Consider the following 95,682-nt stretch of genomic DNA (forward strand, 5'->3'; position numbering starts at 1 on the left):
ACCAGCTCGCGGGCGACGCCGCGCCCGACCTGCTGGCCGAAGGTGGCCCAGGCGCCGAGCGAGAGGCTGGAAAGGCGAAGGCCGGCGCGGCCAAGGCGGCGATAGTCCATGAAGGGTCCGGGTGCGGGCAGGCGGCCATTCTAGGCGCGGCCGGGCGGCGCTCGTTTACAATGCGCCTCCCCTCCTCCGGGGAGTAGTCCGTCGCGGCGCGAGTCGCGACCCGCGCGTCAACACACTTGGTCGGCAGGCCATGGCGCGCGATGCAGGCCCCGCGGCCGGCAGGACAAGACCGAAGGCAGGCGCCGCGCACCCGGCCGGGCGACGTGGCGACTGCGTTCGCGTCCATCCCACTCGCCCGGCCCGGAGTTCCGCATGTTCGACGCCCTGCTCGTTTCCACCGGCACCGTGGCCCTCGCCGAGATCGGCGACAAAACCCAGTTGCTGGCCCTGCTGCTGGCCGCGCGCTTCCGCCGCCCGTGGCCGATCGTCGCCGGCATCCTCGTCGCCACCCTGCTCAACCACGCGCTCGCCGGGTGGATCGGCGCGCTCGCCGCGCAGTGGCTGACGCCGGACCTGCTGCGCTGGATCGTCGCCGGCTCGTTCATCGCGATCGCGTTGTGGACGCTGAAGCCCGACACCATGGACGAGGACACCCGCCTGCCCGCGCGCGGCGCCTTCATCGCCACCACCATCGCGTTCTTCATCGCCGAGATCGGCGACAAGACGCAGGTCGCGACGGTCCTGCTGGCGGCGAAGTACCACCCGCTGTGGCAAGTGGTCGCGGGCACCACGGTCGGCATGCTGCTGGCCAACGTCCCGGTGGTCCTGCTCGGCAGCAAGTTCGCCGCACGCCTGCCGCTCAAGGCCGCGCGCATCGCCGCCGCCTGCGTGTTCCTCGTCCTCGGCCTGTGGGCCGCGTTCGCCGGACTGCCGCACTGACGACACCGGGGCGCTGGCGTATCCTCCCGGCGTCCATCGGGGAAAGACCGCGTGTTCGACCTGCCTTCCGGCCTCCACGACGTCCGGCAGCGCCTGCTGGCGCGTCCCGATGCGTTGATGCTGGAACTCGGCACCGGCGGCGAGCTGCTCGTCGCGCAACTCAGGGCCTGGCTGTCGCTGTCGATGCTGGCGTTGCCTCTGGCCAACGTGCTGACCGGCGGCAAGCTCGGGGAGACCCTGGTCGGCCTGCTCGGCGTGGTCCTCGCGATCGTGATGTCGCAGGTGTGGCTGGCGTTGGCACGCTCGCGCGGTCGTTATCGCTGGCTGACCTGGGCGACGTCGACCTACGACATCAGCCTGACCACCCTGGTGTTGGCGCTGCTGGCGATCGAATCTCCGGCCACCGGCTTGAACAGCATGGTCGTGTGGGTGTTCTACCTGGTGGCGATCTGCCTGACCACCTTGCGCAACGATGGCCGCCTCACCCTCTTCACCGGCCTGCTCGCGCTGGCCCAATACGCCGGACTGGCGCTGGTGGTCGCGCTCGCCAGCCCACCGGATCGCCTGGTCTCGGTCGACTACGGCACGGTGACCGCCGCGAACCAGCTGCAACGGCTGATGCTCATCATGCTGATGACGGCGGTGGCGGCGGCGGTGGTCTACCGCATGCAGCGGCTGGTCGACATGTCCGGCACCGATGGCTTGACCGGGTTGCCGAACCGCACCTGGCTCGTCCATCGCTTCCCGGCGATGCTCGGCGACATCCGCGCCAGCGGAACGTCCCTGTCCGCCTGCCTGATCGACCTCGACTACTTCAAGCGGATCAACGACGAGGTCGGCCACCTCGCCGGCGACCGCGCGCTCCGCCACGTGGTCGACGTCCTCCGCGAGCACGTCCAGGACGACGAATGCCTGGCACGGCTCGGCGGGGAGGAGTTCGCGTTCCTGATGCGCCAGCCCATCGGTCGCGCCTGGGAACGGCTGGAGGCGATGCGTCGCGCGGTGGCGTCGCGCCCATTCCTGCCGGAGCCCGGCCATGATCCGATGCGGCTGACCTTCAGCGCGGGGATCGCCAGCTGGCCGCAGGATGGAGCGGACCTCTCGGCGCTGCTGCGGTGCGCCGACGCGCGCCTGCACCAGGCCAAGCGCGAGGGTCGCAATCGGGTGATGGCCCGCGACGCCTAGCGGCCCCGGCTTGCCGCCCCGCCCGGCGGTGACTACCCTGCGTGATCGCACGCGGGGCCGCAGGGCCAGGGGAAGACCAGGATGGATGGTGTGTCGCGGATCGGGTTCGGCCTGTTCGGGCTGGCGGTGCTGGTCGGGATCGCGTGGCTGTTCTCCAACAACCGCAAGGCCGTCGACTGGCGCCTCGTGGCCACCGGCATCGTGCTGCAGGTCGGCTTCGCCGCCCTCGTCCTGTTGGTGCCCGGCGGCCGCAACGTCTTCGATTGGCTGAGCAAGGCCTTCGTGCGGGTGCTGGGCTTCGTCGGGGAAGGCTCGAACTTCATCTTCGGCAGCCTGATGGACATCCCGAAGAACGGCTTCATCTTCGCCTTCCAGGTGCTGCCCACGATCATCTTCTTCTCCGCGCTGATGGGCGTGCTGTACCACCTCGGGGTGATGCAGGCGATCGTGCGCGCGATGGCTTGGGCGATCACCAAGGTGATGCGGGTGTCCGGGGCGGAGACCACCAGCGTCTGCGCCAGCGTGTTCATCGGCCAGACCGAGGCGCCGCTGACCGTGCGCCCCTACATCCCGCGGATGACCGAGTCCGAGCTGATCACGATGATGATCGGCGGCATGGCCCACATCGCCGGCGGCGTGCTCGCGGCCTACGTGGGCATGCTTGGCGGCGCCGACCCGGCGCAGCAGGCGTTCTACGCCAAGCACCTGCTGGCGGCCTCGATCATGGCCGCGCCGGCGACGCTGGTGGTGGCCAAGATCCTGATCCCCGAGACCGGCACCCCGCTGACCCGCGGCACGGTGAAGATGGAGGTCGAGAAGACCACCAGCAACGTGATCGACGCGGCCGCGGCCGGCGCCGGCGACGGCCTGCGGCTGGCGTTGAACATCGGCGCGATGCTGCTCGCCTTCATCGCCCTGATCGCGCTGGTCAACGCGCCGCTGACCTGGCTCGGCGACGTGACCGGCATCGCGCAGGCGATCGGCAAGCCGACCAACCTGTCCACCATCCTGGGTTACCTGCTGGCGCCCATCGCATGGGTGATCGGCACGCCGTGGGGCGATGCCACCACCGTCGGTTCGCTGATCGGGCAGAAGGTCGTGATCAACGAATTCGTGGCCTACACCGAGCTGTCGCAGATCGTGAACGGCCAGGTGCCCGGCGCGATGCTGAGCAAGGAAGGCGCGCTGATCGCGACCTACGCGCTGTGCGGCTTCGCCAACTTCAGCTCGATCGCGATCCAGATCGGCGGGATCGGCGGGCTGGCACCCGAGCGTCGCCACGACCTCGCCCGCTTCGGCCTGCGGGCGGTGCTCGGCGGTTCGATCGCCACCTTCATGACCGCGACCATCGCCGGCGTGCTGAGCCATTTCGGTTGAGGCCATGAGCGAGGTCGTCGTCGTCGGTTCGTTCAACGTCGATCACGTGTGGCGGGTCGCCAGCCTGCCGCAGGCGGGCGCGACCCTCGGCGGCGACTACGCCAGCGGGCCCGGGGGCAAGGGCTTCAACCAGGCGATGGCGGCGCGGCGCGCGGGCGCCGACACCCGCTTCGTGTGCGCGCTGGGCGATGATGCCGGCGCACAGCTCGCCCGCACCTTGTGCGCGGCCGACGGGATCGCCCTGGCGGCGCAGCCGAGCGAATTGCCGACCGGTACCGCCGGGATCTACGTGGACGCGGCCGGCCGCAACTGCATCGTGGTCGGTGCCGGCGCGAATGCCGCGCTGGACGCCGGCTTCGCCGCCGCGCGTGTCGCCGACGGCGGACATCCGGCGGTGGTGCTGGCGCAACTGGAGTCGCCGGTGGAGGCCATCGCGATGGCCATGCAGGCCGGGCGCGACGCCGGCGCGACGGTGATCCTCAATCCCGCGCCCGCCAATGCCGCGGTGCCCGGCGCCACCCTGGAGCTGGCGCACATCCTCACCCCGAATGAAACCGAATTCGCCGCCTTGCTGGGGCGCCACGTGGGCGAACGCATCGAGCCCGAGGCCCTGTCGCAGCTCGACCAGCAGCGGCTGCACGCGCACTGCCGCGCGCTCGGCCACGACAGCACGGTGATCGTGACCCTCGGCGGCAGCGGCTGCTTCGTGTCGCATCCCGAGGGCCAACTGCGCGGCGACACCGTCGCCTGCTACCGGGTCCCGATCGAGCCGACCCAGGTGGTGGACACCACCGGTGCCGGCGACGCCTTCAACGGCGCCCTGGCCGCCTCGCTGGCGCTGCTGCCCGCGCGCGCCTTCGCCGAACACGTGCGGTTCGCGGTGCGCTACGCCAGCCGCTCGACCGAACTGGCCGGCGCCGCCCTGTCGATGCCGCGGATGGCCGCAGGCTGAGTTCCCGGGCCCGAGGACTGCGGCTCCCCTACAATCCGCGGATGCAGATCGGCCCGCACCGCATCGACCCGAAGGTGATCCTCGCGCCCATGGCGGGCGTGACCGACAAGCCGTTCCGGCTGCTGTGCAAGCGCCTCGGCGCCGGGTTGGCGGTCTCCGAGATGACCACGTCCGACCCGCGCTTCTGGCATACCGCGAAGTCGCTGCACCGCATGGACCATGTCGGCGAGCCCGACCCGGTCAGCGTGCAGATCGCCGGCACCGTGCCCGGGGTCATGGCCGACGCCGCGCGCTTCAACGTCGACCATGGCGCGCAACTCATCGACATCAACATGGGCTGCCCGGCGAAGAAGGTCTGCAATGCCTGGGCCGGCAGCGCGCTGATGCGCGAGCCCGACCTGGTGGCGCGGATCGTCGAGGCCGTGGTCCGGGCGGTCGACGTGCCGGTGACCCTGAAGATCCGCACCGGCTGGGATGCCGCGCACCGCAATGCGCCGGAGATCGCCCGCATCGCCGAGGACGCCGGCATCGCGGCGCTGGCGGTGCACGGCCGCACCCGCGACCAGCAATACGCCGGCACCGCCGAGTACGACACCATCGCCACGATCAAGGCGATGCTGCGGATCCCGGTGGTGGCCAACGGCGACATCGATTCCCCGGCCAAGGCCAAGCAGGTGCTCGAGGCGACCGGCTGCGATGCGGTGATGGTCGGCCGCGCCGCCCAAGGGCGGCCCTGGCTGCTGGGCCAGATCGCGCACTACCTCGCGACCGGCACGCCGTTGCCGGAGCCCGGCCCGGCCGAAGTCCGCGAGATCCTGCTCGGCCACCTGCAGGCCTTGCACGCGTTCTACGGCGAATCGGCGGGGGTGCGCATCGCACGCAAGCACCTGGGCTGGTACGCCAGGGACCGTCCGGAAAACGCGGCGTTCCGCGCCGTCGTGAACCGCGCGCAATCGGCGGACGAGCAGCTGCGGCTGACCCGCGACTACTTCGACGCGCTCGCCGCGGGCGTGGCACCGGGCTTGCCGGCCGCCGCCTGAGCCCCCCAGAAGCCAGGGCCGGGCCTCCCGGAACGCCATCGGGCAACCCCGGCTTAACGGGCCCGCCGGCAGGATGCATCGTCGGCCGCGTCCCTGTATCATGCGCGGCCATCTTTTCATCCGCATACAAGGATGAATCACTCCATGAGGAACCCGCCGATGTCCAGCTACCTGTTCACCTCCGAATCGGTCTCCGAGGGCCACCCGGACAAGATCGCCGACCAGATCTCCGATGCGGTGCTGGACGCGATCCTGGCCCAGGACAAGCGCGCGCGCGTGGCCTGCGAGACCCTGGTGAAGACGGGCGCGGCCATCGTGGCAGGCGAAGTCACCACCAGCGCGTGGGTCGACATCGAGGCGCTGGCGCGCAAGGTCATCAACGACATCGGCTACGACAATTCCGAGGTCGGCTTCGACGGGCACACCTGCGCGATCATCAACATGCTCGGCAAGCAGTCGCCGGACATCAACCAGGGCGTGGACCGCAAGAAGCCCGAGGAACAGGGCGCCGGCGACCAGGGCCTGATGTTCGGCTACGCCTGCAACGAGGCCCCGGAATTCATGCCCGCGCCGCTGTACTACAGCCACCGCCTGGTCGAGCAGCAGGCCAAGGTGCGCAAGAAGGGCAAGCTGAAGTGGCTGCGCCCGGACGCGAAGTCGCAGGTCACCCTGCGCTACGACGGCAACACCGTGCTCGGCCTGGATGCCGTGGTGCTGTCGACCCAGCACGACCCGGACATCAAGCAGAAGGACCTGGTCGAGGCGGTGCGCGCCGAGATCCTGGTGCCGGTGCTGCCGAAGAAGTGGCTGGACGCGCTGCCGAAGAACAAGGTGCACATCAACCCGACCGGCAAGTTCGTGATCGGCGGGCCGGTGGGCGACTGCGGCCTGACCGGCCGCAAGATCATCGTCGACAGCTACGGCGGCATGGCCCGCCACGGCGGCGGCGCGTTCTCCGGCAAGGATCCGTCCAAGGTCGACCGCTCGGCCGCCTACGCCGCGCGCTACGTCGCCAAGAACATCGTGGCCGCCGGCCTGGCCGACAAGTGCGAAGTGCAGGTGAGCTACGCCATCGGCGTCGCCGAGCCGACCTCGATCTCGGTCACCACCTTCGGCACCGGCAAGGTCGGCGACGACGTGATCGAGAAGCTGATCCGCGCCCACTTCGACCTGCGCCCGTACGGCATCACCAGGATGCTGGACCTGGAGCACCCGATCTACCAGGCCACCGCGAGCTACGGCCACTTCGGCCGCAAGCCCAAGGAAATCAGCTACGTCGACGGCGCCGGCAAGAAGCAGGCCGCGACCGCCTTCTCCTGGGAGAAGACCGACAAGGCCGAGCAACTGCGCAAGGCCGCGAAGCTCAAGTAAGCTGCACCCCGGCGCGCGGCCATCCGCGCGCCGGTTCGCCGAGGGGCGCTGCGATCGTGCACGGCACGACCAGGCTCGGCATGTCGACAACGGCGCCCGTGATGAAGTCCACCTCACTCACGGAGCACCGCATGAACGCACAACTCAAGACCCCGCCGGCGGCCGGCGACTACAAGATCGCCGACATCGCCCTGGCCGACTGGGGCCGCAAGGAAATCGACATCGCCGAGCACGAGATGCCGGGCCTGATGTCGATCCGCCGCAAGTACGCGCCGCAGGCCCCGCTGGAGGGCGTGCGCGTGACCGGCAGCCTGCACATGACCATCCAGACCGCGGTGCTGATCGAAACGCTGAAGGACATCGGCGCCGACGTGCGCTGGGCCTCGTGCAACATCTTCAGCACCCAGGACCACGCCGCCGCCGCGATCGCCGCGACCGGCACCCCGGTGTTCGCGTGGAAGGGCGAAACCCTGGAGGAATACTGGGACTGCACGCTGGACGCGCTGACCTTCACCCTGGCCGACGGCACCCTGACCGGCCCGCAGCTGGTGGTCGACGACGGCGGCGACGTCACCCTGCTCATCCACAAGGGCTACGAGCTGGAACAGGGCGACGACAGCTGGGTCAATTCGGCCTCCGGCAGCCATGAGGAGCAGGTCATCAAGAACCTGCTCAAGCGCGTGCACGCCGAGCGCCCGGGCTACTGGACCCGCGTGGTCGCCGACTGGAAGGGCGTCTCCGAGGAGACCACCACCGGCGTGCACCGCCTGTACCAGCTGGCCGAGCGCGGCAAGCTGCTGGTGCCGGCGATCAACGTCAACGACTCGGTCACCAAGTCGAAGTTCGACAACCTGTACGGCTGCCGCGAGTCGCTGGCCGACGGCCTGAAGCGCGCGATGGACGTGATGCTCGCCGGCAAGGTCGCGGTGGTCTGCGGCTACGGCGACGTCGGCAAGGGCAGCGCGCACTCGCTGCGCGCGTACGGCTGCCGCGTGGTGGTCACCGAGATCGACCCGATCTGCGCGCTGCAGGCGGCGATGGAGGGCTTCGAGGTCACCACGCTCGAGGACACCTTGGGCCGCGGCGACATCTACGTCACCACCACCGGCAACAAGGACATCATCACCCTGGCGCACATGCAGGCGATGAAGGACCAGGCCATCGTCTGCAACATCGGCCACTTCGACAACGAGATCCAGGTCGATGCACTGGCCGCCTCCGGCGCGGTGCGCACCAACATCAAGCCGCAGGTGGACAAGTACACCTTCGCCGGCGGCAACAGCATCTTCCTGCTGGCCGAGGGCCGCCTGGTGAACCTGGGCTGCGCGACCGGCCACCCCAGCTTCGTCATGAGCAACAGCTTCTCCAACCAGACGCTGGCGCAGATCGACCTCTGGCACAACAAGGACTTCTACGACCCGAAGGTCTACATCCTGCCGAAGAAGCTGGACGAGGAAGTGGCGCGCCTGCACCTGGAGAAGATCGGGGTGAAGCTGACCAGGCTGACCACCGCGCAGGCCGACTACCTCGGCGTGCCGGTCGACGGCCCGTTCAAGCCCGAGCACTACCGCTACTGACCGCGCCGCGGGCGGCGTCCGCGCCGCCCGCCTCCCCACGGCATCGAACGGAAGCCCCGCATGTCCGGCCGCGTCCCGTTGTCCTTCGAGTTCTACCCGCCCAAGACCGACGACCAGCGCAGCCAGCTGGATCGCACGGTGGAACGGCTGAAGGGGCTCGACCCCCAGTTCATGTCGGTGACCTTCGGTGCCGGCGGCTCCACCCTGAGCCACACGCCGGAGACCGTGCAGCGGCTGCGCGCCATGCATGGCGTGGCGGGCGTGCCGCACATCAGCTGCGTCGGCGGCAGCCGCGAGGAATTGCGCGCGTTGCTCAAGCTGTACCGCGCGCTGGGCTGCGACCGCGTCGTGGCCCTGCGCGGCGACATGCCGTCCGGCATGGCGCGCAGCGGCGACCTGCGCCATGCCAACGAACTGGTGGAACTGATCCGCGGCGAACACGGCGACCATTTCCACGTCGAGGTCGCAGCCTACCCGGAGACCCATCCGCAGGCGGAGGACGCGCTGGCGGACCTGCGCCACTTCAAGCGCAAGGTCGACGCCGGCGCGCATGGTGCGATCACCCAGTATTTCTACAACGCCGACGCCTATTTCCGCTTCGTCGACGACGCGCGCCGCCTCGGCATCGACATCCCGATCGTGCCCGGGATCATGCCGATCTCCAACTTCACCCAGCTGCGGCGCTTCTCGGAGGCCTGCGGTGCGGAGATCCCGCGCTGGGTCGGCCAACGCATGCGCGCGTTCGGCGACGATGCGGGCGCGGTCCGCGAGTTCGCCACCGACTTGGTGGCCGCGATGTGCAACCGGCTGGTCGCCGGGGGCGCACCGGCCCTGCACTTCTACACGCTCAACCTCGCCAAACCGACCCTGAACGTGATTGCCAAGATGGCGTGAAATTTCGTTTCAATTCAGTGACTTGCGACGCCTCGTCGACACGTCGCCCGGGACCATGCACGCATGCCGCCACGGCATGCCGACTGATTCCGCCATGCAAGCCCGCAAGCCCCTCTTCGCCAGCCTGATCGCCGCCAGCGTCCTCGCCGCCGCCACCTCCGCCCCGCGCCCCGCGGAAGCCACCGCCACCGGCGTGCTGCGGTGCCAGATGCCCGACGGCACCACGCTCTACACCAACCAGGGCTGCGGCGCTTTCGGCGCCCGCTCCGCGCCGATCACCGCCGACCTGGCCAACCGGATCGTGTCCGAGCGCAGGCTGGAGGCGCGCCTTGGCGCATTGCGCAACGGCGAGGATCCGGACGTGGCGCTGGACGAACTGCAAGCCGCATCGGTCACAAGCGCGCCTTCCACGCGTCGTGACGTGTCGGCGGGTTGCGCGCGCACGCCGGCCCAGCTGGCACGCGACCTGCAGGCCTCGATGGCGATGCGCGACGTGAACCGGGTGGCCGAGAGCTTCGACTGGCAAGGCATGCCGAACCGCGATGCGCAACGGGTGATGGATGGGCTGGTGCGACTCGCCGAGCACGACCTCGTTGGCGCGGAGTATTTCGATGCGGCGCTGGGACCGGCCGCGCAGGCGGGTGTCTTGCAGGTGACGCTGCGCGACGACGGTGCGCCACGCATCGACGACTTCGAGGTCACCCGCGCGAGCGGCTGCTATTTCCTGCGCTACGCCTGAACGCAGGGCCTGCCGCACTACCCCGCCGGCCATCGCCACGGGTAGTCTGTCGCGGCGATGCGACCCACTGTTCCCCCTGTCGTTGCCTTCCTGGCCTTCTGCACACTGTGCGCGGCCCCCGCGCAGGCCATGGCCCAGGTCCGCCAGTGCATCGCGGCCGACGGCACCATGGTCTACACCGACAAGCAATGCGTCGATATCGGGGGACGCGAACGCCCCGCTGATCCGGTCCCGGGCGTGGGTGGCGCCGCCGCCCGCTACCAGCGCGACAGCTGCGCCCGTAGCGTGCAGGACCTCGCCTACTCGCTCGGCAGCGCGATCCAATCCGGCGACGTCAACCGCATCGCCGGCTTCTACGACTGGAGCGGCATGTCCACCGCCAATGGGTACCGGCTGATGGATCGGCTGCAGGCGATCGCCAACCGGCCGCTGGTCGACGTCCAGCCGATGTACGCGGGCGGCACCAATGCGTACGGCGAGGACATCGTGCGTTTCGATGAAGCCACCGGCGAGCCCATCGCCACCCCAAGGCGCCAAGCCAGGCTGATCGGGTTGCGTGTCGAGCAGACCCTGGCCAACGGCAGCACGCCCTCGCGCACGGTGTTCTCCGTTCGCCGGAACCAGGGCTGCTGGTGGGTGCGGCTGTAGCCGCCCGCGGCTGCGCGGGCACCCTGATCCATCAGCGCAGGCGCACCAGCCAGCCGTGGCGATCGGGGATGCGGCCATACTGGATGTCGGTCAGTTCCTTGCGGATCGCCATGGTGACCTCGCCGGCGGGCGCGTCGATGTCGCCGACCGCGAACCCGCGACCCTTCAGCGCGCCGATCGGGGTGACCACCGCCGCGGTCCCGCAGGCGAAGACCTCGCTGATCTCGCCCGAGGCCACGCCCTCCTTCCACTCGTCGATCGACACCTTGCGCTCCTCGACCACCAGGCCGCGGTCGCGGGCCAGCTGCAGGATGCTGGCGCGGGTGATGCCCTCGAGGATGCTGCCGGAGAGCTCGGGGGTGACGATGCGGCCGTCGCGACGGACCAGGAACACGTTCATGCCGCCGAGCTCCTCCAGGTACCGGCCCTCGACCGGATCCAGGAACAACACCTGCGAGCAGCCCTGCGCGTAGGCCTCCTGCTGCGGCAGCAGCGACGCCGCGTAGTTGCCGCCGCACTTGGCCGCGCCGGTGCCGCCCTTGGCCGCGCGCGCGTAGTCCTCGGACAACCAGATCGAGACCGGGGCCACGCCCTTGGCGAAATAGGCGCCGGCCGGGCTGGCGATGACGTAGTACCCCGCCGCCTGCGCCGGGCGCACGCCGAGGAAGGCTTCGGTGGCGATCATGAAGGGCCTGAAGTACAGGCTGCTCTCCGGCGCCGACGGCACCCACGCATGGTCGACGGCGACCAGCTGGCGCAGCGATTCGGTGAACGCGGCCACCGGGAGTTGCGGCAGGGCCAGGCGCGCCGCCGAGCGTTGCAGGCGCTCGCCGTTGGCATCGGGACGGAACGTCCAGATCGAGCCATCCGGATGCCGGTAGGCCTTGATCCCCTCGAAGATCTCCTGGCCGTAGTGCAGCACGGCGGCGGCCGGGTCCAGCGACAGCGGGCCGTATGCACGCACCTGCGCGTCATGCCAGCCGCGCGCCTGGTCCCACTGGATGGCGACCATGTGGTCGGTGAAATAGCGGCCGAAGCCGAGGTCGCCGGCGAGGATGGCATCGCGCTCGGCGGCGGTGCGGGCGTGGTCGGACAGCCTGACCTGGTACTCCAGTGGCGAGGCGGCGGCAGTCATGCGGGGATTCCGGCGAAACCGTGGGGACGCCCATTATGCCGCGAAGCCCGCGGCGGCCCACGGATCAGGCGAAGCTGAGGGTCGCCACCACGCCCTGGGTGTCGCCGGGACGGACCCGCACGTCCCAGCCGTACAGCGCGCACAGCCGGCGCACGATGGACAGGCCGATCCCGCCGCCTTGCGAATGCCCGGCGTGGGTGCCGCGGTAACCGCGCTCGAACAGGCGCGCGGCGTCCTCCGCGCTGAGCCCGGGCCCGGAATCGACCACCTCCACCGCGCCTTCGCCCACGCGGACGACCACGTCACCGGACTGGGTGTACTTCACCGCGTTGCCGATCAGGTTCCCCAGGGCCACCGCGACCGCCGACTCCGGCGCGTCGACCAGCAAACTCGGCGCGCCTTCCATGCGCAATACCAGCGGCTTGCCGGCGAGCTGCGCGCGATGGTTGTCGAGTAACTGCTGCGCCACCCGGGCGACATCGCAGGACCCCACCGCGCGTTCGTTGCGCGACAGCAGCAGCAACGCGCTGATCAGGTCGGTGCACTGCTGCTCGGCGCGCTGGATGCGCAACAGGCGGGTCCGCGTGCGTTCGTCGACGTCCGGCTTGGCCAGCATCAGTTCCACCGCCCCGCGGATCACCGCCAGCGGCGTGCGCAATTCGTGGCTGACGTCGGCGTTGAACTCGCGGTCGCGCTGCACCACCTCGGTGAGGCGGCCGGCGTAGTCGTCCAGCGCGCGCGCGAGTTCGCCCACTTCGTCCTCGGCGAACGAGGGGGCCAGCAACTCGGGGTCGGAGCTGGTGCCGGAGCGGCGCAGGCGCTGCGCGAGGTCGGACACGGGCGCCATCACCCGCGACGCCGACCACCACCCGAGGACCAGCGCCAATGCAGTGAACAACACCACCGCAGCGACCAGCAGGCGGTTCTGCTGCCCCTGGCCCTGCAGGGTCTGGGTCAGGTCGTAGGCGAGGAAGAAGGCGTGGGTGGGCGTGCGCCGCACCGCGAGCTTGTAGGCGAAGGCCTGGCCGTTCTCCTCCACGCCATGCAGTTCGTGGATGCCGTCGCGCAACCCGCGCCAATCGGCCGGCGCGTTGGCGAGGCGTTCGTTGGCGTACACCCAGCCCTGCACGCCCTCGAAGGCGAAGGTCGCGTTGGTCGGATCGCGCTCGAACGCGCTGGCATAGGCATCGATGTTGCGGTTCAGCGCATCCGAGAGCAGCTGGTTCTCCACGCGCGTCCGCAGCAGCGTGGTGGAATAGGCGAACAAGGCCGTCAGGCAGAACCCGAGCAGGGTGATGGTGACGATGATGCGGGTGCGCAGCCGGCGGCGGCCGCGCGGCGGGCGCCGTTGCCCCGCGGCCTCAGCCGTCGGCATCGGGCGGGGCGATCCGGTAGCCGATGCCGTGGCGGGTCTGGATCATCGGCACCGCGAACGGCTTGTCGAGCACGGCGCGCAAGCCGTGGATGTGCACCCGCAGCGAGTCGGAATCGGGAAGTTCCTCGCCCCACACGCGGGTTTCCAGGTCCTGCCGGGTGACCACCGCCGGCGAGGCTTCCATCAGCGATTGCAGGATCTTCAGCGCGGTCGGGTTGAGCTGCAGCAGCTTGCCCTCGCGCCTGACCTCCAGCGTGTCGAGGTTGTACTCCAGTTCGCCGACGTTGAGGATCCGCGCCTGCGGCCCGCGCCCGCGACGGGCCAGCGCGTTGAGGCGCACGTCGACTTCCTGCAACGCGAATGGCTTGATCAGGTAATCGTCGGCGCCGGAATCGAAGCCCGCCAGCTTGTTCTCCAGCGAATCGCGCGCGGTGAGCATCAGCACCGGGGTCTGCTTGCGCGCCTCGTTGCGCAGCTTGCGGCAGACCTCGAGGCCGTCCATGCCGGGCAGGTTCAGGTCCAGCACGATCGCGTCGAAGTCGTTGACCACCGCGAGGTGCAGCCCGGTCACGCCATCCGCGGCGAAGTCCACCACATGGCCACGGTCCTCGAGGTAGTCGCCGAGGTTGGCGGCGATGTCGGCGTTGTCTTCGATCACCAGGATGCGCATGCGTGTTCCTCAAGGGCGACGACGGGTAGGACCATCGCCGGGATGCCGGGTTCCGGGATTCTGGCACAGCCACCGCGCCTTGCCCGCGCCGTCGGCGGGACCGCCCGCACCCCGCGCGCGATCGCCGGCCAAACAAAGGCCCAGGTGGCACGCCACCTGGGCCGAATACCATGCGGGATGGTCACTGGTTGCCCTGCCAAGCCGATGTCCGGGGGAAGGTGGACATCGCTATGCATGATCATGGTCAGGCCGCGATTAAAAAACCGTCAAATCGGCGTTCGATCTTCGTTGCCGCGGGACTGCGCCAACCCGACCACGTGCGATACGATGCAACCGGCGACATCCACGCCGGTCGCGGCCTCGATGCCCTCGAGCCCGGGCGAGGAATTGACCTCCAGCACCAGCGGGCCGCGCTTGCTGCGCAGCATGTCGACGCCGGCGACGCCCAGCCCCAGCACGCGCGCCGCGCGCACGGCCGTCGCCGCCTCGGCGCGGGTGATGCGCACCGGCTTGGCGGTCCCCCCGCGATGCAGGTTGGAGCGGAACTCGCCCTTCGGGGCCTGCCGGCGCATCGCGGCCACCACGCGGTCGCCGACCACGAAGCAGCGCAGGTCGGCGCCCCTGGCCTCGGCGATGAATTCCTGCACGAGGAAGTTGGCGTACAGGCCACGCAGGGTCTCCACCGCACCGCGCGAGGCCGACGGCTTCTCGGTGAGCATCACCCCGGCGCCCTGGGTGCCTTCGTTGAGCTTGATCACGTGCGGCGGCGGGCCGAGCAGCGCGAGCAGGTCGGCGGTGTCGTCCGGGTTGTCGCCGAACACGGTGTCCGGCAGGCCGATACCCTCCGCGGCGAGCAACTGGTGGCAGCGCAGCTTGTCGCGCGCGCGCGCGATCGCCTCGGCATCGCTGGGCGTCGCCGTGCCCATCAGCTGGAACTGGCGCAGCACGGCGCATCCGTAGCGGGTCACCGATGCGCCGATGCGCGGGATCACGGCGTCGTAGCCGGAGATCCGGCCGCCCTTGTAGCGCATCCCGAAGCCGTCGTTGGCGATCCGCATGTAGCAGCGCAGCGGGTCCAGCACGCGCACGCTGTGGCCCTGCCCGCGCGCGGCCTCGACCAGGCGGCGGGTGGAATAGAGCTTGCTGTTGCGGGACAGGATGGCGAATTTCATCGGCGGCGCTTCCGGGATCGACGGCGATGATCCCGCGTGCGGGTTGCGATCGGATGAACGCCGCCTGCAACGCCATCGTCGCAAAGACGAAGGGCGGCACCCTGCCGGATGCCGCCCTGCGCGATTGGAGCGGGTGATGGGAATCGAACCCACGCTAGCAGCTTGGGAAGCTGCAGTTCTACCATTGAACTACACCCGCGAGGGTGCCAAGTCTATGCCGCGCGCCGCGCCGACACAACGCGCGCCCGGGTGGCTGGCGCGCGAGCTGCGGTCAGAAGCGGCCGCCCACGGTGATGAAGGTGCTGTAATCGTTGCCGCCCGCCTGCCCGACCGAAACATTGGAGCCGGTGACCACATCCAGGCCCATCAGCTTGCTGCGGATGCCGAAGGTCAGGGTGCCGTAGCTTTCGTCGAAGGCCAGGCCCGGTACCGCGTAGGGCAGCGAATTGGGGATCGACTGCACCTGCGCGTAGACCTGCTCGCGCGCGTCCTCGAACTCGCGGTCCCACGTCAACTTGGCGTACGGGACCAGGTGCTCGTTGATTTCGTAGCTGGCCTGCCAACCCGCGCTGCCGATCAGCGAATCGACCTTCTGCTCGGGGAACGCCAGCGAGGTGGACAGCGTCGGCTCGCTCTCGGCGTAACCATCGACGGTGATCTGCTGCGACAGCAAGGTCAGCACCGGGCCATGGGTGAACGCGCCATGGCTGAAGTTCCAGCCGACGCTGCCGCCCACCGACAGGTTGTCGCCGCCCGGCGAGCCAGTGTGGACGCGGGTTGCAGTACCCAGGTTGACCTGGCGGTCGACGTCGAAGTCGAGGTTGGTCCAGCTCAGCTGCGCATTCGCCCACAGGGCACCGCTCTCCCAGCCGACGAAGCCGCCGATGCTGGTATCGGTCTGCTTGAAGTTGCCGCGACGCTCACCGAAGTCGATGTCCTGGCGGCCGTACCCGGCGAAACCCCCGTAGTACAGGTTGCCGCTGCGCCAGCCGATGCCGAACGAGGCGGTCGGGCCGGTGCCGTCGAAGTGGAACGGCGCGCCGTAGCGGACCTGGTCGCCGCGCACGTCGCCCCACCAGCGCATGCCGTCCTGGTCGTCCTGCGCGAAGGCGTCGATCGAGCCTTCGACCATCATCGCGCGGGCACGACCGATGGTGCTGGCCGAGTACGGCAGGATCGCCAGCTGGCGCGGGCCTTCGATGATCGAGACGGCGAAATCCGCCAGCGCCTTGTGCGCGGCGGTAGTCGGGTGCACCCCGTCGGCGAACAGGTAGCTGTTCGCGCCGCCCGGCACGGTCGATAGCGGGCTGCAGAACAACGAGGAGCTACCGGCCGGCGGCGGCTGGGTGACGCAGGCCTTGCCGGTGACATTGGTGATGCCGAACTGCGACGGGTTGGCCACCACTTCCTGCAGGAAGTGGAAGGTGTCCATCGGGATCACGCGCAGGTTGTTGGCGGCCAGCGCGTTGAAGAGGCTGGTGTTGTAGGTCGTGGCCAGGGCGGTACCCTGGGCCATGCCCACTGCCCCGCCGGCGCGCGCGTCCGGCGTCAGGCCGAGGTCGGGCAAGGTCGGCACGAGGATGTACTGCGCACCGGCCTGGGTCAGCGCGCCCACCAGCCCGACCTGCGCGGTCACTGCGCCGGAGATGATCTGCGCAGCCTGGGACGGATTGGCCTGCACCGCGAACATGTCGTTGGCACCACCCCACACCGTGTACAGCGCGTGCGCATCCACCGCATGGCCGGAGGCCAGGTAGGCCTGGTACTGCGCCGTGAGCGAAGGCGTGTAGCCCAGTCCACCGACGGAGTTGGTGCCCACGCGCGCGCCGCCGACGGCCCAGTTGTTGCCGCTGGCGGGCGTCGGGGTGGCGGTGGCATTGCCGGTCCACGCGGCCTGCGCATTGCTGCCGTAATAGTCGGCGAGGTACTGCGACCAGACGTAGCTCGGGTTGGTGGTGAACTGGCCGATGGTCGCGCCGTTCGGACCCACCATCTGGATCAGGAGCGGGCGGAAGTAGCCGCCATCCGTCAGGCTGTCGCCGAAGAAGATCGTCTGCGAGAACGGGGACTTGGAGGAGGACTGCGCCGCTGCCGGAAGCGCGGCAATCGCCAACGCAGCAGCCAGCACGGAGCGGATCAGCTTGGTCTTCATGGGGGTTCCTCGGGATGGGCGCCGACAGTACGACAGCGAATGGCGCGGATGGTTTCACGAAACCGTAACGGTCACAAGTTGCGGCGCGACACGCCACGGACCGCCGCAAACCGGCCAAAATGGCGGCATGCACGTCCTGCTCAATGGCACCGACCGCCCCCTGCCCGCCGAGACGACCCTGGCCGCGCTGCTCGACGCCGAGGGCCTGTCCGGCCGCCGCGTGGCCGTGGAGGTCAACGGCGAGATCATCCCGCGCGGCCAACATGCGATCCACCGCCTGCAGGCGGGCGACCGGGTCGAGATCGTGCATGCCCTCGGCGGTGGGTGAGGCTTGGCGTTCGCGCGGCATCGCCGCGCGCCATCGGCGATAATCCCGCGATGACTGCGACCACCCCACGCGATCCCCTGATCATCGCCGGCAAGGCCTATGCCTCCCGCCTGCTGACCGGCACCGGCAAGTTCAAGGACCTCGACGAGACCCGCCGCGCCACCGACGCCGCCGGCGCGGAAATCGTGACCGTCGCGATCCGCCGGACCAACATCGGCCAGGCGCCCGGCGAGCCCAACCTGCTCGACGTGCTCCCGCCCGACCGCTACACCATCCTGCCCAACACCGCCGGCTGCTACACCGCGGATGACGCGGTGCGCACCTGCCGCCTGGCGCGCGAGCTGCTGGACGGCCACGCGCTGGTGAAGCTGGAGGTGCTGGGCGACCAGCGCACCCTGTACCCGGACGTGGTGCAGACCCTGGCCGCGGCGGAAACGCTGGTGGCCGACGGCTTCCAGGTCATGGTCTACACCAGCGACGACCCGATCCTGTGCAAGCGCCTCGAGGAAATCGGCTGCGTGGCGGTGATGCCGCTAGCCGCGCCGATCGGCTCCGGGCTGGGCATCCAGAACCGCTACAACCTCATCGAGATCGTCGAGAACGCCAAGGTCCCGATCATCGTCGACGCGGGCGTCGGCACGGCCTCGGATGCGAGCATTGCGATGGAACTTGGCTGCGATGGCGTGCTGATGAACACCGCGATCGCCGGCGCGCGCGACCCGGTGCTGATGGCGCACGCGATGAAGCTGGCCGTCGAGGCCGGGCGGGCCGCCTTCCAGGCCGGGCGGATCCCGCGCAAGCGCTTCGCGTCCGCGTCCTCGCCAATCGACGGATTGATCGGCTGAGATGACCGACCCGTTTTCCAGCGACGGGCGCAAGGCGCCGCCCAAGCCGTTCACCGCGACCGAGGGCGCGCGCAATATCCGCAGCTTCGTGCTACGCCAGGGCCGCTTCACCGACGCCCAGCAGCGCGCCTTCGACGAGCTCTGGCCGCGCTTCGGGCTGGCATACGCCGGCACCCCGCGCGATTTCGACGCCGCGTTCGGGCGCCGCGCCCCGCGCATCCTCGAGATCGGTTTCGGCAATGGCGAGGCGCTGCGGTATTCGGCGCAGCGCGATCCCGCGCGCGACCACGTCGGCATCGAAGTGCATGCGCCCGGCGTCGGCCGCCTGCTCAATGCGCTGGACGCCGACGGCGCGACCAACGTGAAGCTCTACCACCACGATGCGGTGGAAGTGCTGCAGCACGAGATCGCCGATGGCAGCCTGGACGAGGCCCGCATCTACTTCCCCGACCCCTGGCACAAGAAGCGGCACCACAAGCGACGGCTGGTGAACCCGGCGTTTGCGGCGCTGCTGGTGCGCAAACTCGCGCCCGGCGGTCGCTTGCACCTCGCCACCGATTGGCAGGACTATGCCGAGCAGATGTGGGACGTGCTGGACACCACCCCGGGCATCGCCAACCGCGCCGGCCCGCGCGGCAGCGTGCCCCGCCCGGACTGGCGGCCGCAGACGCATTTCGAGGCGCGCGGCCTGCGGCTGGGCCACGGCGTCTGGGACCTGCTGTACGACCGCTGCTGACCCACGCCGAACAGGACACGGAGTCGAACCCGCCGGATGGACACCGCGCTGACGCTCACCACCGACATGGAGCTGGTGCTCGGGCTGGTGGGCTTCACGATGGCCATGTTCCTGTTCGAGCGCGTGCGTGCCGACGTGGTCGCGCTGGTCGTGCTGGTGGTGCTGGGGCTGACCGGGCTGGTGCCGCGCGAGGACCTGTTCGGCGGCTTCGCCGGCAACGCGGTGATGAGCATCATCGCGACCATGATCCTGGGCGCCGGCCTGGATCGCACCGGGGCGTTGAACCGCCTAGCCGGCTGGCTGTTGCGGCGGGCCAACGGGGTGGAATCGCGCCTGTTGCTGTTCACCAGCGCGGCGGCGGGCGTGACCAGTTCGGTGATGCAGAACCCGGCGGTGATGTCGCTGTTCCTGCCGGTGGCGTCGCGCCTGTCCTCGCGCACCGGCCTGACCCTGTCGCGCATGCTGCTGCCGCTGGCGGCGGCGATCGTGATGGGCGGCGGGCTGACCATGGTCGGCAACTCGCCGCTGATCCTGCTCAACGACCTGCTGGTCGCGGCCAACGCCAACCTGCCCTCGGGCGCGGCGGCGCTGGAGCCGCTCAACATGTTCGCGCCGATGCCGATCGGGCTGGCGTTGCTGGCGTTGTCGCTGGCGTACTTCCATTTCTTCGCCGGCAACCGCTTGCGCGAAGACGGCGGCGACGCGGTGACCCCGGCGCGCACGCAGAGCTACTTCTCCCGCGCCTACGGCATCGAGGGCGACGTCTACGAACTCACGGTGACCGCGGACAGCCCGCTGGTCGGCATGAGCGTGGGCGACGCCGAAGCCCTGCATGGCGCGCCCCTGCTGCTGGCGCTGCGCACCGGCGAGGAATCGCGGCTGTCGCCGCCGGCCGACACGCGCATCTGGGTGGGAAGCGTGCTCGGCATGATGGGCCCGCGCGAGCAGGTCGCGGACTTCGCGCAGAACCAGTTCCTGCGCCTGTCGGCGCGCCTGCGCACCTTCGCCGACCTGTTCAACCCCAGCCGCGCCGGCATCTCCGAGGCGGTGGTGCCGCCGACCTCGCGCTTCATCGGCAAGACCTCGGCGCAGCTGCGGTTGCGCAAGCAGGACGGGATCAGCCTGCTGGCGATCAACCGCGACAAGCAGGTGTTGCGCGACGACGTCCGCAGCACCCCGCTCCGCGCGGGCGACATGCTGGTGCTGCACAGCATCTGGACCGACCTCGCGCAGGCGGCCAAGGGCAAGGATTTCGTGGTGGTCACCGACTACCCGAAGGACGAGCAGCGCCCGCACAAGTTCAAGATCGCGATGGCGATCTTCGCCGGCTCGATGCTGCTGGCCCTGAGCACGCGCATCCCGGTGCCGATCGCGCTGATGACCGGGGTCGCGGCGATGCTGGTGGCCGGCGTGCTGCACGTCGACGAGGCCTACGCCGCGATCAGCTGGAAGACCGTGTTCCTGATGGCCTGCCTGATCCCGCTGGGCTGGGCGATGGATTCCAGTGGCGCCGCCGCCTGGCTGGCCGGGCACACCCTGGAACAGCTGCCGGACGGCTTCCCGCTGTGGCTGCTGCAGGTCCTGATCGGCCTGCTGACCACCGCGTTCTCGCTGGCGATCAGCCATGTCGGCGCGACCATCATCATGGTGCCGATCGCGATCAACGTGGCGCTGGCGGCGGGCGGCAACCCGACCGCGTTCGCGCTGATCGTCGCGTTGTCGGCCTCGAACAACCTGATGACCGCGTCCAACCCGGTGATGTCGATGATCACCGGCCCCGCCAACTACAGCGCGCGCGACATGTGGCGCGTGGGCGGTCCGCTGTCGCTGCTCTACCTGCTGGTGATCGTGGCGGTGATCAACCTGCTGTACTGACCGCGGTCATCCGGCGTCGGGCGTACCCAGCCGCACCTCGCCGTCCACGCACTGCACCGCCACCGCGCGCAGGCGATCGCCGCGACAGGGGCCGGCGATGCAGCGGCCTGCCTCCAATTCGAAGCTCGCGCCATGCACCGCGCACACCAGGCTCCCGTCCTTCGCCCGCAGGAACTGCCCGGGTGCCCAGTCGAGCCGGCGGCCCGCATGCGGACAGATGTTGCGCCATGCGCGCACGGCGTCCGAACCGTCGCGATGCAGGATCAGCGATTCCGGCTCGCCTTCAACCTCGGCTTCGACTTCGACCAGGCCGCCGGGCGGGATCGCGTCGATGCGGGCGATCGCGACTGCGGAAGCGTGCGCGCCGTCGCCCTCCACGGGGGCCGGGTTTAACGAACTGCTCACAACTGCCCCGCGGGTTCTGTCGATACTCCACATCATAGTGTCATGGCCGTACTGGCCCACAGGACCGCACGCACGATGTCGATCTTCCGCAATGCCCGTTTCCACAACGCCCGCACCCGTTTCGCCGGCTTCACCGCACCCCGCCGCCCGCGCCACCGCATCCTGCGAGTGGTACTCGGCGTGGTCGGCGTCGGCCTGCTGCTGACCTTGCTGTTCGTCAGCGTGTTCGTCGGCATCGCGATGCTCGGGGCCGGCATGCTCTGGCGCCTGTGGAAGCAGCGCAACCAGCCGCTGTTCGTGCGCGGCGCCGCGATCGACGGCGATTTCCGCGTGGTGGGCAAGGCGCACCTGCCGCTGGCGCGCTGAGTGGACGCGGCCGCCGCCGGCGACCTGGTCGCCGCTCCCGCGATCCCGCGCCTTCCCGTCCGCGACCTGGCCGGGCGCCTGCTCGGCACCTTCCCGGTCCGGCGCATCTACTGCGTCGGCCGCAACTTCGCCGACCACGCGCGCGAGATGGGCGCGGCCGCGCCCGCATCGAAGGCGGAACGCGGAACGCCGGTGTTCTTCATGAAGCCCGCCGACGCGATCGTGGTCGACGGCGAGGTGGCCTACCCGCCCGGCACCCGCGACCTGCACCATGAAGTCGAACTGGTGGTCGCGCTCGGCCATGACGCACCGCCGGGCGCGTTGCCCGTCGCCGATGCTGCACGGCTGGTGGTCGCCTGCGGCGTGGGACTGGACCTCACCCGCCGCGACCTGCAGGCCGCGGCGAAAGCCAAGGGCCTACCCTGGGACACCGGCAAGGGCTTCGACCAGTCGGCGCCGGTCGGCGCGCTGGTGCCGATCGACGCAGCCGGCGAGCTGGCCCGCCTGCCGCTGTCGCTGGACGTCAACGGCGAGCGCCGCCAGCAGTCCAGCCTGGACCAGCTGATCTGGGACGTGCCGGAGATCCTGCACGAACTGTCGAAGCTGTATGCCCTGCGCGCCGGCGACCTGGTGTTCATGGGGACGCCTGCGGGGGTCGCCGCGCTGCAGCCCGGCGACCGCTTCCATGCCCGCCTCGGCGACATCGCCGAATGCCGCGGACGCATCCTGCCCGCCGCGGTGTAGGCTGTCGGCCATCCCACCCGACGCCTCAGGAGCCACCATGGGCATGATGACCGAGTTCAAGGAATTCGCGATGCGCGGCAACGTGATCGACCTCGCCGTGGGCGTGGTGATCGGCGCCGCGTTCGGCAAGATCGTGACCGCGCTGGTCGACAAGGTGATCATGCCGCCGCTGGGCCTGCTGATCGGCGGCGTGGACTTCGCCAAGCTCGGCATCGTGCTCAAGGAAGCGACGGTGGATGCCGCCGGCAAGGAGGTGCCCGCGGTGGTGCTGGCCTACGGCGAGTTCATCAATGCCATCGTGCAGTTCGTGATCGTGGCGTTCGCGATCTTCCTGGTGGTCAAGGCGATCAACCGCCTGCACAAGAAGCCTGCCGAGGCGCCGGCGGCGACGCCGGAGGACACCCTCCTCCTGCGCGAGATCCGCGACGCCCTGCGCAAGTAACGCGCCGACTTCCAGCACATCCGACACGAAGCCGCGGGTCGTACACTCGCGGCTTCGTCGTTTCCGGGACCCACCGATGCGCCACGCCCTGCTTGCCCTCGCCCTCGCGGCCACCCTCGCCCTGCCGGCCGGTGCGCGCGAGCCCACGCGCATCCACGACAGCGCGATGGCGCAGGCCGCCAACTTGCGCACCCAGGCACTGGCCGACGACACCGGCTGGCGCGTGCTGGAATCGCTGACCACCGAAGTCGGCCCGCGCTTGGCCGGCAGCGAGGCCGATGCCCGCGCGGTGGCATGGGCGAAGGCGAAGTTTCAGGCGCTCGGCTACGACAAGGTGTGGACCGAACCGGTCACCTTCCCGAAGTGGGAGCGCCGCGCCGAATCCGCGCGCGTGCTCGGCGCGCATGCGCAAGCGCTGCACCTCACCGCGCTCGGCGGCAGCCCGGGCGGCAAGGTCGAGGCCGAGGTCGTGCGCTTCCCGACCCTGGAGGCGCTGCAGCAGGCGGCCCCGGGTTCGCTCGCCGGCAAGATCGCCTTCATCGACTACCGGATGGAGCGCAAGCGCGATGGCAGCGGCTACGGGCCGGGTTCGCGGGTGCGCAGCGGCGGACCCTCGGCGGCGATCCGCGCCGGCGCGATCGCTTACCTGATGCGTTCGGCCGGCACCGATTCGCACCGCAATCCGCATACCGGGATCACCCGCTTCGACGAGGGGCTGGCGCCGATCCCGTCGGCGGCGCTATCCGCGCCGGATGCCGACCAGCTCGCACGGCTGGTGGCGCTCGGCCCGACCCGCGTCGCGCTGGTGCTCGACTGCGGCTGGAACGGCACGTACACCTCGCAGAACGTGATCGGCGAGATCACCGGGCGCAGCCGGCCCGGCGAAGTGGTGGTGATCGGCGGGCACCTGGATTCGTGGGACCTCGGCACCGGGGCGATCGACGATGGCGCCGGCGTCGCGATCACCATGGCCGCAGGCCACCTCGTCGGGCGCCTGCCGAAGGCGCAACGACCGGCGCGCACGCTGCGCGTCGTCGCCTTCGCCAACGAAGAGCAGGGGCTGTGGGGCGGGCGCGCGTATGCCGAGGCGCATGCCGCCGACCTGCGCAAGCACCAGATCGGCGCCGAGAGCGACTTCGGCGCCGGACGCATCTATGCCTTCGCCGCCAAGGTGCCCGCGCATGCGGAAGCCGCGGTCGCGCGCATCGCCGAGGCGCTGGCGCCGTTGGGGATCGCGCATGTTGCGGACGGCGAGGGCTGCGGTCCCGACCTGTCGCCGTTCAATGCGGTGGGCATGGCCTGCGCGGGGCTGGCCCAGGATGGCACCGACTACTTCGACCTGCACCACACCCCGGACGACACCCTCGACAAGGTGGACCCGCAGGCGCTCGCGCAGAACGTCGCCGCCTACGCCGTGTTCGCCTACCTCGCGGCGGATGCGGAAGGCGATTTCGGCAGCGCGCCGAAGGCGGCGGACAAGTGAGCCGCTAACCGCAGGCGTGGCGCACGCCGCGAACGGATCTGCGCGACAAGGCGATCGCGCACCGCGGCGCTCCTACAGGGAGCCCCTGCTGCGCCACGCGGCCAGCAGCACCGCGGTCGCGGCGGCCACGTTGAGGCTTTCCACCGCGCCGGTGCCGGGGATCGACAACCGCAGGTCGCAGGCGGCGGCCAGCGACGGCGACATGCCCTCGCCCTCCGCGCCCATGACGTAGACCAGGCGCGCGGGCAGCCGCGCGGCGAACAGGTCCTCGCCGCCGCGCACCACCGTCGCCGCCAGGGTGAAGCCGGCGCCGCGCAGTTGCGCGAGGCTGTTGTCCTCGCGGCCAAGGCGCACGAACGGCACCGCCTCCGCACCGCCTTCCGCGACCCGCGCGGCCGCGCCGGACAGCGCCAACGTCGACGCCTTGGGCAACAGCACCGCGGACACCCCGAAATGCGCCGCGCTGCGCAGGATCGCGCCCAGGTTGTGCGGGTTGCCCACGCCATCCAGCCATAGCGCGCAGCATGGACCGTCGGGCAGGTCGCGCAGCCAGCTCGACAGCGCGAGCGGCGCCTCGCGCACGACGTCGGCGACCACGCCTTCGTGGTGCGCGCTGCCGGCGAGCTTGTGCAGGTCGGCCTCGGCGACCACGCGATAGCCGATGCGCTGCGCCACGCACCACTTCAGCACGGGCTGCAACTGGGGGATGCGCGATTCGGCGAGGTAGAGCTTGCGCAGCGCCGACGGCCGGCGGGCGAACATCGCGCGCACCGCGTTCAGCCCGTGCAGGCGCAGTTCCTCGTCGCGCCGCGGATGCGCCGGCGCGGCATCGTCCATGGCCGGCGCTGAATCGGCGCGGGGCGGGCGCGGTCGGGCGCCGGGGGCCGGCGCGCGCGGCTTCCAGGGCGATTCGCGGTCACGCATGGCCGCCCACCTGCGGGGTCTCCGCCTCGAGCGCGTCGAGCCGGTGCACGAGTTCCTCCGGCGAGCGCGTGTAGCGCGCCAGCGCGGCGTAGAAGGCCGGCACCACGAACAGCGACAACAGCGTCGAGAACGCCACGCCGAAGATCACCACGATGCCGATGGTCGCGCGACTGGCCGAGCCCGGGCCGCCAAACACCACCAGCGGCACCGCGCCCATCACCGTCGCGATCGAGGTCATCAGGATCGGGCGCAGGCGCACGCCAGCCGCTTCGACGATCGCCTCGTGGATGGCCCGGCCTTCGTCGCGCAACTGGTTGGCGAACTCCACGATCAGGATGCCGTTCTTGGCCGCCAGGCCCACCAGCATCACGATGCCGATCTGCGAGAACAGGTTGACCGTGCCGCCCGTCGCCCACAGGCCCAGCAGCGCGCCGAGTACCCCCAGCGGCACCGTGAGCATGATCACCAGCGGGTGCAGGAAGCTCTCGAACTGCGCGGCTAGCGCGAGATAGACGATCAGCAGCGCCAGCGCGAAAGTCACCAGCACTTCGCCGCCGGACTGCTGCAACTCGCGCGACTCGCCCTTCCACGAGACCTGCGCGTAGTCCGGCAGGTTGTCGCGCGCGGCCTGCTGCGCCCAGGCCACCGCCTCGCCCAGCGGGTAACCTTCGGCGAGGCGTGCGGTCAGGGTGATCGAACGCAATCGGTTGAAGCGGTTGAAGGTGCCGGGCTCGGCGACCTCCCTCAGGCTGACCAGGTTCGACAGCGGCACCAGGCTGCCGTTGCGCGCACGCACCTGCAGCGCGGCGAGGTCGGCCACCGACGCGCGCCCGCCGCGGTCGGCCTGCAGCATCACGTCGTACTCCTCGCCGTTGTCGACGAAGGTGGTGACGCGGCGCCCGCCCATCATCGTCTCCAGCGCGGTGCCCACCGCCGTCGCCGAGACGCCGAGGTCCGCCGCGCGCTCGCGGTCGACCACCACGCGCATCTGCGGGCGGGTTTCCTTGTAGTCGGAATCGGCGCCGATGAAGCCCGGGTTCTCCGCCATCTTCGCCAGCAGGATGTCGCGCCATTGCGCGAGCTCGCGGTAGTCCGGCCCGCCCAGCACCATCTGGAACGGCTGCCCGCGGGTGCGCACCAGCCCGCCGCCCACCTGGGTGCGCACGCGCACGCCGCTCAGGCCGGAGAACTTCTTCTCGAGTTCCGACGCCACCTCGGCGGTGGTCTGCTCGCGCTGGTCCCAGGGCTGCAGGAAGATCATCGCGCGCCCGGTGTGCATTTCCTCGCTGGCGCCGAAGCTGCCGGGGACGCGCGGGTTGGCGCGCAGGATCGGCTTGTCGGGCCCGATCTCGCCGGCCAGGATTTTCTCGACCTGCTGCATCTGCCGCACGGTGTAGTCGAAGCCCGCGCCCTCGGGGCCCTCCATCACCATCTGGAAGGTGCCGCGGTCCTCCGCCGGCGCCAGCTCGGTGGGCAGCGCGCGGAACAGCAGGACCAGCGCGACCAGCGCGGCCACCATCAGCCCGGCGAACAGCCACAGCCGGTGCACGTGGCGGTCCAGCACCCCGCGGTAGCCCAGCGACAGTCGCTGGAAGCGCGCGTTGATCCATTCGCTGAGGCGGTTGCCGTGCACCGCGTGCGGCCCGGTGTGCGGGCGCAGCAGCTTGGAGGCCATCATCGGCGTCAGCGTCAGCGCGACGAACGCGGAGATCGCCACCGCCGCCGCCAGCACGACCGACAACTCGCGGAACAGGCGGCCGGTGTTGCCCTGCAGGAAACCGACCGGCAGGAACACCGCGACCAGCACCGCCGTGGTCGCGATGACCGCGAACGCCACCTGCGCGGTGCCGCGCCGCGCGGCGACCAGCGCCGGCTCGCCAAGGTCGACGCGACGCTGGATGTTCTCCACCACCACGATCGCGTCGTCCACCACCAGGCCGATGCACAGCACCAGCGCCAGCAGGGTCAGCAGGTTGATCGAGAAGCCGAAGGCGTACAGCGCGATGAACGAGGCGATCACGCAGACCGGCACCGTGACCGCGGGGATCAGCGCGGCGCGCACGCTGCCGAGGAACAGCCAGATCACCAGCAGCACCAGCACGATCGCCTCCACCAGCGTCTCGTACACGCGGTCGACCGCGGCCGAGATGAAGGTGGTGCTGTCGTAGGCCACGTAGACGTCGCTGCCCTTGGGCAGGGTGGCGCGGATGCGTTCCGCCTCGGCCTTGGCCTCTTCCGCCACGTCCAGGCTATTGGCGGTGGAGGTCTTGACGATGCCGATGCCCATCGCCGGCTCGCCGTTGCTTTGGTAGTACGCGCGCCGCTCGGCGGATTCCAGCGCCACCCGCGCCACGTCCCCGAGCTTGACCACGTAGCCGTCCGCGCCCTTGCCGACCGGCATCGCCGCGAACGCGTCCGGGGTCGTGTAGTCGCGCGCCACGCGCAGGATGAAGTCGCGGTCGGTGGATTCCAGGCGGCCTGCGCCGAGCTCGACGTTCTCCGCGCGCAGGGCGGATTCCACGTCGCCGGCGGTCAGCCCGCGCGCGGCCAGCTTGTCGGCGTCCAGCCACACCCGCATCGCGTAGCGCTGGCTGCCGCCCATGCGCACCTGGGCGACGCCCTCGAGGCTGGAGAAGCGGTCGACCAGGTAGCGCTGCGCGTAGTCGGCCAGCTGCAGCAGGTCCATGCTTTCCGAGCGCAGGTTGAACCAGATGATCGGGTCGGAGTCGCTCTCGACCTTGCTGATCTCCGGCGGATCGGCCTCTTCCGGCATGCGGTCGGCGACGCGGCTCACCGCGTTGCGGACGTCGTTGGCCGCCGCCTCGATGTCGCGCGTGGCGTAGAACTCGATGCTGATCCGCGAGGCGCCGTTCTGGCTGCTGGAATCGATGGTGTTGATGCCCTCGATGCCGGCCAGCGCGTCCTCCAGGGTCTGGGTGATGCGGGTCTCCACCACGCTGGCGGATGCGCCGGGATAGTCGACCTGCACCGAGACCACCGGCGGGTCGATCGCCGGCAATTCGCGCAAGGTGAGGCGCAGGAACGACATCACGCCCAGCACGATGAGCAACAAACTCATCACCACGGCCAGCACCGGCCGCTTGATCGAGAGGTCGGAAAGCTTCATCGCTTACTTCGCCGCCGGTGCGTCGACGGCTGCGGCGCCCTCGCGGACCTTGGCGCCCGGCTGCAGCTTGCCGGTGCCCTCGACCACGATGCGATCGCCCGCGGCGATGCCGGCCTTCAGCATCGCCTTTCCGGGGATGCGCCCGCCAACTTCCACGTCCGCCTTCTCCACGCTGCCGTCCGGCTTGACCCGCCAGACGAAGGTCTCGGTGCCCACCTGCTGCACGGCGATCTCCGGCACCACCAGCGCCGGGCGGGTGGCGCGCACCACCGACACTTCCACCAGCATGCCCGGCTTCAGCAGGCCGTCGGCGTTGGCGAAGTCGGCGCGCACCGTGGCCGCGCGCGAGCCGGCATCGAGGCGGGCGGACACGGTCTCGACGGTGCCCTCGAAGCGCTGCCCGGGATAGGCCGCGACCGTGCCCGACACCGCCTGCCCGGGCCCGACGCCAGCGAGGTCGGTTTCCGGCACCGGGAAATCCACATACACGCGGGCGACGTCGTCGAGGGTGGCGATCGCCGTGCCCGGGGTCACCAGCGCGCCCGGGCTCACCTGGCGGATGCCGAGCACGCCGGCGAACGGCGCTCGGATCACCCGGTCGGCGAGGTTCGCGCGGACCTGCGCGACCTGGGCGCGGGCGGCGTCGCGGGTGGCGCGCTGCGCATCCAGCGAGGCACGCGCGACCAGTTGCTGCCGCGCGAGCTGCTCCTGCCGTTGGTACAACTGCTCGGCCTCCTTCAGCGCCGCCTCGGCGGACGCCAGCAGGGCCTGCTGCTGCTGGCCGCTGAGGGTGACCAGCGGCGCCCCGCGCCCGACGGCCTGCCCGCTCTCGAAGTGGACCTGCTGCACGGTCTCGCTGACCTTGGCGGTGACCGTCACCGCCTCGCGCGCACGCACGGTGCCGAGCGCGCGCAGCGCATCGGTCCAGTCCTGCTCGCGCACCAATTCGGAGGTCACCGGGACCGGGCCATTCCCGCGTCCGCCCGGGCCACCCTGCGGACCGGGTGAGCCGCCCTTGCCGCAGGCGACGAGCACGAGGAGCAGGCACGGGACGAGGCTGGCGCGGCGGAACGGGGCGTGCGTCATGGAGCGGCTCGAAGCAGGGGTTCCCGATTCTAGCGGGATGCGCGTGCAGGCCCCCGTGCCATCGGCTGGGCGGCGCGTTGCAGGCGCGCCGTCAACGCGCGGCGCGGCAGCGCGTTACCCAGCGCGATTCAGCCGGCGAAGGCGAGCCAGGCCATCCCGGCGGCGGCGGACAGCGCCACCAGCAGCCAGCGCATTTCGCCGGGGCGGTCGCCCATCGCCACCGTGGGCTGGCGCTTGCCGGGCACGAGGTTCGGGCCCGGTCGCCCCACCGATTCCACCCGCGCCTTCGCCGCGACCTCGCGGATCGCCTGCCTCGCATCGGCCGTGGCCGGCGCGGCATTGCCGCCACGGGCGCGGGCCTGCGCTTCCGCGTACTCGCGGGCGTGCGCCTCGAGCGCGCGCTTGGTTGCCTGCAGGTCGAGGCCACCGGCCTGCCGGATCGCCCGGATCGCCGAGATCCAGTCGCCGCGCTGCAGGGCGGCGACGGCATCCGGCGGCAAGGGAGGCTTGGCGGTGGTCATCTTCCGCTCCGGGGCGTGGTCACGGCAGCATACGCCGCGCACGACCCATGCGCAGACGCCGGCGCGAGGCCGGCGTCGCGCATTCCACCGCACAGGCTGGGACTCGCCCAGGCCCTCGCGCATGGCGCTCGGGCGTTCGCGCCCGCAGCCGTTGCCGGATGGCAACGGCTAAGCGCGGTCACTCACCCCATTGCCCCAGCGCGGCCAGGCCGTTGGCCTTCGCGCGCTCGAACACGGTCTGCTGCGCCTTCGCGTAGTTGCCCTGCATGTCCTGCGCCCACAGCTTCAGCGCGGCCTGCTGCATGGCGCGACCGTAGGAGAACGACAGCGGCCACGGGTTCGGGCCCATGCGGTTCATCGCGTCGAGGTGCGCGGTGGCGTCCTCGTCGCTCTGGCCGCCGGAGAGGAACACGATGCCCGGCAGGATCGCCGGCACCGCCGACTTCAGGCACATCAGGGTGGACTCGGCCACTTCCTCGACGCTCGCCTGCTCCTCGCAGCCCTTGCCCGGCACGACCATCGAGGCCTTCAGGATGGTGCCTTCCAGCATCACGTTCTGGTTGTAGAGCGCATCGAAGAGCGCGCGCAGGGTGACCTCGGTGACCTCGTAGCAGGTCTCGATGTCGTGGTCGCCGTCCATCAACACCTCCGGCTCCACCATCGGCACCAGGCCCTGCTCCTGGCACAGCGCCGCGTAGCGCGCCAGCGCGTGGGCATTGGCCTCGATGCAGGTGCCGGACGGGATGTCCTCGCCGATGTTGATGACCGCGCGCCACTTCGCGAAGCGGGCGCCGAGCTTGTAGTACTCGGCGAGGCGATCGCGCAGGCCATCCAGGCCCTCGGTCACCAGCTCGCCGGGGAAGCCGGCCAGCGCATGCGTGCCCTTGTCGACCTTGATGCCCGGGATCATCCCGTGGTCGGCCATGTACCTGGCGAACGGGATGCCGTCGCGGGTGGACTGGCGGATGGTTTCGTCGAACAGGATCGCGCCGGACAGGTACTGGTTCGCGTTCGGCGCGGTCAGCAGCAGCTCGCGGTAGGCGCGGCGGTTCTCTTCGGTGTTCTCGATGCCAACGCCGGCGAACCGCTTGGCGCAGGTCCCGGAGGATTCATCGATGGCGATGATGCCCTTGCCCGGCGCGACCATCGCGCGGGCGGTTTCGGCGAGTTGTTCGATGCTCATGTGTGGCCCATGCCGGCTCGAGGGAAGCCGGCATTATATCGGGCCGGCAGGCTCAAGGCTTCGGCGGCGGCGTGGGCCGTGGCGCCGGGATCGGCTTGGGCGCCGTGGCTTCGTTGCTGGCGCGCCGCAGCGCCCAGTATTTCTGCTCCATCAGCGGGTCGATCTCGAGCTGCGCGAAGATGCCGCGGCTCATCTTGCGGCCCATCCGCGGGTCGTTCCGCAATTCGAGCAGGTGCATCTGCAAGCTGGGGATCGCGCAGTTCCCGCGCAATTCGGCGCTGGGCCGATCGGAAAACACGAAGGTCGCGACGGTGTAGACCGGCTTGGGATCGGCGACCTCCGGCTTGGGCGCGAAGCGCCACTGCGACAGCGCGGCGGAAGCGTAGCGGGCGAACGTCCCCCAGTACGCATCGCCATCGCCCGCCGGCTTGGTGGATGCCCAGCTCTTGAGCATCGAGAATTCCGACGTGGTGCCGTCCTTGCCGATCAGGTAACCCACCGCGACGCACACATCCGCCTTGTTCGCCGCATGCTCCGGCGGGTAGGGCGGGACCACGAGCTGGGTGCCCGGCGCGAGGTTCCACGCATCGCGGATCCCGCCCTCGTCCTTGACCTTGATCCGCTCGCCGGCGGACGCCTGCGCCGCCGCCAGCAGGCAGCCCAGTCCCACCACCCACATCCCTGTCCTGCGCATCCCGCATCCTCCCCGTGGCCTTGGCCCTGATCCTAGCACCGGGACTCGGGGCGACGTGACGCCATCCCGTTCACAATTCCCCCAATCCCTCGGCATGGCCGTCCTGCCCCACCTGCAGCAGGCGCAGCGTGTTGGTCGCGCCGCGGGTTTCCATGTGCTCGCCGCTGGTGAAGACCACGCGGTCGCCCGGGTGCAGCAGGTCGGCGTCGACCAGCAGGCGGATGCTGCCGCGCGCGGCCTCGCGCGGGGTCTGCCCGCGGCTGTCGTAGTCCATCGGGAACACGTCGCGCATCAGCGCCATCTTGCGGCGCGCCGGCGCATGGCGCGAGAACGCGAAGATCGGTACCGTCGAGCGGAAGCGCGACAGGAAGCGCGCGGTCCCGCCGGACTCGGTCATCGCCACCACGCCGCGCACGCCGATGTGCTCGGACAGGAACATGGTGGCCATCGCGATCGCCTGGTCGGCACGCTCAAGTCCGCGCGGGGCCGCCTCGAAATCGGTGTCGGCGATGAACTGCTTCTCCGCGCCCACGCAGATCCGCGCCATCGCCTCGACCGCCTTCACCGGCCAGCTGCCGGCCGCGCTTTCCTGCGACAGCATCACCGCGTCGGTGCCGTCGATCACCGCGTTGGCGACGTCCAGCACTTCCGCGCGGGTGGGGATCGGGCTGTCGACCATCGACTGCAGCATCTGCGTCGCGGTGATCACGACCTTCTCGCGCGCCACCGCCTCGCGGATGATCTTCTTCTGCAGGCCGGGCAGTTCGGCGTCGCCGATCTCCACGCCCAGGTCGCCGCGCGCGACCATCACCACGTCGCTGGCGTCCACGATCTCGGCAAGGTGCTCGATCGCCTCCGCGCGCTCGATCTTCGCCACCAGCGCCGCGCTGCTGCCATGCGCCCTGGCGACCCGGCGCGCCTCGTGCATGTCGTCGGCATTGCGGCAGAACGACACCGCGATGAAGTCCACGTCCATGCCCGCCGCGATCGCGATCAACTCGCGATCCTTCTCGGTGATCGCGCCGAGCGACAAGCCGCCGCCCTGCTTGTTGAGCCCCTTGCGGTTCGAGAGGAAGCAGTCGTTGAGGACGGTGGTGACGATCCGCTCGCCCTGCACCGCCGTCACCTGCAGCTGGACCACGCCGTCGTCGAGCAGCAGCACGTCGCCCGGCGCCACGTCGCCCGGCAGTTCGAGGTAACTGACCCCGACCTGGGTGGCATCGCCGAGCGGCGCGCCCAGGCTCGCGACCAGGTCGAATCGGTTGCCCGCCTTCAACGCGACCTTGCCCTCGGCGAAGGTCTCCACGCGGATCTTCGGTCCGGGCAGGTCGGCGAGGATGCCCACCTCGCGGCCGATCCGTTGCGCCATCGCCCGCACCGCTTCGCCGCGCGCCACCTGCGCCGATGGATCGCCGTGCGAGAAGTTGAGCCGCACCACGTCCACGCCGGCCCTGAGCACCGCCTCGAGCACGTCGGGCGGGTCGGTGGCCGGGCCGAGGGTGGCGACGATGCGGGTGCGGCGGCGGTGTTCGGACATGCGCAAGGGCTCCAGTGGAGCCCGCACGCTAGCATGCCGCGATGGCGCTGCGCCGCCGCGGCGGGTTGGAAACGTTGTCAGCCCGCGCGCGCCGCGAGCGCGGCGACCGCCGGCAGGGTCTTGCCTTCCAGGAATTCGAGGAAGGCGCCACCACCGGTCGAGATGTACGAGACCTGGTCCTCGATCCCGTACTTGTCCACAGCAGCCAGCGTGTCGCCGCCGCCGGCGATGGAGAACGCGGGCGAATCGGCGATCGCGCGCGCAATCGCTTCGGTGCCGTGGCCGAAGGCATCGAACTCGAACACGCCGACCGGCCCGTTCCAGACCACGGTGCCCGCCTTGGCGATCAACGCGGCGTAGGCCCGTGCGGTCCCTGGGCCGATGTCCAGGATCATGTCGTCGGCGCCGACCTCGTCGATGCGCCGGGTGCTCGCGGGCGCATCGGCGGCGAACGCAGGCGCCACCACCACGTCCACCGGCAGCGGGATGTCCGCGCCGCGCGCCTTGGCGTCGGCCATGATCTGCCTGGCGGTGTCGACCAGGTCCATCTCCACCAGCGACTTGCCCACGCCGTGGCCCATCGCGGCGATGAAGGTATTGGCGATGCCGCCGCCCACGATCAGTTGGTCGACCTTGCCGACCAGCGACGACAGCAGTTCCAGCTTGGTGCTGACCTTGCTGCCGGCGACGATCGCCAGCAACGGACGCGCCGGCTGCTCCAGCGCCTTCGCCAGCGCATCCAGTTCCGCCATCAGCAGCGGGCCGCCGGCCGCCTGCGCGGCGAAGCGGATCGCGCCATGCGTGGAGGCCTGCGCGCGGTGCGCGGTGCCGAACGCGTCCATCACGAACACGTCGCACAGCGCGGCGTACTTGCGCGACAGGACTTCGTCGTCCTTGCCTTCGCCGACGTTCATGCGGCAGTTCTCGAGCAGCACCAGCTGGCCGGGCTGCACGTCCACGCCGTCCAGGTAGTCGCGCACCAGGGGCACGTCGAAGCCGAGCAGCTCGGACAGTCGCGCGGCCACCGGCGCGAGCGAGTCGGCCTCGCTCCAGCTGCCTTCCTTCGGGCGGCCGAGGTGGGACGTCACCATCACCGCGGCGCCCTTGGCCAACGCAAGCTTGATGGTCGGGATGGATGCGGTGATGCGCTGGTCGGAGGTGACCTTGCCGTCGGCCACCGGCACGTTGAGGTCCTGGCGGATCAGCACGCGCTTGCCGGCGAGGTCGAGCTCGGTCATGCGGAGGATGGACATGGCGTTTCCCTGGATGCGTGGGCGGAAAAAGGAAGCCCCGCGCGCGGCGGGGCTTCATCGACGTGGCGGGCGCTTATTTCGCCGCGACCACCTTGACCATCTCGAGGCACTTGTTGCTGTAGCCCCACTCGTTGTCGTACCAGCTGACCAGCTTGACGAAGGTCGGGTCCAGCGCGATACCGGCCTCGGCGTCGAAGATGCTGGTGCGCGCGTCGCCGCGGAAGTCGGTGGCGACCACCTTCTCTTCGGTGTAGCCGAGGATGCCCTTCAGCGCGCCCTCGGACTGCGCCTTCATCTCCGCGCAGATCTCGGCGTAGGTCGCCGGGTTCTCCAGTTCCACGGTCAGGTCGACCACGGAGACGTCGCTGGTCGGCACGCGGAAGCTCATGCCGGTCAGCTTGCCCTTCAGCGCCGGCAGCACCACGCCAACCGCCTTGGCCGCGCCGGTGGACGACGGGATGATGTTCTCGAGGATGCCGCGCCCACCGCGCCAGTCCTTGTTGGACGGGCCGTCGACGGTCTTCTGCGTGGCGGTGGCCGCGTGCACGGTGGTCATCAGGCCGCGCTTGATGCCCCACTTGTCGTTCAGCACCTTGGCCAGCGGGGCCAGGCAATTGGTGGTGCAGCTGGCGTTGCTGATGATCGGCTCGCCGGCGTAGGTCTTGCAGTTCACGCCATGCACGAACATCGGGGTGTCGTCCTTCGACGGCGCCGACATGATCACCTTCTTCGCACCGGCATCGAGGTGCTTCTGCGCGCCCTCCTTGGTGAGGAAGATGCCGGTGGACTCGATCACGACGTCGGCCCCGACTTCGTCCCACTTGAGGTTGGCCGGGTCCTTCTCCGCGGTCAGGCGGATGGTCTTGCCGTTGACGACCAGGTGTCCGCCCTCGACCGACACCTCGCCCTTGAAACGGCCATGCACGGAGTCGTAGCGCAGCATGTAGGCCAGGTAGTCCGGCTCCAGCAGGTCGTTGATGCCGACGATCTCGATGTCGTCGCCGAAGTTCTGAACGGCCGCGCGGAAGACGCAGCGCCCGATGCGGCCGAAACCATTGATGCCGACCTTGATGGCCATGGGAAGCTCCTGCTGGAAGGGTTCGCGGATGCCACCATTCTACCCGCGCACGGGGGTGCGACGGGATTTCGCCCGGATTTGATCGTGGTCAAGAACGCGGCGTGCGGAGGGGCGGAGACTTGCCGCCAGTTGAAACGGAAGGCCACTGGAGCCCCCAAATGAAACTTGTCCGCTATGCCCTCGCCGCTTCCCTCGCCCTGGCCGCGATGCCCGCCTTCGCCCAGTCCGCCGGCCATTGGACCCTCGGCGTCGGCGTCCACAACGTCGACCCGAAGAGCGACAACGGCACCCTGACCGCCACCCCGCTGGGCAACCTGAAGATGGACGTCGGCAGCAATGCCCGCCCGACCATCACCGGCGAATACTTCCTGAAGGACAACCTGGGCGTCGAGATCCTCGCCGCGCTGCCGTTCCAGCACGACATCAACGTGGTCGGCGTCGGCAAGGTCGGCTCCACCAAGCACCTGCCGCCGACGGTGTCGCTGCAATACCACTTCGGCCAGGGCAAGGTCCGCCCGTTCGTCGGCCTGGGCCTGAACTACACCACGTTCTTCAGCACCAAGACCGAAGGCGCGATCGACGGCACCAACCTCGACCTCTCCAATTCGTGGGGCCTTGCCGGCCACATCGGCGTGGACTTCCAGGTCAGCGAGAAGGGCGCGATCCGCATCGACTACCGCAAGATCGACATCGACACCGACGTCAAGCTCAACGGCGCCAAGCTGGGCACCAAGAACACGGTGAACATCGATCCGTCGGTCTACGGCATCGCCTACGTGATGCACTTCTGATCGAGACCGGATCCGGTTCCCTCCGCGGGCCGTGGCGGGCTATCCTGCCCCCATGGCCCGTTTTCTTTCGTCTTCCCCCAAGTCCCGGGCTGTGCTGCTCGGCCTGTGCCTGTTCGCCGTCATCCCGGTCGCATGGGCCTGGGGTGGGCTCGGCCATCGCATGGTCGGCGCGCTCGCGGAACGCCACCTGGACCCGAAGGCCAAGGCCGAGGTCGCGCGCCTGCTGGCGGGCGAGCCCGATCCCACCCTCGCCGGCGTGGCCAACTGGGCCGACGACCTGCGCAACACCGACCCGGATCGCTTCAAGGCCACCTCGCGCTGGCACTACATCAACGCCGAGGGCGGCGGCTGCGGCTTCGACGAGGCCCGCGACTGCCCGGACGGCAACTGCGTGGTGTCAGCGATCGAGCGGCAGCGCGCGATCCTGGCCGACCGCAGCCAACCGCTCGCGGCGCGACGCGACGCGCTGAAGTTCATCGTCCACTTCGTCGGCGACGCCCACCAGCCGATGCATGCCGGCGACCGCGACGATGCCGGCGGCAACCGCTTCCAGGTCAGCCTGCGCACGCCGATCGAGCCCGAGGCCTACGCCCGCAAGGACTACGTCGACGGCGTGATGGGCACCAACCTGCACTCGATCTGGGATTACTACATCCTGCGCACCCGCGGGCTCGACCTGGCGGCCTACTCGGACCGGCTTGATGCCCTGCCCTGGCCGTCCTACCCGGCGCCCTCCGCGCATGACGTGATGCCGATGGCCTGGGCCAAGGAGTCCTGCCGGTTGATCGAGGCGCGCGGCCTCTACCCGGCCACGCACACGATGGACCATGGCTACCTCGACGCCCAACGGCCGCTGGCGGAGCAGCGCATTCGCCAGGCCGCTTGGCGGCTGGCCCAGGTGCTGAACCAGGCGCTGGGCTGAACGCCCCCGCGACTCAGGAGGCGTCGGCGGCGGGCGACAACTCGTCGAACGCGCGCAAGGCTTCCGACGCGTAGATCATCGACGGCCCCGCGCCCATGTAGATCGCCATCGACAGGGTCTCGAGCATTTCCGCACGGCTGGCGCCGGCGCGGATCGCCGCCTTGGCGTGGAAGCCGATGCAGCCATCGCAGCGCACCGCGACCGAGATCGCGGTGGCGATCAACTCCTTGGTCTTGGTGTCGAGCGCGCCGGGCTTGAGCGCCTCGCGGGCGAGCCCGGAAAAGGCGCGCATCGGCTCGGGCGCGCCGGCGCGCAGCGCGGTGATCGCGGCATTGAGGTCGTCGATGAGGTCGGGGAAGGATGGGCTCACGGTAGCGTCCAGTGGGGGGAATCAAAGGTGCTGGCGGGTCCAGCGCACGATGTCGGCGGCGCCCATCGCGCCGGCCTGGCGCGCGATTTCCCGGCCTTGCTTGAACAAGACGAGGCTGGGGATGCTGCGGATCCCGAAGCGGCCACCCAGCGCCGGTTGCGCCTCGGTGTCGACCTTGGCCAGGCGGACTTGCGGCTCGAGCTGCGCGGCCGCGGCCTCGAACTGTGGCGCCATCATCCGGCAGGGCCCGCACCACGGCGCCCAGAAGTCCACCAAGACCGGCAGGTCGGCGCGCGCGACATGCGCATCGAAGCCGGCCGCATCCAGCGCGACCGGCTTGGCGACGAACAGCGGCGCGTGGCATTGGCCGCAGGCAGGCGCCTCGGCCAGGCGCGCCGGCGGCACCCGGTTGCGAGCGTTGCAGTGCGGGCAGGCGATGATCAGGGATGCGTCCATCGAAACCTCGTGTGCGTGCGGGAAGCACGATCGGCGCGGGCGCGCGACCGTGCTCAGATCTCCTCGTCCGGCCCGTAGGGGAAGCGCGAGTGGCCGAACCGCACCACCAGCACCGCGATCGCCAGCACCAGGATCGCCCCGGCGCCGGCCAGCAGCGACATCGGCGCGGTCAGCGAGGTGTCGGTCATCATGTGCCGGGCCACGCCGACCATCGCGATGTACAGCGGCATGCGCACGGACATCTTGCCCTTGCGCCAGTACATCCCGACCAGCGCCACCATCTCCAGGTACATGAACAGCAGCAGCAGGTCGACGATGTCGACCTTGCCCTTGCCGAACATGTGCTGCACCTCGGCGACCATCGCCACCAGGGTGGCGGCCAGGATCACCATCAGGCCGAGGCGCTCGATCACGCGGATGCCCCAGCCCACGGAGTGGACGGGACGCTTCAACAACGGCTTGGCCTGGTCGTGCATCGGATCCCCCTGTGGGTGACGTGCGGACGTCGTGCGTCAGCCGGCGCCGCCGGGCAGGTAACGCTGGCCGTCGGCGTCGATGACGGACACCTCCACCGCCATCCCGTCGCGCACGCTCTGGGTGACGATGCAGAACTGCTCGAACTGCGCGAGCACGCGGTCGAAGTGCTCCAGCGCGGCGGCCTTGTCGGCCAGGGTGATGACGACCTCGGCGCGCGGGATCCGCCAGCGCCCCTCCGCGTTGCGCTCCTTGCGCGCGGTGATCTCGGCACGAATCGGGCCGGGGCTGTTCTTGAACTTGCGCAGGGCGAACACCAGGCTGGCCGACAGGCAGTTGGCGACGCCGGCCAGCAGCAGCGCAGAGGGATTCGGGCCGGTGCCGCCGCCGAGCGGCGCGGGTTCGTCGGTGTGCAGCGCGTCCAGCGTGGTGCCGTCGAAGCTGACCTTGAAGGCGTATGCGCCCTCCTGCTCCAGGACCAGGCGGATGCCGTCGGTGTCGCTCATCGGGGTGCTCCTTGCGTCGGATCGTCAGGGGGCGGCGGGGACTTCGACCCAAAGGGCCCCGCGCAGGTCGCCGGCGTCGAAGCCGGTCGCGGCATCATCGGGATAGTGGCGTCGCAGCGCCGTCGTGGTCTCCGGCGACAGCGCCTTGCCATGGCAGGCCAGGCATACCGGCTCGACCGCGATGCCGCGCATCATCCGCAGGGAGACGCCCGCGGGCAGCGCGCGTGTGTCGACGCGGACCAAGTCGGCCGGCGCGGTGCCCGCGGCGACTTGGGCCTTGAGTGCGTCCAGGCCCTCGGCCTGCCAGGGGGTTGCGGCATTGGCGCGGTTGCGGGTGCGCCCGTCGACCGCCACCCGGCCCACGCGCACGCCATGCGTCGCGCCGACCCGCGCGGCGATCTTCGGTGCTTCGTCGTGGCAGAAGCCGATCGCCGCCGGCGTCCCGCCCTGCGCGAGTTGCGCGGCCAGGGCGGCCTTGAGCGTGGTGCTGAAGTCCTTCGCCGCGGCCTGCGCGCGCGCCTTGGCGTCCGGCGCCGGGGCAGCCGCCGCAGCGGCGAGCGTGGTCGCCTGTGGCGGCGTGCTGCCGCAGGCGGCCAGCGCGGCAACGACGGGCAGTGACAAGAGGCGGCGGATCATGCGGCGGACTCCTTGCGTGCGTCGTGCTGGCGCAGCACGAAATACAGCAGCGGGATGACGACCAGGGTGAGGATGGTGCTGACGAAGATGCCGAAGATCAACGAGATCGCCAGGCCGTTGAAGATCGGGTCATCGAGGATGAAGAAGGCGCCGAGCATGGCCGCCAGGCCGGTCAGCGCGATGGGCTTGGCGCGCACCGCGCAGGCATCGATCGTGGCCTTGGCGAGCGGCACGCCGCGCGCGGTCTCCTGGTTGATGAAGTCCACCAGCAGGATCGAGTTGCGGACGATGATGCCGGCCAGCGCGATCATGCCGATCATGCTGGTGGCGGTGAACTGCGCGCCCAGCAGCGCATGCCCCGGCATCACCCCGATCACGGTCAGCGGGATCGGCGCCATGATCACCAGCGGCACGAGGTAGCTGCGGAACTGGGCGACCACCAGCAGGTAGATCAGCACCATACCCGCGGCGTAGGCGATGCCCATGTCGCGGAAGGTCTCGTAGGTGATCTGCCACTCGCCGTCCCACTTCACCGCGTAGCCGCTGGTGTCGGTGGGCTGGGCGATGAAGGCCTGCGCCAGCGACTGCCCGTCGACCTTGGTGTCGCCGAGCTTGCCGACGATCGAGAACATGCCGTACAGCGGGCTGTCGAGCGCGCCGGCCTCGTCGGCCATCACGTAGGCGACCGGCAGGCCATCCTTGTGGTGGATCGCGCCATCCCAATGGCCCCGCTCCACCCGGACCAGTTCCGAGAGCGGCACCAGCTGGCCCTGCCCGCCGCGTACCCGTACCGCGAGCAGCGCCTGCAGCGAGGCCTGGTCCTGCGCCGGCAGGCGCAGGCGCACCGGCCGCGGATACTTCGAACGCCCGTCCTGCATGAAGGTGGCATCGCTGCCCGCGACCGCCATCGCGATCGCGTCGGCCACCGTGGCCTGCGGCACGCCGAGGCGCGCGGCGCGCTCGCGGTCCAGCACCAGGGTCTCGCGCGGCGCATCGGCCTCGACGCTGGTGTCGATGTCGACGATGCCCTCGGTGCCGGCGAACAGGCCGGAGGCCAGGCCGCGGGCGATCCGCCGCTGGCCGGCGTAGTCCGGGCCGTAGACCTCGGCGACCAGCGGCGACAGCACCGGCGGCCCCGGCGGCACTTCGACCACCTTGACCGAGGCCCCGTGGCGCTTGCCGATCGCGGCGAGCGCCGGGCGCATGGCACGCGCGATCTCGTGGCTCTTGCGGTCGCGATGGTGCTTGTCGACCAGGTTCACCTGCAGGTCGCCGACATTGCTGCCGCTGCGCAGGAAGTACTGGCGGACCAGCCCATTGAAGTTGATCGGCGCGGCGGTGCCGGCATAGCCCTGGTAATCCAGCACTTCCGGGATCGCGTCCACTTCCGCGGCCAGTTCACCGAGCAAGGCGTTGGTCTGCTCGAGGGTGCTGCCTTCGGGCATGTCGACCACCACCTGCACTTCCGACTTGTTGTCGAACGGCAGCATCTTCAGCACCACCAGCTCGAACACCGCCAGCGACGCCGCCAGCAGCACCAGCCCGCCCATCGAGGCGAACAGCAGGCCGCGCTTGCGGCCGGCACCGGCGCCGGCGATGAACGGGGTCATCACCCGCCCGAACAGGCGGTGCAGCCAACCTTGCTGTTGCTCCTCGTGGACGTGGTCGACGGCGGCATCGTGGCCGTGCCGGCCCAGCAACTTCAGCGACAACCACGGGGTGACCACCAGCGCGATCAGCAGCGAGAGCAGCATGCCGACCGAGGCGTTGATCGGGATCGGTCGCATGTACGGACCCATCAGGCCCGACACGAAGGCCATCGGCATCAGCGCCGCGATCACGGTGAAGGTGGCGAGGATGGTCGGCCCGCCGACTTCGTCCACCGCCGGCGGGATCACCTCGCGCAGGCTGCGCTTGCGGCCGTCGGGCCCCGGGATGGCGAGGTGGCGATGGATGTTCTCGACCACCACGATGGCGTCGTCGACCAGGATGCCGATCGAGAAGATCAGCGCGAACAGCGACACCCGGTTCAGGGTGAAGCCCATCACGTGCGAGGCGAACAGGGTCACCGCGAGGGTCAGCACCACCGCGCTGCCGACCACGATGGCCTCGCGCCAGCCCAGCGCGAACAGCACCAGCAGCACCACAGAGGCGGTCGCGAACACCAGCTTCTGGATCAGCTTCTGCGCCTTGTCGGCGGCGGTCTGGCCGTAGTCGCGGGTGATCGTGGCGTGCACGCCGTCGGGGATCACCTCGCCCTGCAATTGCGCCAGCCGGCGCGACACTGCCCGGGTGATGTCGGAGGCGTTGGTACCTGGCTTCTTGGCGATGGCGATGGTGACCGCCGGCGCCACCCCGGCCTTCGGGCCGTCGCGCCCGGCCGGCGCGCCATGCCAGGCATAGCGGCTGGCGAGGTCGCCGCGCAGTTCGATCGCGGCAACGTCGGACAGCAGCAGCGGCTTGCCGCCGTTGCTGCCGACCACCAGCGAGGCGACCTCGTCGGCGGAGGACAGGAAGCGGCCCGCGGTCACCGGCACCGCGCCCGCGGCGGTCACCCGCTCGCCGGCCTGGTGGACCACGTTGGCCGCGCGCAGCGCCTGCATCAGGTCGGCCGGCGACGACTGGTAGGCAGCGAGCCTGGCGGCATCCAGGGTCACCAGCACGCTGCGGTCCGGCGCGCCGATCGTGTACACGTCGCGCGTCCCGGGGATGCGCTTGACCTCGGCTTCCAGGGTGTGGGCCACTTCGGCGAGGCGGGTCGCGTCGGTCGCGGGATCGTCGCTCCACAGCGTCACCGCCATCACCGGCACATCGTCGATGCCCTTCGGCTTGACGATCGGCGTGCCCACCCCGAAGCCCGGCGGCAGCCAGTCCTGGTTCGAATACACCTGGTTGTACAGGCGCACCAGCGCCGGCTGGCGATCGACGCCGACTTCGTACTCCACGGTCACGATCGACATGCCCGGGCGGCTGATCGAGTACACGTGCTTGATGCCCTCGATCTCCGAGAGCTTCTGTTCCAGCGGCACGGACACGAGTTGCTCGACGTCGCGCGCGCTGGCGCCATCGAACGGCACGATGACGTTGGCCATCGTCACGTCGATCTGCGGCTCCTCCTCGCGCGGCGTGATCGCCACCGCCAGCAGGCCGAGCAGCAGGCCCATGATCGCCAGGATCGGGGTCAGCGGGTTGGCCTGGAAGGCCGCCGCCAACCGCCCGGAGATGCCCAGGCGCGGCGTCGCGAGGGGCTCAGTCATGCGCGCCTTCCGCCGCCTTGCGCCGCGCGGCCAACGCCTGCACCGCCGCGACCGGGTCGCGCACCACGCGATCGCCCGGGCGCAGCCCGCTGATCACCTCGACGCTGTCGCCGGCATGCGCCCCCAGGCGCAACTGGCGCAGCACGATGCGGCCGTCCTGCTGGACGTACACGCCGCTGAGTTCGCCGCGCTGGGCGACAGCGGACGCGGGGATGCGCAGGGGCATCGCCGTCCCGCCGTCGGCGGCGCCGACGTCGGCATCGAACACCACCTTCGCCGTGGTCCCGGGCGCGGGCGGCGGGTCCAGGTCCGGCAGGCGGACGCGCACGTTGACGCTGTGGCTGGCCGGGTCGGCGGCCGGGAACACCACCACTTCGGCCGGGACCACCTCGCGGCCACCGGGCAGCAGCACCCTGGCCCGCGGATCGCGGCGGATCGCCTCGGCGCGGCTCTGCGGCACCAGCACCTCGATGCGCAGTTCACGCGGCGCGTACACGCGCATCAACGGCTGGCCGGGGGCGACGGTCTCGCCGGGCTCCACCTCGCGCGCCGCCACGATCCCCGCGAACGGCGCGCGCACCACGGTGTACGCGGCCTGCTGCGCGGCCTGCGCGACCTGCGCGCGCGCGGCATCGCGCGCGGCGGCCGCCGCATCGCGGGCGGCGCGGGCCTGGTCGATCTGCGCCTTCGACACGTACTGGCCACCGGCCAGCGCGGCGTAGCGCTTGTAGTTCTGCTCGGCTTCCGCGGCCGAGGCCTCCGCGGCGCGCAGTTGCGCGCGCGCGGTGTTGGCGCCCGCCTCCTGCTCCACCGCGGTGATCCGCAGCAGCACGGTGCCGGCGGCCACCGCATCGTTCACGTCGACCTCGACGGCGGACGCGCGGCCCGCGGTCTGCGCGCTCAGGTCGGCGCTGCGCACGGCCTCGACCACGCCGTCCCAGCCGCGCCCCGGCATGCCGGCACCGGCCTCGACCTGGAATGTCGGCAGTTCCGGCATGGGCGGCGCCTGCGCCGGATCGCCCGCGCCGCAAGCCGCCAGCGCGAGCGCCAGCAGCGACGGCAGCACGGTCTTACTTGAACGCACAGCCGCCTCCGGGCACGCCCAGCTTCTTGAAGATCATCGCCGCCGGGCAGAAGCCGGTGAGGCTGGCCTGCAGCATGTTGAGGCCGATGAACGCGGTGAACAGCAGCCACCAGGGCGAGACGAAATGCACCAGCAGCACGCTGGCCAAAATCATCACGCCGGCGAACGCCATCACGGCACGATCGAGGTTCATGGGAAAACTCCTTCGGAATTGAACGAATCGGGGCAGGGCCGCCGCCGGTGGGGAGGGGTACCGGCGACGGCCCGACCCGTCATTTGGAGGGCACGCGCTTGACGTCCTTCAGGCGCTCGATGCCGAGCAGGCCGAGGATGTGCTTTTCGTAGATCGGCTCGCTGGTGCCGTTGCGCATCTTGTAGAGGAAGTACTTCTCGAAGCCGATCTTGGCCAGGTGCACCCACTTGCCGATCTTGGTCCAGGTCACGTTGCGCGGCGGGATCTGCGGCAGCGCCACGAAGGCCGCGCCGGTATCGCCCATGTCGGCCAGGCAGACCGCGTTCCAGGTGCCCTCGAAGTCGGGCGTCTCGCCCTTCAGCTCGGCCTGGATGTTGCGCACGATGGTGGTGACCATCGACTCGATCATGAAGCCGGTCTTCGGTGCACCCGTGGGCACCGGCGTCGCTTCCACCGGCGGGATCGCCACGCACACGCCGGCCGAGAAGATCTTCGGGTACTTCGGGCTGCGCTGGTGCTTGTCCACGATCACGAAGCCACGCGGGTTGCACAGGCCTTCGACCGCAGCCACCGCGTCGACGCCCTTGAACGCCGGCAGCAGCATCGAGAACTTGAACGGCACCACCTGCGGATCCAGCGGCTGGCCCTTCGCGTCGTGGGGGACGACGGTCATCTCGCCCTCGCGGACCTCGGCGACCTTGGCGTTCTCGATCCACTTGATGTGGCGCTGGCGCATCTCCGATTCCATCAGGCCCTTGGAATCGCCGACGCCGCCCAGGCCCATGTGGCCGATGTAAGGCTCGCTGGTGACGAAGGTGATCGGCACCCGGTCGCGGATCCTGCGCTTGCGCAGGTCGGCGTCGAGGATCATCACGAACTCGTACGCCGGGCCGAAGCAGCTGGCGCCCTGTACCGCGCCGATGACGATCGGGCCGGGGTTCTCGACGAACTGCTGGTAGGCCTGCCAGGCGTGCTCGGCATGCGGGGTGGTGCACACCGACTGGGTGAAGCCGCCGTCCGGGCCGGTGCCGGGCACTTCCTCGAACGCCAGCCGCGGCCCGGTGCAGATCATCAGGTAGTCGTAGGGAATGCGCTCGCCGGCGCCGGTGACCACCGCGTCGCCTGCCGCGTCGATACGCTCGACCCCGTCGCCGTTGAACGTGATCCCGTGCTTGCCGACGTGGTCGCCGACCTTGAGGGTGATCTCGTCCGGCCTGCGCCAACCCACCGCCAGCCATGGGTTGGAGGGCGTGAAACTGAACCGCTCGCCCTTGCCGATGAGCACGATGTCATGCCCCTTGCCCAGGGTCTCGCGGAGCTCGTAGGCGGCGCTCATGCCGCCCAGGCCCGCACCCACCACCACGATCCTTGCCATTTGCCTGTCCCTCCCGGGGATGTCCGACGGTGCTGGATTCAATATTAGATTTGTCTTATATTAGTGTCAACTGATATTTAGGAGTACCCCATGTCGACCCCTTGCTCCGTGTCCGACCTCGTGGCGGAAGCGCGCCGGCAGATTCGCGAAGTCGATCCCAGGACCTTCGCCGAAGCCCCGGGCGGCGCCATCGTGATCGACGTGCGCGAACCCGCCGAATTCGAGACCGGCCACATCCCCGGATCCATCAACATCCCGCGTGGCGTGCTGGAGTTCCAGGTCGATGCGCACCCCGCCGTCGCGCATGTCAGCGACCCCGCGCTGTCGCACAAGGAGCGCGCGCTCGTCGTGGTCTGCCGCACCGGTGGCCGCGCCGCGCTCTCGGCCCTGAGCCTGCAACGACTCGGTTTCGCCGACGTGCGCTCGATCGCCGGCGGCGTGGTCGCGTGGGGCGAAGCGGGCCTGCCGCTGGTGGTACGTTAGGCGCATGCACGGACGCCAGGGCACGATGGCCACGATGGATCCCGAGGCGATGCGCGCGCATGCCGCCGATGCCGCGCGCCTGCTGAAGGTACTGGCGAACGACAAGCGCCTGATGCTGCTGTGCCTGCTGGTGGAGCGCGAGCATTCCGTCGGGGAGCTCAACGCGCGCGTGGCGCTGAGCCAGTCGGCCTTGTCGCAACACCTGGCCGTGCTGCGCGAGGACGGCCTGGTCAGCACCCGGCGCGAGGCACAGACGATCTACTACTCGCTCGCCGCCGGCCCGGCGCAACAGGTCATCGCCACCCTGCACGACCTCTACTGCGGTACCGGCCAACGACTCTGCGAGTGAACGCATGGACAGCCTGCGCATCGAACCCTTCTTCCACGCCGGCACCGGTACCTGGACCTACGTGGTCCATCGCGGTGGCGACGCGGTGGTGATCGACCCGGTCCTCGACTACGACCCCAAGTCCGGGCGCATCGGCACCGACAGCGTGCGCGCGGTGCAGGACTACCTCGCCGCGAACGACTTGAAGGTGCAGCGGATCCTGGAGACCCATGCGCACGCCGACCACCTCACGTCCGCGCAGGTGCTGCGCGCCGCGACTGGCGCACCGGTCGGCATCGGCCACGGCATCCGCGGCGTGCAGGCGCATTTCGCCGGCGTGTTCGGGATGGAGCCCGACGACCCGGCGCTGCGCGACGCCTTCGACGCCACCTTCGACGACGGCGACACGATCGAGGCCGGCGTGCTGCGGTTCACGGTGATGGCCACGCCCGGCCACACCCCCGACAGCCTGAGCTACGCGATCGAAGGCAACGTCTTCATCGGCGATACCCTGTTCGCGCCCGACGTCGGCGCGGCGCGCTGCGATTTCCCCGGCGGCGATGCCGACACCCTGTTCGACAGCATCCAGCGCTTCTACGCGATGCCGGACGACACCATCCTGTGGCTGTGCCACGACTACCCGCCGGCGACCCGCGAACCCCGCAGCAGCATGACCGTGGGCGAGAGCAAGGCCTCCAACCTGATGCTGCGCGGCGACACCACCCGCGCGGCATTCCGCGAACGCCGCCGCGCCCGGGACGCGCAACTCCCGGCCCCGGTCCTGCTGTACCCCTCGCTGCAGGTGAACATCCGCGGCGGCCACCTGCCGCCGGCGCAGCCGAACGGCCTGCGCTACCTCAGCACCCCGCTGCAGGGCGACATCCCGGCCGCCCTGGGTTGAACCCGTCCCCTCGCGCGGAGCGTCACACGACGCCCCGCGCAAGCAGGCAAAGGTGCGCCGCCTGGCCTAAGCTGGGGACATGTCGCATCCCCCGGCGCCCATCGAGCTCCAGGACCTCGACCACGCGGTCGAGGCCATGCTTGCGCGCATCGACGGCCCCCTGCACCTCGCTGCCCCGCTGGGCCTGGGCAAGCCGCACCGGCTGTTGAATGCGCTGTACGCACGCGTCGCCACCGACCCGACGCGTCGCCTGCATGTCTACACCGCGCTGTCGCTGGACCCGCCACGCGGGCGCAGCGACCTCGAGCGCCGCTTCCTCGACCCGCTGGTGGCGCGCCTGTACGGCGACGACTTCCCGCGCCTGGCCTATGTCGCCGCGCAGAAGCGTGACGCGCTGCCGGCGAATGTCGAGGTCGAGGAGTTCTACCTGCAATCCGGGGCGCTGCTGGGGTCCACGCAGGCGCAGCGGCGCTACGCCAGCCTCAACTACACGCATGTCGCGCGCGCGCTGGCCGACCGCGGGGTGAACCTCGTCCTGCAGAAAGTCGCCGCCAACGCGGACGGCACCCGGCTGTCGCTGTCGTCCAACACCGACCTCACCTTCGACACCCTCGATGCAATCGCCGCCCGCGGCCTGCCGCGGCCGCTGCTGGTCGCCGAGGTGGACCCACGACTCCCGTGGCTGGACGGGCAGGCGGTGGTCGATGCCGACTGGTTCGACCTGGTGGTGCGGCCCCCCGCGCCGCATCCGCCGCTGTTCGCCCTGCCGCGCGAACCGGTCGGCGACGTCGAGCACGCGATCGGGCTCTATGCGAGTGCGCTGGTCCGCGACGGCGGCACCCTGCAGATCGGCATCGGTGCGCTGGCCGACGCCTTGTGCCACGCGCTGGTCCTGCGGCACACCGACAACGCCGCCTACCGCCGCGTGCTGGAGGCGCTCAGTCCGGGCATCGCCACCCATCCGGCGGTCATCGCCAGTGGTGGCCTCGGGCCGTTCGAGCACGGGCTGTACGGCTGCAGCGAGATGATCAACGAGGGCTTCCGCGCGCTGGTGCAGCACGGCGTCCTGCGTCGCAAGGTGGTGGACGACGATGCGCTGATGCAGCGTCTCGCCGACGGCAACGCCAGCGACGCCGACCGCGCACGCCTCGCGCGCGAGGGCGAATTCCTGCACGGCGCGTTCTACCTGGGCTCGCCGGCGTTCTACGAGTGGCTGCGGACGCTGGACGCCGACACCCGCCGCGGCATCGGCATGCGCCGGGTCGGCGAAGTCAACGAACTCTACGGCGGGCACGAGGCGCGCGAACGCCTGCAACGCCGCGATGCGCGCTTCTTCAACACCTGCATGATGGCCACTGCGCTGGGCGCTGCGGTGTCGGACGGGCTGGACGACGGCCGCGTGGTGTCCGGCGTCGGCGGCCAGTACAACTTCGTGGCGATGGCGCACGCGCTGCCCGATGCGCGCTCGACCCTGCTGCTGCGCGCGGCGCGCGGGCGCGGCCCCAGCCGCGCCTCGAACATCCGCTGGGCCTACGGCCACGCGACGATCCCGCGCCACCTGCGTGACGTCTATGTCACCGAATACGGCATCGCCGACCTGCGCGCCAAGGTCGACGAGGACTGCGTGCTGGCGATGGCCGCGGTCGCCGAGGCGCCGTTCCAGTCCGGCCTGCTCGACGACGCGCGGGCGAACCGCAAGCTGGATGCCGGCTTCACCGCGCCGGCTGCGTGGTCGCGCAACACGCCCGAGCGGCTGCGGGCAGCGCTCGCCCCGTTCCGGCGCGACGGCACCCTGCCCGACTACCCGCTGGGCAGCGACTTCACCCCGGTCGAGCAGCGCCTGGTCAAGGCGTTGGGCTGGCTGCAGGCGCATACCGATGGCCGCCTCGCCACGCTGCGCACGCTGCTGGCCGCGCTAGCGGGCGACGCGGCCCCCGACCACGAGGCGCTCCAGCGCATGCGGCTGGACGCACCCCGCGGCCTGCGCGAACGCCTGGCCGCACGCCTGGTGGCGCACGCCCTGCGCCAGGCCTGACCTGACGGCTCAGTGCGCGCCGGCGCCCATGCCGCGCACGGTGAACGTGGTGGTCACCTTGCCGGCATCGCGGAAGCGCAGCGTCGCGGTGAACCGCTCGCCCTCCACCAGCGCGCGCTTGGGCTTGATGAACATCAGGTGGTAGCCACCGGGCGCGAGCACGACCTTGCCGCGTGCCGGCACCGGCAAGCCATCGGTGAGTTCGCGCATGCGCATCATCCCGCCGTCCATGCGCATCTCATGCAGTTCGACGCGCTGCGACAGGTCGCTCTCGGCACCCAGCAGCACGTCCGGCTTGTCGCCCGCGTTGACCACGGTGAGGAAGCCGCCGGCGACCGGCGCGACGGGAGGCGTCGCCCGCGACCAGGCGTCCTCCACGCGCAGCGTGGCCTTGGGGGCGGCGATGGCGCCGGCGACCGCGAGCAGGAGCGCGGCGGCGATGGCGAAGCGGGGGGAATGCGTGGTGTCCATGGGATCGTCTCGATTCGGGGGGTCAGGGTTCCAGGACGTCGTCCTGGTCCAGCAGACTCAGCGGACGGCGGTCGCCGGCGGTCCGCGACAGCAGGGCCATGCCCAGCACCACGGTCCAGCCGAGCAGCCAGAAGCCGATCGCCGCAAGGAAATAGATGAAGTAAGGCATCAGCCGATCCTCCCCGCGCCACGGTCGGCGAAGGGGACATCGGCGTGCGGTCGTGCAACGGGCATGGCCATGCTCCTGGCACACGGGTGGCGGCCTCGCGGACGCCGGACGCGCCGGGATCGGCGCGGTCGCGTGGGTCAGGCGTGCGGCGGTGGCCCGCGGGCGCCGAGTCCGGCCTGCGCACGGGCCGCGTACGGCCATGCGACCGCGTCGTGCAGCCGGGGCGGCGCCGCATGCAGCGACGGCATCGGCAGCGACACCGCTGAGAAGGGCGTGACCTGCGCCAGCAGGGGGCAGTAATCGCAGGCCGCATCCGACGAGTCACCGGCCGGGTCGGCGGGCCATGCCGCGTTCGCCGGCACCGCGGCGGGCGCGAGGCCATCCGCCGTGCACATCGCGCCCAGCGCCTGCGGCGCCGCGATGGCGGCGGCGCGGCTGAGCGTGGGCGCCAGCGCCAGCAACAGCACGGCGGCCAGCGCGAGGCGGGCCATCCAGTGCTGGAACGCGGGGGCGCGGAACGTCGTCACCGGGGCAGGATGCAGCGCGGCTCAGAGGCCGTCGATGACCTCGATCAAATGCGCGACGGTGAAGCCGAAGCGCGGCAGCAGCGCCTCGATCGGCGCCGAGGCGCCGAAGCTGTCGATGCCGACCACCGCGCCGTCCAGGCCCACGTACTTGCGCCAGAAATCGGAGACGCCGGCCTCGATCGCGACCCGCTTGCGGCAGGCCTTGGGCAGCACGGACTCGCGGTATGCCGCGTCCTGGCGGTCGAACACGTCGGTCGACGGCATCGACACCACGCGCACCCCATCGCCGAGCTGTGACGCGGCCTGCATCGCCAGCCCGACCTCCGAGCCGGTCGCGATCAGGATCAGTTCCGGGGTGCCGACGCTGTCCTTCAGCACGTAGCCGCCGCGCGCGATGTCGAGCAACTGGCCCTCGTCGCGCGGCTGGTGCGGCAGGTTCTGGCGGCTGAACACCAGGCAGCTGGGGCCGTCGGCGCGTTCGATCGCGGCCTTCCACGCCATCGCCGATTCGACCGCGTCGCAGGGGCGCCACACGTCGTTGTTCGGGATGTAGCGCAGCGAGGCGAGGTGCTCGACCGGCTGGTGGGTCGGGCCATCCTCGCCGAGGCCGATCGAATCGTGGGTGTAGACATGGATCGCGCGCACGTCCATCAGCGCGCTCATCCGCACCGCGTTGCGCGCGTAGTCGCTGAACACCAGGAAGGTGGCGTCGTAGGGCACGAAGCCGCCATGCAGCGCCAGCCCGTTGCTGATCGCGGTCATGCCGAATTCGCGCACGCCGGAATAGATGTAGTTGGCGTTCGGGTCGTCGCACGCGACCGACTTGCTGCCCTTCCACAGGGTCAGGTTGGAATGCGCGAGGTCGGCCGAACCGCCGACCAGCTCCGGCAGCAGCGGCGCATAGGCCTCGATGGCGTTCTGCGAGGCCTTGCGGCTGGCGATGGTCGGGCCGTCCTGCTGAGTCTTGATCGCGAACGCCAGCGCCGCATCGCCGAAGCCTGCGGGCAATGCGCCGCGCATGCGCCGCTCGAACTCCGCGGCCTCGGCCGGGAAGGCGGCGCGGTAGGCGGCGAAACGGGCGTCCCAATCGGCCTCGGGGGCCGCCAGGTCGCGCGCGCGCCAGCCGTCGTAGATCGCCTGCGGGATCTCGAACGGCGCGTGCGTCCAGCCCAGCGCCTCGCGGGTCGCCACCACCTCGTCCTTGCCCAGCGGCGCGCCGTGGCTGGATTCCTTGCCGGCCTTGTTCGGCGACCCGAAGCCGATGGTGGTGCGGCAGCAGACCAGGGTCGGCTTGTCGGTGGACTTCAACGCGGTCTCGATGGCGGTCTTGATCTCGACCGGGTCGTGCCCGTCGACGCCGCGCACCACGTTCCAGCCATAGGCCTCGAAGCGCTTCGGGGTGTCGTCGGTGAACCAGCCGTCGGTGTCGCCGTCGATGCTGATGTGGTTGTCGTCCCAGAACGCCACCAGCTTGTGCAGGCCCCAGGTGCCGGCCAGCGACGCGGCTTCATGCGAGATGCCTTCCATCAGGCAGCCGTCGCCCAGGAACACCCAGGTGCGGTGGTCGACGATGGCATGGCCGTCGCGGTTGAAGCGCTGCGCCAGCAGCTTCTCCGCCAGCGCGAAGCCGACCGCGTTGGCCAGGCCCTGGCCCAGCGGGCCGGTGGTGGTCTCAACGCCCGGAGTGACGTGGTTCTCCGGATGCCCCGGGGTCTTCGAGTCGAGCTGGCGGAAGCGCTTGAGGTCGTCGATCGACAGGTCGTGCCCGCTCAGGTGCAGCAGCGCGTACTGCAGCATCGAGCCGTGGCCGTTGGACAGGATGAAGCGGTCGCGGTCGGCCCAGCGCGGGTTCGCCGGGTTGTGCTTCAGGTAGTCGTTCCACAGCACCTCGGCGATGTCGGCCATGCCCATCGGCATGCCCGGGTGGCCGGAATTGGCGGCCTGGACCGCATCGATGGCGAGGAAACGGATCGCGTTGGCGAGGTCGCGGCGGCTGGGCGTCGTCATGGGCGTCGTGGGCGTCTTCTTGATGCGGATGCCAAGGCAGCCGCCGGGCGCCCGGCGGGATGCGGGCCGCCCATTGTCCCATCCGCGCCCGGGGGCTGCCAGCGCCCGGGGTGCGGCGCGGTTCAGCGCACCATGTCGTCCAGCTGCGCCATGGTCGCGTCGTCGGGCACGTCCTTTTCCCCGCTCCGGTGCGAGACCACCACCGCGGTCGCCAAGTCGCCGCTCACGTTGAGGGCCGTGCGGCACATGTCGAGGAAGGTATTGACGCCGAGGATGATGCCGATCCCTTCCGGCTTGATCCCGATGATCCCGCAGATCATCGCGATCACCGGCAGCGAACCCGAGGGGATGCCCGCGGTGCCGATCCCGCCGAGGATGCACAGCACCAGCACCATCAACTGCTGCGGGAACCCAAGCTCGATGCCGTAGACCTGCGCCAGGAACAACACGGTGATGCCCTCGAACAGGGCGGTGCCATGGTGGTTGGCGGAGGCGCCGACGGTCAGCACGAAGCGGCTCACCTTGCGCGGCAGCTTGAGGTTCTCCTCGGCGACGCGCAGGGTCACCGGCAGCGTGGCGGTGGACGATGCGGTGGCGAATGCGGTCAGCGAGGCCTCCTGCGTGCCGCGGAAGAACGCCACCGGCGACATCCCGCCCATGAAGCGGACCCACAGCGGCAGCACCACGAAGCCGTGGATCGCCAATGCGACCAGCACGGTGACCACGAACCAGGCCAGCCCCCGGATCACGTCCCAGCCGAGCTGCGAGGTGAGGTTGAACATGAAGGCGGCGACGGCGTACGGCGCCAGCTTGATGAACATCCCGATCAGGTGCATGCAGATCTCGAACAGCCCGTGCAGCGCGTTCTTGAACGCGCGCGTGCCGGCGGTCGGCTTCATCACCAGGCCGATGCCGATCATCAGCGCGAAGAACACGATGCCGAGCTTCTGCTTGTCGTCGGCCATCGCACCCACGATGTTGTGCGGGACGATGTTCACCAGCAAGTCCATCAGGCGCAGTTCGTTGCCCTTGCTAACGATCTCGCCCGCCTTCATCACGTTGCCGCTCATTGCCTGCTGCACCAGGCCGGGGTCCATGTGCATGCCGGGCTGGAACAGGTTCACCGCGACCAGGCCGATCCCCACCGCGATCGCGGTGACGGTGGCCGTGTAGGTCAGCGTTTTCCAGCCCAGCCGCCCGAGCGAGGCGATGTCGCCCAGCTCCGCCACGCCCAGCACCAGCGCGGAGAACATCAGCGGCACGACGAGCATGAACAGCAGGTTGAGGAAGATCTGCCCGAAGGGCTTGGTGGCGTAGGTGATCACCGCCTGCACCCAGCCCGCATCCGCCGCGGTCGCATGCACCGCCAAGCCCAGCAGCGTCCCCAGCACGAATCCGATCAGCACCTTGAAATGCAGGGCCATGCCCTTCGACGGCGCCGGCCGGGTGGATTCGATCGAATGCATGCGTGGCTCGCGATGGTGACGATGGCGCAGCTTAACAAACGCCCGCGCTCACTCCGGATACAGCGGCGGCAGCGGGTCCTGCGATGTCCGTGCCGACGCGCGCCGCCAGCGCGGCCCGCCCGCGAAGGCCTGGCGCAACACGGCGAGCACCGCGGCGGGGTCGTCGCGTCCCCAGCGCGCGGCCTGCAAGCGCGCCAGCGCGGCCGACTGCGTCGCATCGTCGAGCCGCGCCCGCACCGTGGCGAGGTCGGCACCCGGACCCGCCGCGGCCACCAGCGCCTGCGCGATGCCCGCGAGCTCGCCCGCCTCCAGCGCCTGGGCCAGGCTGGGCGCGTCCTGCGTCGCGCGATCCACGGAGGCCGACGCCTGCGGCCGGCGCCGCATCGCCCACCACGCGACCGCCGCCAGCAACACGACCAGCAGGACGCCGATGCCCCACCGCAGTCGCAGCGAACCACGCGCGTCGCGTGGACTGCGCAGCGCATCCGGCGTCGAAGATGAAGGCCCCATCTCCGGTGCGGCATCCGTCCCCGGCGCCACCTGCAGGCGCAGCGGCGGCAGGCGGGCGGTGCGCGCGACCCCGGCCTTCGCGTCCCACCAGGCGATGCGCGGTCCTTCGATGGCAAGCGCGCCGGCCTGCAACGGCACCAGCGCGATCCGCCGGCGCAGGGTCGTGCGCGGGCGGCCATCCGCCAGCTGCTCGTCGGATTGCGGCGGATCGGCGAACACCTGCACCGCCGCCGAGGCCGGCAACTCGAGCGCCGGCAGCTGCGCCGCGTTGGCGCCGTCGGCCTGCACCTCGAGCTCGACCGTCACCGCCTCCCCGACGCGACCGCGGGTCGGCGCCTGCAGGTAGCGCAGGCGCAGGTCGTGCAACGGCAACCAGGGTTGCGGCGCATCGGCCGGGATCGGCCGCACCTGCAGGCGGGTGTTCGCCGAGGCGGCGGACAGCGGCTTGCGGCCATCGTCGAACACCTGGTCGAAGAAGCCACCCGCGGCCTGCCCATTGAAGCGCGCGCCCGGCAACACCAGCGGCCCGCTGCGCTCGGGCACCAGCAGGAACCGGCGTTCGACCACGTTGTAGCGGCGCCCGCCGATCTCGCGCTGGTAGGTCACGTCCTCGCCCACCCGCTGCAAGCTGGCGTGCGCCGGCGGATCCTGGTCGAGTTGCCCGGACAGCAACGGGATCGCGTAATTGAGCCGGACCACCACGCCCACCGCCTGCTGCACGTAGGGCTGGGTGGCGTCGATGCTGGTCTCGACGAAGGCGTCGGCACCGCCGTTCGCCGGTTGGACGGTGGGCGGCATCACCACCAGCCGCAGCGGCGCGGTGCGCGTGTTGCCGACGCGCAGTGCGGGCACCTGCAGCACGCCGGGACCGCGCGGACGCAGGCCCACGGCGAACAGCGAGCGCGTGGTCGCGCGACCACCCACCAGGTCGTAGCTGCGACGCACGGTCTGCCCGGCGACTTCGAACTGTGCCGCCAGCGGGCGGTAGTCGACTTGGCGCACGTCCAGCCCGGTCTCGATGTTGAGGGTGACGGTCTCGCCGTATGTGATGCGGTCGCGATCCAGCCATGCGCGAGTCTGCGCGAAGGCGGGCAGCACGCACAGCCACAGCAACAGCGCGCACCAGCGGGTCGGATGCCGGTTCACTGCAATTGCCCGCGCCGACGCGCGTCCTCCAGCCGGAAGCGCGCGCGCAACAGGCCACCGGGATCATCCGGGACGCGCTGCAACTGCGCCTGGTTGGCCAGCCTGCGTTCGCGCTGCGCCGCGGTTTCCGGCGTTGGCTCCTGGCGCTGGCCCGTGGCCAGCGCCTTGCCCTGGCGTCGCAAGACCTCGTCCATGAGGCGCCTCTGCGCGGCATCGGCCTGGGCCTGTTGTCGCGCATCGCGCGGTGGTTCTGGCGCGGCCTGCGAACGCCCGCGTGCCTGCTCGCCCGCCTTGGCCGGCGAAGACGATGCCTTCGCCTGATCCTCGCCGTCCCGGGGTGTGTCCTGCGACGGCGACTGGCCGGGTTGCGGCGCCTGCTGGCCCGGCTGCTGCTTGGCGTCGCGTTGCTTGGGTTGCTGGCCGCCCGGCGGCGGCTTGCGCTTGCGCGCGGCATCGACAATGGCGCGGTTGGTCTTCGCGTCGGCCATGCCGGGGCGTGCCTTGAGCGCGCGGTCATAGGCGGCGATGGCCTCGTCGTAGCGCCCGGCCTTGGCCAAGGCATTGCCGAGGTTGTACTGGCCTTCGGCGCTGGGATTGCCGGCGAACTTGTCGATCGCCGCCTGGTAATCGCCCTGGCGGTAATCGGCGATCCCCGACTGCATGCGCGCATACGCCTGCTGGTCGGCGCGACGCCACCAGCCGCCATCGGCTTGCGACGGCGATTGCGCCTGCACCGGCGCCATCGGCATGCCCAGGGCCAGCAGCAGGCACAGCGCCAGGCCGCCACCGCGGCGGAACAGCGGCAAGGCGAGCAGCATCACCAGCGGCAGCAGCCAGTAGCCGTCGTCGCGCCAGCTGCGGCGTTGCTCGCCCTGCGCGGCCTCGGCATCGCCCGCGGCCGGCGCCAGCACGCCCAGCGCGCGCAAGTCGTCGTCGCCGGGCACCAGCGCGCGGTAGTCGCCGCCACCGGAAGCGGCGAGGCGCTGCAAGGCATCGGCATCGAGGCGCGCATCACCCACCCCGTCCGGTGATTCGAACACGCCGCCGCGCGGGCTGCCGACGCCGAGCACCGACACCGCGTAGCCGCTGGCGCGGGCGCGGGCCGCCTCGGCGAAGGCATCCGCATCGGCGCGGTCGGTCATGACCAGGATACGGCCGCGCTGGAAGCCGCCCTGCCGCAACAACCGCGCGGACCAGGCGATCGCGCGGTCGGCGCGGTGGCCATCGGCCGGCATCACGTCCGGCGCCAGCGCATCCAGGAACAGCGCCACGTTGCCGGCGTCGTCGGTCAGCGGGGCGACCGTGTAGGCATCCTCGGCGAACGCGACCAGCGCCACCTGCCCGCCGCTGCGTTCCCGCAACAGCGTCGCGAGCTTGGCGCGCGCCTGCGCGAGGCGCGAGGGCGGCAAGTCGCGGGCCAGCGTGGCGAACGACAGGTCCAGCGCCACCACCAGCGGCTGCCGTGCCTGCCACAGCGGGATCGCCTCCTGGCGCAGGCTCGGGCCGGCCATCGCGACGAGCGCCAAGGCGAGCGCCGCCAGCGCGGACCAGCGGCCCCATGGCCGCATGGCTTGGCGGTCGGCCTGGCCTTCGAGCAGGTGCGGCAACAGGTGCGCATCCACCACCTGCCGCCAGCCCTGGCGCTGGCGTGCCGCGCGCCGCAGGCCCCAGGCCAGCAGCGGCAGCGCAAGCAGGCCCAACAGCCACCACGGGCGCAGGACATGCAGCTGCGACAGGGCCTCGAACATCGCGTTCATCGACGCCGCCCCGCCGCGAGCGCGAGCAGGCCGACCAGCAGCGCCGCGCCGAGCGGCCACGGATAGCGTTCGATCCGCGGGCGCACCGCCGCGCCCTGCCGCGCGATGGGCTCCAGCCGATCGATTTCGGCATAGATGCCGGCCAGCGCCTCGGTGTCACGGGCGCGGAAGAACCGCCCGCCGGTGGTCGCCGCGATCCGCCGGAGGCCGGCCTCGTCGACCTCGTCGCCCCCCATCGGCAGCTGGAACCCCAGCACCGACAGCGCGCCACCCGCGCCGCCGAAGGCGATGGCATGCACGCGGATGCCGTTGTCGCGCGCGATCCCGGCGGCCTTCTGCGGATCCAGGGTGCCGGCGGTGTTCACGCCGTCGGTGAGCAGGATCAGCACCCGCTCGCCCGCCGGTTGCCGTTGCAGGCGCTTGGTCGCAAGCGCGATGGCATCGCCGATCGCGGTCGCGCGCCCGGCCAGCGCGACCACGCTGCCGGCGAGCTGCTCGCGCACGCTGTCGCGGTCGAGGGTCAACGGCGTCAACGCATACGCGCGATCGCCGAACACGATCAGGCCGACGCGGTCGTCCACGCGCCGGTCGAGGAAATCCGCGAGCACGGCCTTCGCGGCGGTGAGGCGGTCGACGAGGCGTCCGCCGAGTTCCATGTCCTCCTCGCCCATGCTGGCCGACAGGTCGACCGCCAGCATCAGGTCGCGCCCCACCCGCGGCGGGGCGACCGGCGCGCCGAGCTGCAGCGGACGCGCGGCGGCCACGCACAGCAGGCACCAGGCGATGTAGGCGAGCCACGGGAATCCCCTGGCCACCGCCCCCACCTGGCCGCCCCCCGCGATGCGGCGCAGCCGCTCGCCCCACGGCACGCGCAAGGCGGGCTCGCGGGACGCCGGCGCAGCCACCAGCCACCGCACCAGCAACGGCAGCAGCAGGGCCAGCAAGGCCCAGGGCCAGGCGAACCCATCGACGCCGAGCCAGTCGCGCAGGCCGGTCATGGCGGCGACATCCAGCTGGCGAAGCGCAGGCGCGCGACCACCCTCAAGGCCTCGACTTGCGCTGGCGCGAGTTCGCGACGGTAGCCGCCGTCCTGCAACAGGCGCCCGGGGCCGTTGCCAAACGCGGGCTCCGGCAAGCCGGCGTCCAGCGCCGCCAGCCAGGCCTCGCCATCCAGGGCTTCGGCACCGGGTTGCACGTGGCGGGCCGCACGCCGCAGCAGGTCCGACATCGCCGCGACCTGCGCTTGTGGCGTTGGTGCGCCGGCGACGGCCGCATCGAACATGCGCAACATCTTGGCGCGACGACGCCTGCGGCGCAGGACACGCCATCCCCACCCGGCCAATGCCGCGCACAGCAGCGCGGCGAGCAGCCACCAGCCGGGCGCCAGCGGCCACCAGGGCGGCGGCGTACCGGCATGCACGTCGAGCAACTGCAGCGGCGCGTCATTCATCGCGCGCGACCCTTGGGCTGGTCGAGCAGCGGCAGCCAGGCCTCGCTGGGATCCGCGCAGGACAGGGCCATCGCGCGCACCCCGCAGCCCTGGAGCAGGGCCAGCGCCGCATCCAGGCGGCCCCCGAATTCGCCGCGCCAGCGCTGGCGCACATTGTCCGCATCCAGCGCGAGTTCGACCCGTTCCCCGTCGCCCCCACGGAAGGGCAGGCGTGCCGCGGGCGGCGCCAGTTCCAGCGGATCCGTGAGCAGGACCGCATGCACCTCGTGGTGCAACGCAAGGCCGGACCAACGCGCCTTCGGCACCTGGTCGATGCTGGCGGGATCGGCCAGCAGCACCAGCCGCGACCCCGGGCGCAGCAACCGGCTCGCATGGTCGAGGGCGATGCCGAGCCCGGCATCCTCGTCCGGCCGCGTGGCGTACCAGCGCGCCAGCGCGTCCAGCACCCGCAGCGCGCCTCGCGGGCCGGAGGCCGGCGGCACCGGCGCCTCGCGCCGGCTCCCGCGCAACGCGGCGATTCGGTCGCCGTCGCGCACGGCGGTCCACGCAGCCAGCGCACCGGCGCGCGCCGCCTGCACCGATTTGAAGCGCACGCGGGTGCCGAAGTACAGCGTCGGCGCGGTATCCGCGAGCAACAGGGTCAGCCGCTCGCGCTCGGCCTGGAACAGCTTGGTGTGTGGCCTGCCGGTCCGCGCGGTCAGGCGCCAGTCGATGTGGCGGGCGTCGTCGCCGCGCGCGTAGTCGCGCGATTCGGCGTACTCCATCCCGCGACCGCGCAGGTTGGACAGCGCATGCCCCTGCACCCCGCTGGCGCCACGGCGCGCGGGACGGCGTCCGTCGGCCAGCGCGCGCAGCGCGACCAATTCGGCCAGCGTGGGCCGCACGCCCGCGGCATCCGCCATGGCCCGGACCGTGTCGATCGCCATCGAAGCCGCGCCTGCCGCCCGCTGCCTCAGGGCAACGGCACGCGCAGCAGCAACTCGGCGACCAGGCGCTCGCCGTCCCAACCTTCCGCGGTGGCCTCGTAGCTCGGCAGCACGCGGTGGCGCAGCACGTCCGGAGCGATCGCGCGCACGTCCTCCGGCGTGGCGAAGTCGCGGCCGTCCAGCCAGGCGCGCGCGCGCGCGCAACGCTCCAGCGCGATCGAGCCACGCGGACTGGCACCCCAGGCGATGCGACGGGCGAGCGCGGCGTCGTAACGGGCGGGCTCGCGCGAAGCCAGCACCAGTTCCACGATGTACCGTTCCAGCGCCGGCGCGACATGCACGTCCAGCACCGCGCCTCGCGCCGCCATCACCTCCGCCTGTGCGATGCGCAGCGGCGGCGCGGCCGCTCCCTCCATCGCGTCGCGCGCCCGCGCACGCGCGAGGCGCAGGATCGCGGTCTCGGCGTCGGCCTGCGGATAGCCGATCCGTACGTGCATCAGGAAGCGGTCGAGCTGGGCTTCGGGCAACGGGAACGTGCCCTCCTGCTCGATCGGGTTCTGCGTCGCCATCACCAGGAACAGCGCGGGCAAGGCATAGGTCTGCCGCCCGACGGTGACCTGGCGCTCGCCCATCGCTTCCAGCAGGGCCGACTGCACCTTCGCGGGTGCGCGGTTGATTTCGTCCGCCAGCAGGATGGAATGGAAGATCGGCCCGGGCTGGAATTCGAAGCGGCCGTCCTGCGGACGCCAGACCTCGGTGCCGGTCAGGTCCGCCGGCAACAGGTCCGGGGTGAATTGCACGCGCGCGAAGTCCGCTTCCAGGCGTGCGGCCAGCGCGCGCACCGCGGTCGTCTTGGCCAGCCCCGGCGCGCCCTCGACCAGCAAGTGCCCGTCGGCGAGCAGCGCGACCAGCAGCCGTTCAACCAGGCCGGTCTGGCCGATGATCTCGCGCGACAGGTCGTCGCGCAGGGCGGTGAACGAGGCGTGCAAGGCCGCGAAGTCGGGTGAGGGCGTGTCCATGGCATGTCCTTGCAGGGTCGGCCGGTTCGACCACGGCCGCCCCGGAAGGTTCGCACCTTCACGGCAAGCCGGCCCCGCGCGCAAGGCCCAAACGAAACGGGAGCCCTGCGGCTCCCGTCACGTCGACGCGTGTGGCTGCTGCGGATCAGCGCTGGGCGACGCGCATCACCTTCGGCGTCACGAACACCAGCAATTCGGCCTTGGTCTTGGTCCGGCTCTTGTTGCGGAACAGGTTGCCGAGGACCGGGATATCGCCCAGGAACGGCACCTTGGCGATGTCGTTGCTGTCCGAGAACTCGTAGACGCCACCGATCACCACGGTCTGGCCATCGTCGACCAGCACCGCCGTGTTCACTTCGCGCTTCGCGATCTGCGGCACTTCGCCGAAGCTGCCGACGCTGATGAAGCCGTCCAGCTCGTCCTTCTTCACGCCCATGTTGAGGAACACGCGGCCATCGTTGGTGATGGTCGGCGTGACCTTCAACTCCAGCACCGCTTCCTTGAAGTTGACGGTCGGGGTGAGGTTGCCACCGGTACCGGTCAACGTCACGTAGCCGATTTCGCGCCCCTGCTTGATCACCGCCTCCTTCTGGTTGCTGGTGACGATGCGCGGGTTGGAGATCACCTCGCCGCGGCCCTGTTCCTGGATCGCGGACAACTCGATGTCGAGCAGGTAGCCCGCGTTGAGGATCGACAGCGCCAGCGCGCCCGCCGGGTTCTCGAGAGTCGCCGGCAGGTTGGTCATCAGGCCGCGGGTGATGGAACTACCCACCAGGGTCGGCGTCACGCAGCTGGACGGGTTGGTGCCGGCCAGGCAGGCGTTGTAGTTGTTGATCAGGGTGGTGTTGGTCTGCTGCGCCTGGTAATCCGCGTTGCGATTCGTGGAATTCGTTTCCAGGTTCCCGCTGTAGTAGGCATTGTCCTTGGCGCCGCTGATGCCGAAGCGCGCGCCCAATTCGCGCGCGACGCTCTCGTTGGCGATCACGATGCGGGCCTCGATCACCACCTGGTCGACCGGCTTGTCCAGCTGCTGGACCAGCGAGCGGATGTTCGCCACGCGCGACGGGATGTCGATCACCAGCAGGGTGTTGGTGCGCTTGTCGTAGCTGATGCTGCCGCGCTGCGACAGGAAGCCGCGGTCCATGTTCGACTGGCCGCCGCCCTGGCCGCCGTTGGAGACTGTGTTGCCCTTGCTCTCTTCGGTCAACAGGCGGGCGATGTCCTCGGCGCTGCCGTAATTCACCGGGATGTACTCGGTGACCTTCTCGGCGCGCTCCTCGAGGTTGATCCGCGCGTCTTCCTTGGCCTGCTCGAAGTCCGAGATCTCCTTCTGCGGGGCGACCCAGACCACGTTGCCGCTGCGCCGCTTGTCGAGCGACTTGGCCTGCAACACGATGTCGAGCGCCTGGTCCCACGGCACGTTCATCAGGCGCAGGGTGACGTTGCCCTGCACGGTGTCGGCGGCGACGATGTTGAGGTTCGACTCTTCGGCGATCAGCTGGAGGACGGTGCGCACCGGCACGTCCTGGAAATTGAAGGTGACCGGCTTCCCGCTGTAGCGCACGGTCGCGTCGCTGCTGGTCGCGCCGACGCGGGCGGCGCCGACGGCCGCGGCCGGCTTGGCCCCGGCGACCGGGGTCGCCCGCGGCACGATCTCGACGATGTATTCGTTGCCGCTCTGGTACGCCATCGATTCGAAGGCGCCGCGAGTGCCGAGCACGAGCTGGGCGCCGCTGCTGGTAGCGTGCGCATCGATGCGTTGCACCGGCGTGGCGAAATCGCCCACGTTGATCGGGCGTTGTAGCGCCGCGGGCAACTGGGCATTGCCGATGTCGACAACCACATTGCCGCCCATGTTGCGCATGTCCGGGGCCGCGCCGTCGCCGGAGAAGCGCAGGATCAGCTTGCCGGAGCCCCCATCGCCGCGCTTGAAATCGATCGACGACACGCTGACCCCGTCGGGTGCGCGCTTCGCGGGATCTGCCATCGCGCCGATCGCGGATTGGCCCATCCCGGCGACGGGCACCGCGGTGCCCGCGCTGCTAGCGGCCGCATACAACCCGAGCGCGATGCCGATCGCGCACGCGCGCAGGGACAGGGGGCGCCGGACGGGCCGCAGCTGCTTCTCGTTGGTGACGGTCATCGGTGTCTCCCCAATCAATTGTCTTCAAGCGCGATGGTGGCCGGCCGTTCCAGCCAACCCCCTGCACCATCGGGAACCAGTTCGACCAGTTCGATCCGGTCTTCATAAACGCCGGTCACCCGGCCATCGCTCTGCCCGAGGTAGGCACCAGGCCGCACCCGGTAGGTCACCTTGTCCGGCGCGAGCACCAGCGCGACCATGCCGGGGCCCCGGCCCAGGGTCCCGACCATGTCGAGGCTGTCGAGCGGGAATTGTTCGAGGGTCTGCTTCGCACGGCCCGGATCCGGACGCGGCCCGCTCCCGGCGGCGCCGCTGAAGGCCTCGCTGAAGGGGTCGCGCAGGTTCTGCGCGGCGTATTCGAAGGTCTCGAACTGCTGCATCACCGGCAGGGGGTCAAGCGGCGGCGCTGGCCGGGCCTTGACCTCCGCCACCCATTTCTCGAGGTCGCCCTTGGCGCCGCCGCAGCCCGCCAGTAGGGCGCACAGGAACAGCGACGACCAGCGAATGCCACGAACGGCATCATGCGTGCGCATCTCAGGCACCTCCCTGCGCAGGCTTGGCGGGTGCCGAGGCCGGTGCGGCCGCGGCTCCGGCCGGGGTAGACGATGCGGCCTCGGCCGCTTCCTCTTCGTCCAGGTAACGATAGGTCTTCACCGTGCCGGCGAGTTCCAGCGCGCTGTTCGGACCGATCCGCGCGTTCGGGTTGGTCTTCGCATCCTTGGGCTGCAGCGAGATGTCGTGCATGGTCATGATCACGACACGCGGCAGCGAGGCGACGCCGCTCACGAAGGCCCCGAACTGGTGGTAGGTGCCCACCATGCGCAGTGCGATCGGCTTCTCGGCGTAGAACTCCTTTTTGGTCTCCGGGCCCGGCTGGAACAGCTCGTTCTGGATCCCGGTGGCCAGCGCGGTCTGGGAGATGTCCACGATCAGGTCGGGCATCTCGGTGCGGCTGGGCAACTGCCGCAGCATCTGCTGCAGTTGCTGCTCCATCTGCGCCAGCTGCTGCTTGAGGGGACCCAGGTTCGCGGCCCGCCCCTGCTTCTTCTCGAAGTCGGCGCGCAGGGTCTGCTCCTGCCCCTCCAGCCCTTCCAGTTCGTTGCCCTTGTCGCGCACGAACAACCACCAGCCCAGCGCCACGATCAGCAGCGCCACGAATCCGCAGAACACCAGCTGGGCCTGCCTCGGCCACGATCCGATGCTGTTGATGTCGAGATCGCGGAGGTTGACCTTCCTGTTATCGGCACTCACTTGGCAGTCCCTCCCGCAGCCGCCGGCGCCGCCGGCTCCGTCCCGCCCTCGTCATCCTTGGGCGCGTTCGGGTTGGCCAGCTTCACCTTGAGGTTGAATTCGTAGGGCAGGCCTGGCTTGCCTTCCTTCGCTTCGATGATGTTCAGGTCGGGATTGGTCATCCAGCCCGACCCCTCCAGGTTGCGCATGTAGGTGGAGACCCGCGCATTCGATTGCGACCGTCCGTTGAGGGTGAGGATCTCGCCCTCCTGCTTGATCGAGGTCAGGGTGACCCCGTCCGGGATCGTCCGCACCAGCGAATCGAACAGGTGGACCATCTGCGAACGGTTCGCCTGCAACTGCTCGATGACTTCCTTGCGGGCCAGCAACTTGGACTTCTTCTTGTCGAGCTCGTCGATCTCCTTGATCTGCGCATCGACCTTGGTGATTTCGTCGCGCAGGTACTGGTTGCGGGCCTCCTGCCCGGCGATCCGCCCGTTGTAGATCGTGACGATCAGCAGCGTCAGCAGGATGCCGGCCAGCGCAGCCAGGCCCAGCATCACCCCGAATTCCTTCTGCCGCGCCTTGCGGCGCTCCGCGCGCCACGGGAGGAGATTGATCCTGGCCATCAGTCGAAGCTCCTCAGTGCGAGCCCGCAGGCGATCATCAGGGCCGGTGCATCCTGCGCGAGGGCGTGGGCCTGCACACGCGGGCCCAGCGTCATGTGCGCGAGGGGGTTGGCCATCGACGTCGAGACGCCGAGTTGCTCCTCGACCATCGCGGCGATACCCGGGATCGACGCACAGCCGCCAGCCAGCACCACATGGTCGACGCGGTTGAATTCGCTGCCGGCATAGAAGAACTGCAGCAGCCGGCTGACCTGCTGGACCATCGCTTCCTTGAACGGGTCCAGGACTTCGACTTCGTAGCTCTCGGGCAAGCCGCCCTGGCGCTTGGCGAGGCCGGCTTCTTCGTAGCTCAGGCTGTAGCGCCGCATGACTTCGTCGGTCAGCTGCTTGCCGCCGAACACCTGTTCGCGCGTGTAGATGCTGCGGCCACCTCGCAACACGTTCAGCGTCGTCATGGTGGCGCCCACGTCCACCAGCGCGACCAGGCCGTCGCGCGGGACGTTCAAGCCACCCGCCATGAGCGCGTAAGCGTTCTCGATCGCGAAGGCCTCGACGTCGATGACCTTGGCGGTCAGGCCGCCCAACTCCAGCGCGGAGGCCCGGACTTCGACGTTCTCCGAGCGGGACGCCGCCAGCAGCACCTGCACCATCTCGCTGTTACCGGGCATCGGCCCCAGCACCTCGAAGTCGAGGTTGACCTCCTCGATCGGGTACGGGATGTAATTCACCGCCTCGAGCTCGATCTGCGATTCGAGGTCATCGTCGTTGAGGCCAGCGGGCATCGGGATCAGCTTGGTGATCACCGACGAACCCGAGACGGCCGCGGCGGCATGCTTGGTCCGCGAACCGGATCGCGCCACCGCGCGACGAATGGCCTCGCCGACGGCCTCGACCTCGACGATGTTCTTCTCGACCACCGCATTCGGCGGCAGCGGCTCGACCGCGTAGTGCTCGACCCTGTAGCGGTCGCCCGAGCGGGACAGCTGCAGGAGCTTGACCGCGGTCGAACTGATATCAACGCCGATCAACGGCGATTGCGTTTTCGTCACCAGACCCACGGTATCTCCCCTTCCCACGGGCGCTTACGCGCACTTGGTGCTGAAGTACATGAATAACGGACTTTTCACACATTGGCAACTACTGACGCAATTTGCCACTGCCTGGCAGCCCGCATTCCTCGGTACCCGTTCTCCCTAACGCAGCATCCCGCGCCGACCGGTCGCTCCCCCAAGCCACCGGTCCAATCGGATGGCTACTCTATACTCCGCGCCCCAGCATGCCGCAATCGGAATCTGTGTCGATGCCCCGCCTTCCCCGCCCCCTGCGCTGGCTTCTGCTGGGCGCCGTCACATTTGTGCTGCTGGGCGCCGCAGTCACCGGGATCGTGCTCTACTCGGTCTCGTCCCGCCTCCCCGACGTGCAGAGCCTGCGCAACATCGAGCTGCAGGAGCCGATGTACGTCTATGCACGGGATGGCCGCCTGATGGGGCTGTTCGGCGAGATGCGCCGCTATCCGGTCGACATCAAGGACGTCCCCCTGCAGGTGAAGCAGGCCTTCCTGGCCGCGGAGGACGCCCGCTTCTACGAGCACCACGGGGTCGACTTCAAGGGCGTGGCCCGCGCTGTCTGGCTGCTGGCGACCACCGACGACAAGCGCGTCCCGGGCGGCTCCACCATCACCCAGCAGGTTGCCCGCCAGTTCTTCCTGAGCAGCGAGTACAGCTACACCCGCAAGCTCGCCGAGATGCTGCTGGCGATGAAGATGGAGCGGGAGCTGGGCAAGGACGAGATCCTCGGCCTGTACCTCAACAAGAGCTTCTTCGGGAACCGTGCCTACGGCGTGGCCGCGGCCGCGGAGTTCTACTACGGCAAGAAGCTCTCCGAGCTGAGCCTGGACGAAGCCGCCACCCTGGCCGGCATCCCCAAGTTCCCGTCCAGCGGCAACCCGCTGAACAACCCCGAGCGCGCACGCATCCGGCGCGACAACTACATCCTGCCGCGCATGGCGGAACTGGGCTTCGTGTCGCGGGCGCAGGCCGACGCCGCCCGCGCGGTGCCGATGCACGCCAGCCCGCACGAGCGCACCATCGAGGTGTACGCGCCGTACGTGGCCGAGATGGTCCGCCAGGAGATGGTGGCGCGCTTCGGCGGCGACGTGCTCAACAAGGGCTACCACGTCACCACCACCATCGACCCAGCCCTGCAGGCCGCGGCCGACAAGGCGATCGTGGACGGCATGCGGGTCTACGACCACCGCCACGGCTGGCGCAAGCCGACCCAGCAGGTGCAGATCCCGGCCGGGGCGGATGCCGCCGCCATCGGCAAGCTGCTGCGCAACGTGCCGGCGCAGGCCGGGCTGCTGCCCGCCGTGGTCACCGGCAGCGGGGATGGCGCCCTGCAGGTGGTGCTCGCCGACGGCTCCGAACTTTCGCTGCGCGGCGCGGCGATCAGCTGGACCGGGAAGGCGGCGGCGGCGCTGGCGGCACGCGGCGACGTGGTCCGGGTCCGGCGGGTGGACGCCGAGGCCACCGGTGCCGAACCGAACTGGGTGCTCGACCAGATCCCGCGGGCGCAAGCCACGCTGGTGTCGCTCGACGCGGACAACGGCGCACTGCGCGCCCTCGTCGGCGGCTACAGCTACGCCGGCTCGAAGTTCAACCGCGCCACCCAGGCCCGGCGCCAGCCGGGCTCGAGTTTCAAGCCCTTCCTGTACGCCGCTGCCTTCGAGCGCGGCTTCAACCCGGCCTCGATCGTCCTCGACGCCCCGGTCGTGTTCAAGGATCGGCGCGGGCACATGTGGCGCCCGCAGAACGACTCCGGCAACTTCGCCGGGCCGATGCGCCTGCGCGAGGCCCTGGTGCAGTCCCGCAACCTGGTCTCGGTACGCCTGCTGGATGCGATCGGCGTGGACTACGCACGACGCTACATCAGCCACTTCGGCTTCGACGAGGCCAACCTGCCCCCCAACCTGTCGATGTCGCTGGGAAGCGCCTCGCTGACCCCGCTATCGGTAGCGCGGGGTTACACCGCCTTCGCCAACGGCGGATTCCTGGTCACCCCGTGGTTCATCGACCACGTGCGCGACGCCGAAGGCCGCGAAGTCTTCCGCGAGAAGCCGCCGACCGCCTGCCCACAGTGCGCCGTCACGACGCCGGCCGGCCAGTCCCAGTCGGTGACCGCCTCGGCTGCCACCAAGGTCGATGGCTTCGATTTCGGCCCTGCCGGCACGCAGGCCGGGGCTACTGCGCCGAAGCCGGGCACCACGCCGCAGGCGGCCAAGCCGGCCGCCGAGGCCAAGCCGGTGGATCCGTCGATGGTCGTCGCCCCGCGCGCGATCGACCCGCGGGTGGCCTGGCAGCTGCAGTCGATGATGCGCGACGTGGTCAGGCGCGGCACCGCAACCGATGCCAAGGTCCTGGGCCGCGAGGACGTGGGCGGCAAGACCGGCTCCACCAACGACCACCGCGACGCCTGGTTCTCCGGCTTCGGCGGCCAGTACGTGACCACGGTGTGGGTCGGCCGCGACGACTATCGCTCGCTGGGCTACCGCGAGTACGGCGGCAAGGCGGCCCTGCCGATCTGGATCGGCTACATGAAGGTCGCGCTCAAGGACCAGCCGGAACGCGTGCCGGATCCGCCGGCGGGGATGGTCGAGGTGCGCAGCAACGGCGCTGTGGAATGGCTCAAGGTCGAGGACGAGGAGCGCATGCGCAACGAACTCGACGTCGCCCCGGAAGAGGACGCGCAGCCGGCCGAAGAGGCGTTCGACATCTTCTGAGCAGGCGGTCCGGCCCGTGCGCACGAACCAGGGCTGGGGTAGAGTCGGGGCAGGCTTGGACGAGGGACGCGCGATGCCGACTGCCCGCCAGCACGCCAAGCCGCATGCCCATACCCACGCCGAAACGCGCACCCGGGAACGCCGCCTGCAGGTCGCCCACGCCGCCGCGCGGCTGATGGCCGAGGGCGGCATCCGCGACTACCACCAGGCCAAGCTCAAGGCGGCGCAGCGGCTGGGCATCGTCGACGACGCCTCGCTGCCGCGCAACCGCGAGATCGAGGAGGCGCTGCGGGAGTACCAGCGCCTGTTCCTCGGACAGGACCAGGCCAGCGCCCTGCAGCGCCGGCGCGAAGCCGCCCTGCCCGCCCTCGACTTCTTCCGCGCCTTCCAGCCCCGGCTGGTCGGGCCGGTGCTGGACGGCACCGCGGATGCGAACGCCGCGATCACCCTGCACCTGCACAGCGACGATCCCGACGCCGTGCCGCGCTGGCTCGAGGAGCACCGCATCCCCGCGGAGGCGCGGACCCGCCACCTGCGGCTCGACCGGGAACGCGCGCTGGATGCGCCGGTGTGGGTGTTCAGCGCGGACGGGCTCGGCTTCGACCTCACCGTGCTGCCCGAGGCGGTGGTACGCCAGGCGCCGCTGTCGCCGGTCGACGAGAAGCCGATGCGGCGTGCGTCCGCCGCGCAACTGCGCGAACTGCTGGCCCACGACGAGATCGCCGGCTACGAAGCCGGCACGCGCTGAGCACGGGATCCGCGGGGCCATGAACGACGACGCCCCGCGTGGCGGGGCGTCGTGGTGGATCGCTGGCGCGGGATCAGCGGCCGGCCATCGGCGTGTAATCGCGCTGCGCCGCGCCGGTGTAGATCTGGCGCGGGCGGCCGATGCGGTTCTCCGGGTCTTCCTGCTGCTCCAGCCAGTGGCTGACCCAGCCGGCGGTGCGGGCGATGGCGAACATCACGGTGAACATCTCCACCGGGATGCCGAGCGCCTTGTAGATGATGCCGCTGTAGAAGTCGACGTTCGGGTAGAGCTTGCGCTGGATGAAGTAGTCGTCCTTGAGCGCGGCTTCCTCCAGGCGCACCGCCACCTCCAGCAACGGATCGTTGACGTTGAGCGCGCCCAGCACTTCGTGGGTCATCTTGCGCACGAGCGCCGCGCGCGGGTCGTAGTTCTTGTACACGCGGTGGCCGAAGCCCATCAGGCGGAAGCCGGACTCCTTGTCCTTGGCCTTGTCGACCGCGGACTTCACGTTCTCCGGCTTGCCGATCTCGGCCAGCATCTTCAGCACGGCCTCGTTGGCGCCGCCATGCGCCGGTCCCCACAGCGCGGCCACGCCGGCGGCCACGCTGACGTACGGGTTGGCGCCGGTGGAACCGACCAGGCGCACGGTCGAGGTCGAGGCGTTCTGCTCGTGGTCGGCGTGCAGGATGAACAGCAGGTCCATCGCCTTCGCCGCGACCGGGTTCAGCTCCAGCGGTTCGCTCGGCACTTCCATCATCATGTGCAGGAAGCGCGTGGTGTAGTCGAGGTTGTTGCGCGGATAGCGGATCGGCCAGCCGATCGAATAGCGATGGCAGGCGGCGGCGATCGTCGGCACCTTGGCGATCAGGCGGATCGCCGCCAGGCGGCGCTGCTCCGGATCCTCGAGGTTGAGGTCGTTGTGGTAGAAGCTCGCCAGCGACCCGAGCATGCCGGTCAGCATCGCCATCGGGTGGGCGTCGTGGCGGAACCCGTACAGGAAGGTGCGGAAGGCCTCGTGCATCATCGTGTGATGCGTGACCTCGTGCTCGAACTTCTCCAGTTCGCCCTGGGTCGGCAGCTCGCCGTGCATCAGCAGGTAGGCGACCTCGGTGAAGGTCGACTTCTCGGCCAGTTGCTCGATCGGGTAGCCGCGGTACAGCAGCACGCCGGCATCGCCGTCGATGTAGGTGATCGCCGACTTGCAGCTGGCGGTGGCGCCGAAGCCCGGGTCGTAGGTGAAGCAGCCGGTTTCCTTGGGCAGCCTGGCGATGTCGATGCAGGGCTGGCCCAGGGTCGGGTGCAGGACGGGCATGTCGACGGACTTCTCGCCCGCGGTCAGGGTGATCTGCTCAAGTTCAGGCACGACGCAACTCCGGTGGGGTCCGCGCGACGCCGGCCCGCAGGCCATGCGCCGGCGCATGGGAAGCCGGAATTATCGCACAGGGCCCGATGAAGGCGACCCGGACGAAAGTCGCATGCGCGCGTTGCCGGGGACCCGGAAACGCGAACGGCCACCGCATGGGTGGCCGTCGGTGCAGCGAGGTGCGCGCGCTTACTTCTGGTAGCGCTTGCGGAACTTGTCGACGCGGCCGCTGGTGTCGATCAGCTTGTTCTGGCCGGTGTAGAACGGGTGCGACGAGGACGAGACTTCCACCTTGACCAGCGGGTACTCGTTGCCGTCTTCCCACTTCACCGTTTCCTTGCTGGAAAGGGTCGAGCGGGTCAGGATCTTGAAGTCCGAGGTCACGTCCTGGAAGACGACGTCGCGGTATTCGGGATGGATGCCGGCTTTCATGGCTTGAAACCTGAGTTGGAGCGGGACTGAGCCGCGCATTATAGCCGCTGCCCGTGGACCGGCGCAAGCCGTCCCCGGGCGGGGTCAGCCGGCCGCCAGGGCCGCTTCCAGCATGCCTTCGAACCGGGTCTGGTCGTACCGCACCAGGATGTCGACGTTGTCCGGCGCGCCGCCCTGCCGGTTCCAGTCCACGATGGTGGCGCCGCGGGTGTGCTGGCCGGCCATTTCCACCGCCAGCGGCCGCGACACGGCTTCGAGCACGCCCTCGGGCTGCAGCGCCATCGCCATCGCCAGCGCATCGGCTGCATGCCAGCGCTCGCCGCGGCCGGCCCGGGACCAGGCGCGGGTATGCGCGGAGACGCCTGCGTAGAAGCGCGCGCGCGGCGAATCGGCGGCCAGCCAGCGCTCGACGTCCGCGTGCAGGTAGCCATGCGCCAGCACCGCTTCCCAGTCCGCCAGCTCGATCTTCGGGAAGCCGCTGAACACGATGTGCGCGGCCTCCGGGTCGAAGGCGATGTTGAATTCCGCGGCCGGGGTGATGTTGCCGTGCGCGGTGACCGCGGCACCCATCACGATGCAGCGGGCCACGCGTTGCGGCAGGCTCGGGTCCAGCCGCAGGGCCAGCGCGAGGTTGGTCAGCGGGCCCAGCGCGACGAGCACCAGGCGCCCGGCATGCACGTGCGAGAGGCGCAGGATCGCCAGCGCGGCGTGTTCATCCTCGGCGGTGCGAGCGGCGGGCGCATAGCCGGTGTCGCCGAAGCCGTCGCGCCCATGCACGTAGGCGGCGTCGCGCGCCGGGTGCACCAGCGGGGTCGCGGCGCCCGGGAATACCGGCGCGTCCACCGCGCAGACCTCGCACAGCTTCAGCGCGTTGGCGACGGTATGGCCGAGGCCGACGTTGCCGGCGGCGATCGTCAGGCCGACCACCTCGTGGCGGGCGTCGGCGAAGGCCATCAGCAGCGCCAGCGCGTCGTCAACGCCGGGGTCGGTATCGATCAGCAGGGGAATGCGCGGGTTCGTCATCGTCCATCTTCGGTTTCGGCGGGCCGCCCTCGCGGGCGGAACGGGCGCGGCCGGCCAGTGTACGGAGCCGCGCCGGCATTGCCAGACCGACGGGCCTCAGGCGGAGGCGTAGCGGGCGGCACCGCCCACCCAGCGCGCGACGATGCGGTCGGCGATCTCCGGGGATTCCTGGAGCAGGCGGTCGGCGAGCACATGCACCCGCGGCAGCAGGTCGGCATCGCGCACCAGGTCGGCCATGCGGAAACTGGCCAGGCCGGTCTGGCGGGTGCCCAGCAACTCGCCCGGGCCGCGGAGTTGCAGGTCCTTCTCGGCGATGGCGAAGCCGTCGTTGGTCCGCCGCAGGGTGTCGAGGCGCTCGCGCGCCATGGCCGAGAGCGGCGACTGGTACAGCAGCACGCAACTCGACGCCGCGCTGCCCCGGCCCACCCGCCCGCGCAACTGGTGCAACTGGGCCAGGCCCAGGCGTTCCGCGTTCTCGATCACCATCAACGAGGCGTTGGGCACGTCGACGCCGACTTCGATGACGGTGGTGGCCACCAGCAGGTCGAGCTCGCCCTGCTTGAATGCCAGCATGGTCGCCTGCTTCGCGGCCGGCTTCAGGCGTCCGTGCACCAGGCCGATGCGCAGCCGCGGGAGCGCGGCCTGCAGGGCCTCGAAGGTGCCCTGCGCAGCCTGCGCGACGACCTCGTCGGACTCGTCGATGAGGGTGCAGACCCAGTAGGCCTGGCGCCCCTCCGCACATGCGGCGCGGATGCGTTCGATCAGCTCCGGGCGTCGTTCCGCAGCCAGGGCGATGGTCGCCACCGGCGTGCGTCCCGGCGGCAGTTCGTCGATCGCGGAGACGTCGAGGTCCGCGTAGGCGCTCATCGCCAGCGTGCGCGGGATCGGCGTGGCGGTCATCACCAGTTGGTGCGGCACCCCGGCGCGCCCCTTGTCGCGCAAGGCCAGCCGCTGGTGCACGCCGAAGCGATGCTGCTCGTCGACGATGGCCAGCGCCAGGTCGTGGAAGGCCACGCCTTCCTGCATCAGCGCGTGCGTGCCCACGACCACCTGCGCGGTGCCGTCGGCGACTTCCTCCAGCGCCGACCGCCGCGCCTTGCCGGTGACCTTGCCGGCCAGCCAGCGCACCCGCACGCCCAACGGTTCCAGCCAGCCGCACAGGTTGGTGAAATGCTGCTCGGCCAGCAGTTCGGTGGGCGCCATCAGCGCGGCCTGCAGGCCCTGCTCGACCGCGAGCAGCGCGGCCATCGCGGCGACCACGGTCTTGCCGCTGCCCACGTCGCCCTGCACCAGCCGCAGCATCGGGCGCGGCCGCGCCAGATCCTCGCGCACCTGCGCGAACACCCGCGCCTGCGCCGCGGTCAGCGCGAACGGCAGCGCGCCGCGCAGCCGCTCGACCAGCATCCCCTCGCCGGTGAGCGCCTGCGCGCCCTCCGACTGCAACGCGATCCGCTGCCGACGCAGGCTCAGCTGGTGCGCCAGCAATTCCTCGATCGCCAGCCGCCGCTGCGCCGGATGCAAGCCCGCCTGCAAGGCCGCCAGGTCCGCATCCGCGGGCGGGTTGTGCAGCAGGCGCAAGGCCTCGCGCAGTGGAGGCAGGTCGAGCTCGGCGAGGATGCCGGGGGGCAGCAGCTCCAATGCGTCGCCCGCGGGCAGGCGTTGCAGGGCCAGCCCGATCAGCTTGCGCAGGTTGCCGGCGCCGATGCCCTCGATCTCCGGATACACCGGATCCAGGGCGTCGCCCAAGGGGGCATCGCCATCGCCGAGGAGGCGATAGCTCGGGTGCACCATCTCCAGGCCAAGTTGGCCGGGGCGCGGGGTGCCGTAGGCGCGCACCCGCGTGCCGGGCGCGAATTGCGCCGCCTGCTGCGCACGGAAGTGGAAGAAGCGCAGGACCAGCGTGCCGCGCGATTCGTCGGACAACGCGACCCGCAGCATCGGCCGGTAGCGGAAACCGCGCTCCACCGCCTCCACCCTGCCCTCGACCTGCGCCGGCACGCCGGGCTGCAGCCCGCGGATCGGCGCCAGCGCGGTCCGGTCCTCGTAGCCGCGCGGCAGGTGCAGCCACAGGTCCTGCAAGCCGACCAGGCCGCGGGCGGCGAGCTTCTCGCGCAGCGCCGGGCCGACCCCCGGAAGCGAGGACAGCGGGCTGTCGGCATCCGTGAAGGCGTGGGGGCGTGCGACCGGCATCTGCCGTCGCTCCGCTCAGGCCAGTGCCATCACCGCATCGACCTCGAAGCGCGCGCCCTTCGGCAACGCGGACACCTCGATGGTCGAACGCGCGGGATAGGGCTGCGCGAAGTACTCGCCCATCACCGCGTTGACCGCCGCGAATTCCGCGAGGTCGGCCAGGTACAGGCCGACCCGGACGATGTCGTCCATCGTGCCGCCGGCGGCTTCGCACACCGCCTTGAGGTTGTCGAACGCGCGTCGCGCCTGCGTGGCGATGTCGCCGGCGACGAGGTCGCCGGTGGCCGGATCGAGCGGGATCTGCCCGCTGAAGAACACCAGGTTGCCGGCGCGGGTGGCCTGCGAATACGGACCGATGGCGGCGGGCGCGCGGTCGCTGTGGATGGCGGTGCGGGGCATGGCGGTCGCCTCGTCGAGGGGCCGCCAGTGTAGCGGCGCTACAGGCGCTGCACGCCGTGGACCACGCCGAGGCGGCGGATCCGTCGCATCACCTCGGCGAGGTGCTTGCGGTCGGCGACCTCGATCGAGAAGCGGATCGCGGCGATGCGGGTGTCGCGCTCGAGGTACTCCACGCGGTCGATGTTGGAATCGGCCTGCGCGATCGCCGCGGCTACCTGCGCCAGCACGCCGGGCCGGTTGTCGACCTCCACCCGCAGCGCGGCATCGAAATCGCCCGAGACCTGGCGGTCCCAGCCGATCGGCACCCAGCGTTCCGGCGACTTGCGGTACTCGGCGACGTTGGGGCATTCCAGCCGGTGCACCACGATGCCCTTGCCGGCGCTGTGGTAGCCCATGATCTCGTCGCCCGGGATCGGCAGGCAGCACTGCGCGAAGCTCACCACGCCGCGCTCGGCGCCGGTGATCAGGATGCGGTCCTGCGGCACGCCGCCGGCATCCGGCTGCAGCAGGCTGGGTGCCTGCTCCTGCGCCAGCGCCAGCGCGACCTGCACCGGCATGCGGTTGCCCAGCGCGATGTCGGCCAGCATCGCCTCCAGCCGCGGATAGCGGTTCTCGGCCAGGTAGGCCTCGAGCCGCGGGGTCGGCAGCCGGTCCAGCGAGGTGCCCTGCGCGCCCAGCGCGCGATCCAGCATGTGGTGGCCCAGGCGCACCGCATCCTCGTGCTCGAGCTGCTTGAGCTGCTGGCGGATCGCGGTGCGCGCCTTGGCGGTGGCCACGAACTCCAGCCATTGCGCCGCCGGCCCCGCCGACTTCGCGGTGATCACCTCGACCGTCTGCCCGCTGACCAGCTTGGCGCGCAGCGGCGCAAGCTTGCGGTCCACGCGCGCGGCGACCGCATGGTTGCCGACGTCGGTGTGCACCGCATAGGCGAAGTCCAGCGCGGTGGCGTTGCGCGGCAGCGCCATGATGTCGCCCTTGGGCGTGAACAGGTAGACCTCGTCGGGGAACAGGTCGACCTTGACGTTCTCCAGGAACTCCAGCGATGAGCCGGTGCCGCGCTGGCTCTCCACCAGGTTGGCGATCCACGCCGACGCCCGCGTCTGCGCGCTGTTGCCGGGTTCCTCGCCGTGCTTGTAGGCCCAGTGCGCGGCGACCCCGCGCTCGGCCACCAGGTCCATCTCGCGGGTGCGGATCTGCACCTCGATCGGCGAGCCGTAGGGACCGAACAGCACGGTGTGCAGCGACTGGTAGCCGTTCGCCTTGGGGATCGCGACGAAGTCGCGGAAGCGCCCGTCCAGCGGCTTGAACACCGAATGCACGGCGCCCAGCGCGTGGTAGCACTCGGCCACGCTGCCGACCACCACGCGGAAGCCGAACACGTCCATCACCTGGGCGAAGCTGCGGTTCTCCGCGCGCATCTTCGAATAGATGCTCCACGGGGTCTTGATGCGCCCGACCAGGCGGTGCTCGATGCGCTCCATCGCCAGGCGCTGCGCCAGCTTCGCCTCGATCTGCGCGAGCGCCTCGCGGCGCACCAGCGGCTGGCTGCGGATGCGCTTCTCGATCACCGCGTGCCGCCACGGATGCAACGCGCGGAAGCCGAGGTCCTGCAGCTCCGACTTGATCAGGTTCATGCCCAGGCGCTGGGCGATCGGCGCGTAGATGTCCAGCGTCTCGCGGGCGATGCGGATGCGCGCGTCGGTGGACTGCGCGCCCAGCGTGCGCATGTTGTGCAGGCGGTCGGCCAGCTTGATCAGGATGACGCGCAGGTCGCGCGACATCGCCAGCAGCATCTTGCGGAAGCTCTCGGCGGCCGCCTCCTGGCGGTCGCGGAAATGCAGCTTGTCCAGCTTGGTGACGCCGTCGACCAGGTCGGCGACGGTCTCGCCGAACTGGCTGGCGATGTCGCCGCGGCTGAGCGGGGTGTCCTCGATGGTGTCGTGCAGGATCGCCGCGACCAGCGTCTCGACATCCAGCCCCTGCGACGCCAGCACGCCGGCGACCGCCACCGGATGGGTGATGTAGGGCTCGCCCGACTTGCGGGTCTGCCCGGCGTGCGCGGCGGCGCCCACTGCCCAGGCACGGCGCAGCACGGCGCGTTGCGCGGCCGGCAGGTAGGCCGCCTGCGCTTCCAGCGCCTGCACGTAGTCCGGCACCTCCGCCTCGCCGGGCGCAGGGGTGGACGGCATCGCGAGGGCGGGATCGCCGGGACTCATGCCCGGAGCCTAACCCCGTGGCGCGATGCCGGCAAACCCGCGCGCGCCAACGAAAACGGCCCCCGAAGGAGCCGTCCGTGAGGCCTGCACGCGGCGAGCCGCGGGATCAGTCGTCGCCCTTCATGTCGTCGTCGCCGGCAACCACCTCGGCGGCGGCCCACTCCAGCGCCTCGCGCTCCTTGCGCTCGCGCTCGGCCTTCTCGACGGCATCGATGTAATCGGTGTCGATCTGGCGCGCGGCGATCTCGCGCAGGGCGAGGACGGTCGGCTTGTCGTTGGCTTCGCTGTTGTCCAGCTTCGGCTCCACGCCGCCGGCCAGCTGGCGCGCGCGCTTGGCGGCCATCATCACGAGCTCGAAGCGGTTGTCGACCACTTCCAGGCAATCTTCGACGGTAATACGGGCCATGTGTGTCCTGCGGCAGTCGTGCCGCTGAAGGGATCAGGGGGTCGCGAAGTCTAGCCGCATCCGGCCGACGACGCAAGGCGTTGCCTTGAAAATCAGAAACTTACGCGGTCAACCGGGCTGGTTCGGGTCATCCACCAGCAGCGACGTGATCAGACGCGCATGGCGCGCGACCTGGGCGTCCTTGCGCAGCCTGCTGGCGGTGAAGATGCTGCACATCTCGGCGACCGCGGTCTCGAACACCTCGTTCACGATCACGTAGTCGAACTCGCCGTAGTGGCTCATCTCCTCGCGCGCGGCGGCCAGGCGCTGGGCGATCACCGCCTCGCTGTCCTGCCCGCGCTTGCGCATGCGCTCCTCCAGCGCGGCCCGCGACGGCGGCAGGATGAACACGCTCACCGCGTCGGGGATCTTCGACCGCACCTGCCGCGCGCCCTGCCAGTCGATCTCCAGCAGCACGTCGCGGCCGGCGCTCAGTTGCGGCTCGACCGACTGCCGCGCGGTGCCCTTCCAGTCGCCGTGCACCAGCGCATGCTCGAAGAAGTCGCCGGCGGCGACCATCGCCTCGAACGCGGCGGCCTCGATGAAGTGGTAGTGCTCGGCGTGGCGCTCGCCCGGGCGCGGCGCGCGCGAGGTGAACGAGATCGACAGGCTGATGTTCGGGTCGCGGGCCAGCACCGCATTGACGATGCTGGATTTCCCGGCGCCCGACGGCGCGGCGACGATGTACAGGGTTCCGCGCATGGGCTCAGCTGCCTTTCACTCGATGTTCTGGATCTGCTCGCGGACCTGGTCGATCAGCACCTTCAGCTCGACCGCCGCGTTGCTGGTCCGCGCATCCACCGACTTGCTGCCCAGGGTGTTCGCCTCGCGGTTGAACTCCTGCAGCAGGAAGTCGAGGCGGCGACCGACCGGCTCCTTCTGCTTCAGCACGCGGCGCAACTCGGCGAGGTGGCTGTCGAGGCGATCGAGCTCCTCGTCCACGTCGAGCTTCTGCAGCCACAGCACCAGCTCCTGCTCGACCCGGCCCGGGTCCGCCGGTTGCGCCAGGTCGGCCAGCCGCGCCTCCAGCTTCTGCCGTTGCCCCGCCCGGATCTGCGGCACCAGGGTGCGCACCTCGCCGGCGATCGCGGCGATGGCGTCGGCGCGCTCCGCGATCACCGCGGCGAGCTTGGCGCCCTCGCGTTCGCGCGCGGCGACGAAATCGTCGAGCACCGCGTCGAGCAAGGCCATCGCCTCGCGCTGCAGGGCCTCGGGTTCGATCCCGCGCGCCTGCAGCACGCCCGGGAATTGCAGCAATTCGGTGAACTGCACCTGCAGCTGCGGGAACCGCCCGCCCAGCCGGCCGGCGAGGTCGGCCAGCCGCGCGACCACCGCATCGTCCACCTCCAGCGCGTCGCCGCCGGCGGCCTGGCGAAGCCGGACGACGAGGTCCAGCTTGCCGCGCGCGACCCGCGCCGCGACCCGCTCGCGCATCGCCGGTTCCAGCGCGCGCAGTTCGTCGGGCAGGCGCAGGCCCAGCTCCAGGAAACGGTGGTTGACCGCACGCAGCTCGCCCCCCAGCACGCCCCAGTCGGTGCTGCGCTCGCCGGCGGCGAAGGCGGTCATGCTGCGGATCATGCGGAGGGCCGGTGCGATGGAGGGCGAATGGTAATCTACCGCCCCGTTTTTTACCGGATCGCCGATGTCCTTCGCACGCCCCAGCGGCCGCGCGCCCGAGCAGTTGCGCACGGTCGCCATCGAACGCGGATTCACCCGCCACGCCGAAGGCTCGGTGCTGGTGCGCTTCGGCGACACCCGCGTGCTGTGCACCGCCAGCGTGGAGAACCGCGTGCCCGGCTTCCTGCGCGGCAAGGGCGAGGGCTGGGTCACCGCCGAATACGGCATGCTGCCGCGCGCCACCCACACCCGCGGCGACCGCGAGGCCGCCCGCGGCAAGCAGGGCGGGCGCACGCTGGAGATCCAGCGCTTGATCGGCCGTTCGCTGCGCGCCTGCGTGGACCGCGCCGCGCTGGGCGAGCGCACCATCACTCTCGACTGCGACGTGCTGCAGGCCGATGGCGGCACCCGCACCGCCGCGATCACCGGCGCCTACGTCGCCCTGGTCGACGCCGTGCGCTGGCTGCAGGCACGCAAGGAGATCGCCAGGGATCCGATCATCGGCGCGGTGTCGGCGGTGTCGGTCGGGATCTTCCGCGGCGTGCCGGTGCTCGACCTCGACTATCCCGAGGACAGCGATTGCGACACCGACATGAACGTGGTGATGAACGACGGCGGCGGCTTCATCGAGCTGCAGGGCACCGCCGAGGGCCACGCGTTCCGCCGCGACGAACTGGACGCGCTGCTGGCGCTGGCGGAGAAGGGATGCGGCGAACTGTTCGCCGCGCAGCGGGCCGCGCTGGCCACGCCGTGAAGCTGGTGCTGGCCAGCGGCAACGCCGGCAAGCTGGCCGAGTTGCGCGACCTGCTGGGCGACCGCTTCACCCTGCACGCGCAGTCCGAGTTCGGGGTCGGCGATGCCGACGAGACCGGCCTCAGCTTCATCGAGAACGCGATCCTCAAGGCGCGCCACGCCGCCCGCGCCACCGGCCTGCCCGCGCTGGGCGACGATTCCGGCCTGTGCGTGGATGCGCTGCACGGCGCGCCCGGCCTGTACTCGGCGCGCTACGCCGGCACCCACGGCGACAGCGACGCGAACATCGACAAGCTGCTGCGCGAGATCGACGGCATCGAAGACCCGGCGCGCACCGCGCGCTTCGTCTGCGTGCTGGCCCTGGTCCGCCACGCCGAAGACCCGATGCCACTGGTCGCCGAAGGCAGCTGGGAAGGCCGCATCCTGCGTGCACGCCGCGGCGGCAACGGCTTCGGCTACGACCCGGTGTTCTTTTCGCCCCTGCACGGCTGCAGCGCGGCGGAACTGCCGGCCGACGTGAAGAACCGCGGCAGTCATCGTGGGCAGGCGCTGGCCGCATTGCAGCGACGCCTGCAAGCAGCGTCATGAACGCATCCGCGGGCGGCATTGTTGCCGAGCTCATGCGAACGTCCCGTTCGATGCGCCGCCGCGCACCGTCCATGGCGCGCTTCCCGCAATGCCGTTCCACGACTGCCTGACGCCTCTCCGCGACCGTGCTGACCACCCCGCCACTCTCGCTCTACGTGCACCTGCCGTGGTGCGTGCGCAAATGCCCCTACTGCGACTTCAACTCGCACGAAGGCCGCGGCGCGCTGCCGTTCGAGGCCTACGTCGATGCGCTGCTCGCCGACCTCGACCACGACCTGCCGCTGGCCTGGGGCCGCACCGTGCATAGCGTGTTCTTCGGCGGCGGCACGCCGTCGCTGTTCCCGCCGGCGACGATCGACCGCTTCCTGCAGCAGGCGTCCGCGCGGCTGCGCTTCGCGCCGGACGTCGAGGTCACCCTCGAGACCAACCCCGGCACGGTCGAGCACGGTCCGTTCGCGGGCTACCGCGCCGCCGGGGTGAACCGCCTCAGCTTCGGCGTGCAGAGCTTCGACGACGGCTGCCTGCAGCGGCTGGGCCGCATCCATTCCTCGGGCGACGCCGAGCGCGCGGTCAAGGCGGCGCAGGATGCCGGCTTCGACAACCTCAACCTCGACCTGATGTATGCCCTGCCGGGGCAGTCGCTGGCGATGGCGCTGGCCGACGTCGATCGCGCGATCGCGCTGCAGCCCGCGCATCTCAGCCACTACCAGCTCACGTTGGAGCCGAACACCGTGTTCGCGGTGCGCACGCCTGCCGGCCTGCCCGACGAGGACGGCGCCTGGGACATGCAGGAGGCCTGCCAGGCCCGCCTCGCCGCGGCCGGCTTCGGCCAGTACGAGGTCAGCGCCTATGCCCGCGCCGGGCGCCAGTGCCGGCACAACCTCAACTACTGGCAGTTCGGCGACTACCTCGGCATCGGCGCGGGCGCGCACGGCAAGCTGACCCTCGGTGCCTCGCAGCAGGTGCTGCGGCGCTGGAAGCTGCGGCATCCCGCCGAGTACCAGGCCAAGGCCGGCATGCCCGCCGCGATCGGCGGCGACGAGGTGCTGACCGCCAGCCGGCTGCCGTTCGATTTCATGCTGAACGCGCTACGCCTCAACGCCGGCGTGCCGATGGCGATGTTCGAGGCGCGCACCGGCCTGCCGCGCGCCGCCATCGCCGACCACCTGGCCACGGCCCACGCCCGCGGTTGGCTGGAACCCGATCCCGACTGGCTGCGCCCGACCGAACTCGGCCGGCGCTTCGCCAACGACGTGATTGGCCTGTTCCTGGATTGAATCGCGTGGAACATTGAGGCAATCAGGCGCGGCCACTACCATGCCCGCATCGCCAGCGCGCCGGGGGGACGCCAATGGTCGACACAGGGATTGCGCCACCGATCCAGCCAGCCGATGGCGCAGCGTCGCGCCGGGTACGCCGGATCCTCGAGAACCAGGCACTGACTGCCGAGACCGAGCTCGGGCGGCAGCTGCGCGTCGTGCTGATGGAAACGGAGCTCGAGTACAACCGGGAAGCCAATGCCCATCGCGACCCCAAGGTGCTGGCCGCATGGTCGTCCGCGTCCCGCCTGTTGCGCGAACGCGGCGGCGAGTTGCTGTCGGCCTTCCAACGCCATGTGCACGCCGGCCTGATGACGATCGGCACGGGCCGCTCGCCGCGCCCGGCCGGTGCCGCCGCGGCGACCCCGCAGGCGGGCGAGTTGCGCCTGGTCGATGACCTCGACCTGGACGAAGACGGGCTGATCGCCAGCAGCGCAGCCCGCTGCGAATCGCGGAACAGCCTGGCCCTGCAGTTGATGGGCTATCGCTACGGCGTCCTGGCGGCGGCGCCGGCGTTCGATGCCGAACACCTGCCGCTCGGGCCCACCGCCCTGTCGCATGCGCTGCGCGCGAGCGCCGGTGCGCTCGGCCTCGCGCTGGAAGCGCGGGTGGTGCTGTATCGCACTTTCGAGAAGATCGCGCTGGCGCACTATCCAGCCTTGCTCGAAACGCTGAACACGCGCCTGGCCGGGGATGGCGTCCTGCCCCACCTCAGCTTCATCCCGGTGCGGGTGCGGCCCGCAGCCAACGACCGGATGCACCTGGACGCGCCGACGGCGGCTGCCGATCCGCGCGGCCCGGACCAGCCAACCACCGCGGGCGAGCGACCGCAGGACCCCAGGCCCGCAGCCGCGGCATCCCCGCGCATCGCGCCGACCGAAGGCCGCTTCGCCCAACTGCAGTCGCTGCTGGCGATGCGTCGCAAGCTGCTCGCCAAACTGCGCCCCGGGGAGCAGGACGACCGCGTCCGCGAACGACTCCCGGCTGCCGACGTACAGGCGGCGCTGGCACGCATGCGCTCGACCCAGGCCCGGGCCGCCGACCTCACCGAAGTTCGCCACGCCGTGCTCGCGCAAGCGCGCCAGCAGCGCGGCCACGGCGTGGTGCTCGCGGATCCGGATGCGGACGGCTTCGAATTGTTCGGACTGTTCCAGGCCCAGCTCGAACGACTGCTGCGCAAGGGCAGCCCGGGCGAGATCCTGGTCGAGCGCCTGCGCTTGCCGCTGCTGCAGTTGGCCTTGCGCGACCACGGGTTCTTCGTCGACCCCAGGCATCCCGCGCGTCGGGTCCTCGATGCGGTCTCGCTGGCGGGTGCCAACTGGCTCGCGGACGACGACCTCGATCCCCAATTGCTCGGCCTGCTGCAGCGCGCGGTAGGTACCGTGCTGGAAGACGGGCAGGCGCAGCACGACAGCTTCGTCGCCGCCAACCACGCCTTGCAGGCCGGCCTGCAAGCCGCCGCCCGCAAGCACGAGATGTCCGAGCGTCGCCAGGTGGAAGCGGCGCGCGGCCGCGAACGCCTGGGCCTGGCACGCCAGCAGGCCAACGCGGAGATCGCGCGCATCCTCGCGGGGCGCGGCCTCCCTCGCTTCCACGGCATGCTGGTGGAACATGCCTGGGCCGATGTCCTTGCCTTGGCGTGGCTGCGCAGCGGCGAGGAATCAACGGCTTGGCAGGAGCTCCGGGATGCCACCGAGGCCATCGTGGAGGCTGCCCTCGCGCCCGGTCGCCCGGCGGAGCCGGGTTTCACCGGCCGCCTCGAGTCCGCGCTGTCGCTGGTCGGTTACCACGCCGAAGAGGCGGGCATGATTGCGCGCGCCCTGGCCAACGGACGCGCCGAAGAAGAGGACGAGCTGGCATCGCGGACCGAGTTGGTCGTGCAATTGCGCGCCCGCACCCGCCTCGGGGACGAGGGCGGTGCCATCGCGGCCGGGGAGGATTCGCCCCGGACCGCGTCGCAGCAGGCGGCGTGGGATCGCCTGGCGGGCTTGGCGGAAGCGCAATGGGTGGATCTCCGGCTCGCCGGTCGCGACGCGCCGGTGCGCCGGCGCCTGGCCTGGGTGAGCCCGCGCAGCGGCCAGGCCTTGTTGCTCAACCGGCGCGGCATGCGCGCCGAGGATGCGACGCTCGACGATCTCTGCCGCCGCCTTGCGGCCGGCGATCTCGCGCTGGTCGAGGCCGACACGCACCCCGCCGAGCTTGCGTGGCAGTCCACCTACGCAACCCTTGAACACATCGCTGGCGGCCAGGAGGCTTCCCATGGGTAGCGAATCGCGGCGGATGCCGCGGCGCACGGTCAGCGGGCTGATCGACGTCGTCGATGCGATGACGGAAGAGAGCATCGGCCACCTGGGCAACCTCTCGGTCGGCGGGATGCTGCTGATCGCGCGCGCGCCGCTGGCCGAGGACGGCCTCTACCAACTGCGCTTCTCCCTGCCCGATGCCGAGGAGCCGCTCGAGGTCGGCGCGCATGTCCTGTGGCAGGACGCCGGCACCGCCAACGGGCAGGCCTGGGTCGGGCTGCGTTTCCTCGGATTGGCACCCGCCGTGACCCGCCGACTCCGGGAATGGACGCACCATGCCGAGGGCGACGGGCACTGACCATCGGCACCAGCAGGGCAAGGCCCGATCGGTCAGAATCCGGGCTCACCCTGCACGACTTCGGAATCCATGCCCGCCGCCCTGTATCCCGCGCACCTCGACACCCTGCTCGCCCGCACCGCGGAGGCGCTCGCGCGCGGCGGCTTCGACCACTTGGTGGTGCCCAGCGGCACGCTGCACTACCAGGCCTTCGACGACCGCGACTATCCCTACGCGGTGAACCCGCAGTTCAAGGCGTGGCTGCCGGTGACCAAGGCGCCCGGCAGCTGGCTGGTCGCCACCCCCGGGCAGCGGCCCAAGCTGGTGTTCCTGCAACCTCACGACTACTGGCACGTGGTGCCGGAGGCGCCGGGCGGCTACTGGGCCGGCCATTTCGACATCGTGGTGGTGCGCGACGCCGCAGACGCCGCACGCCACCTGCCGGCCGACCCGTCGCGCTGCGCGATCCTCGGCGAGGCGCAAAGCGCGCTGGGCGATTACGTCCCCAACAACCCGCCGGCGGTCATCGCCTACCTGGAGTACCACCGCGCGTTCAAGACCCCGTACGAGGTCGCGATGATGCGCGAGGCCAGCCGCATCGGCGTGCGCGCGCACCGCGCCGCCGAGCGCGCGTTCCGCGCCGGCGCCAGCGAATTCGGCATCCACCTGGCCTACTGCCAGGCCGCGGGCCAGGACGCCAACGACCTGCCCTACGGCAACATCGTCTGCCTCAACGAGCACGCCGCGGTGCTGCACTACACCGACCGCGACCGGGTGCCGCCAAAGGCCGCGCGCAGCTTCCTGATCGATGCCGGCGCCAGCTTCGGCGGCTATGCCTGCGACATCACCCGCACCTATTCCGCCGACCGCGGCGACGAGTTCCAGGCGATGATCGATGCAGTCGATGCCGCGCAGCTCAAGATGTGCGATGCGGTGCGCGACGGCGCCGACTACAGGCAGATCCACCTCGATGCGCACCTGGCGCTGGCCGTGATCCTGCGCGACGCCGGGATCCTGCGCATCACCGCCGACGACGCGGTGGCGCGCGGCGTCTCCAGCGCGTTCTTCCCGCACGGCATCGGCCACGGCATCGGCCTGCAGGTGCACGACGTCGCCGGCTTCGCCGCCTCCGACGCGGGCGGCACCATCGCGAAGCCCGAGGGCCATCCCTACCTGCGCCTCACCCGCACGCTCGCGCCCGGGATGGCGGTGACCATCGAACCCGGCATCTACTTCATCGACATGCTGCTGGACGAACTGAAGGCGAAGGGCCTCGGCGACACCGTCGACTGGGATCGCGTCGCCGCGTTCAAGCCGTACGGCGGCATCCGCATCGAAGACGACGTCGTGTGCACCGATGGCGCGCCGATCAACCTGACCCGCGAGGCATTTTCCGCCACCTAGCGATACCGGCGCATCGCCGGGCCCGCATGGCGGGGGTGTGCGATCGAGCGCGCCACGGATGGCGCGCGTCCGTGAATCGCAGGCGGATGCGGAGCCTGAGCGGCGAACGCATTCCCCGCCATGCCGGCCGCGCGGCGAAATCACCCCGCCATCAAGGCCTCGACTTCATCCGCGCTGCGCTCCAGCGCGCCGGTGAGCACGCGATGGCCGTCGCGGGTGACCAGCACGTCGTCTTCGATGCGGATGCCGATGCCGCGCCATTTCGCGGGCACCGACGCATCGTCTGGCGGGATGTAGAGGCCGGGCTCGATGGTGAAGACCATGCCCGGTTCCAGCAGGCGCGACTCGCCGTCGATCCGGTACTCGCCCACGTCGTGCACGTCCAGACCCAGCCAGTGCCCGGTCTTGTGCCGGTAGTAGCGCTTGTAGTCGCCCCGCGCGATCACCGCCTCCAGCCCCCCGGACAACAGTCCGAGCGAGAGCAGGCCCTCGGTCAGCGTCGCCACCGCCGCGTCGTGGCCGGCCTCGTAGGCGACGCCCGGCCGCGCCTGCGCCAACGCCGCCGCCTGCGCGGCGCAGACCAGGTCGTGCAGCTGGCGCTGCTCGCGGGTGAAGCGGCCGTTGACCGGGAAGGTGCGGGTGATGTCGGCGGCGTAGCCGCGGTATTCGGCGCCGGCGTCGATCAGCACCAGGTCGCCATCGCGCGACTTCGCGCGGTTGTCGCGGTAGTGCAGCACGCAGGCGTTGCCGCCGGCCCCGACGATGCTGGCATACGCCGGCTCGGCGCCATGCAGGCGGAACACGTGTTCCACCGCGGCCTGCAGTTCGTACTCGTGGATGCCCGGGCGCGCCGCGCGCATCGCCGCACGATGCGCGAGCACGCTGATGTCAGCCGCCTTCTGCATCAGCTTCACTTCATCGGCGGATTTCACCAGCCGCATTTCGTCGAGCAGGTGGCCCAGCTCCAGGAACTCCTGCGGCGGCTGCGCGCCCTGGCGCACCTGCGCGCGCACGCGGTTGATCCAGCCGATCAGCTTGAGGTCGAAGTCGGCGTCGCGACCGAGGTGGTAGTGCACCCGCCGCCGCCCTTCCAGCAGGCCGGGCAAGATGTCGTCGATGTCGGCGATCGGATAGGCATCGTCCATGCCGAGCGCGTCCACCGCGCCATCGGGCCCGAGGCGCGGACCGTCCCAGCCTTCGCGCTCGGGATCGCGCTCGCGGCAGAACAGCAGCGATTCACCGTGGCGCCGCCCGGGCACCAGCACCAGCACCGCCTCCGGTTCGGTGCAACCGGTGAGGTACCAGAAATCCGAATCCTGGCGATACGGGTAATGGGTATCACGGCTGCGGATGCGCTCCGGCGCCGCCGGCACGATCACGATCGCCCCATCGCCGACCGCCTGCATCAGCTGGCGGCGACGGCGCGCAAGCGCCTTGCGTTCGCCGGCGGAGGGCGTCATCGCCTCAGTGCAGGCGACTGCGCTGGCGCGGGCCGAGCGCGCAATCGGCGTGCAGCAGCAGCACGGCCATGCGCACGTACTCCTCGATCTCCACCAGCGATTCCTCGTCGCTCTCGGGATCGACTTCGTCGATGCGCGCGGCGGCGAGGTTGGCGATGTCGCCCAGCGCTTCCTGGTCTTCCTCGCCCAGGGCCTTGTCGCCCACCGCCAGCCCGAAGCCGCCGAGGAACGCACGGCACCAGGCGAACAGCGCGCCGGCGCGCACGGCGACCTGGTCGCCCTCGCCTTCCGGCAGCAGCAGGTCGAAGCCGAAGTCGGCGTCGCCGAGCTGGGCCACGGTCGCGGCACGGAGGCGGTCCAGCGCATCGCCCTCGACCGGCGCGGGCAAGGCGGGATCGGCCATCACCTCGGCGATCCAGCCGGGCAGGTCCTTGCCGCCGGCGGCGAGCCAGCCGCTGAGGGCGCCATGCAGTTCCGCCGCGCTGGCGGCCAGCGCCAGGCGCCCGGCCTCGGCCTCGACTTCGTTCCAGGACGGCAATCGGATTTCGCTCACGCGATTCGCTTCCAGTGCAGGAATACCAGTGTACCAACCGCGCCCCGGGACCATCATTGGCGACTCCTCCGATGCGTGCCTACACTGCACAGATGAACCGGTCCCGCCACCGCCTGCAGGCACGCCACCCGGCGTGGCGCGTCGCGGCACCGGCGATGCCGCTCGCCACGGGCAACGCCATGCCGCTCTCGCACTACATGGCGCTGCTGATCGCCCTGCTGGTGCTGGCGATCGCGTTCCTGCTGATCGCCGGTCGCCGTCGCCGGGACCGCGAGCACCAGGCCCATGCGCGCGCGCTGCGCGAACGAGAGGACACGCTGCGCCTGGCGCTGTGGGCATCGAACGAACTCTACTGGCAGTACGACCTCGGGCGCCGCGAACTGGAGAGCACCCGGATCATGCCCGGGCCGGCCGGCGACCTCGAACTGCACCACCAAGTCGACCAGGACCCCGCGATCCATCCCGACGACCTGCCCCTGGTGGTCGAACGGCTGCGCAACTACGTGCAGGGCCACACGCCCATGTTCCTGTCCGAGCACCGGGTGCGCGACAGCGACGGTACATGGCTCTGGGTCCGCGCGCGCGGGCGCAGCGTGGGCCGCGGCGCCGATGGGCGGGTCACCCGGATCGCGGGCACGGCCCGCAACGTCACCGACATCCAGCGCCAGGAGCGCGAACGCCGGATCGCGGCGGAAGTCATGCGCAACATGGCGGAAGCAGTGGTCGTGACCGACGACGATTTCCGGGTGGTGACCATCAATCCCGCGTTCACGCGCATGAGCGGCTACGACGTGGACGACATCGTCGGGCGCGATGCCAGCCTCCTCAACAGCGGGCAGCACGACGCCGCCTACTACGAGGCGGCGCGGCGCACCGCGCGGGATACCGGCGTCTGGTCCGGCGAGATGTGGCAACGCCGTCGCGATGGCCATGAGTTCCTCTGCGCGATGCAGGCCACCGCGATCCGCGAACCCGGCGGGCAACGGCGGTTGTTCGTGCTGGTCGCCACCGACATCACGGACCGCCGCCGGATCGAGCAGGAACTGCGCTACCTCGCCAACTACGACACCCTGACCAACCTGCCGAACCGCACCCTGCTGTCCGAGCGCCTGTCGCGTGCGATCGTCCGTGCGCGCCGGCAAGGCACCCGCGCGGCCTTGCTGTTCCTGGACCTGGATCGCTTCAAGGACGTCAACGACTCGCTCGGGCACGCCACCGGCGACCGCATCCTGCGGATGGCGGCGCAGCGCCTCCAGCAGGCCGCGGGCGCCGCGCGTACGGTCGCGCGCATCGGTGGCGACGAGTTCACCGTGCTGCTGGAGGACCTCGCGGATGGCGGCGAAGCGGATGCCTGCGCGCAGCGCCTGATCGAGGCCTTCGAAGAACCCCTGCGACTCGACGACCGCCAGGAGATCGTGATCACGCTCTCCATCGGGATCAGCGTCTATCCGGACCACGCGAAAGTCCCCACCGACCTGCTCAAGCACGCCGATACCGCCATGTACCAGGCGAAGTCGGCGGGCCGGAGGACGTTCCTCCGCTACACCGACGCGATGGACAGCGAGACGCGCCGCCGGGCCGCCATCGTCGCGGCATTGCGGCGCGTCGTGGAGCGGGGCGAACTGAGCCTCGCCTACCAGCCGCAAGTGTCGCTGGTGGACGGCCGCATCACCGGTGTGGAAGCCCTGTTGCGCTGGCACAGCCCCGAACTGGGCGATATCCCGCCTACCCAGTTCATTCCCTTGGCGGAAGAGGGCGGCACGATCCTGGCGATCGGCGAATGGGTCTTGCGCGAGGCCTGCCGCACCCTCGCCGATTGGCGGCAGGCCGGACAGCACGACGTGGCGATGGCGGTGAACGTGTCCGCGGTGCAATTGCTGCGCAGCGACCTGCCTCGCATCGTGGAGCGGACGCTGCGCGAGACTGGCGTCGAGGCTCGCCACCTCGAACTCGAACTCACCGAAAGCATGCTGATGGCCAACGCCGCACTCGCGGCCGAACGCCTGCAGACCTTCCGCAGGCTCGGCGTGTCGATCGCGGTGGACGACTTCGGCACCGGCTACTCGTCGCTGGCCTACCTGCGCCGCTTGCCGATCACCACGCTGAAGATCGACAAGGCGTTCATCGACGACCTGGGCGGTCCGTCCGATGGCGAGGATGCGGCGATCACCACCACCGTGATCGCGATGGCGCACTCGCTGGGCCTGCAGGTCATCGCCGAGGGCGTGGAATCGCCGCAGCAGCTCGCCTTCCTCCGCCAGCACCGCTGCGACGTGGTCCAGGGCTTCTGGCTGGCGCGGCCGATGCCGGCCGGCGAATGCCTGCAATTCCTCCGCGACTGGCCGCAGCGGGCGGCGGCATCGGGCCTGCGGGCGCCTTGACCCTGCCGCATCGCTGCGCCCATGATGGTCGGCATGGAAGCGCGCGACCTCGACGCCGAACTGCGGATGCTGCTTGCGCGGATCGACGTGCTGGCGCAGCAGATGCAGCGCCTGCAGGACGAGAACCGCAGCCTGCGCCAGCAGCATGAGCAGATGGCGACCGAACGCGCGCAGTTGCTGGCGAAGCAGGAACAGGCGCGCAGCCGGGTCGAGGCCATGATCAGCCGCCTCAAATCGCTGGAGCAGCACACGTGAACACCCGCGACGCCGCCAAGAGCGAGCCGGCGAACGTCCGCATCCTTGACCGCGAGTACACGGTCGGCGTCAGCGAGGACGAACGCGCCAGCCTGGCCGCGGCCGCGCGCCTGCTCGACGCGCGCATGCGCGAGATCCGCGGCGGCAACAAGATGGTCGCGCTGGACCGGCTCGCGGTGCTCGCCGCGCTCAACCTCGCGCACGAGCTGCAGCAATTGCGCGATGCCGGCGCGCCCGCCGGCGGTGGCGCCTTCGCCTTGCTCGACGAGGCCAACCGCAAGCTCGACGCCCTGCTCGCGCGCAACGGCTGAACCGTTCCCGCCTGCACGCCGACGGATGGCGTTGCCATCCCGCGCGCCGCTCCTATACTGGTCGCGTCCTCTGCCGTGAGCGACGGCGTGCGCAACATTCGCCTTGTCCCTTAATGACGACCGCGGGGACGCACTGGCAGCCGGGAGTGCAAGTCCGCCCCGAGCGGGAAGCCCGATGGCCGCCACGCGTTCCCACTTGAACCCCGGGTTCAAGGTCGTTTCGCACGCATCGCCACGGCGGAGACCTTCCTCCTCCGACCAGCCCGGCCCGCAGACCGCGTGAGCGCCCTCCCCGACGACCGCGCCGCCCTGCGTCGCCGCTTGCGCGAACGCCGTCGTGCACTGCCTGCCGCCGCCCGCATCGCCGGCGCGGAGGCGCTGGCCGGCCGCCTGCTCGCCCTGCCCGGGTTGCCCGCTGAGGGCTACGTCGCCGGCTATTGGGCGATGGATGGCGAGATCGGCCTGCATGCCTGGCAACTGCACCTCCCGCCCAGCCTGGTGTATTGCCTGCCCGTGCTCGGCGCCGACCAGCGCCTGCGCTTCGCGCCCTGGCGCCCGGGCGATGCGTTGGCCACCAACCGCTACGGCATCCCCGAACCCGACGTAGCCGCCACCGGCCTGCTCGATGCGAACGCGCTGGCGCTGGTGGTGATGCCGCTGGTCGGCTTCGACCCAGACTGCCACCGGCTCGGCATGGGGGGCGGCTGGTACGATCGCAGCTTCGCGTTCCGCCGGTCGCAGGCGACGCCGCCGTTGCTGGTGGGCGCAGGCTTCGACGAACAGGAAACCGAACCGCTCGCGTTGGCGGACTGGGACGTGGTTCCCGACGCGATCTGCACCCCCACCCGCACCCTGCATCGCCCATGACCGCGCGCAAGAAGACCTGGCTGATGAAGTCCGAACCGACGGACTTCTCGATCGACGACCTCGAGCGCGTCGGCACCGAACCCTGGACCGGCGTGCGCAACTACCAGGCGCGCAATTTCATGCGCCAGATGCAGGTCGGTGACACGGTCCTGTTCTACCACTCCAATTGCGACGTGCCGGGCATCTACGGGATCGGCAAGGTGGCGAGCGCGCCGTACCCGGATCCCACCCAGTTCATGCCGACGTCGAAGTACTTCGACGAAAAGGCGACCCAGGCGCAGCCGCGCTGGGACCTGGTGGACGTCGCCTACGTCCGGCACCTCGCGCGCCCGCTCGCGCTGGACGAAATCCGCGCGCACGCCGACGCGCTGGGCGAGGAATTCGCGTTGATCCGCAAGGGGTCGCGCCTGTCGGTGCTGCCGGTGACCGCCGCGCAGGCCAAGCTGCTGCTCTCACTGGAGTAACGCCATGTCGGACATGAAGCAACGCGCCGCCGAGAAGGCGATCGAGTACGTCGAGGACGGGATGATCGTCGGCGTCGGCACCGGCTCCACGGTCGCCTATTTCATCGATGCCCTCGCCGCGTGGAAGGACCGCATCGCCGGCACCGTCTCCAGCTCCGAGCAGAGCACCGCGCGCCTGCGCTCGCACGGCATCGAGGTGATCGACCTCAACGCGGCCGGACCGCTCTCGCTCTACGTCGACGGCGCCGACGAATGCGATCCGCACAAGCGCCTGATCAAGGGCGGCGGCGCGGCGCTCACCCGCGAGAAGATCATCGCCGAGGCCAGCGAGCGCTTCGTGTGCATCGTCGACCCGAGCAAGCGGGTGGACGTGCTCGGCAGGTTCCCGCTGCCGGTCGAGGTCATCCCGATGGCGCGCAGCCTGGTGGCGCGGGAAATCCTGCGCCTGACCGGCGGGCAGCCGGTGTGGCGCGACGGGGTGGTGACCGACAACGGCAACCTGATCCTCGACGTGCACAACCTGTCCATCGTCGACCCGGTCGCGATGGAGCGCGAACTCAACCAGGTGCCGGGCGTGGTGAGCGTCGGCCTGTTCGCGCGCCGGCCGGCCGACGTGGTGATCGTCGGCGGGGAGCCGCCGCTGGTGCTCTGAACGGCGCGCGCGGCTAACGCAGGTTGGACACGCTGTTCCTGGCGGTATCGTGCCGCACCTTCAACCTGCCCGCCTCCACCCGGAAGCCGACGACGACCTGCAGGCGCTCCGGCGCCTGCGTGCGCACCTGGGTCTTCAGCGTGTCCTTCAACCCGCTGGTCGCCTTCTCCACGACCAGGGTCAGCAGGTAGTCGCCGTCCGCCAGGGGGTCCACGACGTCGATTTCGCCCGGCCCCCGCGTCGTCGTCGCGAGCCCTTCCTTGCCGCCTTCCAGCTTGCGCCCGGTGGCCGCATAGCTCGCGGCCGCGGCCCCGCCCCCGCTTCCCGCAAGGGTGCCGACCGACGAGACCGCCGCCGACACGATGCTGCCGCCCGGCAGTGCGCCGCCCAGCAGCGAGGCACCCTGGCCCGCTCCACGCGCGGCGTTCGCATCCGGGTCGCCGGTCTTGTTCGACTTCAGCACCTCGACGCGCCTGCGCTGCAGGTCCGCGCGGTAGCCCTCGCCATCCGGCAACGCGATGATGCAGGCCGCTTGTCCGCATTCGATCGCGATCGACAGGGAGGCGCCTTGGCTGATCGCACTGCCCGCGGCGTGCAGCCCGGCATTCACCTTCTCGCCGAAACTCGTGCCTTGCGTCTGCCTGGCCACGGTCACGTTCATCGAGATCCGGTTCGGCATCCCGTTGTTGATGCCATTGATCCCGCTTGCGGCCACGTCGCCGAGCGCGATGCACGCCACCGCGAGGATCCACCAGCCCTTGGACTTCATGTGCCGCGCTCCATTGATGGACCAAGTGGCAGTGTGGCGGGCGCGACTGCACGGCATCGCGCCGCTCGTCGGAAAGGGCGTCCGTCCGTCTCGGTTCCGGAGACGGCCGCAGGGCAACGTTAGTCGAATCGTGAAGCCTCGCAGCCACCGCTGCGACAAGCGAAGCCGATACTCCCCGCCCTGCCGGAGCGCCTTCCGCCATGACCCTGCGCTGCCTGTTCGTCGACTTCGATTCGTTCTTCGCCTCCGTCGAACAACACGACGATCCCGCGCTACGCGGGCGCCCGGTCGCGGTGATCCCGGTCGCCAGCACCACGACCTGCTGCATCGCCGCCAGCAAGGAGGCCAAGCGCGACTTCGGCATCAAGACCGGGACCGGCGTCGCCGAAGCCCTGGCCCGCTGCCCCGACATCGCCCTGCAACTCGCCCGGCCGGCGCGCTACGTGGGGGTGCACCACCAGTTCCTCGATGCCATCCAGTCCTGCATCCCGCACGGCAAGGCGGCCTCGGTCGACGAGGTCCCGTGCTGGCTGATCGGCCGCGAACGCGAGCGTCGCAACGCGGAGCGTATCGCCCGCGACATCAAGCGAGCATTGCGCGACATCGGCTTCGGCGACAGCTTGACCTGCTCCATCGGCATCGCACCCAACAAGTTCCTCGCCAAGACCGCGTCCGACATGAACAAGCCGGATGGGCTCACCGTGATCGAGCAGGCCGACCTGCCCCATGCCCTGCAAGGACTGGCGCTGCGCGACCTGTGCGGCATCGGGCCGTCGATGGAAGCGCGCCTGCAGCGGGCGGGGATCGCCACCACGGCGCAGTTGTGCGCGGCGTCGCGGGACCGCCTGCGCCGCGCCTGGGGAAGCATCGAAGGCGAACGCTTCTGGTTGCAGCTGCAGGGTTTCGACCTCCCGGAACGCACCACGCAACGCGCCTCCGTCGGCCATTCGCACGTGCTTGGCCCGGAACTGCGCACGTTCGCCGGCATGCGCTCCGTGCTCTTCAAGCTCCTCGCCAAGGCGGCGATGCGGCTGCGCGACGAAAGCCTCCTGGCCGGAGGGATGTCGATCGCCATCCGTTTCGTCGGCATGGAGGCACGCTTCGAACGGCACCTGCGCTTCGCCCCGCTCGACGACACGCCCGCGCTGCTGGAACTGCTCGGCCGCAACCTGCAGGGACTCGAACGCGCGGCCCACGAAAGGCGCTGGCAGGTGAAGCGGCATCCGCCGCTCTCGGTGGCCGTCACGCTCGTCGATGTCTCACCGCGCATCGCCGCCTGCGGGGAGCTCATGGCGGACCGGCTCCGCGCTCGCCAGGCCAGCGCGCTGCTCGACCGGGTCAACCAGAAGTACGGCAACAACGCGCTCTACATGGGCTCGATGGCCGACGCGGTGGAACACAATGCCGCGCCGATGCGGATTCCATTCCAGCAGATCCCGAAACCGGCACTGGAGGAGGAGTCGCCCCTCCACGGCATCGAACAAGCGCCCACCGACGCCGCCGACCTGCTGCAGCTACGCATGAACCAATTCAAGGTGCTGGCGGAGAAAACCCATCGCGAGCGGGCGGCGAAGCGCCATCTTCCTGCGGGTGCGGGCGGCTGGGGAATGCCGAGACCCATCCAATGCGGCCCGCAGCCTAGCCTGTTCTGAGCCGGATTCACGCAATGCCATCGCACGCTGGTTGGATGCCGTATATATGGCCAAACACCCGGACTGGAGACCCGTGATGTCGCGATGAAATCGCCGCAACAACCGAGCTTTGAGTGCAGGTGATTTGGTTTGGGAAGGGCCTTGGCGATCCTCGGGCGGGAGGCGAGGCGAGTTGCAGTCCGCGGCTGCGCGGCGCACCGCCATGGGAAGGGAGTATCGCGGGATGTTCCGCAAGCCCCGGGCTGGCAGTCCATTGCCAGGCGCCATAAAAGACAATACCCCGGACCTTTCGGTCCGGGGTATTGCGTATATAAAGGCCCTGGCGATGACCTGTTGCGGGTCGCGGCTG

General features: G+C 70.5%; 92 protein-coding genes, 1 tRNA gene, 1 other RNA gene and 1 riboswitch (1 of these 95 cut by a window edge). Of the genes, 40 read left to right on the top strand and 54 right to left on the bottom strand.

Annotation, left to right across the window (positions count from 1 at the left end; translation table 11 throughout):
- Nucleotides 1-110: the start of an aldo/keto reductase gene (locus ON759_RS06125; protein ID WP_271679470.1), read on the bottom strand. It extends 856 nt beyond the left edge of the window; only the first 110 of its 966 coding nucleotides appear in the window; it begins with the start codon at nt 108-110; its stop codon lies beyond the left edge, outside the window.
- Nucleotides 111-372: 262 nt separating this feature from the next.
- Here ON759_RS06125 and ON759_RS06130 point away from each other — a divergent pair, with 262 nt between their 5' ends.
- The 10 genes from ON759_RS06130 (at nt 373) to ON759_RS06175 (ending at nt 10,722) form a co-directional block, all read left to right on the top strand.
- Nucleotides 373-939 (top strand): TMEM165/GDT1 family protein, encoded by a 567-nt coding sequence (locus ON759_RS06130; protein ID WP_271679471.1) that lies wholly within the window; start codon nt 373-375, stop codon nt 937-939.
- A 51-nt stretch (nt 940-990) separates the two neighbouring features.
- On the top strand, nt 991-2,124 hold the full coding sequence (locus ON759_RS06135; RefSeq protein WP_271679472.1) for a diguanylate cyclase: 1,134 nt from the start codon (nt 991-993) through the stop codon (nt 2,122-2,124).
- Nucleotides 2,125-2,205: 81 nt separating this feature from the next.
- Nucleotides 2,206-3,501 (top strand): NupC/NupG family nucleoside CNT transporter, encoded by a 1,296-nt coding sequence (locus ON759_RS06140; protein WP_271679473.1) that lies wholly within the window; start codon nt 2,206-2,208, stop codon nt 3,499-3,501.
- 4 nt (nt 3,502-3,505) lie between these two features.
- Nucleotides 3,506-4,453, top strand: a complete 948-nt coding sequence (locus ON759_RS06145; protein ID WP_271679474.1) for a ribokinase — start codon at nt 3,506-3,508, stop codon at nt 4,451-4,453.
- 41 nt (nt 4,454-4,494) lie between these two features.
- Nucleotides 4,495-5,493: a tRNA dihydrouridine synthase DusB gene (gene dusB, locus ON759_RS06150; RefSeq protein ID WP_271679475.1), complete on the top strand. Its 999-nt coding sequence runs from the start codon at nt 4,495-4,497 to the stop codon at nt 5,491-5,493.
- Between the two features lie 159 nt (nt 5,494-5,652).
- Nucleotides 5,653-6,864, top strand: coding sequence for a methionine adenosyltransferase (metK, locus tag ON759_RS06155; RefSeq protein WP_271679576.1), 1,212 nt, complete (start codon nt 5,653-5,655; stop codon nt 6,862-6,864).
- A gap of 34 nt (nt 6,865-6,898) precedes the next feature.
- A riboswitch (S-adenosyl-L-homocysteine riboswitch) is annotated at nt 6,899-6,969 on the top strand.
- A 26-nt stretch (nt 6,970-6,995) separates the two neighbouring features.
- Nucleotides 6,996-8,441 (top strand): adenosylhomocysteinase, encoded by a 1,446-nt coding sequence (gene ahcY / locus ON759_RS06160; protein WP_271679476.1) that lies wholly within the window; start codon nt 6,996-6,998, stop codon nt 8,439-8,441.
- A gap of 60 nt (nt 8,442-8,501) precedes the next feature.
- The gene (gene metF / locus ON759_RS06165) at nt 8,502-9,335 is read left to right on the top strand and encodes a methylenetetrahydrofolate reductase [NAD(P)H] (protein WP_271679477.1); all 834 of its coding nucleotides are present in this window, start codon (nt 8,502-8,504) and stop codon (nt 9,333-9,335) included.
- A gap of 94 nt (nt 9,336-9,429) precedes the next feature.
- The gene (locus ON759_RS06170) at nt 9,430-10,074 is read left to right on the top strand and encodes a hypothetical protein (protein ID WP_271679478.1); all 645 of its coding nucleotides are present in this window, start codon (nt 9,430-9,432) and stop codon (nt 10,072-10,074) included.
- 129 nt (nt 10,075-10,203) lie between these two features.
- Nucleotides 10,204-10,722, top strand: a complete 519-nt coding sequence (locus ON759_RS06175; RefSeq protein WP_271679479.1) for a hypothetical protein — start codon at nt 10,204-10,206, stop codon at nt 10,720-10,722.
- Nucleotides 10,723-10,753: 31 nt separating this feature from the next.
- Here ON759_RS06175 and ON759_RS06180 read toward each other — a convergent pair whose 3' ends face one another.
- The 6 genes from ON759_RS06180 to ON759_RS06205 all read right to left on the bottom strand — a co-directional run bounded on the left by ON759_RS06180 (nt 10,754) and on the right by ON759_RS06205 (nt 17,199).
- A complete protein-coding gene (locus ON759_RS06180; RefSeq protein WP_271679480.1) occupies nt 10,754-11,857 on the bottom strand; it encodes a branched-chain amino acid aminotransferase in 1,104 nt (367 codons plus the stop codon).
- A 64-nt stretch (nt 11,858-11,921) separates the two neighbouring features.
- Nucleotides 11,922-13,232 (bottom strand): sensor histidine kinase, encoded by a 1,311-nt coding sequence (locus ON759_RS06185; RefSeq protein WP_271679481.1) that lies wholly within the window; start codon nt 13,230-13,232, stop codon nt 11,922-11,924.
- Entirely contained in the window at nt 13,219-13,902 is a 684-nt protein-coding gene (locus ON759_RS06190; protein ID WP_271679482.1) for a response regulator transcription factor, read from the bottom strand. Before ON759_RS06190 ends, ON759_RS06185 begins: the two co-directional genes overlap by 14 nt.
- A 266-nt stretch (nt 13,903-14,168) precedes the next feature.
- Complete coding sequence (rimK, locus tag ON759_RS06195) at nt 14,169-15,074, bottom strand: 30S ribosomal protein S6--L-glutamate ligase (RefSeq protein WP_271679483.1); 906 nt, start codon at nt 15,072-15,074, stop codon at nt 14,169-14,171.
- Between the two features lie 125 nt (nt 15,075-15,199).
- Nucleotides 15,200-15,273, bottom strand: a tRNA-Gly gene (locus ON759_RS06200).
- Between the two features lie 72 nt (nt 15,274-15,345).
- On the bottom strand, nt 15,346-17,199 hold the full coding sequence (locus ON759_RS06205; RefSeq protein WP_425608454.1) for an autotransporter domain-containing protein: 1,854 nt from the start codon (nt 17,197-17,199) through the stop codon (nt 15,346-15,348).
- A 154-nt stretch (nt 17,200-17,353) separates the two neighbouring features.
- Between ON759_RS06205 and thiS the strand changes: the two genes are divergently transcribed.
- Genes thiS through ON759_RS06225 form a run of 4 tightly spaced genes read left to right on the top strand, consistent with a single transcriptional unit; the run spans nt 17,354 to nt 21,010 of the window.
- The gene (gene thiS / locus ON759_RS06210) at nt 17,354-17,554 is read left to right on the top strand and encodes a sulfur carrier protein ThiS (RefSeq protein WP_271679485.1); all 201 of its coding nucleotides are present in this window, start codon (nt 17,354-17,356) and stop codon (nt 17,552-17,554) included.
- A 50-nt stretch (nt 17,555-17,604) separates the two neighbouring features.
- Nucleotides 17,605-18,399 (top strand): thiazole synthase, encoded by a 795-nt coding sequence (locus ON759_RS06215; protein ID WP_271679486.1) that lies wholly within the window; start codon nt 17,605-17,607, stop codon nt 18,397-18,399.
- Nucleotide 18,400: 1 nt separating this feature from the next.
- Nucleotides 18,401-19,135 carry a tRNA (guanosine(46)-N7)-methyltransferase TrmB gene (gene trmB, locus ON759_RS06220; RefSeq protein ID WP_271679487.1) on the top strand — a complete coding sequence of 245 codons (735 nt, stop codon included), beginning with the start codon at nt 18,401-18,403 and terminating at the stop codon, nt 19,133-19,135.
- 36 nt (nt 19,136-19,171) lie between these two features.
- Entirely contained in the window at nt 19,172-21,010 is a 1,839-nt protein-coding gene (locus ON759_RS06225; RefSeq protein ID WP_271679488.1) for an SLC13 family permease, read from the top strand.
- Nucleotides 21,011-21,016: 6 nt separating this feature from the next.
- Here the strand turns inward: ON759_RS06225 and ON759_RS06230 are convergent, their stop codons facing one another.
- On the bottom strand, nt 21,017-21,451 hold the full coding sequence (locus ON759_RS06230; RefSeq protein ID WP_271679489.1) for a Rieske (2Fe-2S) protein: 435 nt from the start codon (nt 21,449-21,451) through the stop codon (nt 21,017-21,019).
- 39 nt (nt 21,452-21,490) lie between these two features.
- On the opposite strand from ON759_RS06230, the gene ON759_RS06235 reads away from it, so the two are divergent.
- From ON759_RS06235 to ON759_RS06250, 4 genes are all read left to right on the top strand, one after another.
- A complete protein-coding gene (locus tag ON759_RS06235) occupies nt 21,491-21,781 on the top strand; it encodes a hypothetical protein (RefSeq protein ID WP_271679490.1) in 291 nt (96 codons plus the stop codon).
- Entirely contained in the window at nt 21,782-22,525 is a 744-nt protein-coding gene (locus ON759_RS06240; RefSeq protein WP_271679491.1) for a fumarylacetoacetate hydrolase family protein, read from the top strand.
- A gap of 37 nt (nt 22,526-22,562) precedes the next feature.
- The gene (gene mscL, locus ON759_RS06245) at nt 22,563-22,967 is read left to right on the top strand and encodes a large-conductance mechanosensitive channel protein MscL (protein WP_271679492.1); all 405 of its coding nucleotides are present in this window, start codon (nt 22,563-22,565) and stop codon (nt 22,965-22,967) included.
- Between the two features lie 76 nt (nt 22,968-23,043).
- A complete protein-coding gene (locus ON759_RS06250) occupies nt 23,044-24,450 on the top strand; it encodes a M28 family peptidase (RefSeq protein ID WP_271679493.1) in 1,407 nt (468 codons plus the stop codon).
- A 72-nt stretch (nt 24,451-24,522) separates the two neighbouring features.
- On the opposite strand, the gene ON759_RS06255 is transcribed toward ON759_RS06250, so the two are convergent.
- The 9 genes from ON759_RS06255 to gap all read right to left on the bottom strand — a co-directional run bounded on the left by ON759_RS06255 (nt 24,523) and on the right by gap (nt 35,853).
- The gene (locus ON759_RS06255; RefSeq protein WP_271679494.1) at nt 24,523-25,374 is read right to left on the bottom strand and encodes a TrmH family RNA methyltransferase; all 852 of its coding nucleotides are present in this window, start codon (nt 25,372-25,374) and stop codon (nt 24,523-24,525) included.
- Entirely contained in the window at nt 25,367-28,501 is a 3,135-nt protein-coding gene (locus tag ON759_RS06260; RefSeq protein WP_271679495.1) for an efflux RND transporter permease subunit, read from the bottom strand. Before ON759_RS06260 ends, ON759_RS06255 begins: the two co-directional genes overlap by 8 nt.
- Nucleotides 28,502-28,504: 3 nt before the next feature.
- Nucleotides 28,505-29,587, bottom strand: coding sequence for an efflux RND transporter periplasmic adaptor subunit (locus ON759_RS06265; RefSeq protein ID WP_271679496.1), 1,083 nt, complete (start codon nt 29,585-29,587; stop codon nt 28,505-28,507).
- 128 nt (nt 29,588-29,715) lie between these two features.
- A complete protein-coding gene (locus tag ON759_RS06270) occupies nt 29,716-30,108 on the bottom strand; it encodes a hypothetical protein (protein WP_271679497.1) in 393 nt (130 codons plus the stop codon).
- Nucleotides 30,109-30,286: 178 nt separating this feature from the next.
- Nucleotides 30,287-31,291 (bottom strand): class I fructose-bisphosphate aldolase, encoded by a 1,005-nt coding sequence (locus tag ON759_RS06275; protein ID WP_271679498.1) that lies wholly within the window; start codon nt 31,289-31,291, stop codon nt 30,287-30,289.
- A 52-nt stretch (nt 31,292-31,343) separates the two neighbouring features.
- A complete protein-coding gene (locus ON759_RS06280) occupies nt 31,344-31,985 on the bottom strand; it encodes an energy transducer TonB (RefSeq protein ID WP_271679499.1) in 642 nt (213 codons plus the stop codon).
- Nucleotides 31,986-32,055: 70 nt separating this feature from the next.
- Nucleotides 32,056-33,522, bottom strand: coding sequence for a pyruvate kinase (pyk, locus tag ON759_RS06285; RefSeq protein WP_271679500.1), 1,467 nt, complete (start codon nt 33,520-33,522; stop codon nt 32,056-32,058).
- Between the two features lie 77 nt (nt 33,523-33,599).
- Nucleotides 33,600-34,775 carry a phosphoglycerate kinase gene (locus ON759_RS06290; protein ID WP_271679501.1) on the bottom strand — a complete coding sequence of 392 codons (1,176 nt, stop codon included), beginning with the start codon at nt 34,773-34,775 and terminating at the stop codon, nt 33,600-33,602.
- Between the two features lie 73 nt (nt 34,776-34,848).
- Nucleotides 34,849-35,853: a type I glyceraldehyde-3-phosphate dehydrogenase gene (gene gap, locus ON759_RS06295; protein ID WP_271679502.1), complete on the bottom strand. Its 1,005-nt coding sequence runs from the start codon at nt 35,851-35,853 to the stop codon at nt 34,849-34,851.
- A 158-nt stretch (nt 35,854-36,011) separates the two neighbouring features.
- Between gap and ON759_RS06300 the strand changes: the two genes are divergently transcribed.
- Both ON759_RS06300 and ON759_RS06305 read left to right on the top strand, forming a co-directional pair.
- On the top strand, nt 36,012-36,644 hold the full coding sequence (locus ON759_RS06300; protein WP_271679503.1) for an OmpW/AlkL family protein: 633 nt from the start codon (nt 36,012-36,014) through the stop codon (nt 36,642-36,644).
- A 52-nt stretch (nt 36,645-36,696) separates the two neighbouring features.
- Nucleotides 36,697-37,566 carry a S1/P1 nuclease gene (locus ON759_RS06305; RefSeq protein WP_271679504.1) on the top strand — a complete coding sequence of 290 codons (870 nt, stop codon included), beginning with the start codon at nt 36,697-36,699 and terminating at the stop codon, nt 37,564-37,566.
- A gap of 13 nt (nt 37,567-37,579) precedes the next feature.
- Here the strand turns inward: ON759_RS06305 and ON759_RS06310 are convergent, their stop codons facing one another.
- The 9 genes from ON759_RS06310 to ON759_RS06350 form a co-directional block, all read right to left on the bottom strand.
- Nucleotides 37,580-37,936 (bottom strand): carboxymuconolactone decarboxylase family protein, encoded by a 357-nt coding sequence (locus tag ON759_RS06310; RefSeq protein ID WP_271679505.1) that lies wholly within the window; start codon nt 37,934-37,936, stop codon nt 37,580-37,582.
- A 21-nt stretch (nt 37,937-37,957) separates the two neighbouring features.
- On the bottom strand, nt 37,958-38,392 hold the full coding sequence (gene trxC / locus ON759_RS06315; RefSeq protein WP_271679506.1) for a thioredoxin TrxC: 435 nt from the start codon (nt 38,390-38,392) through the stop codon (nt 37,958-37,960).
- A 53-nt stretch (nt 38,393-38,445) separates the two neighbouring features.
- Nucleotides 38,446-38,868: a phosphate-starvation-inducible PsiE family protein gene (locus tag ON759_RS06320; protein WP_271679507.1), complete on the bottom strand. Its 423-nt coding sequence runs from the start codon at nt 38,866-38,868 to the stop codon at nt 38,446-38,448.
- A gap of 36 nt (nt 38,869-38,904) precedes the next feature.
- On the bottom strand, nt 38,905-39,372 hold the full coding sequence (locus ON759_RS06325) for an OsmC family protein (protein ID WP_271679508.1): 468 nt from the start codon (nt 39,370-39,372) through the stop codon (nt 38,905-38,907).
- Between the two features lie 24 nt (nt 39,373-39,396).
- Nucleotides 39,397-40,008, bottom strand: a complete 612-nt coding sequence (locus ON759_RS06330; RefSeq protein WP_271679509.1) for a c-type heme family protein — start codon at nt 40,006-40,008, stop codon at nt 39,397-39,399.
- Complete coding sequence (locus ON759_RS06335) at nt 40,005-43,265, bottom strand: efflux RND transporter permease subunit (protein WP_271679510.1); 3,261 nt, start codon at nt 43,263-43,265, stop codon at nt 40,005-40,007. The genes ON759_RS06330 and ON759_RS06335 overlap by 4 nt, the downstream gene beginning before the upstream one ends.
- A complete protein-coding gene (locus ON759_RS06340; RefSeq protein ID WP_271679511.1) occupies nt 43,258-44,349 on the bottom strand; it encodes an efflux RND transporter periplasmic adaptor subunit in 1,092 nt (363 codons plus the stop codon). The genes ON759_RS06335 and ON759_RS06340 overlap by 8 nt, the downstream gene beginning before the upstream one ends.
- The gene (locus tag ON759_RS06345; RefSeq protein WP_271679512.1) at nt 44,336-44,542 is read right to left on the bottom strand and encodes a YgaP family membrane protein; all 207 of its coding nucleotides are present in this window, start codon (nt 44,540-44,542) and stop codon (nt 44,336-44,338) included. The genes ON759_RS06340 and ON759_RS06345 overlap by 14 nt, the downstream gene beginning before the upstream one ends.
- A 79-nt stretch (nt 44,543-44,621) precedes the next feature.
- On the bottom strand, nt 44,622-45,917 hold the full coding sequence (locus ON759_RS06350; RefSeq protein ID WP_271679513.1) for an NAD(P)/FAD-dependent oxidoreductase: 1,296 nt from the start codon (nt 45,915-45,917) through the stop codon (nt 44,622-44,624).
- 90 nt (nt 45,918-46,007) lie between these two features.
- On the opposite strand from ON759_RS06350, the gene ON759_RS06355 reads away from it, so the two are divergent.
- From ON759_RS06355 to ON759_RS06370, 4 genes are all read left to right on the top strand, one after another.
- Nucleotides 46,008-46,400, top strand: a complete 393-nt coding sequence (locus ON759_RS06355; RefSeq protein ID WP_271679514.1) for a rhodanese-like domain-containing protein — start codon at nt 46,008-46,010, stop codon at nt 46,398-46,400.
- 4 nt (nt 46,401-46,404) lie between these two features.
- Nucleotides 46,405-46,749 (top strand): ArsR/SmtB family transcription factor, encoded by a 345-nt coding sequence (locus tag ON759_RS06360; RefSeq protein WP_271679515.1) that lies wholly within the window; start codon nt 46,405-46,407, stop codon nt 46,747-46,749.
- Between the two features lie 4 nt (nt 46,750-46,753).
- Entirely contained in the window at nt 46,754-47,629 is an 876-nt protein-coding gene (locus ON759_RS06365) for an MBL fold metallo-hydrolase (protein WP_271679516.1), read from the top strand.
- A 79-nt stretch (nt 47,630-47,708) separates the two neighbouring features.
- Nucleotides 47,709-49,664 (top strand): acetyl-CoA hydrolase/transferase C-terminal domain-containing protein, encoded by a 1,956-nt coding sequence (locus ON759_RS06370; protein WP_271679517.1) that lies wholly within the window; start codon nt 47,709-47,711, stop codon nt 49,662-49,664.
- A gap of 9 nt (nt 49,665-49,673) precedes the next feature.
- On the opposite strand, the gene ON759_RS06375 is transcribed toward ON759_RS06370, so the two are convergent.
- The 16 genes from ON759_RS06375 to ON759_RS06450 form a co-directional block, all read right to left on the bottom strand.
- Nucleotides 49,674-50,135: a copper chaperone PCu(A)C gene (locus ON759_RS06375; RefSeq protein WP_271679518.1), complete on the bottom strand. Its 462-nt coding sequence runs from the start codon at nt 50,133-50,135 to the stop codon at nt 49,674-49,676.
- A 22-nt stretch (nt 50,136-50,157) separates the two neighbouring features.
- Nucleotides 50,158-50,304: a hypothetical protein gene (locus tag ON759_RS06380; protein WP_271679519.1), complete on the bottom strand. Its 147-nt coding sequence runs from the start codon at nt 50,302-50,304 to the stop codon at nt 50,158-50,160.
- Between the two features lie 137 nt (nt 50,305-50,441).
- Entirely contained in the window at nt 50,442-50,831 is a 390-nt protein-coding gene (locus tag ON759_RS06385) for a DUF2946 family protein (protein ID WP_271679520.1), read from the bottom strand.
- Nucleotides 50,832-50,852: 21 nt separating this feature from the next.
- Nucleotides 50,853-52,838 (bottom strand): transketolase, encoded by a 1,986-nt coding sequence (gene tkt, locus ON759_RS06390; protein WP_271679521.1) that lies wholly within the window; start codon nt 52,836-52,838, stop codon nt 50,853-50,855.
- 122 nt (nt 52,839-52,960) lie between these two features.
- Nucleotides 52,961-54,295, bottom strand: coding sequence for a dicarboxylate/amino acid:cation symporter (locus ON759_RS06395; protein WP_374380119.1), 1,335 nt, complete (start codon nt 54,293-54,295; stop codon nt 52,961-52,963).
- Nucleotides 54,296-54,352: 57 nt separating this feature from the next.
- Entirely contained in the window at nt 54,353-55,960 is a 1,608-nt protein-coding gene (locus tag ON759_RS06400; RefSeq protein ID WP_271679523.1) for a BatD family protein, read from the bottom strand.
- Nucleotides 55,957-57,717 (bottom strand): tetratricopeptide repeat protein, encoded by a 1,761-nt coding sequence (locus ON759_RS06405; RefSeq protein WP_271679524.1) that lies wholly within the window; start codon nt 57,715-57,717, stop codon nt 55,957-55,959. Before ON759_RS06405 ends, ON759_RS06400 begins: the two co-directional genes overlap by 4 nt.
- Nucleotides 57,714-58,715, bottom strand: a complete 1,002-nt coding sequence (locus ON759_RS06410; protein WP_271679525.1) for a vWA domain-containing protein — start codon at nt 58,713-58,715, stop codon at nt 57,714-57,716. The genes ON759_RS06405 and ON759_RS06410 overlap by 4 nt, the downstream gene beginning before the upstream one ends.
- Nucleotides 58,712-59,167, bottom strand: coding sequence for a DUF4381 domain-containing protein (locus tag ON759_RS06415; protein WP_271679526.1), 456 nt, complete (start codon nt 59,165-59,167; stop codon nt 58,712-58,714). Before ON759_RS06415 ends, ON759_RS06410 begins: the two co-directional genes overlap by 4 nt.
- Nucleotides 59,164-60,093 carry a DUF58 domain-containing protein gene (locus tag ON759_RS06420; protein WP_271679527.1) on the bottom strand — a complete coding sequence of 310 codons (930 nt, stop codon included), beginning with the start codon at nt 60,091-60,093 and terminating at the stop codon, nt 59,164-59,166. Before ON759_RS06420 ends, ON759_RS06415 begins: the two co-directional genes overlap by 4 nt.
- Nucleotides 60,094-60,119: 26 nt before the next feature.
- Entirely contained in the window at nt 60,120-61,112 is a 993-nt protein-coding gene (locus tag ON759_RS06425; RefSeq protein WP_271679528.1) for an AAA family ATPase, read from the bottom strand.
- 145 nt (nt 61,113-61,257) lie between these two features.
- Complete coding sequence (locus tag ON759_RS06430; protein WP_271679529.1) at nt 61,258-63,255, bottom strand: type IV pilus secretin PilQ; 1,998 nt, start codon at nt 63,253-63,255, stop codon at nt 61,258-61,260.
- Nucleotides 63,256-63,269: 14 nt separating this feature from the next.
- The gene (locus ON759_RS06435; RefSeq protein WP_425608451.1) at nt 63,270-63,788 is read right to left on the bottom strand and encodes a pilus assembly protein PilP; all 519 of its coding nucleotides are present in this window, start codon (nt 63,786-63,788) and stop codon (nt 63,270-63,272) included.
- A gap of 1 nt (nt 63,789) precedes the next feature.
- Complete coding sequence (locus ON759_RS06440; protein ID WP_271679530.1) at nt 63,790-64,506, bottom strand: type IV pilus inner membrane component PilO; 717 nt, start codon at nt 64,504-64,506, stop codon at nt 63,790-63,792.
- Nucleotides 64,503-65,114, bottom strand: a complete 612-nt coding sequence (locus ON759_RS06445; protein ID WP_374380045.1) for a PilN domain-containing protein — start codon at nt 65,112-65,114, stop codon at nt 64,503-64,505. The genes ON759_RS06440 and ON759_RS06445 overlap by 4 nt, the downstream gene beginning before the upstream one ends.
- On the bottom strand, nt 65,114-66,172 hold the full coding sequence (locus ON759_RS06450) for a pilus assembly protein PilM (protein WP_271679531.1): 1,059 nt from the start codon (nt 66,170-66,172) through the stop codon (nt 65,114-65,116). The genes ON759_RS06445 and ON759_RS06450 overlap by 1 nt, the downstream gene beginning before the upstream one ends.
- A 242-nt stretch (nt 66,173-66,414) precedes the next feature.
- Here ON759_RS06450 and ON759_RS06455 point away from each other — a divergent pair, with 242 nt between their 5' ends.
- Both ON759_RS06455 and ON759_RS06460 read left to right on the top strand, forming a co-directional pair.
- Nucleotides 66,415-68,892, top strand: a complete 2,478-nt coding sequence (locus tag ON759_RS06455) for a penicillin-binding protein 1A (RefSeq protein ID WP_271679532.1) — start codon at nt 66,415-66,417, stop codon at nt 68,890-68,892.
- A 73-nt stretch (nt 68,893-68,965) separates the two neighbouring features.
- Entirely contained in the window at nt 68,966-69,640 is a 675-nt protein-coding gene (locus ON759_RS06460; protein ID WP_271679533.1) for a hypothetical protein, read from the top strand.
- Nucleotides 69,641-69,713: 73 nt separating this feature from the next.
- Here ON759_RS06460 and ON759_RS06465 read toward each other — a convergent pair whose 3' ends face one another.
- The 9 genes from ON759_RS06465 to ON759_RS06505 all read right to left on the bottom strand — a co-directional run bounded on the left by ON759_RS06465 (nt 69,714) and on the right by ON759_RS06505 (nt 79,286).
- The gene (locus ON759_RS06465; protein WP_271679534.1) at nt 69,714-71,003 is read right to left on the bottom strand and encodes a citrate synthase; all 1,290 of its coding nucleotides are present in this window, start codon (nt 71,001-71,003) and stop codon (nt 69,714-69,716) included.
- A gap of 189 nt (nt 71,004-71,192) precedes the next feature.
- Entirely contained in the window at nt 71,193-71,435 is a 243-nt protein-coding gene (locus ON759_RS06470; RefSeq protein WP_271679535.1) for a type B 50S ribosomal protein L31, read from the bottom strand.
- An 84-nt stretch (nt 71,436-71,519) separates the two neighbouring features.
- Nucleotides 71,520-72,458 carry a nucleoside hydrolase gene (locus ON759_RS06475; RefSeq protein WP_271679536.1) on the bottom strand — a complete coding sequence of 313 codons (939 nt, stop codon included), beginning with the start codon at nt 72,456-72,458 and terminating at the stop codon, nt 71,520-71,522.
- Nucleotides 72,459-72,554: 96 nt separating this feature from the next.
- The gene (gene recG, locus ON759_RS06480) at nt 72,555-74,648 is read right to left on the bottom strand and encodes an ATP-dependent DNA helicase RecG (protein ID WP_271679537.1); all 2,094 of its coding nucleotides are present in this window, start codon (nt 74,646-74,648) and stop codon (nt 72,555-72,557) included.
- Nucleotides 74,649-74,663: 15 nt separating this feature from the next.
- Nucleotides 74,664-75,047 (bottom strand): RidA family protein, encoded by a 384-nt coding sequence (locus ON759_RS06485; protein ID WP_271679538.1) that lies wholly within the window; start codon nt 75,045-75,047, stop codon nt 74,664-74,666.
- A 38-nt stretch (nt 75,048-75,085) separates the two neighbouring features.
- Entirely contained in the window at nt 75,086-77,263 is a 2,178-nt protein-coding gene (locus ON759_RS06490; protein WP_271679539.1) for a RelA/SpoT family protein, read from the bottom strand.
- A gap of 106 nt (nt 77,264-77,369) precedes the next feature.
- Nucleotides 77,370-77,669 (bottom strand): DNA-directed RNA polymerase subunit omega, encoded by a 300-nt coding sequence (gene rpoZ, locus ON759_RS06495; protein ID WP_271679540.1) that lies wholly within the window; start codon nt 77,667-77,669, stop codon nt 77,370-77,372.
- Nucleotides 77,670-77,777: 108 nt separating this feature from the next.
- Nucleotides 77,778-78,410 (bottom strand): guanylate kinase, encoded by a 633-nt coding sequence (gene gmk / locus ON759_RS06500; protein WP_271679541.1) that lies wholly within the window; start codon nt 78,408-78,410, stop codon nt 77,778-77,780.
- A gap of 15 nt (nt 78,411-78,425) precedes the next feature.
- The gene (locus ON759_RS06505) at nt 78,426-79,286 is read right to left on the bottom strand and encodes a YicC/YloC family endoribonuclease (protein ID WP_271679542.1); all 861 of its coding nucleotides are present in this window, start codon (nt 79,284-79,286) and stop codon (nt 78,426-78,428) included.
- A 64-nt stretch (nt 79,287-79,350) separates the two neighbouring features.
- Here ON759_RS06505 and rph point away from each other — a divergent pair, with 64 nt between their 5' ends.
- The 6 genes from rph (at nt 79,351) to pepQ (ending at nt 85,969) form a co-directional block, all read left to right on the top strand.
- Nucleotides 79,351-80,079: a ribonuclease PH gene (rph, locus tag ON759_RS06510; protein ID WP_271679543.1), complete on the top strand. Its 729-nt coding sequence runs from the start codon at nt 79,351-79,353 to the stop codon at nt 80,077-80,079.
- Nucleotides 80,076-80,666, top strand: coding sequence for an RdgB/HAM1 family non-canonical purine NTP pyrophosphatase (gene rdgB, locus ON759_RS06515; protein WP_271679544.1), 591 nt, complete (start codon nt 80,076-80,078; stop codon nt 80,664-80,666). Before rph ends, rdgB begins: the two co-directional genes overlap by 4 nt.
- Before the next feature lie 125 nt (nt 80,667-80,791).
- Nucleotides 80,792-81,943, top strand: a complete 1,152-nt coding sequence (gene hemW / locus ON759_RS06520; RefSeq protein WP_271679545.1) for a radical SAM family heme chaperone HemW — start codon at nt 80,792-80,794, stop codon at nt 81,941-81,943.
- A gap of 74 nt (nt 81,944-82,017) precedes the next feature.
- Nucleotides 82,018-84,252: a DUF1631 family protein gene (locus ON759_RS06525; RefSeq protein ID WP_271679546.1), complete on the top strand. Its 2,235-nt coding sequence runs from the start codon at nt 82,018-82,020 to the stop codon at nt 84,250-84,252.
- Complete coding sequence (locus ON759_RS06530) at nt 84,245-84,586, top strand: PilZ domain-containing protein (protein WP_271679547.1); 342 nt, start codon at nt 84,245-84,247, stop codon at nt 84,584-84,586. The genes ON759_RS06525 and ON759_RS06530 overlap by 8 nt, the downstream gene beginning before the upstream one ends.
- Before the next feature lie 69 nt (nt 84,587-84,655).
- Nucleotides 84,656-85,969, top strand: coding sequence for a Xaa-Pro dipeptidase (gene pepQ / locus ON759_RS06535; protein ID WP_271679548.1), 1,314 nt, complete (start codon nt 84,656-84,658; stop codon nt 85,967-85,969).
- Nucleotides 85,970-86,109: 140 nt separating this feature from the next.
- Here the strand turns inward: pepQ and pepP are convergent, their stop codons facing one another.
- The gene (pepP, locus tag ON759_RS06540; RefSeq protein WP_271679549.1) at nt 86,110-87,429 is read right to left on the bottom strand and encodes a Xaa-Pro aminopeptidase; all 1,320 of its coding nucleotides are present in this window, start codon (nt 87,427-87,429) and stop codon (nt 86,110-86,112) included.
- A 4-nt stretch (nt 87,430-87,433) separates the two neighbouring features.
- Nucleotides 87,434-87,973, bottom strand: a complete 540-nt coding sequence (locus tag ON759_RS06545) for a UPF0149 family protein (protein WP_271679577.1) — start codon at nt 87,971-87,973, stop codon at nt 87,434-87,436.
- Between the two features lie 101 nt (nt 87,974-88,074).
- On the opposite strand from ON759_RS06545, the gene ON759_RS06550 reads away from it, so the two are divergent.
- The 7 genes from ON759_RS06550 to rpiA all read left to right on the top strand — a co-directional run bounded on the left by ON759_RS06550 (nt 88,075) and on the right by rpiA (nt 92,912).
- Entirely contained in the window at nt 88,075-90,363 is a 2,289-nt protein-coding gene (locus ON759_RS06550) for a putative bifunctional diguanylate cyclase/phosphodiesterase (protein WP_271679550.1), read from the top strand.
- Between the two features lie 33 nt (nt 90,364-90,396).
- Nucleotides 90,397-90,618: a TIGR02449 family protein gene (locus tag ON759_RS06555; RefSeq protein WP_271679551.1), complete on the top strand. Its 222-nt coding sequence runs from the start codon at nt 90,397-90,399 to the stop codon at nt 90,616-90,618.
- Nucleotides 90,615-90,929: a cell division protein ZapA gene (gene zapA, locus ON759_RS06560; protein WP_271679552.1), complete on the top strand. Its 315-nt coding sequence runs from the start codon at nt 90,615-90,617 to the stop codon at nt 90,927-90,929. The genes ON759_RS06555 and zapA overlap by 4 nt, the downstream gene beginning before the upstream one ends.
- Nucleotides 90,930-90,993: 64 nt before the next feature.
- Nucleotides 90,994-91,177: non-coding RNA, 6S RNA (gene ssrS / locus ON759_RS06565), on the top strand.
- A 31-nt stretch (nt 91,178-91,208) separates the two neighbouring features.
- On the top strand, nt 91,209-91,796 hold the full coding sequence (locus ON759_RS06570) for a 5-formyltetrahydrofolate cyclo-ligase (protein WP_271679553.1): 588 nt from the start codon (nt 91,209-91,211) through the stop codon (nt 91,794-91,796).
- Nucleotides 91,793-92,260: an EVE domain-containing protein gene (locus ON759_RS06575; protein ID WP_271679554.1), complete on the top strand. Its 468-nt coding sequence runs from the start codon at nt 91,793-91,795 to the stop codon at nt 92,258-92,260. The genes ON759_RS06570 and ON759_RS06575 overlap by 4 nt, the downstream gene beginning before the upstream one ends.
- Before the next feature lie 4 nt (nt 92,261-92,264).
- Entirely contained in the window at nt 92,265-92,912 is a 648-nt protein-coding gene (gene rpiA / locus ON759_RS06580; protein ID WP_271679555.1) for a ribose-5-phosphate isomerase RpiA, read from the top strand.
- A gap of 13 nt (nt 92,913-92,925) precedes the next feature.
- Here the strand turns inward: rpiA and ON759_RS06585 are convergent, their stop codons facing one another.
- Nucleotides 92,926-93,681, bottom strand: a complete 756-nt coding sequence (locus tag ON759_RS06585; protein WP_271679556.1) for a hypothetical protein — start codon at nt 93,679-93,681, stop codon at nt 92,926-92,928.
- Nucleotides 93,682-93,881: 200 nt separating this feature from the next.
- Here ON759_RS06585 and ON759_RS06590 point away from each other — a divergent pair, with 200 nt between their 5' ends.
- A complete protein-coding gene (locus tag ON759_RS06590; protein WP_271679557.1) occupies nt 93,882-95,333 on the top strand; it encodes a DNA polymerase Y family protein in 1,452 nt (483 codons plus the stop codon).
- Nucleotides 95,334-95,682 lie beyond the last annotated feature (349 nt).

The sequence above is a fragment of the Thermomonas mangrovi genome (assembly GCF_028201335.1).
Taxonomy (GTDB): Bacteria; Pseudomonadota; Gammaproteobacteria; order Xanthomonadales; family Xanthomonadaceae; genus Thermomonas; species Thermomonas mangrovi.

Excerpts from the sequence above, each read along its gene's own strand:
- ON759_RS06530 (WP_271679547.1), top strand. The coding sequence starts at position 84,245 with ATGGGTAGCGAATCGCGGCGGATGCCGCGGCGCACGGTCAGCGGGCTG.
- ON759_RS06325 (WP_271679508.1), bottom strand. The coding sequence starts at position 39,372 with ATGAGCGACACCGACGGCATCCGCCTGGTCCTGGAGCAGGAGGGCGCA.
- ON759_RS06265 (WP_271679496.1), bottom strand. The coding sequence starts at position 29,587 with ATGACGCACGCCCCGTTCCGCCGCGCCAGCCTCGTCCCGTGCCTGCTC.
- ON759_RS06575 (WP_271679554.1), top strand. The coding sequence starts at position 91,793 with ATGACCGCGCGCAAGAAGACCTGGCTGATGAAGTCCGAACCGACGGAC.
- ON759_RS06225 (WP_271679488.1), top strand. The coding sequence starts at position 19,172 with ATGGACACCGCGCTGACGCTCACCACCGACATGGAGCTGGTGCTCGGG.
- rph (WP_271679543.1), top strand. The coding sequence starts at position 79,351 with ATGTCCTTCGCACGCCCCAGCGGCCGCGCGCCCGAGCAGTTGCGCACG.
- ON759_RS06185 (WP_271679481.1), bottom strand. The coding sequence starts at position 13,232 with ATGCCGACGGCTGAGGCCGCGGGGCAACGGCGCCCGCCGCGCGGCCGC.
- ON759_RS06330 (WP_271679509.1), bottom strand. The coding sequence starts at position 40,008 with ATGATCCGCCGCCTCTTGTCACTGCCCGTCGTTGCCGCGCTGGCCGCC.
- rpoZ (WP_271679540.1), bottom strand. The coding sequence starts at position 77,669 with ATGGCCCGTATTACCGTCGAAGATTGCCTGGAAGTGGTCGACAACCGC.
- ON759_RS06550 (WP_271679550.1), top strand. The coding sequence starts at position 88,075 with ATGAACCGGTCCCGCCACCGCCTGCAGGCACGCCACCCGGCGTGGCGC.
- ON759_RS06130 (WP_271679471.1), top strand. The coding sequence starts at position 373 with ATGTTCGACGCCCTGCTCGTTTCCACCGGCACCGTGGCCCTCGCCGAG.
- pepP (WP_271679549.1), bottom strand. The coding sequence starts at position 87,429 with ATGACGCCCTCCGCCGGCGAACGCAAGGCGCTTGCGCGCCGTCGCCGC.
- ON759_RS06260 (WP_271679495.1), bottom strand. The coding sequence starts at position 28,501 with ATGAAGCTTTCCGACCTCTCGATCAAGCGGCCGGTGCTGGCCGTGGTG.
- ON759_RS06490 (WP_271679539.1), bottom strand. The coding sequence starts at position 77,263 with ATGAGTCCCGGCGATCCCGCCCTCGCGATGCCGTCCACCCCTGCGCCC.
- ON759_RS06300 (WP_271679503.1), top strand. The coding sequence starts at position 36,012 with ATGAAACTTGTCCGCTATGCCCTCGCCGCTTCCCTCGCCCTGGCCGCG.
- ON759_RS06355 (WP_271679514.1), top strand. The coding sequence starts at position 46,008 with ATGTCGACCCCTTGCTCCGTGTCCGACCTCGTGGCGGAAGCGCGCCGG.
- ON759_RS06305 (WP_271679504.1), top strand. The coding sequence starts at position 36,697 with ATGGCCCGTTTTCTTTCGTCTTCCCCCAAGTCCCGGGCTGTGCTGCTC.
- trmB (WP_271679487.1), top strand. The coding sequence starts at position 18,401 with ATGACCGACCCGTTTTCCAGCGACGGGCGCAAGGCGCCGCCCAAGCCG.
- ON759_RS06250 (WP_271679493.1), top strand. The coding sequence starts at position 23,044 with ATGCGCCACGCCCTGCTTGCCCTCGCCCTCGCGGCCACCCTCGCCCTG.
- trxC (WP_271679506.1), bottom strand. The coding sequence starts at position 38,392 with ATGGACGCATCCCTGATCATCGCCTGCCCGCACTGCAACGCTCGCAAC.
- ON759_RS06375 (WP_271679518.1), bottom strand. The coding sequence starts at position 50,135 with ATGGACACCACGCATTCCCCCCGCTTCGCCATCGCCGCCGCGCTCCTG.
- recG (WP_271679537.1), bottom strand. The coding sequence starts at position 74,648 with ATGCCGGTCGCACGCCCCCACGCCTTCACGGATGCCGACAGCCCGCTG.
- ON759_RS06460 (WP_271679533.1), top strand. The coding sequence starts at position 68,966 with ATGCCGACTGCCCGCCAGCACGCCAAGCCGCATGCCCATACCCACGCC.
- ON759_RS06350 (WP_271679513.1), bottom strand. The coding sequence starts at position 45,917 with ATGGCAAGGATCGTGGTGGTGGGTGCGGGCCTGGGCGGCATGAGCGCC.
- metK (WP_271679576.1), top strand. The coding sequence starts at position 5,653 with ATGTCCAGCTACCTGTTCACCTCCGAATCGGTCTCCGAGGGCCACCCG.
- tkt (WP_271679521.1), bottom strand. The coding sequence starts at position 52,838 with ATGACGACGCCCAGCCGCCGCGACCTCGCCAACGCGATCCGTTTCCTC.
- ON759_RS06420 (WP_271679527.1), bottom strand. The coding sequence starts at position 60,093 with ATGGCGATCGACACGGTCCGGGCCATGGCGGATGCCGCGGGCGTGCGG.
- thiS (WP_271679485.1), top strand. The coding sequence starts at position 17,354 with ATGCACGTCCTGCTCAATGGCACCGACCGCCCCCTGCCCGCCGAGACG.
- dusB (WP_271679475.1), top strand. The coding sequence starts at position 4,495 with ATGCAGATCGGCCCGCACCGCATCGACCCGAAGGTGATCCTCGCGCCC.
- ahcY (WP_271679476.1), top strand. The coding sequence starts at position 6,996 with ATGAACGCACAACTCAAGACCCCGCCGGCGGCCGGCGACTACAAGATC.
- ON759_RS06280 (WP_271679499.1), bottom strand. The coding sequence starts at position 31,985 with ATGCGCAGGACAGGGATGTGGGTGGTGGGACTGGGCTGCCTGCTGGCG.
- ON759_RS06270 (WP_271679497.1), bottom strand. The coding sequence starts at position 30,108 with ATGACCACCGCCAAGCCTCCCTTGCCGCCGGATGCCGTCGCCGCCCTG.
- ON759_RS06255 (WP_271679494.1), bottom strand. The coding sequence starts at position 25,374 with ATGCGTGACCGCGAATCGCCCTGGAAGCCGCGCGCGCCGGCCCCCGGC.
- pyk (WP_271679500.1), bottom strand. The coding sequence starts at position 33,522 with ATGTCCGAACACCGCCGCCGCACCCGCATCGTCGCCACCCTCGGCCCG.
- ON759_RS06435 (WP_425608451.1), bottom strand. The coding sequence starts at position 63,788 with ATGCGCACGCATGATGCCGTTCGTGGCATTCGCTGGTCGTCGCTGTTC.
- ON759_RS06470 (WP_271679535.1), bottom strand. The coding sequence starts at position 71,435 with ATGAAAGCCGGCATCCATCCCGAATACCGCGACGTCGTCTTCCAGGAC.
- ON759_RS06410 (WP_271679525.1), bottom strand. The coding sequence starts at position 58,715 with ATGACCGGCCTGCGCGACTGGCTCGGCGTCGATGGGTTCGCCTGGCCC.
- ON759_RS06215 (WP_271679486.1), top strand. The coding sequence starts at position 17,605 with ATGACTGCGACCACCCCACGCGATCCCCTGATCATCGCCGGCAAGGCC.
- ON759_RS06345 (WP_271679512.1), bottom strand. The coding sequence starts at position 44,542 with ATGAACCTCGATCGTGCCGTGATGGCGTTCGCCGGCGTGATGATTTTG.
- ON759_RS06180 (WP_271679480.1), bottom strand. The coding sequence starts at position 11,857 with ATGACTGCCGCCGCCTCGCCACTGGAGTACCAGGTCAGGCTGTCCGAC.
- ON759_RS06360 (WP_271679515.1), top strand. The coding sequence starts at position 46,405 with ATGCACGGACGCCAGGGCACGATGGCCACGATGGATCCCGAGGCGATG.
- ON759_RS06335 (WP_271679510.1), bottom strand. The coding sequence starts at position 43,265 with ATGACTGAGCCCCTCGCGACGCCGCGCCTGGGCATCTCCGGGCGGTTG.
- ON759_RS06525 (WP_271679546.1), top strand. The coding sequence starts at position 82,018 with ATGGTCGACACAGGGATTGCGCCACCGATCCAGCCAGCCGATGGCGCA.
- ON759_RS06230 (WP_271679489.1), bottom strand. The coding sequence starts at position 21,451 with ATGATGTGGAGTATCGACAGAACCCGCGGGGCAGTTGTGAGCAGTTCG.
- gap (WP_271679502.1), bottom strand. The coding sequence starts at position 35,853 with ATGGCCATCAAGGTCGGCATCAATGGTTTCGGCCGCATCGGGCGCTGC.
- ON759_RS06275 (WP_271679498.1), bottom strand. The coding sequence starts at position 31,291 with ATGAGCATCGAACAACTCGCCGAAACCGCCCGCGCGATGGTCGCGCCG.
- ON759_RS06455 (WP_271679532.1), top strand. The coding sequence starts at position 66,415 with ATGCCCCGCCTTCCCCGCCCCCTGCGCTGGCTTCTGCTGGGCGCCGTC.
- ON759_RS06380 (WP_271679519.1), bottom strand. The coding sequence starts at position 50,304 with ATGCCTTACTTCATCTATTTCCTTGCGGCGATCGGCTTCTGGCTGCTC.
- ON759_RS06430 (WP_271679529.1), bottom strand. The coding sequence starts at position 63,255 with ATGACCGTCACCAACGAGAAGCAGCTGCGGCCCGTCCGGCGCCCCCTG.
- mscL (WP_271679492.1), top strand. The coding sequence starts at position 22,563 with ATGGGCATGATGACCGAGTTCAAGGAATTCGCGATGCGCGGCAACGTG.
- ON759_RS06475 (WP_271679536.1), bottom strand. The coding sequence starts at position 72,458 with ATGACGAACCCGCGCATTCCCCTGCTGATCGATACCGACCCCGGCGTT.
- ON759_RS06235 (WP_271679490.1), top strand. The coding sequence starts at position 21,491 with ATGTCGATCTTCCGCAATGCCCGTTTCCACAACGCCCGCACCCGTTTC.
- gmk (WP_271679541.1), bottom strand. The coding sequence starts at position 78,410 with ATGCGCGGAACCCTGTACATCGTCGCCGCGCCGTCGGGCGCCGGGAAA.
- rimK (WP_271679483.1), bottom strand. The coding sequence starts at position 15,074 with ATGAAATTCGCCATCCTGTCCCGCAACAGCAAGCTCTATTCCACCCGC.
- ON759_RS06405 (WP_271679524.1), bottom strand. The coding sequence starts at position 57,717 with ATGAACGCGATGTTCGAGGCCCTGTCGCAGCTGCATGTCCTGCGCCCG.
- ON759_RS06145 (WP_271679474.1), top strand. The coding sequence starts at position 3,506 with ATGAGCGAGGTCGTCGTCGTCGGTTCGTTCAACGTCGATCACGTGTGG.
- ON759_RS06415 (WP_271679526.1), bottom strand. The coding sequence starts at position 59,167 with ATGAATGACGCGCCGCTGCAGTTGCTCGACGTGCATGCCGGTACGCCG.
- ON759_RS06485 (WP_271679538.1), bottom strand. The coding sequence starts at position 75,047 with ATGCCCCGCACCGCCATCCACAGCGACCGCGCGCCCGCCGCCATCGGT.
- ON759_RS06505 (WP_271679542.1), bottom strand. The coding sequence starts at position 79,286 with ATGATCCGCAGCATGACCGCCTTCGCCGCCGGCGAGCGCAGCACCGAC.
- ON759_RS06555 (WP_271679551.1), top strand. The coding sequence starts at position 90,397 with ATGGAAGCGCGCGACCTCGACGCCGAACTGCGGATGCTGCTTGCGCGG.
- ON759_RS06425 (WP_271679528.1), bottom strand. The coding sequence starts at position 61,112 with ATGGACACGCCCTCACCCGACTTCGCGGCCTTGCACGCCTCGTTCACC.
- ON759_RS06190 (WP_271679482.1), bottom strand. The coding sequence starts at position 13,902 with ATGCGCATCCTGGTGATCGAAGACAACGCCGACATCGCCGCCAACCTC.
- ON759_RS06445 (WP_374380045.1), bottom strand. The coding sequence starts at position 65,114 with ATGGCCAGGATCAATCTCCTCCCGTGGCGCGCGGAGCGCCGCAAGGCG.
- ON759_RS06370 (WP_271679517.1), top strand. The coding sequence starts at position 47,709 with ATGTCGCATCCCCCGGCGCCCATCGAGCTCCAGGACCTCGACCACGCG.
- ON759_RS06140 (WP_271679473.1), top strand. The coding sequence starts at position 2,206 with ATGGATGGTGTGTCGCGGATCGGGTTCGGCCTGTTCGGGCTGGCGGTG.
- ON759_RS06590 (WP_271679557.1), top strand. The coding sequence starts at position 93,882 with ATGACCCTGCGCTGCCTGTTCGTCGACTTCGATTCGTTCTTCGCCTCC.
- ON759_RS06170 (WP_271679478.1), top strand. The coding sequence starts at position 9,430 with ATGCAAGCCCGCAAGCCCCTCTTCGCCAGCCTGATCGCCGCCAGCGTC.
- pepQ (WP_271679548.1), top strand. The coding sequence starts at position 84,656 with ATGCCCGCCGCCCTGTATCCCGCGCACCTCGACACCCTGCTCGCCCGC.
- ON759_RS06585 (WP_271679556.1), bottom strand. The coding sequence starts at position 93,681 with ATGAAGTCCAAGGGCTGGTGGATCCTCGCGGTGGCGTGCATCGCGCTC.
- ON759_RS06365 (WP_271679516.1), top strand. The coding sequence starts at position 46,754 with ATGGACAGCCTGCGCATCGAACCCTTCTTCCACGCCGGCACCGGTACC.
- ON759_RS06175 (WP_271679479.1), top strand. The coding sequence starts at position 10,204 with ATGGCCCAGGTCCGCCAGTGCATCGCGGCCGACGGCACCATGGTCTAC.
- rpiA (WP_271679555.1), top strand. The coding sequence starts at position 92,265 with ATGTCGGACATGAAGCAACGCGCCGCCGAGAAGGCGATCGAGTACGTC.
- metF (WP_271679477.1), top strand. The coding sequence starts at position 8,502 with ATGTCCGGCCGCGTCCCGTTGTCCTTCGAGTTCTACCCGCCCAAGACC.
- ON759_RS06290 (WP_271679501.1), bottom strand. The coding sequence starts at position 34,775 with ATGTCCATCCTCCGCATGACCGAGCTCGACCTCGCCGGCAAGCGCGTG.
- ON759_RS06320 (WP_271679507.1), bottom strand. The coding sequence starts at position 38,868 with ATGCACGACCAGGCCAAGCCGTTGTTGAAGCGTCCCGTCCACTCCGTG.